This window comes from Ramlibacter ginsenosidimutans, from assembly GCF_016654015.1.
In the GTDB taxonomy this organism is placed as follows: Bacteria; Pseudomonadota; Gammaproteobacteria; order Burkholderiales; family Burkholderiaceae_C; genus Ramlibacter; species Ramlibacter ginsenosidimutans.
In genome coordinates this window covers 112,462-209,772 of record NZ_JAEPWM010000010.1, presented here as the reverse complement: position 1 = coordinate 209,772, position 97,311 = coordinate 112,462, and the positions used below count along the sequence as shown (strand labels likewise).

Here is a 97,311-nt window from a genome sequence, read left to right as displayed (position 1 = left end):
AGAAGCTCGTTCTCGGAGCTCTGATGCGCAAGCTGGTGGCGATCGCCTACGGAGTGTTGAAATCCGGACTTCCATTCAATCCGGCACTCCACTCCGCTTGACGGAGAACACAGTATCTACAGGTGCATTCAGCTCCTGCCGTAGCTGTCGTCCAGCCGGACGATGTCGTCCTCGCCCAGATAAGCCCCCGACTGCACCTCGATCATCTCCAGCTCCATCTTCCCGGGGTTGTGCAGCCGGTGCACTTCGCCGATGGGGATGTAAGTGGACTGGTTTTCGCTCAGGAGGAAGGTCTCGGCGCCGCGCGTGACTTCGGCGGTGCCGCGCACGACCACCCAGTGCTCAGCGCGGTGATGGTGCTTCTGCAGGCTGAGCGAGGCGCCGGGCTTCACGCCGATGCGCTTCACCTGGAAGCGCTCGCCGGCGTCGACGCTGTCGTACCAGCCCCAGGGCCGCACCACCTTGCGGTGCAAGGCGGCCTGCGTCGCGTTGCCTTGCTCCAGCATCGCGACCACGTCCTTCACCTGTTCGGCGGCGTCGCGCTGCGCGACCAGCACGGCGTCGGGCGTGTCGATGATCAGCAGGTCGTGCGTGCCCAGCGCCACCACCGGCCGGTGCGGCGCGTGGATGAAGGTGTTGCGCGCGTTGCGCGTCCAGCCCTGGCCCTGCACGCGGTTGTCCTGCGCGTCGGCGGGGGCGAGGTCGGCGACTGCGTTCCAGCTGCCCACGTCGCTCCACTGGCCGCGGAAGGGGATCACGGCCACGAACGCATGCCGCTCCATCACGGCGTAGTCGATGCTCTGCGAGCGGCACGCTTCGAAGGCCGCCCGGTCGGGACGCACGAAGGTCACGCCCGGCGCGGCCTTGCCGGGCTGCTCGGACTTCGCCGCAGCCATCGCTGCACGGCACGAGGCGAGGATGTCGGGGGCGTGCTCGCCCAGCGCTTCGAGGAGGAAGCGCGCCTGCGCCAGGAAGATGCCGGCGTTCCAGAGCGCGTCGCCTTGCAGCAGCAGTTGCTGCGCCCGCGCAGCCTCCGGCTTCTCGATGAATTGCGCAACCTGCAGGCTGCCGTCGGGGCGCAGCTCGCCTTGGCGGATGTAGCCGTAGGCGGTGCTCGGGAAACTGGGCACCACGCCGAAGGTGACGATCATGCCGTTGGCTGCGGCAGTGAGGCCTTCGCGCATCGTGCGCTGGAAGGCGGCCGCGTCCGGAATGTGGTGGTCGGCAGGGCAGAAGAGGAGGAAATCCTCGGGCTTGGCCTGCAGGGCGGCCAAGGCCATGGCGGCCGCGGTGTTACGCGCGACCGGCTCCAGCACGATGGTGCCTTCGCGCTTCGCTCGCTGGAGCATGTCCGCCACCAGGAAGCGATGGTCGTCGGCCGCAACGCAGACGACACGCTCGCCCAGGGCGCCGACCCGCTCCAGGGTCAACTGCAACAGGCTCTTGTCCCCGATCAGGGGGACGAACTGCTTCGGGAAGCTCTTCCGGCTGAGGGGCCAGAGGCGCGTGCCCGAGCCGCCACACAGGATGACGGGGGTGATCGAGTTCATCTGCCCATGGTAACTGGGTGCAAGCGCATCACAGAGGAGGATTGCGCGGCCGGCCCCCGGGCGTGGAAAAATGCGGAGGGACCGCTTTTTGCATTCGCGGCAACCATACACACCACATGACCACCACCCGCCCTGACTTCGGCCTCATCATCGTCGGCGACGAGATCCTCTCCGGCAAGCGCGCCGACAAGCACCTGCCCAAGCTGATCGAGCTGCTCTCCGCCCGCGGGCTGCAACTCGGATGGTCCGAGTACGTCGGCGACAAGCCTGAGCGGATCACCGAGACGCTCAAGCGCGCCTTCGCCTCGGGGGACATCGTGTTCTCCTGCGGCGGCATCGGCGCCACGCCGGACGACCACACGCGCCAGTGCGCGGCCAGGGCGCTGGGCGTGCCCCTTGAGCTGCATCCGGAGGCGGAGGCGCTGATCCGCGAGCGCATGCAGGACACGGCGCGTGAGCAGGGGATCCCCTACGAGCCGGACCGCTCCGACAACATCCATCGCCTGAACATGGGCGTGTTCCCGCAGGGCGCGACCATCATCCGCAATCCGTACAACAAGATCCCGGGCTTCACCGTGGGCACGGTGCACTTCGTGCCCGGCTTTCCCGTGATGGCGTGGCCCATGATGGAGAACGTGCTGGACGAGCGCTACGCGCACCTGTTCTCCAAGGGCGCCTATGTCGAGAAGTCGGTGATCGTGTTCGGGTCCATGGAGGCCACGCTCACGCCGCTGATGGAGCAGGTGGAGCGCGAGCATCCCACCGTGAAGGTGTTCAGCCTGCCCAGCGTGGACCACCCCACCTATGGCCGCCACATCGACCTGGGGGTGAAGGGCGCGCCCGAACACGTGGACCCGGCCTACCGGACCTTACTGGATGGCCTTGCTGTCCTGAAGGCCCGGCTTGGCCCCGAATTGGTGCGAAACTGAGCCGCACCGGAGCAGTGCGCGGCCCTTTTTGCACCGCGGCGGTGCGCTGCTGAGCTTTTTTCGCAGGGCTGTAGCGGGGAACCGGCCTCAGATCGGGGAGAATCGCGCCGCTGCGCGCCGTGCTGCATGCACCAGCTTTGGCACAGAACCTGCATCCCCGCCAGCCACCCATTCATTCACAACCAACCATCCCCAGGAGAAACCTGATGGCAGCAGCCAAGAGCGTCGCGGACGTCATGAAGATGGTGAAGGACAACGAAGTCAAGTTCGTCGACTTCCGCTTCACCGACACCCGCGGCAAGGAGCAGCACGTGACGGTGCCGGTGTCCCACTTCGACGAGGACAAGTTCAGCGGCGGTCACGCCTTCGACGGCTCCTCGATCGCCGGCTGGAAGGGCATCGAAGCATCCGACATGCTGCTGATGCCCGACCCGGCGACGGCCAACATCGACCCGTTCTTCGAAGAGACCACGCTGATCCTCAGCTGCGACGTGCTCGAACCGGGTGACGGCAAGGCGTACGACCGCGACCCGCGCTCGATCGCCAAGCGCGCCGAGGCCTACCTCAAGGCGTCGGGCCTGGGCGACACCGCCTTCTTCGGCCCCGAGCCCGAGTTCTTCATCTTCGACGACGTGCGCTGGAGCGCCGGCCCCGAAGGCTCCTTCGTCGAGATCGACGAGTACGAGGCGCCCTGGAACACCAACAAGAAGATCGAAGGCGGCAACAAGGGCCACCGTCCCACCACCAAGGGCGGCTACTTCCCCGTGCCCCCGGTCGACAGCACGCAGGACATGCGCGCCGAGATGTCCCTGATCCTCGAGTCGCTGGGCATCCCGGTCGAAGTGTTCCACCACGAAGTGGCGGGCGCCGGCCAGAACGAGATCGGCACCCGCTTCAGCACCCTGGTGCAGCGCGCCGACTGGACCATCCTGCTGAAGTACGTCGTGCACAACGTGGCCAACGCCTACGGCAAGACGGCGACCTTCATGCCCAAGCCCATCGTGGGCGACAACGGCTCGGGCATGCACGTGCACCAGTCCGTGTGGAAGGACGGCAAGAACCTGTTCGCCGGCGAAGGCTATGCCGGCCTGAGCGAGTTCGCGCTGTACTACATCGGCGGCATCATCAAGCACGCCCGCGCGCTGAACGCCATCACCAACCCCGGCACCAACAGCTACAAGCGCCTGGTGCCCGGCTTTGAGGCCCCGGTGAAGCTGGCGTACTCCGCCCGCAACCGCTCGGCGTCCATCCGCATCCCGTACGTGGCGAACCCGAAGGGCCGCCGCATCGAGGTGCGCTTCCCGGATCCCACCTGCAACCCGTACCTGGGCTTCGCCGCCATGCTGATGGCGGGCCTGGACGGCGTGGAGAACAAGATCCACCCGGGCGAGGCAGCGACCAAGGACCTGTACCACCTCCCGCCGGAAGAGGACGCGAAGATCCCGACCGTGTGCCACAGCCTGGACCAGGCGCTGGAGTACCTGGACAACGACCGGGCCTTCCTGACCAAGGGCGGCGTGTTCACGGACACCATGATCGACGCGTACATCGAGCTGAAGATGCAGGAAGTCCAGCGCTTCCGCATGACGACGCACCCGATCGAGTTCGACATGTACTACTCGCTGTAAGGCGGGGCGCGGCTGTAATTCATCACGGCCGGGCGATAAAAAGGGGCGACAGATGTCGCCCCTTTTCTTTTTTGAATCAATACCTTAATTGGCAATCTGAAGAGATTGGGTCATACTCGAACTCGACCTGAGCACCCCGGTGCCGGAGATTGCATCCATGAAGATTCGCCACGTCCTGATTCCTTTTGCATTACTCGCCGCCTGCGGGCTCGCGTCGGCCCAGACGCAGATCTGGCGCTGCGGCAACACCTATACCAACGACAAGGCCGAGGCCGCCGCAAAGGGCTGCAAGCTGGTCGAGGGCGGTAACGTGACGGTGGTGCAGGGGACCAAGGCCTATGGCAGCAAGGGCGTCAACGTCGTGACGGCCCCGCAGGCGTCGGCTCCGCGCGTGGACGGCAACGAGCAGCGCGCGCGCGACGCGGAAGCCCGTTCCATCCTGGAAGCCGAGCTCAAGAAGGCGCAGGCGCGCCGAGAGGAACTGGCCAGGGAATACAACAACGGCCAGCCCGAGAAGCAGGGCGCCGAGGGCAAGAACTACCAGAAGTACCTCGACCGCGTGGCTGAAATGAAGGCCGCGCTCGAGCGCACGGACCAGGACATCGCCGGGCTGCAGCGCGAACTGGCGCGCACGTCAGGCAACGGCACGGCCAACTCGGCTGGAAAATGAGGGCTTGAACAAGCCTTCCTCGCCGTCCCAGCGCTTCCATTCCTTCGACCTGCTGGCCACGCTCGTGGCCGTCGTGCGGGGCGATGGCACCGTCCTGTTCGCCAACTCCGCGCTCGAGGACGCCGTGGGCTCCTCGCGCCGCACCATCGAGGGCGCGAGCTTCCTCAACTTCTTCACCGAGCCGCTGGTGCTGCGCACCGCACTGGATGGCGCGCGCATCAATGAGTACGCGGCGCTGCGCTACGACGCGCGCCTGGTGCGGCAACAGGCCGACCCCATGCCCGTGCACGTGGTGCTCGCGCAGACCGACGCGCCCGACGAGTTCGTCATCGAGCTGCTGCCGCTGGAAGCGCAGGCCCGGCAGGACCGCGAGGAGCGCCTGATCGACCAGGCGCAGGCCAACAAGGAGTTGATCCGCAACCTCGCGCACGAGATCAAGAACCCGCTGGGCGGCATCCGCGGGGCGGCGCAGCTGCTGGAGATGGAGATCGATCCGGCGCTGAAGGAATACACGCGCGTGGTGATCCACGAGGCCGACCGCCTGCAGACGCTGGTCGATCGCCTGCTGGCGCCGCACCGCCGGCCGCACGTGGTGGGCGACGTGAACATCCACGAGGTGTGCGAGCGCGTGCGCTCGCTGATCCTCGCGGAGTTTCCCAAGGGGCTGAAGGTCGTGCGCGATTACGACACCTCGATCCCCGAGTTCCGGGGCGATCGCGAGCAGCTGATCCAGGCGGTGCTGAACATCGCGCACAACGCCTGCCAGGCGCTCGCGGATCGCATCGCGGCGGGCGATGCGCAGCTCACCTTCAGGACGCGCATCGGCCGGCAGGTCACTTTCGGCAAGCAGCGCTATCGACTGGCACTGGAATTGCATGTCATCGACAACGGGCCCGGCGTGCCGGACTCGATCAAGGACCGCATCTTCTTCCCGCTGGTGTCGGGGCGGGAAGGCGGGTCCGGCCTGGGGCTGACGCTGGCGCAAACCTTCGTGCAGCAGCACCATGGCCTGATCGAGTGCGACAGCGTGCCGGGGCGGACGGATTTCAAGATCCTGATCCCGCTGCCCTGAGGGATACGAGAACATTGCATTGAGGTGACAGGAAGCACATGAAGCCGATCTGGATCGTTGACGATGACCAATCCATCCGCTTCGTGCTCGAGAAAGCACTGATGCGCGAGGACCTGCCGACGCGCAGCTTCACCAACGGGCGCGACATGCTCACCGCGCTCGACGCGGCGAACGACGAGGACGGCCCGCAGATCCTGGTGAGCGACATCCGCATGCCCGGCGGCTCGGGGCTGGACCTGCTCACCAAGGTGAAGGAAAAGCATCCGGGGCTGCCCGTCATCATCATGACGGCCTTCTCGGACCTCGATTCCGCGGTGTCGGCCTTCCAGGGCGGCGCCTTCGAATACCTGCCCAAGCCCTTCGACCTGCCCAAGGCGGTGGAACTCATTCGCCGCGCGGTGGAAGAGAGCCAGCGCGAGGAGGTGGCGGAAGAGCGCATGGCCGCCGCGCCCGAGATGCTGGGGCAGGCGCCGGCGATGCAGGACGTGTTCCGCGCGATCGGGCGGCTGTCGCAATCGAACGTGACGGTGATGATCACGGGCGAGTCGGGCTCGGGCAAGGAGCTGGTCGCGCGCGCGCTGCACAAGCACTCGCCGCGCGCGAACGGTCCCTTCGTCGCGATCAACACGGCGGCGATCCCGAAGGACCTGCTGGAGTCCGAGCTGTTCGGCCACGAGCGCGGCGCCTTCACCGGCGCGCAGACCATGCGGCGCGGGCGCTTCGAGCAGGCCGAAGGCGGCACGCTGTTCCTCGACGAGATCGGCGACATGCCCTTCGACCTGCAGACGCGCCTGCTGCGCGTGCTGTCGGACGGCCACTTCTATCGCGTGGGCGGGCACAACGCGATCAAGGCCAACGTGCGCGTGATCGCGGCGACGCACCAGGACCTGGAGCAGCGGGTGAAGGAGGGCAACTTCCGCGAAGACCTGTTCCATCGACTGAACGTGATCCGCCTGCGGCTGCCGGCGCTGCGCGAGCGGCGCGAGGACATCCCGATGCTCGCCCGCCACTTCCTGCAGCAAAGCGCGAAGCAGCTGGGCGTAGAGCCCAAGCGCATCTCCGACGCGGCGATCGAGCGGCTCATGACGTTCCCCTTCCCGGGCAACGTGCGGCAGCTGGAGAACATCTGCCACTGGCTCACGGTGATGGCGCCGGCGCAGCTGATCGAGCCCAAGGACCTGCCGCCGGAGATCGGGGCATCGAATGCTGCCAGTGGTGCGAGCGACGCGGCTGCGGGCGTGGGCGCGAGCGCGGCTGCGGGTAGTGCACCGGGTGCCGGAACGGGGCTTGCGGCGGGTGCGGACAGTGCGCAGCTTGCGGCTGCGGGCAGTGCACCCGGCGCGAGTGCGATCGGTGCGCACGCTGCAGGTGGCAACGGCGCGCAGCCTGCGGGTGCAGCCGGTGTGCCGGCGTTTGGCGACAGCGCGCGGGCTGCAGCGCCTGCGGTGTCCGCGTCGGGCGGAGGCTGGGAGTCGGCGCTGGAAGCGGAGGCGCTGCAGTTGCTGGCCACCGGTCATCACGACGTGTGGGAACAGCTCACGAAGCGCTTCGAATCCAGGCTGATCCTCACCGCCCTGCAAAACACCCGCGGTCGCCGCATCGAAGCCGCGCAGAAACTGGGCATCGGCCGCAACACCATCACCCGCAAGATCCAGGAACTGGGCCTGGAGTAGGTCTGGTTTTCTCCCTCCCCCTCTGGGGGAGGGCAGGGGGTGGGGGCAGCGCGACGCTGGCGTGCGACGGCCGCCTCTCGCCTGACGCGCAGCGCCCCCATCCCAACCTTCCCCCAGAGGGGGAAGGAGCAATACCTGGCGCGCGCCTCAATCCCGCGGCGACGCCACCTCGAAATCCGCCAGCCGCTCCAGCGCCTTCAGCATCCCAGAGTGGTCCCAGCCCTTGCCGCCTTGCGCGGCGCAGGCGTTGAACAGCTCCTGCGCCATCGCGGTGTTCGGCAACGACACGCCGAGGGCGCGCGCGCTCGCCAGCGCCAGGTTCAGGTCCTTCTGGTGCAGCTCGATCCGGAAGCCCGGCTCGAAGGTTCTCTTCACCATGCGCTCTCCGTGCACCTCCAGCACACGACTCGACGCGAAGCCGCCCATCAGCGCCTGCCGCACGCGTGCCGGGTCCGCGCCCGCTTTCGCGGCGAACACCAGCGCCTCGGCCACCGCTTCGATGTTCAGCGCCACGATGATCTGGTTCGCCACTTTCGCGGTCTGGCCGTCGCCATTGCCGCCGACGAGCGTGATGTTCTTGCCCAGGCGCTCGAACACCGGCTTCACCCGCTCGAACACCGCGGGCTCGCCGCCCACCATGATGCTCAGCGTCGCGTTCTTCGCGCCCACTTCACCGCCCGACACGGGCGCGTCCAGGTAGTCGCAACGCAGATCGCGGATCTTCTGCGCGAAGGTCTTGGTCGCGATCGGCGAAATGGAGCTCATGTCCACCACCACCTTGCCCGCACCCAGCCCGTGCGCCACGCCGCTTTCGCCGAACAGCACCGCCTCGACGTCCGGCGTGTCCGGCAGCATGAGGATGACCATGTCGGAGCGGCGCGCCACGTCGGCCGCGCTGGAGCAGCGCACCGCGGACGACTCGGCGATCGCGCCCGGCACGCGGCTGCGCGTGTGGAAGTTCAGCGGATAGCCCGCCTTGACCAGGTTGGCGGCCATCGGGCCGCCCATGATGCCCAGGCCGATGAAGCCGATCGCAGGAAGTTGGTCGGCCATCGTGCTCACTCCAGCAAGGCTGCGACGGAGGTCGGCGCATCGGCGATGGACGCCGCCGTTTCCTCGAACTCGACGATCTTGTCGATCTCGGTCCCCATCGCGATGTTGGTCACCCGCTCGAGGATCACCTCGACCACCACGGGCACCTGCAGCTCCTTCATCCACACCTCGGCCTGCGCCAGGGCCGGTGCGAGTTCGCTCGGCTGGTGCACGCGGATCGCCTTGCAGCCCAGGCCTTCCACCACCTTCACGTGGTCGACGCCGTAGCCGCGCTCGGGCCCGGCGGCCTCGGGCATGTTGATGTTCTCGAACGCCAGCTGCACGCAGTAGTCCATGTCGAAGCCGCGCTGCGCCTGGCGGATCAGGCCCAGGTACGCGTTGTTCACCACGACGTGCAGGTAGGGCAGCTTGAACTGCGCACCGACCGCCAGCTCCTCGATCATGAACTGGAAGTCGTAGTCGCCCGACAGCGCCACGATGCGGCGCGTCGGGTCCGCCGCGCGCACGCCCAGCGCCGCAGGCACGGTCCACCCGAGCGGGCCCGCCTGCCCGCAGTTGATCCAGTCGCGCGGCCGGAACACGTGCAGGAACTGCGCGCCCGCGATCTGCGACAGCCCGATCGTGCTGACGTAGGTGGTGTCGCGGCCGAACACCTCGTTCATGCCCTGGTACACGCGCTGTGGCTTCATCGGCACGGCGTCGAAGTTGGTCTTGCGCAGCAGCGTGCCCTTGCGTTCGGTGCACTCGGCCACCCACTCGCTGCGGTCCTGCAGCCGGCCCGATGCCTTCAGCTCGCGCGCCACCTCGACGAACAGCTGCAGCGCCGCCTTCGCGTCCGACACGATGCCGTAGTCGGGCGCGAACACGCGGCCGATCTGCGTGGGCTCGATGTCCACGTGCACGAACTTGCGGCCCTTGGTGTAGACCTCGACCGAGCCCGTGTGCCGGTTGGCCCAGCGGTTGCCGATGCCCAGGACGAAGTCGCTGGCCAGCATCGTGGCGTTGCCATAGCGGTGGCTGGTCTGCAGGCCGCACATGCCTGCCATCAGCGGGTGGTCGTCGGGGATGCAGCCCCAGGCCATCAACGTCGGGATCACCGGCACGCCGGTGAGCTCCGCAAATTCGACCAGCAGGTCGGTGGCATCCGCGTTGATGATGCCGCCGCCGGCAACGATCACCGGGCGCTCGGCTGCCTGCAGCATCGCGATCGCCTTCTCGGCCTGCGCACGCGTGGCGGCCGGCTTGTACAGGGGCAGCGGCGAATAGGTGTCGGGGTCGAACTCGATCTCCGCCATCTGCACGTCGATGGGCAGGTCGATCAGCACGGGGCCGGGGCGCCCGGAGCGCATCAGGTGGAAGGCCTGCTGGAACGCGCGCGGCACCTGCGCCGGCTCGCGCACGGTCACCGCCCACTTGGTCACCGGCTTCACGATGGACTCGATGTCCACAGCCTGGAAGTCTTCCTTGTACATGCGCGCCCGCGGCGCCTGCCCGGTGATGCACAGGATGGGGATGGAGTCGGCCTGCGCGGAGTAGAGGCCCGTCACCATGTCCGTGCCCGCAGGACCCGACGTGCCGATGCACACGCCGATGTTGCCGGGGGCCGCGCGCGTGTAGCCCTCCGCCATGTGCGAAGCGCCTTCGACGTGGCGCGCCAGAATGTGCGCGATCGAGCCTTGCTTGCGCATCGCCGCGTAGAACGGGTTGATCGCAGCGCCCGGAACGCCGAAAGCCTGCGTGACGCCTTCCTTCTCCAGCACCCAGACTGCGGCCTGTGCGGCTGTCATTTTCGCCATGGTGGACTCCTGTCGTTGATGTCACGACTGTAGGAATCGCGGCCGGGTTGTAGAAGCCGGCGCCGCTCCATAACATTCATTCCATCCAGGAATAGGGGACGCGATGGACCGGCTGCAGGCCATGGAGATGTTCGTGCGGGTGGTGGAGACGGGCAGCTTCTCGCGCGCGGCGCAGGAGTTCGCCACCACGCAACCCACGGTGACCAAGCAGGTCGCGGCGATGGAAGCGCGGCTGAAGGTGCGCCTGCTGAACCGCAACACGCGCGGAGTGAGCCCCACCGAAGCGGGCGCGCTGTACTACGAGCGCTGCAAGGCCATCGTGCGCGACACGCAGGAGGCCGACAGCGCGGTCCGCACGCGCCAGACGCTGGCGCAGGGACTGCTGCGCGTGGGCAGCTCGGTCGCCTTCGGCCGGCGCGTGCTGGTGCCGCTGGCCCTGGACTTCATGCGCCAGCACCCGCAACTGCGCGTGGACCTGAGCTTCGAGGACCGCTACACGGACCTGGTGGCGCAGGGCATCGACGTCGCGGTGCGCATGGGCAAGCTGGCGGACTCGTCGCTGGGGGCGCGCTTCCTCGGCGCCAACCCGTGGCTGATGGTCGCTTCGCCGGCCTACCTGCGCAAGCACGGCACGCCGCGCAAGCCGGCGGAGCTCAGCTCGCACGAGACCCTGATCTACACCAGCGTGCAGGGCAGCGACGTGTGGCGGGTGGTGTCGCCGCGCGGCGAGGCGAGCACGGTGCCCATCACCGCGCGCCTGCGCTCGAACAATCTCTCGGCGGTGCTCGCCGCCGCCCGCTCGCACCTGGGCATCGCCGCGCTGCCCTGGTACGTGGCGAGCGACTCCCTCGCGTCGGGCGCGGTGGTGGAAGTGCTCAAGGGCTACAGCCTGCCGGAGCAGGAGATCCACGCCGTGTATCCCTCGCCCAAGCTGGTGCCGCAGAAGGTGCAGGCCTTCATCGCCTACCTGCAGGGGCGCTTCGAGGGGAAGTGGTGGGAGGCGCTACCGAAGGTGTGAGGAACGCGGACATCCGAAGGCGGGCATCCGAAGGCGGGCATCCGGACGCGGAGGACGCAAAGGTTTCGCAGAAGACGCAAAAGGAAAACCATTCAAAGAAGGAAGGGAGGAGAAGGACTTCCACCTTCGATGGCTGTTCTTTTGCGTTCTTGCGAAACCTTTGCGACCTCTGCGTCCGGCTGACCGCTCCCGCTCCCGCTCCCGCTCCCGCTCCCGCTCCCGCTCCCGGCTCAGTGCAGTTCGACGGTCACAGGCGCGTGGTCGCTCGGCTTGTCCCACTTGCGCGGGACGCGGTCGATGCTGCAGGCCTTGACCTGTGCTTTCAGAAGTTCGCTCACCAGGATGTGGTCAATGCGCAGGCCGCGGTTCTTCTGGTAGCCGAGCATGCGGTAGTCCCACCAGCTGAAGCTCTTCTCCGGCTGCTCGAACAGGCGGAAGCTGTCCGCCAGCCCGAGCGCGGTGAGGCCGCGGAAGTGCTCGCGTTCCTCGCTCGTGTGGTGGATGGTCTCGCGCAGGCCTTCGGGGTCGAAGGAGTCGCGGTCCTCCGGCGCGATGTTGAAGTCGCCGAGCAGCACGGTCTTGTCGTTTACGGCCAGCTCCGCGCGCACGTGCTCGCGCAGGCCCGTGAGCCACTTCATCTTGTAGGCGAACTTGTCGGTGCCCGGCGCCTGCCCGTTCACGAAATAGCCGTTCACCACGCGCACCGCGCCCTGCGGCGCATCGATCGTGACGGAGAGAAGCCGCGCATGTTCGTCCGCGAAGCCGTTGATGTTCTTCACCACGTCGCGCACGGGAAAGCGGCTCAGGACCGCGACGCCGTTGTACGTCTTCTGGCCGAATACCGCGCAGTGCTGGTAGCCCGCGTCACGCAGCGCGTCCAGCGGGAACTTGTCGTCGGTGAGTTTCAGCTCCTGCAGGCACAGCACGTCGACCGGGTTGGCCTGCGTCCAGTCCAGCACATGCTGCAGGCGCGCGGTGAGGGAGTTGACGTTCCAGGTGGTGATCTTCATGGGTCAGATATGGAGCATCGCCAGCACGCCAATCGCCGTGCCCAGCGCGGCGACGCCGAACATGCCCAGTTCGAGCCACCTCTTCTTCGTCAGCAGCGCGATGGCGGCCAGGGCGATGGAAACCTGCAGCACGGTGGTGGCCTGCGCCCAGCGGTGGTGCTGGTGCATCTGCTCCTCGCTCTTGCGGTCCCAGTCCAGCGCCTCGGCTTCCAGCTTGTCGGCGGCGAGCTTGATCTCCGCCTTCTCCGCCTTGTAGCGCTCGATCTCCTTCTGGTAGAGCGGCTTGCGGTCGTCGCTCACCAGCGCCACGGCCAGTTCGGACAAATTCTGCTTGCTGCTCTTGGCCTGGTAGAAGTTCCACTGGTTGGACGCTTCGGTCTTCTTGATCGCGGCGTTGTTCTTGTACAGGCCCGCATTGGCCTGCGTGGCCCCGCCCATGTACGAGAAGATGGCGCCCACGGTGGCGATCACCGCGGTGAACATGGCCACCTGGTTGGTCAGGCTGCCGCCGGCGACGCCATGGTGGCCTTCGGCGGCATGCTCTACCGCATGTTCGAGCTCGTGTTCGTGCGGGCCGTGCACGTGGAATCCGCCCTCTGACATGTCAGTCCTCCGGTCGTGTGTTCTGGTAGGTCACGAAACTGTAGGGCAAGCCGCTGGCGGCGACGTGACGCTCGCGCGCCACTTCGCGCCAGTTGTCGCCAAGCTCGGGTGCGTGGACGTCGCCTTCCATGTCCGCTTCGATCTCGGTCACCACGGCCACATGCGCGCGGGGGAGCGCCAGCCGGAAGATCTCCGCGCCGCCCGTGATCCAGGCCTGGGGCTCCCCGGCGACGCAGGCGATGGCCTCGTCCAGCGAGGCTACGCGCTCGGCGCCGGCCGCCTGCCACTGCGCGTCGCGCGTCACCACGATGTTGCGCCGGCCGGGCAGGGGCCGGAAGCGCGGCGGCAGGGAATCCCAGGTCTTGCGACCCATGATCACCGGCGCGCCCAGCGTCGTGCGCTTGAAGTGCGCCAGGTCCTCCGGCAAATGCCAGGGCATGGCGTTGTCCTTGCCGATCACGCCATTGCGCGAACGCGCATAGATCAGTCCGAGTCGGGTCGTCGCTTGCATCAGGCGCGATTCTGACAGGCCGCGCGGCGGCCGCCTGCACCACGGATCGGCCTTGTCCTACGCGCACAGTAGCAGCGGACGACAGAACCTGCGCGATGCACTGCAGCGCATCGGTTTTCTAGTCTGAAAGAGCCATGTGGGGCACCCCATGGAACAACGCATCAGCCGCAGAATTTCCCTTCCGCTTCAGTTGCTGGAGGAGAGACAGATGCGAACCGTCTTCATGGCCATGCGGCCAGCAGCTCTGTGGTCATGATGATGCGTGAAGCGACGTCGACGATGGGGCCGACGGCTGGCCGAAGCCCCGGAAAGTCGGGGTTCATCGCAGCCACGCTCTACTTCCTGGCCGGTGCGTTGATCCTGTGCGCGGCGGCGTTCTGGAACGGGCAGCCCTTCCTGTATCCGGACACGCCCACTTACGTGCGCGGCGCGGAGATGGGCGCCGCCAAGCTCGTCGGGCAGGGGCGCCTGCCCACGTGGCTGCCAGGCGAGGGTCAGCAGGACGCCGGGGCGCCGGCTACGCTTCCCCCGCGCCAGCTCGCGCCCGTGACTTCGCTGGATCAGAAGGTCGTGCTCGCGGGGCGTTCCGTCTACTACGGGGCGCTGGTGTATCTCGGTTTTCTCACGGGCGGCTTGTGGCTGACCGTGCTCGTCCAGGCGGCGATGGTGGTCGGCCTGCTGTACCTGCTCCTGCGCCGCGTGTGGGGACTGGGCCGGGGCGCCTGCCTCGCCATCGTCGCTGCGCTCGCCGTCGTCTCGCCGCTGGGGCTCTACACCGGCCTGCTGATGCCGGACCTGTTCGCGGGACTGGCGATTCTTTGCTTCGGGCTGCTGTGCGTCTACTGGGACCGGCTGACGCGGGGCGAGCGCTGGGCCGTCGGCGGGCTTCTGCTGTTCGGCCTGGTGGCGCATACGAGCCACGTGGCCGTCGCGGCCGGCTTGCTCGTGCTGGCCTTGGCCGCGCGGCTGATGCGCCGCTGGCGCGCCTTGCCGCTCGCAGGCCTCGTGGCCGTGGCCGTGTGCCTGCTCGGTGCGGTGGCGGCCGAGAAGGCCTTCGACTTCGCCGTCCAGAAAGTGGTCGGCGCGCCGCCGCTGCGGCTGCCGCACCCGATGGCGCGCCTCATCGACGAAGGCCCCGGAACGACGTTCCTGCGCAGCCATTGCCCGGACGCCGGCTACGCCGCCTGCCAGTTCGTCGGCAACTACCCGACCTATTGGGAGGACTTCCTGTTCTCGGCCGACCCGGCCAAGGGAGCGTTTGCACTGGCAGACCCCGCGACCAAGCGGCGGATCTCCGACGAGCAGATGCGCTTCCTGTTCGACGTCCTGCGTGACCAGCCGGTGGCGGTGTTGAAGGGTTTCGCGACGGACACCTTGCGGCAGCTCACGCATTTCCGCGTGGACGTGGCCGGCGTGAGCACCCCGCAGCTGCGCATGTACCAGGGCCGGGTGCCGCCTTCCGTGTACGCCGGCCTGCTGGCGAGCCGCACGCTCGATGCTCCCGGCACCGACGACGTGATCACCGTCACCACCTACGCCAGCGTGATCGCCGCGCTCCTGCTGGCCGTCGCGCTCGCAGGGCGGCGGCTGCAAGGCAGCGCCCGCGCCGCCGGCCCCGCATTGCCGCAGCGCTTCGGCGAGTTCGCGAGCGTGGTGGTGGCCGGGATTCTGGTCAACGCAGTCGTCTGCGCCACGCTGGCCTCGCCGTTGGACCGCTTCCAGTCCCGCGTGATGTGGCTGCTGCCCCTCCTGGCGCTCGCGGGCGTGGCCTTCGCACTCCAGGCACGGCGATCCGGCGCGGCAGCCCCGGTCGCACCTTCCTTCCTGTCTCCCACTCTCCAAGGAGCTCCCCATGACGCCTGACCTGTCCCACTCGGCCAGGGTTGCGGCCCCCACCGCCCGGTGGACCGATTACCTCCAGATGGCGCGCCTGGACCACATGACCAAGCACGTCTTCATCGTGCCGGGCATCGTGCTGGCGTGGATGTTGCGCGATGCGCCGGTGCTGCAGTCCTGGATGAACATCGTCCTGGGCTTCGCCAGCGCCGTCCTCATCGCGTCGGCCAACTACATCATCAACGAGTGGCTGGACCGCGAGTTCGACGCGTACCACCCTGACAAGTCTAAGCGTCCAGCGGTCAACGTCGCTATGCGCGCGCTGCCGGTGTACGCGGCCTATGCCGGTTGCGCCATCCTGGGCCTGGTCCTCGCACGCCAGGTCAACATGCTGTTCCTCGCCACAGCGGTGCTGTTCTGGCTGTCGGGCGTGATGTACAACGTGAAGCCGATCCGCACCAAGGACACGGCCTACCTGGACGTCCTGTCGGAATCGATCAACAACCCGATCCGCCTGATGCTGGGCTGGGCCATGATCGACGGCGGCACGATCGCGCCCGCTTCCTTCCTGGTCGCGTACTGGATGGGTGGCGCGTTCCTGATGGGCGCCAAGCGCCTGTCCGAGTACCGCGAGATCTCCGCCGGTCCCGGCGTGGGCGTGCTGCACCTGTATCGTCGCTCGTTCCAGCAGTACACCGAAGAGCGCCTGACGATCTCCTGCTTCGTCTATGCGCTGCTCGCAACCATGCTGGTCGGTGTGTTCATGGTCAAGTACCGCATCGAGTACCTGCTGGCCTGCCCGCTGATCATCGCGCTGTTCGCGCAGTACCTGTCGCTGTCGATGCGCAGCGGCTCGGTGGCCCAGAAGCCCGAGAAGCTGTTCCGCGAGCCCCGCCTGATGGTGCTCAGCGCGCTCACGGCCCTGGCCTTCGTCGCCCTGAGCTTCGTGCACATCGGCTGGCTGCAGAACCTCGCGCAACCCCAGTTCATCACCGTCACGATTCCGCAGTGATGCAAGCCATCGATTGGGACCGCATCGACCTGGCGGTGTTCGACGTCGACGGCACGCTCTACGATGCGAGTCGCCTTCGCCGCGCCATGCTGGGCCGCCTGCTGCTGGACGCGGCGGCGCGGCGCAGCACCCGCACGCTGCGCATCCTGCGCGCCTTCCGCAACGTCCGGGAGGACCTGGGGGACGAGCAGCCGCCCGAGTTCGATGAGCTGCAGTACACCCGTACTGCGGGCCACGCGGGCTGCACGGCGGACGAGGTTCGGGCGCTGGTGGGCGAATGGATGGAGCAGCGGCCGCTGCCCTTGCTGGCCGCCTGCCGCTATCCCCACGTCGACCGGCTGTTCGACGCGCTGCGGGCGGCGGGCAAGCAGGTGGCCGTGCTTTCCGACTACCCGGCGGCGGCAAAGTTGGCGGCGCTCGGACTGCAGGCGCACCCGGTGGTGAGCGCCACCGATGCGGAGATCGGCGCCCTGAAGCCGAACCCCACCGGCCTGCGCGCCATCCTGGAACGCACAGGCGTGCCGGCTTCCCGCGCGCTGATGATCGGCGACCGGATCGACCGCGACGCCGCGGTGGCCTGGCAGGCCGGCGTGCAGGCGCTGATCCGCACACGCAAGCCGGATGCGAGAGTGGCGACCTTCCGCCGCTTCGACGATCCGGTGTTCCAGCCGCTGCTGGCGCCGCAGGCGGCGCCCGGCATGCAGGTCCTTGCGGGATGATGCGGCCGCACCTCACGACCCAAGCGGCCCGCTACTTCGTCACCGGCGGCATCGCGGCCGTGGTGGACGTGACGGGCTTCCACCTGCTCGCGCAACACATGGGAAGCGTGCTGGCGCCGGCCGTGGCGAGCTTCCTGCTCGCGGCGGTGGTCAACTACACGCTGACGTCCGCGTGGGTGTTCGGCAGCGACTGGCGTTCGCTGCGCCGGGCGGCGATGTTCCTGGCGTTCGCCACGGTGGGGCTGGCCATCAACGCGGGCGTGACCTGGGCGGTCGCGACCCTGCTGCCGGTTGCGCCCGTGCTCGCCAAGATCGTGGGCATCGGCGTCGCCTTTTCCGCGAACTTCCTGATGAATGCGCTCATCGTGTTCCGCGACAAGGGCCGGCAGGCTGATGCGCCGCGGGCGCGGAAGATGCCCGCGGGCACGGCGCCTGCGAACTCACCGCGCTGATCGCAACGGGGCGGCCAGGCCGGTTCGCGCCCTGCAGTTGCGACGCGGTCGCAGATCACCCCTACCTTCGTTCGCTCAGACGGCCACCGGCGCCTTGATCGCGCCGTGACACTGGTAATCCAGCACCTCGAAGTCCTCGTACTGGTAGTCGAAGATGGACGGGGGCTTGCGCTTGATGTGCAGCGTCGGATATGGGTAGGGCTGGCGGCTCAGTTGCAGCTCCACCTGCTCGTGGTGGTTGCTGTAGATGTGGCAGTCGCCGCCGGTCCAGATGAAGTCGCCTGCGGCCAGGTCGCACTGCTGCGCCATCATGTGCGTGAGCAGTGCATAGCTGGCGATGTTGAAAGGCACGCCCAGGAAGATGTCCGCACTGCGCTGGTACAGCTGGCACGAGAGCTTGCCGTCGGCCACGTAGAACTGGAAGAACGCGTGGCACGGCGCGAGGGCCATCTTCGGGATGTCGGCGACGTTCCAGGCGCTCACGATGATGCGGCGCGAGTCCGGATTGGTCTTGATGGTCTTCACGGCCTCGGCGATCTGGTCGATGGTGCCGCCGTCGGGCGTCGGCCAGCTGCGCCACTGGACGCCATACACGGGACCGAGGTCGCCGTCGGGACGCGCCCATTCGTCCCAGATCGTCACGCCGCGCTCACGCAGCTTGTTGTTGTCGCTGGAGCCTTCCAGGAACCACAGCAGCTCGTGGATGATGGACTTCAGGTGCACCTTCTTCGTCGTGACGAGGGGAAAGCCCTCGCTCAGGTCGAAGCGCATCTGGTAGCCGAAGACGCTGCGCGTCCCGGTGCCGGTGCGGTCGGTCTTGGGCGTGCCATGCGTGTACACATGGCGCATGAAATCCTCGTACTGCGAACGGACGGGGCGGGACGTCGTCATGGCCAGATTATCTCAGGGGCTGGGCTGCTGCCTTCTCACACCGAAAGCACCCGTCCCGGATTCAGGACGTTCCCCGGATCCAGCGCCTGCTTCAGCGCCCGCATCAAGCCGATCGCCACCTTCGACTTGTACTCCGGCAGCTTGGCCGCCTTCAGCGCGCCGATGCCGTGCTCCGCCGAGATCGAACCCTCGAAGCGCTTGACCTGGTCGTACACCAGCGTGTTCACCTGCTCCTCGTGGTCGCGCAGGAAGGCCTTCATGTCGCCGCCCGCGGGCGCCTGCACGTTGTAGTGCAGGTTGCCGTCGCCCAGGTGGCCGAAGTTCACCAGGCGCACGCCCGGGATCTGCCGCTGCAGCAGCGCGTCGGTCTCGGCGCAGAAGACCGGGATGCGCGACACCGGCAGCGAGATGTCGTGCTTGATGTTCAGGCCTTCGTCGGCCTGCGCCAGCGGAATCGATTCGCGGATGTGCCACAGCCCGCGCGCCTGCGCGATGTTCTCGGCCACCACCGCGTCGGCCACGCAGCCGTCGGCGAGCGCGGCTTCGAGCAGGTGTTCGAAGCGGCCGCGTGCGTGCTCCTCCGACTCCTGGTCCGAGTTCTCCAGCAGCACGCAATACGGATGGTCGCGGAACAGCGGCACGCGCAGCTGCGGGTAGTGCTTGTCCGCCAGGCTGAGGGCGAACTGGCCCATGACCTCGAAGCCGGTGAGCCCGGCGCCGAGCTGCTGCAGCGCGAGCCCCAGCAGGCGCACGGCTGATTCCATCGACGGCACCGCCGCCCAAGCGGTGACGCGCGCGGCGGGTCGCGGATAGAGCTTCATCGTCGCGCCGGTGATCACGCCCAGCGTGCCCTCGCTGCCGATGAACAGGTCGCGCAGGTCGTAGCCCGTGTTGTCCTTGCGCAGGCCCGTGAGGCCGTTCCACACCTCGCCTTGTGCGGTGACCACCTCGAGTCCCAGGCACAGCTCGCGCGTGTTGCCGTAGCGCAGCACCTGCGTGCCGCCGGCGTTGGTGGCGAGATTGCCGCCGATGGTGCAACTGCCCTCGGCGGCGAGGCTGAGCGGAAAGAGCAGGCCGGCGTCGTCCGCGGCCTGCTGCAGGTTCTGCAGCACGCAGCCCGCGTCGACGGTCATCGTGAGGTTGTCCCGGTCGATCGCGCGCACCTTGTTCATGCGCGTGAGGCTCAGGACGACTTCGCGGCCCGAGGCGTCCGGCACGCCGCCCACCACCAGTCCGGTGTTGCCGCCCTGCGGCACGATCGGCGTGCCGGCGGCGGCGCTGGCGCGCACGACCGCCGCGACTTCCTCGGTGGAGCCGGGGCGCACCACGGCCAGCGCCTTGCCCCGCGTGCGCTTGCGCCAGTCCTGCTCCCAGGGCGTGAGGTCGCCCTCGGTGAGGACGTTGGGCGCGCCGACGGCGGCGCGCAGTTGCGTGAGGACTTGTTCGTTCATGACTTGACGCTCCGCAGCCGCAGGCGCACGTGCATGCCGCAGGCAGCAAAGAGGATGAGGGACAACGCGATTTCCAGCGCGGCGGGCCAGCCCTCGTTCGCGCGGACCACGCCTTCCAGGAAATAGGGCCACACCAGCAGGCTCACCCAGCGGTAGGTGTACATGCGGCGCTTCAGCAGGCCGGTGACCGGGATGCACAAGGGCAGCACCTTCACGACCCACAGGCTGGGACGGGCGGGCAGCCACAGCTCCCAGGCGAGGCTGAGGACGATCAGGCCCAGCAGGCTCGCGAAGGCGATCCAGCGGGTGGCTTCGACGGCGGGAGGAACGGCGACTTCGGGACTCTGCATGGGCAATGGCATCATAGCGAGCGATGAATCTCCGCCAGCTCGCCGCCGACCTCGCCCGCTTTCCCTGGGTGCCCACGGCGCAGATGCTGCGCGAGCGCTTCCGCGAGGACCGGCTGGGCCTCTCGGCGAGCAGCCTCACCTTCACGACCACCATCGCGCTGGTCCCCTTCTTCACCGTGGCGCTGGCGATCTTCACGGCCTTTCCTATGTTCGGGAAGCTGCAGGCCAATTTGCAGTCCTGGCTGGTGCAGAGCCTGGTGCCCGATGCGATCTCCCGCCAGGTGCTGGGGTACCTCACGCAGTTCGCCGGCAAGGCCAGCCGTCTCGGCGGCCTCGGGTTCGCCGCGCTGATCGTGAGCGCCATCGCGCTGGTGCTGACGATCGACCGCACCCTGAACAACATCTGGCGGGTGCGCCGCCCGCGGCCCTTCGGCCAGCGCGTGCTGATCTACTGGGCGGTGATCACGCTGGGCCCGGTGCTGCTGGCCGTGAGCCTGGCCAGCACCTCCTATCTCGCCTCGGCGGGCCGCGGCATCTTCTCGGCGCTGCCGCACGTGGTCGCCCTGCTGCTGAACCTGCTGCAGTTCGCGGCGCTGGCCGCAGCCTACGCCGCGCTCTATCGCTACGTGCCGAACACGCCGGTGCGGCGGGCGCATGCCATCGCCGGTGGCACGTTCGCGGCCATCGGCATCGAGATCGCCAAGCGCGTGCTGGCCTGGTACATCGGCACGGTGCCGACCTACTCGATGGTGTACGGCGCCTTTGCCACCTTTCCCATCCTGCTGGTCTGGATCTACATCACCTGGGTGATCGTGCTGCTGGGGGCCGTCATCACGGCCTACCTGCCCAGCCTGCTCGCCGGCCCGCGCCGCCGGCCGGCGGGGCACGGCTGGCAGTTCCAGCTGGCGCTGGAGATCCTGGGCCACCTGCAGACTGCGCGCCCGACGGCGCGCAAGGGACTCAGTGCGAGCGAGCTCGCGGCGGCCATGGAGGTGGACGCGCTGCAGCTCGAGCCGGTGCTGGAGACGCTGGTGCAACTGGACTGGATCGGCCGCGTGAACGAAGTCCAGGACGACGACGGCACGCGCTACGTGCTGCTTGCCGACCCGCGGTCCACCGCGCTGGAGCCGCTGATGCAGCAGCTGCTGGTGCCCAGGGAGGGCGCAACGGCGCGGCTGTGGCAAAGCGGGCATCTCACGGCGCTGTCGCTGGCGGACGTGCTGTAGACGCTGGGGTTCGCTGGCGCTCACCGCAAGCCTACGAAAGCCCGGAACCCGGCTTCCATGGTGCTGTAAACGCTGGGGTTCGCTGGCGCTCACCGCCAGCCTACGAAAGCCCGGGGTCCCGGTTCCGTAGGCTGGCGGTGAACGAAGTGAACCCCAGCGATGGACGGGCGCGTGGCGGGCGCCAAGCGATGGACCGACGCGTGGCGGGCGCCGCTACGCGATGGCGAAGGGCGCCCGCAGGAAGCCGCGAAACCGCGCCCGGCCGCCGCGCGTGGGCGTCCCGGTGAGGCGATAGCCCGGGAAGCGCGCGAGGAATCGCCCGATCGCGATGCGGCCCTCCAGCCGCGCCAGGCTCAGGCCCGCGCACTGGTGCACGCCGAAGCCGAAGGCGAGATGCCGGTTGTTCTCGCGCCGCAGGTCCAGCATCTCCGGATTCGCGAACACCGCCGGGTCGCGGTTCGCCGCGCCTATGCACAGCGTCACCAGCGCGCCCTCGGGCAGCGTCACGCCGCCCACTTGGCAGGAGCGCAGCGCGCGCCGGTTGCCGAGCTGGTTGGACGACTCGAAGCGCAGGAACTCGTCGACCGCAAGCGTCATCAAGGGTTCCAGGGCGTTCCAGTCCGGATGCGGTCCGATCGACTCCAGCAGGCGCTCCTTCTCGGCCGGCCACTCCTGCAGCGCGACCAGGGCATTGCCAATGAGGTTCGTGGTGGTCTCGTGGCCGGCGTTGAGGATGAAGATGCAGTTGTGCAGCAGCTCCGTCTCGGACAGTTGCTCGCCCGCGCCGTCGCCCCGGATCAGGCGCGTGAGTACGTCGTGCTCGGGGTCGCCGGGATGCCGGCGGCGCTCGGCCACCAGCACGCGCAGGTAGTCCAGGAACTCGCGCACGCTGCGCTGGCCCAGTTCCTCCTGCTCCGGTGTGAGTTTCGGCTCCAGCGCACCCAGTATGGCGAGCGACCAGCCGCGCAAGGGGGCGCGATCGGCATGCGGCACGTCCAGCAGGTTGCCGATGATCTCCACCGGAATCGCCGAGGCGAAGTCCTCGACCAGGTCGCCGCCGCCGCGCACTGCGATGCCATCCAGCAGGTGATCGACCAGCGTGACCAGTCCGGGCTCCATGTCGGCGATCGCGCGGCGCGTGAGGGCTCCCATGATCAGCTTGCGCACGCGCGTGTGCAGCGGCGGGTCGTTGAACACGAGGCTGGTCGTGTGATGCTCCAGCAAGGGCGAACCGGCGCCGTACTTGGGCGTGAATTCGACCTTCTTGTCCGAGCTGAAGACCTGCGCGTCGCGGTACACCGCCACCAGGTCGGCATGGCGCGTGAGGAACCACGAGCCGTCGGGCATCGCGCGCACCGGCTCGCTGGCGCGCAGCGCCGCGTACACGGGGTAGGGGTTGGCGTGGAAGTCCGGCGGCAGCGCGCGCAGGTCGAAGCCGGCGGCGATCTCCCGCACGCGCTGCGGCGTCAGCGGCTGCGTGACCTGCATGCCGCTACTCCCGCAGGAAGTCGCGCAGCACGACGAGAACGGCGTCGGGCGCCTCCGTCATCATCTGGTGGCCGCCGTCCACCAGCACGGTGCGGCCGGTGCGCGCCTTCTGCTGCAAGGCATGCGCCGCCCTGGGCGGTGTCATCGCGTCGTAGCGCCCCAGCAGGAACAGCACGGGGCAGGTCACCTTCGCCATGGCGGCTTCGCCACCCGCATAGCTGTCGCAGGCGACGAAGCCGCGGTGGAACACGTTCACCTTGGTGTTGCTGGCCAGCACGCGCTTCATCAACGCCCGCGAGCCACCGTACAACCAGGTGCCCGGACCGAGCGCCGAGGGCGGCGGCGCCAGCGTCGAGTGCGAGTAGGCGTTGACCAGGTCGATCGCCTTCATCGGCGCGTTCAGCGAGTTGTCCAGCAGCGCAGGCGAGACCTTCATCGGGAACGCCGTGCCGACCAGCGCCAGGTGCGTGACGCGCTCCGGCGCGCGCGCGGCTGCCTCCAGCACGGCCAGCGAGCCGAAGCTGTGGCCGACCAGCGAGGCCTTCTGCACGCCGGCGGCATCGAGCAGCGCCAGCACGAAGTCCGCCGCTTCTTCCACCGTCTTCGGCGGCTCGCCTTCGCTCTTGCAGTGGCCGGGCAGGTCGGGCGCGAGCACGTTCCAGCCGTGGTGCGCGAAGTACCGCGTCTGCAGGATCCACACGCTGTGGTCGTTGAGCACCCCGTGCACGAAGACCACCGTGGGCTTGGCGGGATCGAAGGGCTTGCCGCCCGTGTAGCAGAAGGTCTTGGCGCCGTGGACGTTCAGGAGCATCGCCATGGCCGCCTCACGCCTTCTCGGCCGCCTTGAGCGCGCGCTTCAGGTCGTCGATGAGGTCGTCCGGATCCTCCAGCCCGATGGACAGGCGGATGGTGCCGGGCCCGATGCCCGCGTTGCGCAGCGCCTCGTCCGTCATGCGGAAATGTGTGGTGCTGGCCGGATGGATCACGAGGGAGCGGCAGTCGCCGACGTTCGCGAGGTGGCTGAACAGCTTCAGCGCTTCGATGAAGCGCTTGCCCTGTTCGCGGCTGCCCTTCATGTCGAAGCTGAACACGGAGCCGGCGCCCCTGGGCAGCAGCTTCTGCGCGAGCGCGTGGCTGGGGTGCGACTCCAGCATGGGATGGCCCACGCGCTCCACGAAGGGCTGCGCGGCCAGGAACTCCACCACCTTGCGCGTGTTCGCCATGTGCCGGTCCATGCGCAGGGACAGCGTCTCGACCCCTTGCAGGATCAGCCACGCCGTGTGCGGGCTCATGCTGGCGCCGAAGTCGCGCAGGCCTTCGCGGCGCGCGCGCAGCAGGAAGGCGCCGACCGTGGACTCCTCGCTGAACACCATGCCGTGGAAGCCGTCGTAGGCCGCGGTGAGCTCGGCGAAGCGGCCCGAGCGTTCCCAGTCGAAGCTGCCGCCGTCCACCACGATGCCGCCGATCACCGTCCCGTGGCCGGAGAGGAACTTGGTGGCCGAGTGGTAGACGAGGTCCGCGCCCAGGTCCAGCGGCTTCTGCAGGTAAGGGGTGGTGAAAGTCGAATCGACCAGCAAGGGCAGGCCAGCCTCGTGCGCGATCTGCGACACGGTGGGGATGTCCAGCACGTCGAGGCCGGGGTTGCCGACCGTCTCCCCGAACAGCAGCCGGGTCTCGGGCCGGATCGCCGCGCGCCAGCCGTCGATGTCGTCGGGCTTCACGAACGTCGTCTCGATGCCGAAGCGGCGCAGCGTGTAGTGCAACAGGTTCTGCGACCCGCCATACAGCGCCGTGCTGGCGACGATGTGCGCGCCGGCGCCCATGAGCGTGGCGATGGACAGGTGCAGCGCCGCCTGGCCGCTGGCGGTGGTGATGGCGCCGATGCCCCCTTCGAGTGCCGCCACGCGCTGCTCGAGCACCGCGTTGGTCGGGTTGCTGATCCGCGAATAGACGTGCCCGGAGCGCTCCAGGTTGAACAGCGCCGCCGCATGGTCGCTGGACTCGAAGACGAAGGAGGTGCTGAGGTGGATGGGGACGGCGCGGGCGCCGGTCGTCGGGTCGGGCGCGGCGCCGGCGTGCAGGGCCAGCGTGTCGAATCCGGGGTCGGAATATCCGGGCATGGGCGGCTTGCCTCTCCTGTGGTACTCGGCGGGATTGTGGGCTATATTGTTCCGGACCGACCCGGGGAAAATCCGGCCGGATCAAGGAGACAGGCATGAAGGTCAGCGACATCCTGCGCGTGAAGGGCAATACCCTGTACACGGCCACCCCCGAAGAGCCCCTGGCGCGCGCCATCGAGCTCATGGCGGAGAAGGACATCGGCTCGCTGGTCGTCATGGACCACGGCGACCTGGTGGGCATGCTCACCTTCCGCGAGGTGATCCAGTGCATCGTCGCCAACAAGCATGTGGTGGGCGACACGGTCGTGCGCACGGCGATGGACGACCACCCGCTCACGTGCACGCTCGAAACGGAACTGGACGAGGTGCGCCGGATGATGCTGGAGCGCCATGCGCGCTACATGCCGGTGATGGACAAGCGAATGCTGATGGGCGTCATCAGCTTCTACGACGTTGCGCGGGCGGTGGTGGACAGCCAGAACTTCGAGAACCGCATGCTCAAGGCCTACATCCGCGACTGGCCGGCGTCGGAAGATTCGCAGCCGACCGCGCAGCTTTAAAGGCGGGAGCGGGGGCGGGGTCGGACGGCCGGACGCAGAGGCCGCAAAAGAGCGAAAGAACGCAGAAGGACTTCCATTTTCAATTGGATGTTCTTTTGCGTCTTCTGCGAAACCTCTGCGCCCTCTGCGTCCGGTTGCCCGCCTTTGACCCTCTTCGCTCGAGCCTGAGGCTCGAAATGGAAAGCACGGATAATCCGGGCCCATGAGCGGCAATACCTTCGGCAAGCTGTTTGCCGTCACCAATTTCGGCGAATCGCACGGGCCGGCCATCGGGTGCGTGATCGATGGGTGTCCGCCGGGGATGGAGCTGTCCGAGGGCGACATCCAGCCGGATCTCGATCGGCGCCGTCCCGGGACCAGCCGCTACGTGACGCAGCGGCAGGAAGAGGACAAGGTGGAGATCCTCTCCGGCGTGTTCGAAGGGCGCACCACCGGCACGCCGATCTGCCTGTTGATCCGCAACACGGACCAGCGCAGCAAGGACTACTCCGAGATCGCCCGCAAGTTCCGGCCCGGCCACGCCGACTACACCTACTTCGAGAAGTACGGCCTGCGCGATCCCCGCGGCGGCGGCCGCTCCTCCGCGCGCCTGACCGCGCCCATGGTGGCCGCGGGCGCCGTCGCGAAGAAGTGGCTGGCGCTCAAGCACGGCACCACCTTCCGCGGCTGCATGCAGGAGATCGGCGAGATCCGCATTCCCTTCGAGAGCTGGGAGCACGTGCCGAACAATCCCTTCTTCGCGCCGGTCGCCGACGTGTCGGCGCTGGAGAGCTACCTCGATGGCTTGCGCAAGTCGGGTGACTCCTGCGGCGCGCGCCTGCGCGTGACGGCCAGCGGCATGCCGGTGGGACTGGGGCAGCCGCTGTTCGACAAGCTCGATGCCGAGATCGCCTACGCGATGATGGGCATCAACGCCGTCAAGGGCGTGGAGATCGGCGCCGGCTTTGCCAGCGTGGCGCAGCACGGCTCCACGCACGGCGATTCGCTCACGCCCCAGGGCTTCGCGACGAACAACGCCGGCGGCGTGCTGGGCGGCATCAGCACCGGCCAGGACCTGGAGGTGTCGATCGCGATCAAGCCCACCAGCTCCATCCTCACCCCGCGCGACACGATCGACGTGGACGGCGAGGCGACCCAGGTGATCACCAAGGGGCGCCACGACCCGTGCGTAGGCATCCGGGCCACGCCCATCGCCGAAGCCATGCTGGCCCTGGTCGTCATGGACCTCGCCCTGCGCCACCGCGCGCAGTGCGGCGACGTGGCCAGCCCGCTTGCACCCATCCCCGGTTCGGCCGCCTGAGCGCGCGAGCGGGTGGCTGCGTCCCGTCCGACGCGCCTTCGCGCAGCAGCCTCATGCAGGAATGGCGCGGGCCACGCACAATCGCACCATGGGCAAGTCTGGCCGGCTGTTGCGCTACCTCTGGGCGGGACCCTACACGGTCCTGGGCCTGCTGCTGGGCGGCTGCGCCGTGCTGTTCGGCGCGCGCATGCAGCGGCATGACGGCGTCGTCGAGGTCAGCGGCGGTCTCATCGGCCGCACGCTCGCGAAGCTGCCGCCCACCCTGGGCTTCGCGGCCATGACCCTGGGCCACGTGATCCTTGCGATCGACCGCTCGGCGCTGGCGCAGTTGCGCCTGCACGAGCACGTGCACGTGCGGCAGTACGAGCGCTGGGGTCCCTTCTTCCTGCCCGCCTACCTGCTGTCCAGCCTGCTGCAACTGCTACGTGGACGGCATCCCTACCGCGAGAACCATTTCGAGCGGCAGGCGTACGCCGTCGTGGCGGAGCATCGGCGGCTCGTGCGCGACAGCATCCGCGGCTGACCCGCAGGCGGATTCGGCAGCGAGCTGCTCACCCGGTCGGGGCACCTGTAGGCCCGCTCCGACGGCCCGCACCGCGCTTGTCCGCGGGCCGAGCGCACGCACGCGCCGCAGCATGGAGGTTTGCCACAGGAGGCCTCGATGGACCGGAAACCCCAAGCCAAGGACAACGCGCAGCGCAACGCGCAGGGCGATGCCACGGCCGAGAAGCAGCGCGAGATCCAGCGCGAGCAGGACCGCAAGGAGCCCAGGGAAGGGGGCGGGCAGGCCAAGGGGCCGCCGCAGACCTCGAAGCGGCCGTATCCCAGCGATTTCCCCTCGCAACACCTGCAAAAGCCCGGGCAGGAAGCGGACATGGAGCTCAAGCCGCAGTTCATGGCGCCCGACTACAAGGGCAGCGGCAAGCTCGAAGGCATGACGGCGCTGATCACGGGCGGCGACTCCGGCATCGGCCGCGCCGTCGCGGTGCTGTATGCCCGCGAAGGCGCCGACGTCGCGATCGTCTATCTCACCTCGCACGAGGACGCGCAGGAGACGAAACGCTGCGTCGAGCAGGAAGGGCGCAAGTGCCTGCTGATCGCCGGCGACGTGAAGGACCCCGCCTTCTGCAACCAGGCGGTGGAGCAGACGGTGAAGGAGTTCCAGAAGCTCGACATCCTGGTGAACAACGCCGCGTTCCAGGAGCACGCGCATTCGCTGGAGGACATCACCGAGGAACGGATGATGGAGACCTTCAGCACCAACATCATGGGCTACATCCGCATGGCACGCGCCGCGCTGCCGCACCTGAAGCCGGGCTCCAGCATCGTGAACACCGGCTCGGTCACGGGCCTGCAGGGCAGCGCGAAGCTGCTGGATTACTCCGCCACGAAGGGCGCGATCCATGCGTTCACGATGTCGCTGGCCGCGGCCGTGCTGGAAAAGGGCATCCGCGTGAACGCGGTGGCGCCCGGCCCGGTGTGGACGCCGCTCAACCCGGCGGACCAGAGCAGCAAGGAAATCGTCGAATTCGGCAAGCGGACCGACTTCAAGCGCCCCGCGCAACCGGAAGAACTGTCCCCCGCCTACGTCTTCCTGGCCTCGCCCGTGTGCTCCAGCTACATCACGGGCATCGTGCTGCCGGTGACGGGGTCGGTGGGGAGCTGACGTCCGAGGGCGTTAGCGGCCCCGCGGCAGAACCAGCCAGAGGTACGCAGAGGACGCAAAGGCTACGCAGAGGACGCAGAAGGACCTCCAATTCAAGGATGTCTTCTCTGCGTTCTCTGCGTTCTCTGCGAAACCTCTGCGTCCTCTGCGTTCAATCGCCAGTGTTCCACGGCGGCTTCAAAGAATGAGCACAATGGCACCATGACCCAGCCCCTCCACATCGACTTCGTTTCCGACGTCGCGTGCCCCTGGTGCGCCGTCGGACTGGCCTCGCTCGAGCAGGCGTTGCGCAAGCTGGACGGCGAGGTGGCCGTCGACCTGCACTTCCAGCCGTTCGAGCTCAATCCGCAGATGGGCCCCGAAGGCCAGGACGTGACCGAGCACATCGCGCAGAAGTACGGCGCGACGCCCGAGCAGCAGGCCAAGAACCGCGAGAACATCGCGCAGCGCGGCGCTGCCGTCGGCTTCCAGTTCCGCAAGGAAGGCCGCGGACGCGTGTGGAACACCTTCGATGCGCACCGGCTGCTGTACTGGGCCGGCGAGCAGGGTGCGCAGCAGCAGCGCGACCTGAAGATGGCGCTGCTGAAGGCGTATCACGGCGAGGCGCGCAACGTGGCCGACCCGGCGGTGCTGGCCGAGGTGGCCGCATCGGTGGGCCTGGACCGCCAGGAGGCCGCAGACGTGCTGGCCAGCGGCCGCTACGCCGACGAGGTGCGCGCCCAGGAGGAGCACTTCCAGGGCCTGGGCATCCACGCCGTGCCCTCGGTGATCATCAACAACCGCCACCTGATCCAGGGCGGCCAGCCGCCGGAGATGTTCGAGCAGGCCTTGCGCCAGCTGGCGGAGCAGGCCACCGCCTGAGCGCGCGCGGCGCTCAGTGGCCGCCGGCGGCTCGCGCGAGCTTGCTGCAGTAGTCCAGCATCGCGTCGGTCTCCATCGCCTTGTCGAACACGCCGTCGGCGCCCAGGCTCTCGCACTGGCGGCGCACGGCCGGCTCCGCCGTGGCGGTGAGCACGACCACCTTGCGGGTGGGTCCGCGCTGGTCCAGCGCCTTCAGCACGCCATAGCCGCTGCCGCCGCCCGGCTCCAGCACGAGATCCACAATCGCGATGTCCCAGGCGTTCGCCGGCTCGCGCAGCCAGGCGAGCGCGTCGCGCTCGTTGGCCGCCCAGCCCACGGTCGTGACGCCGCTGATCTCGGAGAGCGCGTCGATCAGGCCCGCACGGATCCCGGGCTGGTCTTCGACGACGAATGCCTTGAACGACAACGAGCCTCCTCGCGCGGCCGCGGCTGCCGCTGCGGCCATTGTGCCCACAACGCATGCGGGCTGCGAGGAGCGCTCAACCCGCCTGCACCTGGATGCGGCGCGGCCGGGCCTCCTCGGCTTTCGGGATCGTCAGGCGCAGCACGCCGTCGCGCAGCTGGGCCTCGATGCGCGCGGCGTCCAGCTCGCGGCTCAGCGTGAACTGGCGCCGGAAGGCCGGGCACTGCAGCTCGCCGTACACCAGCTCCATCTGCTCCGGGCCGGCGGTGTCCGCCACCGCTTCCAGCACCAGGTTGTCCCCATCGACGCGGACTTGCAACTGGTCCCGGCGCACGCCGGGCAGGTCGGCCAGCAGGGTGATCGCGGCCTCGGTCTCGAACACGTCCACGGGCGGCACGACATAGCGTTGCTGCTGCTGTTGTTGCCCTTGCGCCCCGCTGTCGGGCCGGGCGGTGGCGGACGTCGAAGTGGTCTGCATCGCGTTCTGGTCCATGGCACGGTCTCCTTCAGTTCACTTCGATGCGGCGGGGCAGCGACGACTCGCGCCGGGCCACGCTGATGCGCAGCACTCCGTCGCGATAGCTCGCATTCACGCGGCCGGCGTCGGCGTCCTCGGGCAGGCTGACGACGCGGCGGAACGGCCCGCTGAAGCGCTCGTTGGCATAGACGCTGGTGCGTTCACCGGCCGGCGGCAGCTGCGACTTGCGCTCGCCGGCGATGACCAGCAGGCCGCGGTCGACGGTGATCTCCAGCTTGTCGCTGTCCAGGCCGGGGGCGAGGGCCTGCACCTCGATGGCGGTGGGCGTCGCGCCGACGTTGAGGACCGGGAAGCCGGCACCTGCGGCCGCCCGGATGCTGGAGGTCGCGGTGGGGAACACCTGGTCCAGCAGGGACTGCATGCGGTTGAGCTCCGCGAACAGGTCCGCGGAGGATCGGAACATGGGACTCATGTGCTTTCTCCTGTGAGGCCTATCGGCGATCCCGAGGTAGGGCCGGGCGGCCGCGCTTTCAAGGGGGGCGCGGCTGGCAGCTGGAAGTCGCGCCGGCGCCGCGCGGGCTCCTAGGGGGAACCCGCATTTGTGCGCATGTATCGGCCGCCCGCAAGCTGGCCCTCGCGTTAACCCGCACCGTGCGGCAGCGCGCACTCGTGAGAATGCGCATACCCGCCGCGCGTCGGCCCGGCCGGGCGTTCCCGTGTCTTGCCAGTCCACAACAAGGAGATCACGATGAAACGTCGCACCGCCCTGACCGCCCTGGGCACCGCCGCCATCGCGGGCACCCGCTTCAGCTTCGCACAGCAACCCGTCGTCATCAAGTTCAGCCACGTGGTGGCCAACGACACGCCCAAGGGCAAGGGGGCGCTGAAGTTCAAGGAGCTCGCCGAGAAGTACACCGGCGGCAAGGTGAAGGTGGAGGTGTATCCCAACTCCACGCTCTACAAGGACAAGGAGGAGCTCGATGCCCTGAACAGCGGCTCGGTGCAGATGCTCGCGCCGTCCACCGCGAAGTTCCGGCCGATCGGCGTGCCGGAATTCGAGGCGCTCGACCTGCCCTTCATCTTCAACGGCGAGGAGGGCTACAACAAGGTCGCGAAGGGCCCGATCGGCAAGGACCTGCTCAAGCGCCTGGAGGCCAAGGGCATCACCGGCCTGGCCTACTGGGACAACGGCTTCCACATGGTGTCGGCCAACAAGCCGCTGCTGCTGCCCGCCGACTTCCAGGGCCTGAAGATCCGCATCTCCGGCTCCAAGATCGCCGACCTGTACTTCCGCCGCTTCGGCGCCATCCCGCAGATCATGGCCTTCTCGGAGGTGTACCAGGCGCTGCAGACGGGCGTGGTGGACGGCTGCGAGAACACGCCCTCCAACTACTGGACGCAGAAGTTCTACGAAGTGCAGAAGCACATCACCAACTCGCAGCACGCGCACCTGCAGTACGCGCTGATCACCAACAGCAAGTTCTGGAACGGCCTCCCGGCCGACATCCGCGGCCAGCTGGACAAGGCCGTGGACGAATCCACCGACTACACCAACTCCATCGCCAAGTCGGAGAACGTCGATGCGCTGGAGAAGATCAAGGCGAGCGGCAAGACCACGCTGCATGTGCTGACGCCGCAGCAGCGCCAGGCCTGGATCGAGGCCTTGAAGCCCGTGTACAAGGAGGCCGAAACGCGCGTGGGCAACAAGAAGGTGGTGGATGATCTCCTCAAATCCGCCGGCATCGCTGCCTGAGGCGGCCGTCCGCGGCCGCGTGGGCCGCTTCTTCTCCAGTGCCCTGGACCACCTCGAGGAGTGGCTGATCGCCAGCCTCATCGCGGTGGCGACCGCCATCGTGTTCGTGGCGGTCGTGCACCGCTACGGCACGGGGCTGTCGATCGACTTCGCGAAGTGGCTGGAGGCGCACGGCGCCGCAGCGGCGGCGCCGCCGTTCCGCGCCATCTTCGGCTGGCTCTCGGCCCGGGACCTGTCCTGGGCGCAGGAGCTGTGCATCTACCTGTTCATCTGGATGGCGAAGTTCGGCGCCGCCTATGGCGTGCGCACCGGCATCCACGTGGGCGTCGACGTGCTCGTGATGCGGATGGAGCCGGCGAAGGCGAAGAAGGTGATCCTCTTCGGCCTGCTCGCCGGGGCCTTCTTCACCGCCACCATCGTCAACTTCGGCCTCCACTTCGTCGCGGGCGTGTGGAATTCCGGCAGCCGCTCCAACGACCTGGAAGCGCCGATGTGGTTCGTGTACCTCGCGATCCCGCTCGGCTCGGGGCTCATGTGCTTCCGCTTCCTGCAGGTGGCCTGGCACTTCTGGCGCACCGGCGGACTGCCCCGGCACGACAGCGCGCATGTCGAAGGCGTGGACGAGTCGCAGGCGCAGGCCGAGGCCGTGCCGCCGCCGGTGCAGGCGGACGCGCCGGCGCGCGGAGCGCCGGGCAAGGGCCGGATCTCGTCGTGGGCGCTGATCGCGCTGCCGTTCGCGCTGCTCGCCTTCGGGCTCATGGGCAAGTACGGCATCGTGCACCTCGGGGGCGGCTTGCGCTCCTTCATCGTGTTCGCGCTGCTGATCTCGCTGATGCTCACCGGCATGCCGATCTCGATCGCGCTGGGCCTGACCGTCCTCAGCTTCATGTTCATGCTGTCGGACGTGTCGCTCGACTCGGTGGCGATGAAGCTGTTCACCGGGATCGAGAACTTCGAGATCATGGCGATCCCGTTCTTCATCCTGGCGGGCAACTTCCTCACGCACGGCGGCGTCGCGCGGCGGATGATCAACTTCGCCACGTCGATGGTGGGCCACTGGCACGGCGGCCTCGGCTTGTCGGCCGTGCTCGCGTGCGCGCTGTTCGCAGCAGTGTCCGGCTCGTCCCCGGCCACCGTGGTCGCGATCGGCTCGGTGCTGATGCCCGCCATGGTCGCGCAGGGCTATCCGCCGCGCTTCGGGGCCGGCGTGGTGACGACCTCGGGCGCCCTGGGCATCCTGATCCCGCCGTCCATTGCCATGGTGCTGTTCTCGGTGTCCACGAACACCTCGGTGGGCAAGCTGTTCATCGCGGGCATCGTGCCCGGCGTGGTGCTCGCCACGATGCTGGGCATCACCACCTGGTACCGCGCCTGGCGTTTCGGCTATCCGCGCATGGAACGCTCGTCGTGGTCCGCGCGCGTGCGGGCGGGGCGCGAGTCGATGTGGGGACTGCTGCTGATCGTGATCGTGATCGGCGGCATCTACACCGGCATCTTCACGCCGACCGAAGCGGCGGCCGTGAGCGCGGTGTACGCGTTCCTGATCGCCGTGTTCGTCTACAAGGACCTGCGGCTCGCCGATGTCCCGCGGGTGCTGCTCACCTCCGCGAACATGAGCGCGATGCTGCTGTACATCATCACCAACGCGGTGCTGTTCTCGTTCCTCATGACGAGCGAGCAGATCCCGCAGGCGATGGCCGCCTGGATGGTGGACCGCGGCCTCGGCGCGGTGGGCTTCCTGCTGGTCGTCAACGTCATGCTGCTGCTGGCCGGCAACGTCATGGAGCCGTCGTCGATCATCCTGATCATGGCGCCCATCCTGTTCCCCGTGGCGGTCCAGCTGGGCATCGACCCGATCCACTTCGGCATCCTGATGACGGTGAACATGGAAGTCGGCATGTGCCACCCGCCGGTGGGCCTGAACCTCTACGTCGCCTCGGGCATCGCGAAGATGGGGATCACCGAGCTCACCGTCGCCGTCTGGCCGTGGCTGCTGACAATGCTGGTGTTCCTCGGGCTGATCACCTACGTGCCCGAGATCTCGCTGTTCCTGCCGCGGCTTCTCGGAATGTGACGCAGTGCCCTCGGCTGGCTGCCCGGGTAGGCTGGCGGTGAACCGCAGGCGAACCCCAGCTTGCTCCGCGTCGCTGGAACGCTGGGGTTCGCTTCGCTCACCACCAGCCTACAGGCGCCGGGAATCTGAGGCATGCGGCCCGCGTGCCGGCCCGCCGCCTCACTCGTAAGCGGACATCGGCACGCAGCTGCAGAACAGGTTGCGGTCGCCGTACACGTTGTCGACGCGGCCCACGGGCGGCCAGTACTTGGCGTGTCGGCGTTCGTCCAGCACCGCCGCGCCGGTCTCGCGCGAATAACCGTGCTTCCACTCGCCGTGCATCAGAGCGGAAGCCGTGTGCGGTGCGTGCTTCAGCGGGTTGTCATCCTGCGGCCATTCGCCGCGTTCCACGCGCCGGATCTCCTCGCGGATCGCGATCATCGCCGCGATGAAGCGGTCGATCTCGTCCAGCGTCTCGCTCTCGGTCGGCTCCACCATCAGCGTGCCGGGCACCGGGAAGGACAGCGTCGGCGCGTGGAAGCCGTAGTCGATCAGCCGCTTTGCGACGTCTTCCGCGGTCACGCCGCTGGTTTCCTTCAGCGGCCGCAGGTCCAGGATGCATTCGTGCGCCACGTGGCCGTTGGCGCTGGCGTAGAGGGTGGGGTAGTGATCGCGCAGCCGGGCGCTGATGTAGTTGGCGGAGAGGATCGCGACCTCGGTCGCCTGCGTGAGTCCCTCTGCGCCCATCATGCGGATGTACATCCAGCTGATGGGAAGCACGGCCGCATTGCCCAGGGGCGCGGCGGACACCGCACCGACCGGATGCTGCGGCAGTCCGGCGGCCATGTGCCCGGGCAGGAAGGGCACGAGGTCCTCCACCACGCAGACCGGCCCGACGCCCGGGCCGCCGCCGCCATGCGGGATGCAGAAGGTCTTGTGCAGGTTCAGGTGGCTCACGTCGCCGCCGAACTCGCCCGGCGCCGCGACGCCCACGAGCGCGTTCATGTTGGCGCCGTCCACGTACACGCGGCCGCCGTGACTGTGCACCAGCGCGCACAGCTCCTTCACCTGCATCTCGAACACGCCGTGCGTGCTGGGGTAGGTGATCATCACGCAGGCGAGCTTCTCGCTGTGCTGCTCGCACTTGGCTTGCAGGTCGGCCAGGTCGACGTTCCCGTTCTCGTCGCACGCCGTGACCACCACCTGCATGCCGGCCATGTGGGCGCTGGCGGGGTTGGTGCCGTGCGCCGAAGAGGGGATCAGGCAGACGTCGCGATGCGCCTGCCCGCGGCTCGCGTGCCAGGCGCGGATGGCCAGCAGCCCCGCGTATTCGCCTTGCGAGCCGGCGTTCGGCTGCAGGCTGATGCCGGCGTAGCCCGTCGCCTCGCACAGCCACGCGCGCAGCTGCGCGTCGAGCTCCGCATAGCCTTGCAGCTGGTCGCGCGGCGCGAACGGGTGCACGTGCGCGAACTCGGGCCAGGTGATGGGGATCATCTCGCTGGTGGCGTTGAGCTTCATCGTGCAGCTGCCCAGGGGGATCATGCTGCGGTCCAGCGCGAGGTCCTTGTCCGAGAGCGCGCGGATGTAGCGCAGCATGCCGGTCTCGCTGTGGTGCGTGTTGAACACCGGGTGCGCGAGGAAGGCGCTGGTGCGGCGCAGCTCCTGCGGGATGGCGGGGGCTATGCCTTTCTCGAAGGGGGCGATCTCCGGCAGCGCCTGGCCCGGCTGCGCAAAGATGGACCACAGCAGCTGGAGGTCCGCGCGCGTGGTGGTCTCGTCCAGGGAGATGCAGATGTACTCGCCCCAGTGCTTGCGCAGGTTGGCACGCAGGGCGTGGCCCTTGGCGACGAGTGCGTCGGTCGCTTCACCCGTGTGCAGCGAAATCGTGTCGAAGAAGGCGCTGGCGCGCGGCTTCCATCCGAGCTGCTCGAGGCCCCGGGCGAGGATGGCCGTGTAGCTGGCGACGCGCTGCGCGATGCGCTTGAGCCCTTGCGGCCCGTGGTAGACGGCGTACATGCTCGCGACCACCGCCGGCAGCACCTGCGCCGTGCAGATGTTGGAGGTCGCCTTCTCGCGGCGGATGTGCTGCTCTCGCGTCTGCAATGCCAGCCGGTAGGCCGGGTTGCCGTGCACGTCCACGCTCACGCCGACCAGGCGGCCCGGCATCGAGCGCTTGTACTCGTCGCGGCAGGCGAGGTAGGCCGCGTGCGGGCCGCCTGCGCCCATGGGCATGCCGAAGCGCTGGGTGGTGCCGACCACGATGTCGGCGCCGAACTCGCCCGGCGGCACCAGCAGGGTGAGCGCGAGCAGGTCGGCCGCGACGATGAAGGCCGCCTGCTTCGCATGCGCCTTCTCGACGTCGGCGCGCAGGTCGGCTATGCGTCCGCTGGTGGAGGGATATTGCGCGAGCACGGCGAAGTAGTCGCCGGCGAGCTTCTGCTCCCATTCCTCGTGTGAGTTGGCGAGCACCACCTCGATGTCCAGCGGCGCCGCGCGCGTCTGCACGACCTCGATCACCTGCGGATGGCAGTCGCCCGCGACCACGATCACGTTGCTCTTGCTCTTCACGCTGCGTTTGGCGAGCGTCATGGCCTCCGCCGCCGCGGTCGCCTCGTCCAGCATCGACGCGTTCGCGATGGGCATGGCCGTGAGGTCGCACACCATGGTCTGGAAGTTCACCAGCGCTTCCATGCGGCCCTGGCTGATCTCCGCCTGGTAAGGCGTGTAGGCCGTGTACCAGGCCGGGTTCTCCAGCACGTTGCGCAGGATCACGCCGGGGGTGAAGGTGCCGTAGTAGCCCTGGCCGATGAAGCTGCGGAAGACCTGGTTGCGGTGCGCGATCGCGCGCAGCTCCGCCAGCGCGGCCGCCTCGGTGGTTGCGGGCGGCAGGCGCATGCCGTGCGTGCGGGCGATGGAGCGGGGCACGATGCCCTCGACCAGCGCGCGCCGCGAAGCCTCGCCGATGACGGAGAGCATGTGGCGCTCGTCGTCCGCGGAAATGCCGATGTGGCGGGGAATGAACTCGGAGGTGTCTTCCAGCTCGCCGAGCGGCCGGGCGGATTGCATCAGCATGTCAGTCCTGGGAGGGATGCGGGAACGGGAACGGACAGCCGGACGCAGAGGGCGCAAAGGATACGCAGAGGACGCAGAAGAGACAGAAAAGAAGTTTTCAGGAAATTCTTTTGCGTCTTCTGCGAAACCTCTGCGTCCTCTGCGTCCGGATGTTGGACTGGCAAGATTCAGGCGTTCGCCTTGACGAACTTCTGGTAGTCGGGTTCGTCCATCAGCACGTCGAATTCGGCCATGTCCTTGATCAGGATCTTGAAGAACCAGCCGGCGCCCATCGGGTCCTTGTTGGCGAGCGAAGGGTCGCCGCGCAAGTCCTCGTTCACCTCGGTGACCTCGCCGGCGATCGGCATGAACACGTCCGCCGCCGCCTTCACGGATTCGACGACACCGGCCACCTCGCCCTTGGCGTAGGTCTTGCCGACTTCGGGCAGGTCCACGAAGACCACGTCGCCCAGCGCATCCTGCGCGTGCAGCGTGATGCCGACGACGGCGGCCTCGTGGTCTTCGAGCTGGATCCACTCGTGCTCGGGCGTGTACTTGACGGTCATCGGTCTTCTCCTGTCGGCGGCCTCAGCCGCGGTAGTAACGGTTGGGAACGAAAGGCATGGCTGCCACTTCCATGGGGACGGGCTTGCCGCGCACGAGGGCCTGCACGCGCGTGCCCACCGCGGCGAGCGCGGGCGGCACGTAGCCCATCGCGATCGGCCGGTCGAGCGTGGGCGCCAGCAGGCCGCTGGTGACCTCACCGATGCGCTGGCCTGCGGTGTCCTGCAGTTCCACGTGTTCGCGCACCGGCACGCGCTCCTGCGCGACGAGGCCCACGCGCTTGCGTGCCACGGGCACCGTGCCATCGAGCTGGCCCAGCACCCGGGCCGCACCGGGAAAGCCGCCGGCGCGCGCGCCGCCCGTGCGCCGCACCTTCTGGATGGCCCAGGTGAGCGCGGCTTCGACGGGCGTGGTCGTCGTGTCGATGTCGTTGCCGTACAGGCACAGTCCCGCTTCCAGGCGCAGCGAATTGCGTGCGCCCAGGCCGACCGGTTTCACCTCGGGCTGCGAGAGCAGGGTGCGTGCGAGCGCTTCGGCTTGCGCGGCGGGCACGGAGATTTCGAAGCCGTCCTCGCCGGTGTAGCCACTGCGCGTGATGAAGAGGTCGGCGCCGTTCCAGACCAAGCCGGCGCCGGTCATGAAGACGAGCTTGTCGACGCCAGGCACGACGCGTTGCAATGCATCGACGGCCTTCGGCCCCTGCAGGGCCAGCAGGCCGCGGTCGAACATGGTGACGATCTCGCAGCGCTTGCCGATGCGCTCCTGCAGGTGGGCGAGATCGACGTGCTTGCAGGCGCCGTTGACCACCACGAACAGGTGGTCGCCGCGGTTGGCGAACATCAGGTCGTCGATGATGGTGCCCTCGTCGGTGAGCAGCAGGCCGTAGCGCTGCTTGCCGGGCGCGAGGTCCACGACATCGACCGGCATGAGTGTCTCGAAGGCCCGCGCAGCCTCGGGCCCCGAGAGGCGCAACTGGCCCATGTGCGAAACATCGAACAGGCCGGCGCTCTCGCGGGTCTGGCGGTGTTCGGCCATCAGGCCGGCGGGGTATTGCACCGGCATGGCATAGCCGGCGAAGGGAACCATGCGCGCACCGAGCTCCAGGTGCAGGGCATGCAAGGGGGTCTTGTGCAGCTCTTGATCAGTCACGGACAGGTGTGCTCCACAGGCGAAGAACCATCGTACACACGATGGGCGGGCCCGTGCTGTCCGCTTTACCTGAGAGATTCACCCCGGCTGGGGGCTTGCTCCTTCGGTGGACCGCAACTCGGCGCTGCGGCCTCTCTCCAGCATGGAGGCACCCCGCGAACGGGGTGCTTGTCAGTCCTGGGTGCCTGAGCGTTCGACGCCTTCGGCGGTTCCGCGCGGGAACTCTCTCCTGACCGCGCGGATTGTAGCCTCACTCCTTGGGCGCCCCCGAATCGCGCACGATGGCTTCGTAGCGCCTCAGTTCGCTCGCGTTGAACTTCGCGAACTCCTCCGGCGTGCTGCCCCAGACCTCCGCGCCCATGTCCACCAGGCGCTGGTGGATCTCGGGCGACTTCAGGATCCTGTTCACCTCGGCGTTCAGGCGCAATACCACCTCGCGCGGCGCGTGTGCCGGCAGCATCAGCCCGTACCAGGCGGAGGCGACCATCGGCACGCCCGCTTCCCTGAAGGTCGGCACGTTGGGCAGGGCGGGCAGGCGCTTCTCGGAAGCGACGGCAATCGGCTTGAGCAGCCCGCCGCGGATGCTGCCCAGCGACCCGGTGTCGATCATCATGTCGATGTTGCCGGCGATCAGGTCCTGCGCCGCCGGGCCGCTGCCCTTGTACGGAACGTGGCGGATCTCGATGCCGGCCACCTTCTTGAACTCCGCGCCGGCCAGGTGCTGCGAGCCGCCGATGCCGGCGGAGCCGTAGGTGTACTTGTCCGGGTTCTTCTTCGCCGCGGCCACGATGTCGCCGAGCGAATTCCACGGCGACTTCGCGGGCACGACCATCACGTTCGGAATGGCGCACAGGGTGGTGACCGGCGTGAAGTCGGCGAGCGGGTCGAAGCCGAGCTTCTTGTACAGGTAGGGCGCCGCGGCGTTGGTGGAACTGGTCGCGAGCAGCAGGCTGTAGCCGTCCGGCTTGTCCTTCACGAACATCTGCGTGCCGATCACGCCGCCGGCGCCGCCCTTGTTGTCCACGACCACCGTCACGCCGAGCGCCTGCCCGAGCGGCTGCGCGATCAGGCGCGCGATCTGGTCGGTCGCGCCGCCGGGCGCCCAGGGCACCATGATGCGGATGGTCTGGTCCGGCCAGGCGGCGAACGAGCTGGAGGCCGCGAGCGCGAGCAGCGAGCCGAGAAAGGCGCGGCGCGCGCGCCTGGAAGTGAGGAACGTCATGGTGTACCGATGCTCAGGCCGTGGCCATGTCCGCCGCGTGCTCCGCGCGCTTGTCGTGGCCGACCGCGAGCACCAGGACCAGTCCCATCACCGCCAGCAGCGCGAGGAACAGCACGGCGTAGAAGTCATTGCCTGTCTTGTCCTTCAGGGCGCCGAAGATCGTCGGGCCGATGTAGCCGCCCAGGTTGCCGATGGAGTTGATCCAGGCAATGCCGGCTGCCGCGGCCGTGCCGCTCAGGATGGCGGTGGGCAGGGTCCAGAACACGGGCAGGGCGGTGAAGATGCCGAAGGCAGCGAGCGTGACGAAGGCCATCTTAGGCACGGGCGCCGCGGTCATGGCGGCGCCGATCAGGCCGGCGGCGATGCAGGCCATCGACAGCAGCATGAAGGTCTTGCGCTCCTTCTTCGCATCCGAGAGGCGCGTCCAGAAGATCATCGCGATGGCGCCGATCAGGTAGGGGAAGGCGTTGATGAAGCCGATCTCCACGTTGCCGAGGCCGCCGAAGCCGCGGATGATCTGCGGCAGGAAGAAGCCCAGGCCGTACAGGGGCACCGTCACGCCCATGTACACGAAGCCCAGCGCGATCACGCGCCAGTTGGTCAGGGACTGCTTCCACGAGATCCGATGGAAGCTCTCGCGGTTGCGGCGCTCGGCGTCCAGCGTGGACTGCAGCCAGTTGCGCTCTTCGTCCGTGAGCCACTTCGCGTCCTTCGGACCGTCAGGCAGGTACAGCAGGACGAACAGGGTGAGGATCACCGCGGGCACGGCCTCGAGGATGAACAGCCACTGCCAGCCGTGCATGCCGCCCATGCCTTCCATGTTCAGGATGAAGCCGGAGATGGGAGAGCCGATGACCGTGGAGATCGGGATCGCGAACATGAACCAGCCGACGATGCGCGCGCGGTAGGCGGCGGGGAACCACAGCGTGATGTAGAAGATCACGCCGGGGAAGAAGCCCGCTTCCGCAATCCCGAGCAGGAAGCGCACGGTGTTGAAGCTGGTGCTGCCGCCGACCCACGCCTGCGCGGCGGAGATGATCCCCCACGAGAACATGATGCGCGCGATCCACTTGCGCGCGCCGAAACGTTCCAGCGCCAGGTTGCTGGGCACCTCGAACAGGAAGTAGGCGAGGAAGAAGATGCCCGCGGCGCTGCCGAAGACGGTGCTGGTGAAGTGCAGGTCCTTCGACATCGCGGCGCCCGCGAAACCGAGGTTGACCCGGTCGAGGTAGGCGATGAAGTAGCTGACCATCAGCAGCGGCAGCAGCCGCCAGCTGATCTTCGAAATGGTTCTTTGTGCGAGCGTTTGCATGCGGACTCCTATGTCCGGGGCAGGCTACCCGCGCACGCACTTCGCACGCACAGGGAAAGCTCGGGGAAGACTGAAGGTCCGCTGACGGTTGCGCGTCGTCTTGCCGCGAGGCAGACGACGTAAGCACTACATGTTGGTGTAGTTCGGGCCGCCGCCGCCTTCGGGCGTGACCCACACGATGTTCTGCGTGGGGTCCTTGATGTCGCAGGTCTTGCAGTGCACGCAGTTCTGCGCGTTGATCTGCAGGCGCGCGTTGCCGTTGTCCTCGACGAACTCGTAGACGCCGGCCGGGCAATAGCGCTGCTCGGGGCCCGCGTACTCCGGCAGGTTGACGCGCGTGGGCACCGTCGGGTCCTTCAGCGTCAGGTGCGCCGGCTGGTTCTCCTCGTGGTTCGTGTTCGAGATGAACACCGAGGAGAGCCGGTCGAAGGTGAGCTTGCCGTCCGGCTTCGGATACAGGATCGGCTTGCACTGCGCGGCCGGCTTCAGGTACGTGTAGTCCGGCCGCTCGCGGTGCAGCGTCCACGGGATCGTCCCGCGCAGCACGAACTGCTCGATGCCCGTCATGAAGGTCGCGACCGTGCGGCCCTTCTTGAACCACTGCTTGAAGTTGCGCGCCTTGTTCAGCTCGGTGTACAGCCACGACTTCTCGAAGGCTGCGGGATACGCAGTGAGCTCGTCGTGCTGGCGGCCCGCCTGGACCGCATCGAAGGCCGCGCGCGCCACCAGCATGCCGGTCTTGATGGCCGCGTGGCTGCCCTTGATGCGCGAGGCGTTGAGGAAGCCGGCGTCGTCGCCCACCAGCGCGCCGCCGGGGAACACGAGCTTGGGCAGCGAGAGGATGCCGCCGACCGTCAGGGCGCGGGCGCCGTAGCCCAGCCGCTTGGCCGTGCCGCCCTCGAAATACCAGCGGATGTTCGGGTGCGTCTTGAAGCGCTGGAATTCCTCGAAGGGCGAGAGATACGGGTTGGCGTAGTCCAGGCCGACCACGAAGCCGATGGCGATCTGGTTGTTCTCCATGTGATAGAGGAACGAGCCGCCATAGGTCATCTCGTCGAGCGGCCAGCCCGCGCTGTGCAGCGCCAGGCCCGGCGTGTGCCGCGACGCATCGATCTCCCACACTTCCTTGATGCCGATGCTGTAGCTTTGCGGATCCCGGCCGTCGTCGAGCTTGAAGCGCGGGATCAGCTGCTTGCCCAGGTGGCCGCGCGAACCCTCGGCGAAGATCGTGTACTTCGCGTGCAGCTCCATCCCGAGCTGGAAGTGGTCGGTAGGCTGGCCGTCCTTGCCGATGCCCATGTTGCCGGTGGCCACGCCCTTGACCGAGCCGTCGTCGTTGTAGAGGACTTCGGCGGCGGGGAAGCCGGGGAAGATCTCCACGCCCAGCGCCTCGGCCTGCTGCGCCATCCAGCGCACGACGTTGGCCAGGCTCACGATGTAGTTGCCGTGGTTGCCGAAGTTGGGCGGCAGCAGGAAGTTGGGCACGCGCCTGCCCTTCTTCTCGCCGAGGAACAGGAAGACGTCTTCCGTGACCGGGACGTTGAGCGGCGCGCCTTGTTCCTTCCAGTCGGGGATCAGCTCCGACAGGGCGATCGGGTCCATGATGGCGCCCGACAGGATGTGCGCGCCGGGCTCGGAGCCTTTCTCCAGCACGACGACGGAGAGCTCCTTGCCCGACTCGGCGGCGAGCTGCTTCAGGTGGATCGCGGTCGCGAGTCCGGCCGGACCGCCGCCCACCACCACGACGTCGTACTCCATCGCTTCACGCGGTCCGTACTGGGCCAGGATTTCTTCTTCGGTCATGGAGTCTCGTCGGATAATGGATTGAACGCGCACGCACCGTCGCGCGCCGTGGGGCAGCTTCGCATTCTATTGCGCCACGGCCGCGCTGCGAACCATCGTGCTATCCCCATCCGCATTCTAGAGAGGAGTCCCAGTGGCTTACAGCATCGACTTGTCCGGCCGTGTCGCCTTCGTCACCGGCGCTTCCAGCGGCCTGGGCGCGCAGTTCGCGCGCGTGCTGGCGCGCTCGGGCGCCGCGGTGGTGCTGGCCGCGCGCCGCATGGAGAAGCTGAAGGACCTGCGCGCGCAGATCGAAGGCGAAGGCGGCGATGCGCACGTGGTCACGCTGGACGTGACGGACACCGACAGCATCAAGGCCGCGGTGGCGCACGCCGAAACGGAGATGGGCTCCATCGACATCCTGGTGAACAACTCGGGCGTGAGCACCACGCAGCGCATCCAGGACGTGACGGAGGAAGACTTCGACTACGTGTTCGACACCAACGTGAAGGGCGCCTTCTTCGTCGCGCAGGAAGTGGGCAAGCGCATGCTGGCCCGTGCGCGCGGCGCCGCCCCGGGCAGCTTCACGGGCGGGCACATCATCAACATCGCGTCCGCGGCGGGCCTGCGCGTGCTGCCGCAGATCGGTGTGTATGCCATGAGCAAGGCGACGGTCGTGCACATGACCAAGGCGATGGCGCTGGAGTGGGGCCGCTTCGGCATCAACGTGAACGCGCTGTGCCCCGGCTACATCGACACCGAGATCAACCACCAGCACTGGCAGACCGAGCAGGGTCAGAAGCTGGTGCAGATGCTTCCGCGCAAACGCGTGGGCAAGCCCGAGGACCTGGACGCGGTGCTGCTGATGCTCGCCTCCGACCGCAGCAGCTTCATCAACGGGGCCGTCATCTCGGCGGATGATGGCTTCAGTCTCTAATTAGCGGATGAAGCGACGCGCGTGCCGCAGTGGCTGCGATACGTGCTCGGCCGAATCGGGACAGGTGAACGCAGAGGACGCAGAGGTTACGCAGAGGACGCAAAGAAAATCCTCAGGAGGTCTTCCCTCTCTTTTCCTGTCTTCTCTGCGTCCTCTGCGTAACCTCTGCGCACTCTGCGTTCTCTTCTTCGCGCTCCCACGGCGCTTCGATTCGCCCTACGCCTTCTTCTCCCTCGGCACCCGCCCCATCAGGTAGAACTCGGGGTTGGGCATCATGTTCGAGAAGCTCGCCATGCGGTTCGACAGGCCGAAGAAGGCCGTGATCGCCGCGATGTCCCAGATGTCCTCGTCGTCGAAGCCGTGCGGATGCAGCGCCTCGAAGTCGGCGTCGGCGATTTCGTGCGAGCGCAGGCAGACCTTCATCGCGAAATCCAGCATCGCGCGCTGCCGCGGCGTGATGTCGGCCTTGCGGTAGTTCACGGCCACCTGGTCCGCCACCAGCGGCTTCTTCTCGTAGATGCGCAGGATCGCGCCATGCGCCACCACGCAATACAGGCACTGGTTCGCCGCGCTCGTGGCGGTGACGATCATTTCGCGCTCGCCCTTGGTGAGCGAGCCCGTCTCCTTGAGCATCAACGCGTCGTGATACGCAAAGAAGGCGCGCCATTCGGCCGGGCGCCGCGCGAGCGCAAGGAAGACGTTCGGCACGAAGCCGCTCTTCTCCTGCACTTCCAGGATGCGCTGGCGCATGTCTTCCGGGAGGTCGTTCAGCTCGGGCATCGGGTAGCGGTTCATCGTGGTCTCCTACGTCAGGTGCAAGCGTAGCACCGCGCTCGATGCGTTCCGCACGGGGGCCGAGGTGATCGAAGCGACGTGAAGCGCGCGGCCCGCGCTCACGCGTCGGGCAAGGGGCGCAGCACCGCCGTGTAGAGCCGCCCGTCCTCGCCTTGCGTCACCGAGATCGACGCTTCCGCGCGGAAGCTGCGGCCGTCCGTGCGCAAGCCCTCGACCACCCGGTTCGGCGCCATCTTGCGCGCCTCCTCCAGTCCGATGTGTTCGCGCAGCTCGCGGTGCCGGGCGCGCTCGCCGGGCGCGAGCAACTGCTCCACTTCCATGCCGATCGCCTCCTCTTCGGGCAGCCGGAACATGGCCTCGGCTGCGCGGTTGAACAGGACGATGCGCCCGTTGTGGTCGGCGACGACGATCCCGTCGATGGACGTGTCGAGTACGCTGCGCATCCGCTGCTCGATGCGCCGGTGGGCGCTGGCCGCGTCCTCCGCCACGGTGTTGGCATGCAGCAGCGCCTGGCCGAGCTGGTGCGCCTCCTGGAACGCGGGCCGCGACAGGTCGAGGGGCGCGTGGTGGACGGCGGCGCGAACCGCCCCACCCAGCGCCTCCATGGAGGCGCCGAGCCTGCGTGCCAGCCGCCACGCCATCCACAGCGTGAGCAGGAGCACTGCGGCCGTCCCGGACAGCAGCACGGCGGTGGAGCGCAGCAGAGGCGCCCGGAGCTCCTCGCGCGGCATGCCGATCACCACAGACCAGCCTGACCGATCCGAGCGGCTGAAGGCGGAAACCACCGGCACGCCATCGACGGTCACGCTGCGCACCGCATCTTCCGGCCTCTCCGCGATGCGTTCGAGCAGCTCAGTCCGCGCGGTCGTGCCGAGGTAGCGTTCGTGCTCGCGGGTCCGCGCCACGATGTGGCCCGAGCGGTCCAGCACCGCCGCGACCCACGAGGGCGGCAGCTTCTGGCGCAACAACACCTCCCGCAGCCACCGCGGGTCCAGGTCCACCTGGAGCGTGCGGCCTTGCGGCAGCGGCAGCAGGATGCCCGTGGCGTACTGGCCGGTGATCGGCGAGCGGAACAGGTCCAGCACCGTCGCTCGCTGCGGGGCAGGCGGCAGCAGCGCGCGCGGCTGCGTGGACAGCGGCTGGCCCGACGGCGTGCGAGTGTTCACGAGCTCCGTCCCGTTCGCGTCGACCAGCAGCACGCCCTGGACGCGCTGCGTGCGCGAGAACACCTGCGCCTCCTCGAACAGCTTGCCGAGGTCGCCGACCGCCAGCGCCGGCGAACTCGCCAGCCCCTGCAGCGAGTTCTGCATGCCCTCGAAGCGGTCGTCCACGTCCGTCATGAGCGCACGCGCGGTGCCGACCGCGGTCTGTTCGACCTGGTCGCGCTCGCGCTGGTATTCATAGGCGACCAGGGCCAGCGCCAGCCCGGTGATGGGCAGCACGCATCCGAGGATGATCACGGCCAGCAACTGGCGGAAGGTCGGCAGGGGGCGCATCGGATCCGTTGCTTGGGTCGCGAACGTGTCGCGACATTCGTCACTCGAGATCAGACTGCAACGCGGCGGCGCGCAGTTCATTGCGCTGGATCAATTCGCGCGCGACGGCGACGGGCCCTCGTAGGCTGGCGGTGAGCACCGCGAACCCCAGCGATGCAGAGTAGCGCAGCGAGCTGGGGTTCGCCTAAGGCTCACCACCAGCCTACGGTTCCTGTTCAACCGCAGTCCCCGGGATGGCGTCGTCGGGCTGCCGGGCCGCCGCTCAGCCGCCGGCCATCAGCTTGTGCACGAGGTCGCCGGTGGTGTTCGCGCGGTACTTGCGCATCAGCCGCGCCCGGTAGATCTCCACCGTGCGATGGCTGATCTCCAGCGCCTTGCCGATCTCCTTGGAGGTCAGGCCTTCGAGCAGGCGCGCCGCCACCTCGCGTTCGCGCGGCGTGAGTTCCGCCTTCACGGGTCGCTGCGCGCTCAGGTCCTCGAACGCCCAGATGCCGGCCTCGTGCGGCGCCTGCCGGTTGACGGCGCGGCCGCTCACATGGCACCAGAACAGGTCGCCGTTGGCGCGTTTCATGATCCGGTCATCCGCGTAGCGGCCCTTGGCGTTCAGGATCGGGATCATCCGCTGCCCCAGCCGCTCGTATTCCTCCGCACTGGGATAGAGCACCCGGAAGGACTGGCCCCGCAGCAGCTCGCGCGACCAGCCGAACATCTCGCAAAGCTGGCCGTTGCAGTCCACAATCACCCGGTTGCGCGACAGGCAGAGCCCCACGGGGGCCTGTTCGAAGGCAAGCCGGTAATCGAGGTCCATGGGGGCTATTCTCTAGGGAGAACTACGTAACGTCCTAGGTAGTATCGTAGCCTCGTCCGGGCCGCCCCTGCGGCCCCGCTCTTCCTGCAGGAGAACCGTGTGAAGAAGATCTTTCCCAGTGCGGCGGCGGCGCTCGACGGCGTCGTGCGCAGCGGCCAGCTGCTCGCCGTCGGCGGGTTCGGCCTGTGCGGCATTCCCGAGGCGCTGATCGAGGCGCTCAAGCAGACCGGGGTCAAGGACCTGACGGTCATCTCCAACAACGCCGGCGTCGACGGCTTCGGCCTCGGCAAGCTGCTGGAGACGCGCCAGATCAGCAAGATGATCTCCTCCTACGTGGGCGAGAACAAGGAGTTCGAGCGCCAGTACCTGGCGGGCGAGCTGCAGCTGGAATTCACGCCGCAGGGCACGCTGGCCGAGAAGCTGCGCGCGGGCGGCGCCGGCATCCCGGCCTTCTTCACCAAGACCGGCGTCGGCACGATGGTCGCGGAAGGCAAGGAGCTGCGCGAGTTCGACGGCGAGACCTACGTCATGGAGCGCTCGCTGGTGCCCGACGTCGCGCTGGTGAAGGCCGACGTGGCCGACATGAGCGGCAACCTGCGCTTCAACCTTACGGCGCGCAACTTCAACCCGGCCTGTGCGATGGCCGGCAAGGTCTGCATCGTCGAGGTCGAGCGCATCGTCGCGACCGGCGAGCTGGCGCCCGACGACATCCACCTGCCCGGCATCTACGTGCACCGCATCGTGCTCAATGCGTCGCCGGAAAAGCGGATCGAGAAGCTGACGACCCGCCCGCGAAAATAATTGACTGGGGACAGATCTTCAGCTCTGTCCCCTCTGATTGAGCTGGGGACAGATCTTCAGCTCTGTCCCCTCTGAATAGGAGAGACGAACATGCCCTGGACCCAAGACCAGATGGCCGCGCGTGCGGCCCAGGAACTGCAGGACGGCTTCTACGTGAACCTCGGCATCGGCATCCCGACGCTGGTGGCCAACCACGTCCCCGACCACGTCGAGGTGTGGCTGCAAAGCGAGAACGGCATGCTGGGCATCGGCCCCTTTCCGTACGAGGACGAGGTCGACGCCGACCTGATCAACGCCGGCAAGCAGACCGTCACCACGATGAAGGGCTCGTCGATCTTCGGCAGCCACGACAGCTTCGCGATGATCCGCGGCGGCAAGATCAACCTGTCCATCCTGGGCGCCATGCAGGTGAGCGAGCATGGCGACCTCGCCAACTGGATGATCCCCGGCAAGATGGTCAAGGGCATGGGCGGCGCGATGGACCTCGTGGCCGGCGTGCCGCGCGTGATCGTGCTGATGGAGCACGTGGCGAAGAAGAAGGACGGCACCGAGGACCTCAAGATCCTGCCCAAGTGCACGCTGCCGCTCACCGGCGTGGGCGTGGTGGACCGCATCATCACCGACCTCGGCGTGTTCGACGTGACGCCGCAAGGGCTGAAGGTGGTCGAGCTGGCCGAAGGCGTCACCTTCGACTTCGTGCAGTCGAAGACCGGCGTCACGCTCAAGCGCTGATCCGGTCGCGCCGTGGACGCGCAGGCGGTCCTCGCCTCACTGTGGCAGCTCGCCGGGCTGCCGCGGGACGCCCTGGAGTGCGCGGCGCTCACCGGCGGCGATCCCGTTTATCCCTCGTCCTTCCGCATTGCGACGGCCGCCCAGGCCAGCATCGCGGCGGCGGCCCTCGCGGCCTGCGAGCTGGGGCACGCGCGCGGCACGCCACGCCAGTCGGTCGGCGTGGATGCGACCCACGCGGCCGTGGAATGCCAGGGCTGGTTCAGCATCGACGGCCGCGTGCCGCCGCAGTGGGACCCGTTCTCCGGCCTCTATCGCGCGCGGGACGGCTGGGTGCGCGTGCACGCGAACTTCAAGCACCACCGCGACGGCGCCTTGCGCCTGCTCGGGCTGGATCCGGCGACGGCGGAGCGCCCTGACGCCGAGCGCGCCATGCTTTCCTGGGACGCGATCGCCTTCGAGACCGCTGCAGCGGAGCAGGGCCTGGTGGCGGCAGCGCTGCGCAGCTTCGAGCAGTGGGACGCGAGCGAAGCCGGCCGCGCGATCGCGGCGCAGCCGCTCTTCACGATCACACGCGTCGGGGACGCAGAGCCCCGGGCGCTGCCGCCGCTAGCCGAGACGCAGCGCCCGCTGGAAGGCGTGCGCGTCCTCGACCTCACGCGCATCCTCGCCGGTCCGGTGGGCGGCCGCACGCTCGCTGCCTACGGCGCCGACGTCATGCTGGTGAATGCGCCGCACCTGCCCAACATCGATTCCATCGCCGACACCAGCCGCGGCAAGCGCTCCGTCCTCCTCGACCTGCGCAGCCCCGACGACCGCGCGGCGATGGACACGCTGCTGCAGGACGCGCATGTGTTCGTGCAGGGCTACCGGCCGGGCGCCTTGCAGCAACTGGGCTACGGGCCCGAGGCGCTGGCGCAGCGGCGGCCCGGCATCGTCGCCGTCTCGCTCTGCGCGTACGGGCCGCAAGGGCCGTGGAGCGGGCGGCGCGGCTTCGATTCCCTGGTGCAGACCGCCACCGGCTTCAACCTGGCGGAGGCGCAAGCCGCAGGGGATCCCGGCAAACCTCGGGCCTTGCCCATGCAGATGCTCGACCAGGCAACCGGCTGCCTGATCGCCTTCGCGGCCGCCGCCGCCTTGTGGCGCCAGCAGCGCGAAGGCGGCAGCTGGCACGTGCAGGTGTCGCTGGCGCAGACGGGGCACTGGCTGCGCGGCCTTGGCCGCGTGGCCGACGGCTTCTCGGTGCAGCCGCCCGCGCGGGAACCTTTCCTGGAGACGCAGCCCTCCGCCTGGGGTGCGCTGCGCTCGGTGCGCCACAGCGCCCAACTCGGCCGCACACCTGCGCACTGGAGCCGGCCGTCGGAGCGACCGGGCGATTCGCCCGCCCGCTGGTCGGATTCCCGCCCGTAGCGGAACGCCGCTGACACGCGTGACCGGCTTCGCCTACAACGGACGGGGCTTGGCAGGCTCATCATCACGCCATCAGAATGCGTCGTCGTGCACGGCGGAAGGAAACTTCATGAATGCGAAACTGCTCGTTCTCTGCGGACTGATGCTGGCCGGGTCCCAGGCCATGGCCTGCTACACCGTCTATGACGGCAACAACCGCGTGATCTACCGCGGGCTGAACGCGCCCGTGGACATGAGCCTGTCGCTGCACGAGGCGCTCGCGGCCCGGTTCCCGGCCGGGGCCAGCCTGGTGTTCGACCAGGCGCCGACCTGCACGCCGGTGAGCATCGCGCAGGTGGCGCGCCCGAGCGGCCCGATGGTCCCGGTCAACACCATCCGCATGGAACGCACCGGCCGCCAGATCTCGCCGACGAGCGAGGCGCCCCTGTTCACGGACCGCAAGACGGCCGAGAGCCAGAACCTGCCGCACACCACCGTCGCGGGCGACATCGTGATGGTCCCGCCCGGCGCCGCGGCGCGCGTGCAGATGTCCTCCTACACCCTGATTCCCGCGCAGGCGACGGTGGCCCGCGCTGCCGGCGTGAACACGGCGGCGATGGGCGCAGGGCCGACGCCGCCCGCCAACCAGACGGTGATCACCGAGATGCGCAACCCGCCGGTCACGATCATCCAGCGCGGCGGCGACGTCTCGCTGCAGCGCTGAATCAGAACGGGCGGCTCACGAAGCGTGAGCCCGCCATCCCGAAGCGCCAGGGCACGTCCGCGGCCTTGCTGATGCCGATGCGCGGGCCGACCACCACCTCGTAGTCACGATCGGCCGCCCGCACCTCGAACGGCGCCTGGTCCAGGCGATGGCCGTTGAAGTCGTGCACGATCGCCAGCGCCTGGCCCACCCGGCCCGGCCCCGAGCACAGCAGGCGCGGCTCATGCAGTCCGCGTCGCTCGCACATCACGTCCATGCCTTCCAGTGGCTCCAGCGCGCGGATCAGCACGCCGGCGCCGTGGCCTTCTTCCCGGCACACGAAGTTCAGGCACCAGTGGATGCCGTACGAGCGATAGACATAGGCGCGGCCGGGCGGCCCGAACATCACGCGGTTGCGCGGCGTCGGCCCCGAGTAGCTGTGCGAGGCCGGGTCCTCGCGGTCATAGGCTTCGGTCTCGACGATGCGCCCGCCCACGCCGTCGACCAGCAGCACGGCGCCGATCAGCGCGCGCGCCACATCGGGTGCATCGCCGGCGAAATCCGCCGGCCGCAGTTTTCTAGGCAAGCGCTTCCTCCTCCGCGCTGCTCTCGCCGAGGAAGCCGCCGCTCTGGTGCTGCCACAGGCTCGCGTACAGGCCGCCTTGCGCCAGCAGTTCGCGGTGCGTGCCCTGCTCGACGATGCGGCCTTCATCCATCACCACCAGCCGGTCGAGCGCGGCGATGGTGGAGAGGCGGTGCGCGATGGCGATCACGGTCTTGCCCTGCATCAGTTCTTCCAGGCTGGCCTGGATCGCCGCTTCCACTTCGGAGTCGAGCGCGCTGGTCGCTTCGTCCAGCAGCAGGATGGGCGCGTCCTTGAGCATCACGCGCGCGATCGCGACACGCTGGCGTTGTCCGCCCGAGAGCTTCACGCCCCGCTCGCCCACGTGCGCTTCGTAGCCGCTGCGGCCCTGCGGGTCGGTGAGCTTGCGGATGAATTCGTCGGCCTGCGCGCGCCGGGCGGCCAGCACCATCTCCTCTTCGCTGGCGGTGGGCCGGCCGTAGAGGATGTTGTCGTGCACGGAACGGTGCAGCAGCGAGGTGTCCTGCGTGACCATGCCGATGTTGGCGCGCAGGCTGTCCTGCGTCACGTGCGCGATGTCCTGGCCGTCGATCAGGATGCGGCCGCCCTCGATGTCATAGAAGCGCAGCAGCAGGTTCACCAGCGTGGACTTGCCCGCGCCGGAGCGGCCGATCAGCCCCACCTTCTCGCCCGGACGCACCACCAGCGTGAAGTCGTCGATGATCGGCTGCGGCTTGCCGTAGCCGAAGCGCACGTGCTCGAAGCGCACCTCGCCGCGCTGCACCTGCAGCGGCTGCGCGTCGGGCGCATCCAGCACCTGGCGCGGCCGGGTCAGCGTGACGATGCCGTCCTGGATGGTGCCGATGTTCTCGAACAGGGACGCCATCTCCCACATGATCCAGTGCGACATGCCGCTCACGCGCAGCGTCATCGCGGTGACGGCGGCGACCGCGCCGGCCGTGACCTGTCCCTGCGTCCACAGCCAGACGGAAAAGCCGCAGGCGCCGACGATGAGCGACACCACCAGCGTGTGGTTGACGATCTCGAAGCTGCTCACCAGCCGCATCTGCTGGTAGCCCGAGTTCATGAACTCGGTCATGGCCTGGCGCGCGAAGCCGGCTTCGCGCTGCGTGTGCGAGAACAGCTTGACGGTGGAGATGTTGGTGTAGGCGTCGGTGATGCGGCCGGTCATCATCGCGCGCGCGTCCGCCTGCTTCTTGCCGATGCGCGCGAGCCGCGGCACGAAATACACGCACGAGGTGCCATAGGCCGCCAGCCAGATGAGGAAGGGCAGCATCAGCTGGGTGTCGAAGCTGCCGGCCAGCGCGATGATGGTGATGAAGTAGACGCCGATGGCGATCACCACCTCGATCACGGTGAACAGCGTCTCGCGCACCGCCAGCGCCGTCTGCATCACCTTGGTCGTGATGCGGCCGGCGAACTCGTCCGAATAGAAGCTCAGGCTCTGGCCCAGCATCATGCGGTGGAAGATCCAGCGCAGCCGCAGCGTGAAGTTGATGGCCAGCGTCTGGTGCTTGAAGAAGGTGTGGAAGCCGACCAGCGCGATGCTGGAGAACAGGAACAGCGCGAAGGCGAGCATGGTCCCGCGTTCCTGCTGCCACAGCAGTTCGGGTTTCGCATGCGTGAGCCAGTCCACCACATGCCCGAGCACGGCGAACAGCCACGCCTCCCAGCCGGAAATGGCCGCGCTCAGCACGGCCAGCAGCAGCAGATAGACCCGCGAGCCTTCCGTGCACGCCCACACGAAGGGGAAGAAGGACTTGGGCAGCTCCCCGGGCTCGGCCTCGGGGTAGGGATGCAACAGTTTTTCGAAGAGCCGGTACAACGAAGGACTCCATGGAGGTCGCGCCGACGCGGCCGACCGGGAGGTTTTAACGGAATCGGCGGGCGTCCGGGGCAGGCCGGAAGGGCTTGCCACCGGGACCCCGGCGAGTTACTGTATAAATCACCAGGACCCGCCATGAAGCCTCTCGCCACGCCGCTTTCCCAACTGCCCCACGTCTGGCGGGGCAGGGAACTGGCGTCGGCGCAGGAGCAGGTGCTGCCCACGGGACACGGCGTGCTCGATGGCCATCTTCCCGGCGGCGGCTGGCCCCTGGGCAACCTGGTGGAGGTGCTGCAGCAGGATGCCTCGCGGCACGTCTGGCAACTCCTCGGCCCGGCCCTGGCAAGCGCGGTGAAGCAGGGCGATCCCGCCTTGCTGGTGCATCCACCATACCAGCCTTTCGGTCCCAGCCTGCGGGCGCAGGGCATTGCCCCCGAGCGCATGTTGTGCGTGCACGCGGACAGCATGCGGGCGCGCCTGTGGGCCGCGGAGCAGGCCTTGCGCTGCGCCGACGTGAGCGCGGTGCTGGCCTGGATCCCGCAGGCACGCAGCGAGGACCTGCGCCGCCTGCACCTCACGGCCCAGGGCGGCCAGAAGCTGCTGGTGGTGTTCCGTCCGGCCAGCGCGCGCGAGCAGTCGTCGCCCGCGCGGCTGCGCTTGCTGGTGCAGGGCACCGACCAGCTGGAGGTCGTGCTGCTGAAGCGGCGTGGTCCTCCCTTGCTGCAGCCGCTGGTGCTGCGCTCGCAGACGCCGCTGCTCTCCTCGTTGCTGGCCGCCCGTTCCGCGCGCCGCGCCGGCACGCCCCTTCCCACCCCCGGATCGCATGTACTGGATCGCACTCCAAGCCTCGCCGGATGACGATGCGACGGCCTGGGGATGGCGCTGCCTGCAGTTCACCCCCCGGGTCGCCTTCGTCGACGAAGCCCTGTTGCTGGAGGTGGGCGCTTCCGAGCGCCTGTTCGGCGGCCGCAAGCGCTTGCTGCGCCGGCTGCTGAAGGAAAGCGGCCTGCGCTCCATTCCCTGGGCCACGGGGCCGACCGGCCTGGTCGCTCTGTCCCTGCTGCGCCTGCAACGCGAAGGGCGGATGCTGCCCGAGTGCATCCCCGAAGGCTTGCCGCTGGCGACGTTCACTGCCGCACGACCCCACGTGGCGACGTTGGAACGCATCGGCGTGACCACGCTGGGCCAGTTGAGCGCACTGCCCCGTGCCGGTGTCGCGCGCCGTTTCGGCAAGGACCTGCTCGATGCGATCGACCAGGCCGTGGGCCAGCGGGCCGAGCGCTACGACTGGATGGCGCTGCCCGCCGCGTTCGACCAGGACCAGGAGCTGCCCATGCTGGCGACCTCCGCGCCGGAACTGCTGATGTGCGCCGGGCATCTCCTCGGCCGCCTGCAGGCCTGGCTGCAGGCCCGCAACCGCGGCGTGCTGGCGCTGGAGCTGGAGTGGACGCTGGACCTGAAGCGCCTGGACGGCAAGCTGCTGCCGCCCACCGAGAAGCTCACGCTGCGCACGGCGCAGGCCACGCAGGACTTGCGGCACCTGCGCCGCCTCGCGTCCGAGCAACTGTCCCGCGCGACGATCTCCGCGCCGGCCAATCACTTGCGGCTGCGCACGATCGAGACCGTGCCCTGGGGCGGCGCCACCACCAGCCTCCTGCCGGAAGACCAGAAGCCCGGCGAGAAGCTGCACGAGCTGCTGGAGCGCCTGAGCGTGCGCCTGGGCGAGCAGAACGTGACCTGCCTGCGCGAGCGGCAGGACCACCGGCCCGAGTCCATGCAGGAATGGGTGCCGGCGCTCTCGGCGAGTGCGTCACCCGTCGACGCGAAGGAAAACGAGGATGCGCTGTCGCCGCCCTGGTTGCTGAACGCGCCGCTGAAGCTGCAGGTGAAAGGCGAGCAGGCCTGGTACCAGGGCAAGCTGCAGTTGCTCACGCGCGCGCGCCGCGTCGAAGCCGCCTGGTGGGATCCGCAAGCGCAGGCGCCCGTGCTGCGCGACTACTTCGTCGCCCGCAGCGAAAAGGCCGGCCTGCTGTGGATCTACCGTGAGCGCCTGAGCGCCGAGCAGGACCAGCCGCAATGGTTCCTGCACGGCCTCTACGCCTGAAGGAGCCCGCATGTCCTGGTTGCCCGAATATGCGGAGCTGCATTGCCTCTCCAGCTTCAGTTTCCAGCGGGGTGCCTCGCATCCGCAGGAACTGGTGCGGCGCGCCAGCGAGCTCGGTTATGCGGCGCTCGCCATCACCGACGAATGCTCGGTCGCGGGCGTGGTGCGCGCGCATGCCGAGGCGCGCAAGCTGAAACTCAAGTTGCTGCTCGGATCGGAGTTCGCGCTCGACGGCTTCCGGCTGGTGGCCCTGGCGCGCAACGTCACGGGCTGGGGCAACCTGTGCGAGTTCATCAGCAACGCGCGGCGCGAAGCCGGCAAGGGCGAGTACGCCTGCTCGCGCGCGGCGAGCGACTTCGGCTTGCTGCAGGACTGCGAAATCCTGATCGCGCCGGCGCCCGGCTTGCCGCTGGAGGACTTGTGCGAGCGCCTGCGATGGGCCAACGGCTGGTTCTCCGGCCGGCTCTGGCTGGCCGTCGAACTGCTGCTGCAAGGCGCGGACGATCTCTGGCTGCAGACCCTGCAGCGCGCGGAGGAGCTCACCGGCGTGCCGCTGGTGGCGGCCGGCGACGTGCACATGCACGCGCGCTCGCGCAAGCCGCTGCAGGACGTGATGACCGCAGTGCGACTGGGCAAGCCCGTCTCCGACTGCGGCTTCGCGCTGCAAGGCAATGCCGAACGCCACCTGCGCCATCGCATGCGCCTGGCCTCGCTCTATCCGCCCGAGCTGCTGGAGCGCACGATAGCCGTCGCGGACCGCTGCACCTTCTCGCTGGAGGAGGTGAAGTACCAGTACCCGCTGGAAACCGTGCCCGCCGGGCTCACGCCGCGCCAGGCGCTGCGCCGCTTCACCATCGAAGGCGCGCGCCAGCGCTATCCCGGCGGCGCGCCGTGGGCCGTGCGCAAGCAGCTGCTGCGCGAGCTGGACCTGATCTCCGACTGCGCCTACGAGATGTACTTCCTGACGGTGCACGACATCGTGAGGTTCGCGCGCGGCGTGGGCATCCTGTGCCAGGGCCGGGGCTCAGCGGCCAATTCGGCCGTGTGCTACTGCCTGGGCATCACGGCGGTCGACCCGATGCGCTCGGACCTGCTGTTCGAGCGCTTCATCAGCCGCGAGCGCAGGGAGCCGCCGGACATCGACGTCGACTTCGAGCACGAACGGCGCGAGGAGGTGATCCAGTACATCTACCGCAAGTACGGGCGCGAGCGCTCCGCCATCGCGGCGGTGGTCGCCACGTACCGCACGCGCAGCGCCATCCGCGACGTCGGCAAGGCGCTCGGCATCGCCGACCGGCTGGTCGATGCCTTCGCCAAGGACCACTTCTGGTTCGACGAACGTGGCCTGCGCGCGCAGAAGGTCGGCGAGCTCGCGGCGCAGCTGCAGGTGGACGCCTGCGAAAAATCGCTCGCGCTGTGGATGGAGCTCTCCGAGGAGCTGATGGGGTTCCCGCGCCACCTGTCGCAGCACGTCGGCGGCTTCGTGCTCACGCAAGGCAAGCTCACGCGCCTCGTGCCCGTGGAGAACGCGGCGATGAAGGACCGCTCGGTGATCCAGTGGGACAAGGACGACCTCGACGAGATGGGGCTGCTGAAGGTGGACGTGCTGGCGCTGGGCATCCTCACGGCCATCCGCCGCTGCCTGGACTTCGTCGCGCAGCGGCGCGGCCGGCCTTTCGCGCTCACCGACATTCCCGACAAGGACAGTGCCACCTACGACATGATCTGCCGCGCCGACACCGTGGGCGTGTTCCAGATCGAGAGCCGCGCGCAGATGTCCATGCTGCCGCGCCTGCTGCCGCGCGTGTTCTACGACCTGGTGATCGAGGTCGCCATCGTGCGGCCCGGGCCCATCCAGGGCGGCATGATCCACCCGTACCTGAAGGCGCGCGATCGCCTGCGCCGCGGCGAGAGCATCGCGTACGAGAGCGAAGCGCTGCGCCCGGCGCTGGAGCGCACGCTGGGCATCCCCATCTTCCAGGAGCAGGTGATGCAGATCTCGATGATCGCCGCCGGCTTCTCCGCCGACGAGGCCGACCAGCTGCGCCGCTCGATGGCCGCGTGGAAGCGCCATGGCGGCGTCCACAAGTTCCAGGACCGCCTGATCGACGGCATGCTCGCCAACGGCTACCGGCGCGAATTCGCCGAAGGCATCTTCCGGCAGATCCTGGGCTTCGGCGAATACGGCTTCCCCGAAAGCCACGCCTACAGCTTCGGGCTGCTCGCCTACGACTCCAGCTGGCTCAAGTGCCACGAGCCCGAAGCCTTCCTCGCCGCCATGCTCAACTCGCAACCCATGGGCTTCTACGCTCCTGCGCAGTTGATCCAGGACGCGCAGCGCCACGACGTGAAGGTGCTGCCCGCGGACGTGTGCTTCTCCGACTGGGACTGCACTCTCGATTTCCAATTGGGGTCAGATTCCAATTCTTCCCCCGTTGAACCTCACTCCGATCGCCCACCCGTGCGCCTCGGCCTGCGCATGGTGGGATCGCTCGGCGAAGCTTCGGGCCAGCGCATCGTGCAAGCCCGCGCCGACCAGCCCTTCACCAGCGTGGAGGACCTCGCCTTGCGCGCACAGCTCGCCCGCGACGACCTCGATGCGCTCGCCGCCGCCGATGCCTTGCGCTCGCTCGCCGGCCACCGCCGCCAGCAGGTGTGGGAGGCCACTGCGCAGCAGAAGTCTGCCGGCCTGCTGCAGCAGGCGCCGATCAACGAGCTTCCGCTCGAACTGCCGCAGGCCCACGAAGGCGAGGAGATCTTCTTCGACTACGCCTCGCTCGGCTTCACCCTGCGCCGCCATCCCGTGGCCTTGATCCGCCAGAAGCTCGCGCGCATGAAGCTGATGAGCGCGCAGCAACTCGACGAGCTGCCGCACAACCGGCGCGCGGGCGCCTGCGGCATCGTCACCGTGCGCCAGCAGCCGCAGACGGCCAACGGCACGATCTTCGTGACGCTCGAGGACGAGACCGGCCCCGTGAACGTGATCGTGTGGAAGCACGTGCGCGAACGCCAGCGCGACGCGCTGCTGCATTCGCGCCTCATGGCCGTGCGCGGCGTGTGGCAGCGCGACGTGGACAGCGGCGGCAACGTGCGCCACCTCATCGCCGAACAGCTGCAGGACCTCACGCCCTTGCTCGGACGCCTCGGCCGCATCGGTTCCAGCCGCGATTTCCACTGAGTCCCCGAGCGCGGCGGCGGAAGTCTTTCGTTCGCGCGCGGCCCGCACGCACCACGGTCCCTACAATGACGGCGTGACTTCCCCCGGCCACGGCGACTCGAACGGCCGCGCCGCTCCGCCCCTCTGGCTGCTGGTGCTCATCACCCTGAGCGGCACCATGGCCATGCACATGTTCGTGCCCGCGCTGCCCGCCGCGGCACGCGGCCTCGGCACCACCGCGGGCGAGATGCAGATGGCCATCAGCATCTACATCACCGGCCTGGCGCTCGGGCAACTGTTCTACGGACCGCTGTCCGACGCGCTCGGCCGCCGCCCCATGCTGATCGTGGGGCTCTCGCTGTATGCGGTGGGCAGCGTCGCCGCCGGTGTGGCGCCGGGCCTGCGCACCTTGCTCGCGGCGCGGCTGGTGCAGGCCCTCGGTGGCTGCGCCGGGCTCGCGCTCGGCCGCGCCATCGTGCGCGACACCACGCACGCCGACTCCGCCGTGCGCCAGTTGGCCCTGTTGAACCTGATGATCCTGATCGGCCCCGGCCTCGCCCCCATGGTCGGCGGCGCGCTGTCCGCGAGCTTCGGCTGGCGCTCGATCTTCCTGCTGCTGGCCGTCGGCGGCGCGATCACGCTCTGGTTCACCTGGCGCCTGCTGCCCGAAACCTGGGCGCCCAGCGGCCGCCTGGGCGTGAAGCCGCTGCTGCGCGACTACCGCGAGCTGCTGTCGTCGCCGCGCTTCACCGGCTTCGCGCTGGGCGGCGGATCGGCGACCACGTGCGTGTATGCCTTCCTCGCCGCGGTGCCCTTCATCTTCGTGAACGAGCTGCACCAGCCCGTGCAGCTGGTCGGCCTCTATGCGGGACTGATGGTGCTGGGCATGGCGGTCGGCAACGCCCTCACGAGCCGGCTGTCACGCACGATCCCGGCGGGGCGCCTGGTGCGGATCGGGAACACCTTGAGCCTGGCCGCCGCGATCGTGCTGCTGGCCATCGTGCTGCTCGGGCGCCTGGACGTGATGAACACGATCGGCGTCATGCTGTTCTTCACCTGCGGCTCCGGCATGACCAGCCCCGCGGCGCTGGCGAAGGCCATCAGCGTGGAGCCGCGCCTGGTGGGCGCCGCCGCGGGCCTCTATGGGTGCGCGCAGATGGGCATCGGCGCCATTTGCACCGCGCTCGCCGCACTGGGGCACGACCCGGCGCTGTCCGCACTGACGGTGATGGTGACGGCGACGGCGCTGTCGCAGGTCGCGTTCACGGTGGCGCTGCGCAGCGAGCGCCTGGCGCCGGCCGCCGCCTGAGACGCGCGCCCGGCGCGCCGACCCCGAATCTCAAACGGGCGGGACGCTCCGTTGCACGTCGTTCTGCGCGCCCAGCCCGCCCGTCATATCCACCTGTCCACGCGACTCGAAGCGCATCGCACCCCAGCCCGTGCCCAGCTTGCCGCGCATTGCGTACTCGATGCTGGGCGACCCTTTGCCCAGGATGAAGTCGAGAACGGTGCGCGCCACGCTCACGGCCGACAGGCTCACCGGCAAGTCCAGCACTGCCTCGCCGTACGCGGGCAGCGTGCCGCTGGCGTTGCTCACGCCGGAAGCAACGGCATTGCCTTGCAGAGTGAGTTCGACGGACACGCCGTTGAAGGGGACGTCTTGCGCGTTCGGGTTCTGCACGCGCAGCTTCGCCAGGAAGCGCAGCTCGAGTCCTTCGCTCGGCAGCGGCTCCAGGCCGGCGAGCTGCACCCGCAGGGGATCAAGCGCCGAGAGCGAAGCGCAGCCGGCCAGCAACAGCAAGGGCAGGGCGGACAAGGCGCGTCGGCGCATCGTGGTGATCCTCGCGACCGGCGCCAGCCGGCGGGTGTCGATGCAGTGTACGCACGCAGGCGCATCGCGCAATCGCGCGGCTGCCGCCGGCGAACCGGGCCAAGCCGGCGGCGGACCCCAATGAACGCCGCGCGGGACGCGTTTATTCCTTGCCCCTCGCCGCCTGGTGGGGATGGATGCGCGGCGGCGGAGGCAGGACTAAGCTCCCCTGCCCATCCCGCACGAGGAGCTTTCCATGAAGCATCACCTGGTCGCGATTGCCTGCGGCTTCGTCCTGGCCTGGCCCGTCGCCGCGCTGGCGGCCGGCGGCGGCGGGGACGAAGCGCCTCCGTCGGCCCGCAGCAAGGACCCTGACTACGCAGCCGGCATGGCCGCGGTGAAGAGCAAGGACTGGAATCAGGTGGTCGCGCGCATGGGCACGTATACGCAGCGCGAGCCCAACGACGCCGACGCCTGGAACGAACTCGGTCATGCGCAGCGCCGCCTGGGCCACATGCAGCCAGCGTTCGATGCGTACGGCAAGGCCCTGAAGATCGATCCGAAGCACCGCGGCGCGCACGAGTACCTGGGCGAGGCCTACCTGCAGGTCGGCGACCTGTCCAAGGCGGAGCAGGAACTCAAGACGCTGGACAAGCTGTGCTTTCTGCCTTGCGAGGAATACACGGACCTCAAGCGCAGCGTCGAGGAGTACCGGAAGGGCAAGCAGGCGAAGGCCTCCTGAGCTAGGCCGCGCCGCGCCATAAAAAAAGCCCCGCAAGCGGGGCTTCTCTTCAGCGACGCACGGGTGGCCGTGAGCCGGGCGTGAACGGCCTGCGCTCAGGCAGGTGGCGGAACATGATCCGCCCCTTCGTGAGGTCGTAGGGCGACAGTTCCAGCGTCACGTCATCACCCGCGATGATGCGGATGCGGTGTTTCTTCATCTTGCCGCCGGTATAGGCCACGAGCTCGTGGCCGTTGGACAGCTTCACACGGCATCGGGAGTCGGGGAGGATTTCCTCCACGCGCCCGCGCATCTCGATGAGTTCTTCCTTGGCCATCAGTAGCGGCGTTGTCCGCCGCCGTTGCCGCCACCGAAGCCACCGCCGTTGCCGCCGTTGCCGCCACCACCGTAGCCGCCGCCGCCACCGCCGCCAGTGCGGGGCTCCATCGGACGGGCTTCATTGACCACGAGGCCGCGGCCACCGTGTTCCTGGCCGTTCATGCCGGCGATCGCGGCTTGCGCCTCGGCCGGGTTGCTCATTTCGACGAAGCCGAAGCCCTTGGAGCGGCCGGTGTCGCGCTCCATCATGACCTTGGCGGATTGAACGGTGCCGAACTGGCCGAAGGCCTGTTCCATGTCGCTGTCGCGGAAAGAATAGGGCAGATTGCCCACGTAAAGTTTGTTGCCCAAGAGGACTCCATGGTGTGGTTGTAGCGATGGAGTCCGGACGCAATCACAAACGCATGGGAGTGGATTCGAAAAGGCAAACTGACCGATCATCGCAAAAAATGTCAGAGCCGCTATCGGCCCTGACGCACCAGCATTATGTTCCTAATCGGCCAAGAGCGTATGACGGACGGCCGAATGGCCTTCGTGGGGCGGCAGCCGGCTCTGCGGCCAGGGGCTCACGCGCGCCGCGATGCCTCGGTCCGCGAGGCCTGGAGCAAGCTCTTCTCGCGTCCGCTGCCGAGCCACCCCTCGGCGGTGTTCGTGGCGAACAGGTCCATGATGCGCGCCACCACCCCCGTCCAGCCGGTCTGGTGGCTGGCCCCCAGGCCCGCGCCGTTGTCGCCGTGGAAATATTCGTAGAAAAGCACCAAGTCGCGCCAGTGCGGGTCCTCCTGGAACTTGCGCGCGCCGCCGTAGACAGGCCGGCGGCCGTCCGCATCGCGCAGGAAGATGCTGCACAGGCGCCGCCCCAGCTCCTCGGCCACCTGGTACAGCGTCATGCGGTGCCCCGAGCCGGTCGGGCATTCGACGGTGAACTCGTCGCCGTAGTAGCGGTAGTACTGCAGCAGCGCGCGGATGATCAGCGCGTTCACCGGCATCCACACCGGCCCGCGCCAGTTGGAATTGCCGCCGAACATGCCGCTGTCCGATTCGGCGGGCAGGTAGCCCACGCGGTATTCCTGGCCGCCGGCGTGCAGCACGAACGGATGCGCCTCGTGGTGGCGTGACAGCGAGCGGATGCCGCACGGCCCGAAGAACTCGTTCTCGTCCAGCATGCGCGCCAGCATGCGCCGCAGCTTGCCTTCGTCCAGCAGCGACGCCATGCGGCGGCCGGCGTACCCCTGCTTTTTCGGATCATGGATGAAGGCCGCCAGCGCCGGGCGCACGCGCAGTCCTTGCGCGACGCGTTCGGCCAGTTCGGGATGCGCCGCCATCAGCTTGCCGTCGTACACCGTCACGGCGCACAGCGGCAGCAGGCCCACCATCGAGCGCACCTTCAGGCGCTCGGCCCGGCCGTCCGGCAGCCGCAGCACGTCGTAGAAGAACCCGTCCTCCTCGTCCCACATGCCCGCGCCTTCGCCGGCATGCATCATGGACGCGCCGATCAACAGGAAGTGCTGCAGGTACTTCACGGCCATGTCGGCATGCGCGGGGCGGGCGAGCGCGAGCTCGACGGCCATTTCCAGCATGCCCTGGCAGAACAGCGCCATCCACGCGGTCCCGTCCGCCTGTTCCAGGTAGCCCCCGGTCGGCAGCGGCGAGCTGCGGTCGAACACGCCGATGTTGTCCAGGCCCAGGAAGCCGCCCTCGAACACGTTGCTGCCGGTGCGGTCCTTGCGGTTCACCCACCACGTGAAGTTCAGCGACAGCTTGCTGAACATGCGTTCCAGCCAGTCCAGGTCGGCCTCGCCGCGGCGGGCCTGCAGGCCGTAGGTGAACATCGTCGCCCACGCGTGCACGGGCGGGTTCACGTCGCCGAAGTTCCATTCGTACGCGGGGATCTGGCCGCTCGGGTGCAGGTACTGCGCACGCAGCATCAGGTCCAGCTGCTGCTTGCCGAAGTCCTCGTCGACCAGCGTCAGGGCCAGCACGTGGAACGCGAGGTCCCACGCGGCGTACCACGGGTACTCCCACTTGTCCGGCATCGAGATCACGTCCGCATTGACCATGTGCCCCCACTGCTCGTTGCGCTGCAGCTTGCCGCGGTGCTCGAACGGGCGCGCGCCGCGTTCCTCGAGCCAGCGCTCCACGTCGTAGTGGTAGAACTGCTTGCCCCACAGCATGCCCGCGAGCGCCTGGCGCATCACGTTGCGCTGGTCGTCGTTGAGCGACTTCGGCAGCGTCTCTGCGTAGAAGGCGTCGGCCTCGCGCTGGCGAGCCCGCATCGTCGCGGTGAAATCCTTGAACGCATTGGCGGCCGGGCCCTCGTGCAGCCGCAGGCGCAGCGTCGCCGTCTGCCCGGGGCCGACGCTCAGGCGATAGTGCGCCGCCGCCTTGGTGCCGACCTGCTGCGGATTGACCGCGTCCGCGCGCCCCTGCACCACGTACGCGTGGATGCCGTCCTTCACGTAGGGCGTCGTGTTGGGCGTACCGAACAGGCGCTCGCTGTTGGTCTCGTTCTCCGTGAACAGCAAGTCCGGCGCACCTTCGCATTCGAGCGTGAACGTGCCGAGCGCAGGATGGCTCGCGAACACGGCGCCCGGTCCGGTGGCGCGCAGCAGGGGCCGATGCGTGTCGGCGTCGGTGGACCAGGTGTTGCGGAACCACAGCGTGGGCAGCACGTGCAGGTCGGCGGCGTCCGGGCCGCGGTTGCACACCGTCACCTGCATCAGGAGGTCCTGCGGCGCCGCCTTCGCGTACTCGACGAACACGTCGAAGTAGCGGTCCTGGTCGAACACGCCCGTGTCGAGCAGCTCGTATTCGAAGCCGCCTCGGCCGCGCGCACGGTTGGTCTGCACCAGGTCCTCGTACGGATAGGCAGCGTGCGGGTACTTGTACAGGTACTTCATGTACGAGTGCGTCGGCGTCGAGTCGAGGTAGAAGTAGTACTCCTTCACGTCCTCGCCGTGGTTGCCCTCGCTGTTGGTCAACCCGAACATCCGCTCCTTGAGGATGGGGTCGCGGCCGTTCCAGAGCGCGAGCGCGAGGCACAGGCGCTGCTGGTCGTCGGACACGCCCGCCAGCCCGTCCTCGCCCCAGCGATAGGCGCGTGAGCGCGCCTGGTCGTGGCTGAAGTAGTCCCAGGCGTTGCCGCTCGCGCTGTAGTCCTCGCGCACGGTGCCCCACTGCCGCTCGCTGAGATAAGGGCCCCACTTGCGCCACGGCATCACGGCTTCCCGTGCCTGGCGCAGTCGTTCCTGTTCGGCGTTCATCGCATGCTCCTCGAGCCGGAAGACTCCGATGTACCCGAGGGCCGCAGGAGGAACCATCGGACCATGGTCCCACGTGCCCGGAGCCTGCTCTTCGGTGCCCGCGGGTCAGCCAGTACGCAAGACTGCGATCAGGGAGGCGGGGCGGACGAGGCGAGAGAGTCAGCTACGCTGTGCGCCAGGGCAGCAAGAGCGTCGTACAGGCGCAGTCCTGCACGCCCGCACTCAGGCGGCGGAGGGCTGCTTCCTGCCGCGGCGGCGTGCGACGAACCCGGCACCGCCCAGGGCGGAAGCGAACAGCAATGCAGCACCTGGCAGCGGGGTGGCGAGGACCTGCGGCCCGACGAATGCGCGGTAGTTGCTGATGCTGGCCGTGGGCATTCCAGCCAGCGTGAAGGTGCTGGTGGCCAGGCTCCAGTGGAAGATCAGCTCGCCGTTACCGAGGTGGATGGCCAGGTAGTCGAACGGCGTGGTCGCGGTGAAGGTGCTCGTCGGAACGCCGTTGAGCGTCGCGTTCTTCGCGGTCGCTTTCACGCAGGAACCCGTCGAGACGTTGTCGCAATAGGCCACGGTGCTCAAGCTGCCCGCAAGCAGCCCATAGCGGTTTTCCACCACCGTCTCGAGGGCGGAGGGGCTTTGCGGCGTGAGATTTGCGTTGTAGTACCAGACCTGGTCGTCCAGGTACAAGGCGGGGGTGGCGCTGAGGTTGTAGGTCTTCGACTTGTACGTGAGGGTGAAAGCACCATCCACGTCGTCGACGTCATACCAGGTGCCGACGGTCCCGGCGTGTGCCAGCCCAGCGAACGCCGCAGCGGCAAGCAGGAGGCATCTTGTGCGGGTCAGCATGCGGGGCACTTTATCGATGAGGTTCAGGGGTGCCAATGACCCGATGGGACTAACGAGAGCTGGATGCCGAGGCGCCTCCGAGACGCGGCGGCCAACATCCAACGCTTCTTGAGGAGGGCGCACAGTCAGTCCTCCGTTCGTCCATCCGGTTAGAATCCGCCGCTGAACCGCGGGCGTCGTTCAATGGCAGGACCTGAGCTTCCCAAGCTCAAGACGTGGGTTCGATTCCCATCGCCCGCTCCACGGTGACCGCGCCGCCCCGGCGCTTCCTCGTCACCCATCCCCCATACGCTACCCAGACCGCGCGCGAGCCACTGCCGCTCCCGCCGTCACTGCGGCTTGAAGTCGATCGACTGCAGGATCCGCGCCTGCAGCGCCGACGCTTCCCGCACGTCGCGTGCAAGTTCGGCCGCGGTCAGCGGCAACCCGGGGTCCAGGCCGAACTCCTTGAGCCGGGCTTGTGTCGTCGGCTGCTCCAGGAACTGGAGCACCGCACTGCGCACGGTGTCTTGCACCGCATCGGGAACGCCGGGCCGCGCCCAGAGCGCGAACCAGCTGGTGTCCGCCAGCTGGGGATAGCCCGATTCGGTGAACGTGGGCACGTCCGGCAGGACGTCCGAGCGCGTGGGAGCATTGATTGCGAACGCGCGGACCTGGCCGGAGGCGATCGCGGGCAGGAGGACGGGAGGCGCTTCGATCATGAGCGGAACGTGGCCGCCCAGGAGGTCCTTCAGCGCGGGAGCAGCACCCTGGTACGCCACGAAGGGCAGATCGACGCCGGCCAGCTTCGCGAACTGCAGGCCCAGGGTGTGCGAACGCAGCCCGAAACCCACGGCCGCAAAGTGCAGTTCTCCCGGATGCGCCTTCGCATCGGCAACGAGCTCGGCGAGCGTGCGCGCGGGCAGCCGCGAGCTGCCCACCAGCAGCAATCCCGCGCGCGCCAGTTGCACGAACGGGCGCAGGTCCGTCGCCGGGTCGAAGCGCACCTTCATGGCCAACGGAACTTCGGTCGCGATGCCGCGCTGTATCATCAGGAAGGTGTGGCCGTCGGCGGGCGCCGTCAGCAGGTCCTGCACGGCAATCACTCCGCTGGCGCCGGGCTTGTAGTCGACGATGACGGGAGCGGCCAGCCTCCTTGCGAGGTCGTCGACCAGCAGGCGGGCGATGATGTCCGCAACGCCCCCTGGAGGCGCCGCGATGACGATACGCACGGGCTTGGCCGGCCATCCCGCAGCGCGCGCAGGGGAAATGGACGGCAGCGCCGAAGCAAGTGCCAGGAGCAAGGCCGAGCGCCTGCTCGTCGCGTGCAGGTCGAGGGAGAGATGCCTCACTTGCCTGCCTCGCTTCGCCACTGCCGCGGGGACGCGCCGAACCGGGCGCCGAACCAGCGGGTGAATGCGCTGGCGTCGGAGAACCCGAGCAACGTCGCCACCTGTCCCACGGGATAGCGAGCATCGGCGAGGTAGCGGCGCGCGAGCGCGCTGCGGCAGTCGTTGAGCAGGGCGGAGAAGTCCGTGCCTTCCTCCGACAGGCGACGCTGCAGCGTGCGGGCGGTCGTCCCCATTTGCAGCGCGACCTGCTCGACCGCGCACCGACCTTGCGGCAGCAGCAGCTCCAGGCTTCGCCGGACGGCGAGCGTCGTCGGTGCGCGGGTGCCGGCCGGCTGCAGGTCCAGGAACTCCCTCGCGTAGCGTGCCAGGTTGACGTCGCCAAAAGGATTGGGATGGTCCAGGTCCGCCGTGTGCACGACCACCCCGTCGAAGTCGCATCCGAATTCCACGTTGCACCCGAACACGCGCCGGTGCAGCGTGAGGTCCGACGGCGCGCTGTGGGCGAAGCGAACCTCGCGCGGATGCCACCCCTGGCCCAGGAACCAGTGCAGCAGCGCCATCAGCGAAGCCACCGTGAGCTCCACCGCCGTCCCCGGCGCCTTGCCGCGGTCCGAACGCACGTCCATCTGGATGACTGCCAGCACGCCGGCTTCCTGGATGCGGATCGTGATCGTCTGGCTGCGCAGGTGGCGATAGCGCTCGAACTCGCCGAAGGCATGGCGCAAGGTCGGCAGGTGCTCCAGGAGCAGGGCCAGGGGGCCGAAGTCCGACATGCGCCAGGACGCGCCCACCAGCAGGCCCACGCCGGCAAAGCCCGTGCGCCGCTGCGTGGCATCCAGCACGTTGGTCAGGCAGTCCTGGGGGACGAACAGGTCCGCGGCGACCATGCACTGCGGGTCGACCCCGACGTGTCGGAAGATTTGCGCGGCATCGACTTGCACCACCGGCGCTGCGGCCGCGAACTTGACCAATGGTGCACTTCGAATGAGGTTGGCCACGAGCCATGGTACCCAAAAGGATGGCATTTGACATACGACGCCAGCAAATTGGCCGATCGCGCCATGCATGCGTGCCTTGCCGCGGCACTCCGTCCTACGCTGTGGTGCCCAATGGAGCAGAAGTCATGAAGAACAGCGCGCAATGCGCGACGGAGAGGACATCGCGCACGGTTCACTTCGTCGATGACGATCCCATGGTGCTGACCGCGGTCGCGCGCCTGCTGCGTATGCATGACTTCGTCGTCGTGCCGCACGACAACGCGGAGGCATTCCTGGCGTCGTACGATGACGATGCGGGATGCGCCGTCGTCGATATCTCGATGCCGGGGATGGACGGGCTCGCGCTCCAGTCGGAACTGCTCCGGCGGCACGCGGGCCCACCTCTCGTCTTTCTCAGCGGCCTGGCGGACGTGCCGGCCTGCGCCGCGGCGATGCGGCGGGGCGCCGTGGACTTCCTGCGCAAGCCGGTGGACGAAACGGAGCTGCTCGCCGCGGTCGAAGCCGCATTGGCGCGGGATGCCCGGGATCGCGCGAACCGTCGGACCGTGCAGGAGGTGCGGGAGAGGTTCGACACCTTGTCTCCCCGTGAGCGGGAGGTCGTGGAACTCGTCATGGAGGGGCGCCTGAACAAGCAGATCGCCGGCGACCTGGATATCACGGAAAAGACCGTGAAGGTGCACCGGGCGCGGGGCATGGCAAAGATCGGCGTACGCTCCGTGGCCGCGCTCGTGAGAGTGGCGGAGCGTGGAGCGCGGGCGGCAGCCGCCTTGCTGTAGGGAGCGGGCCTGGCACCCGCGTTCATCATCCGCAGTCCCGATCCGACCAAGGTCCCATTCGCCTCCCGCCGCGCGCGCCCTAGAGTGCTTCCGGTTCCAGGAGCACTCCCATCCCCATCATCGACGCCCTGCGCCTGCCGGTGCGCGCTGCGATCGGCGCGGGCCTGGCCGTGGGTGTGGCGATGCTGCTCGGGCTGGCCAGTCCGCTGTATGCCCTGGTGAGCGCGGTCATCGTCACGGACATCGACGCCGCGAAGACCCGCAAGCTGGCGATCCCGCGGCTGATCGGCACGGCCATCGGTGCCACAACGGGCTGCGTGGCGACCCTGTTCGTGCAGCCCGGCGCGCTGGCCGTGGTCGGCGCCGTACTCGTGCCCATGTTCCTGTGCCAGCTCATGAACCGGCCCCCGGCCGCCAAGGTGGCCGGCTACGTGAGCGGCATCGTGCTCGTGAGCTTCTCGGCGAACCCGTGGGAGCACGCGCGCGACCGGCTCGTGGAGACAGTGCTGGGAATCCTGGCGGCAGCGCTGGTGAGTGCGGTACCGGTGCTGGCGCGTGCTGCGCAGTCGGATCGATGAAACGGATGCGGACCTCTGCGCCCAGGCATCACGGCTCGAACCCGCCGCCCAGCGCCAGGTGCAGGTTCACCCGCTGGATCAGGCGCTCCGCCTGCACGTGCGCGAGCGTCGCGCGCGCCGCGTGCAGGGCGAGCTGCTGCTGCTGCACGCCGCGCAGGTCCGAGCTCCCGACTTCGAAGCGGGTGCGCGCATAGCCCACGGCCGATTCGTTCGCGCGCACGGCGCGCACCAGCACGTCCGCGCGCGTGTCGAGGTTGAACGATTGCGACAGCGCGCTTTCGACTTCGCCGAAGGCGCGCGAACCGATGCGGCCGTAGTCGGCAATCGCCGCTTTCTGTTCGGCGGTGCGCACGTCCACCTGCGCCTGCAGCGCACCGGCGTTGAAGATGGGCGCCAGGAGGGTGCCGCCCACGCTCCACACCGGGTTGTCGCGTTCCTTCATCACGAACAGCTCGCTCGTGATGCTGCTCACGCCTGCCGTCAGCGAGATGGTGGGCAGGCGCGCGGCCTGGGCCTGCTGCGTGCGGTAGAAGGCGGCGGCCACGCGGCGCTCGGCGGCGCGCACGTCGGGGCGGCGCTCCAGCAGCTCCGAAGGCAGGCCGGCGGGTACGGGCCCCGGCAGCGCCGGCAAGGTCAGTCCGGGCTCGACGGTGGCGGACGGGTAGCGGCCGGCCAGGATCTCGATGGCGCGCAGCGCGTTCTGGCGCGCGATCTCGGCCTGCAGCTGCAGGTCGCTGTACGAGAGGGCGCTGGCCTCCGCCTGGCTCACTTCGAGTTCGTCGGTCTTGCCGACGCGGACGCGGTCGCGCGAGAGGTCGACCAGCGCCTGCGACGAGCTGATCATCTCGCCGGCGAGCGCGCGCTGCACCGCGGCCTCGCGCGCGAGGAACCAGCTCTTGGCCACCAGTGCGGCGATCGACTGGCGCGCGTAGGCGGTGTCGAGCACCTGCGATTCGTACTGCGCCGTCGCGGCGGCGCGCTGCGCGCGCACGCGGCCCCACAGGTCCAGCTCCCAGCTGGCGAACAGGCCGATGCCTTGCACGCCGCTGCCATCGCCGCCCAGCTTGCCGCCGCCATGGCCGGCGAGGTTCACCTGCGGATACAGGGCTGCGCCGGCCGCGCGCGCGCTCGCCTCGGCGGCCTCGACGCGCGCGGCCGCGATCTGCAGGTCGGGGTTGTAGGTCATCGCTTCCGCGACCAGCTTCTCCAGCTGGGGGTCGTGGAACTCGGTGAGCCAGCCGTTCACCACGGGTCCGGGCGGTGTCGGAGCCGCCGTCCACTGGCTCGGCAGCTGTGTGTTGGGCAGCGACAGCTCCTTCAGCTGCGGTGCGTCGGGCGTCTTCACCAGCGCGCAGCCGGCGAGCGCCGCGGCCGCCGCCAGTGCGAGGGGGCGCAGTGCAGAGCGGTCCATCAGTGCAGCTTCAGGATCAGGTAGTTGATCTTGGTGTTGATGCGCAGGATCACCTTGCGCAGGATCTGGATCTCCTCGACGTGCTCGGTGTAGATCGCCGCGTTGCCGCGCGCGCCGGCGGCGAAGAAGACATCCCGGAACTTCGGGTCCACCGACAGCTTGACGGGGAAGCGCCCGGGCGGCGGGCCGGCGGCGCCGGTCTGCGGCAGGCCCACGGTGTTGACCACCTGGCCCTGGCCCTGGGCCCACACGATCGAGTCCACCTTCGCCTTGATGATCTCGCCCGGCAGTGTCTCGAGCACGATCTCCGCTTCGTCGCCGGGCCTGACCTTGGTGAGCTCGTTCTGCTCGTAGAGCGCGATGACGCTGAACTCGTCTTCCACGAACGTGAGCGCCGGCGCGTTGGCGGCCGTCGCGATCAGCGCACCGGGACGCAGCTGCACGTTGATCGGCGTGCCGTTGGCCGGCGCCACGACGGTGGTCTGCGACAGGTCGAACTTGGCCTGTTCCAGCTGCGCGCGGGTCTGCGCGATCTGCGCCCACTCGCCGCCGGACTTCGCGCCCATGCGCTGGCGGATCTGGCGCTCACCCGCGAGCGCCTGAGCCAGGGCACCGCGCGCCTGCGCCTCCGCGCTGCGTGCGCTGTCCATCGCGCTCTGCGCGCTGCGCAGGTTGGTCTCGGCCTGTTCCAGGTCGAACCGGTTGCCGGCACCCTTGGCCACCAGTTCGCGGTTCTGGGCGACGCGCTTGGTGGCGAGTTCCAGGTCGGCGGCGGCCGACGCGACGCGCGAGCTCGCCTGGTCGATGGCGGACTTCGATTGCGCCACCTGCGCCACGGAGCCGGAGAGCTGTTCCTCCAGCTCCTTGCTGCTGCCCACGGAGTTGGCGAGCTGCGCTTCCAGCGCATTCACCTGCAGCTGGTAAGGCGTCGGATCGATCCTGTACAGGACGTCGCCCTTCCTCAGCGGCTTGTTGCCTTCGGCAACGTACACGACGCGGCCGCGCACGTACGAGGACATGTTGGCGTAGTACTTGACGACGCGCACGTCATGCGAGGACGGCGCCACTGCGTTCAGCGCGAGGATCAGGGCGGTGAGGCCCACGATGGGCAGCGTGATCACGATCACCTGCGAAGTGGTGTTCCACGGCAGCCACTTGAACTTGAAAAAGATGAGCCAGACGAAGAACGAATAGATGCCGAGCAGCAGGACTTCCATTACCTGGTCCCTCCGGTGGCGGTTTCGGCGGGCGCGGCGGTGCGGATCGGAATGATCGGCGGCAAGGGCTTGACGCGCTCGACGCCCAGCTTCTCGGCCAGCACCCGCAGCTTCGGCGGCAGCGGGCCCTTGCCGTCCATGGCGGCCAGCTCGTCACGCAGGTGCTCGACTTCTTCGGAGGGCAGCTTGCCTTCCAGCGCGAGTTCGCCCTGTTCGAGGTAGTAGTCCTCGTGCTTGTCGGTGCCGTAGATCGCGCGGTAGCCGACCGGCCGCGTGTACGCCCACAGCCAGGCGAAGGGCCACAGCATGCCGCCGAAGAACAGCGACAGGATGCACAGCACCTTGATCGAGTCCTTGTGCGGGTGGTGCCGCTTCTCCGCGATCTTCTCCGGCAGCACGTGGATGAACAGGAACACCGCGATGCCCACGACCGGCACGAGGACGATGATGAACCAGGAGAGCCAGTTGGCGGCCGTGTCCAACGCCTCGCCGGAAAGGAAGGAGGCGTGGGCCGCGAGCGGCGCCAGAAGCGTCGCCCAGGCGAGGGTGCGTCGCGATGTCATGAGGTGCTCCGCTCTTGGGGGTAATACCCCTGCGACGGTGCCGCACTCGCCGCCTCGGGCCAATTGCCCTTTGGGCCTACCGGGAACCGGACGGAGGCGATTGCCCCTTTCCCCCATGTCTGCTCCGAGGGGGCGGGCCTACGCTGGACGCTCCCTGCTGCCCGCAGTAACTGTCCCGTTTCCCTGGAGGATTTCATGGCCAAGGACAAAGCCGCCGCCAAGCCCAGCGAACTCTCGCTCGCCGATTTCTTTTCCGCCACCGACGCACGGCGCGATCGCTGGAGCCAACTCGCCGCCTGCGCCGACGCGTGGGGCGCGGGCCGCGGCAGCAGCGACAAGCTGGCCACGGAGATAGTCACGCTGCTGGACGAGCTGGAGCCGCTCGAACAGTACTGGGCCTTTCCCGGTCCTGCCCTGATGCGCACGGTGCGCGAGCTGGTCTCCGGCGGCGACGCTCAGGGACTGGCGACCGCCCTGAACCGCATCAAGAGCTCGATCTTCTCCGGCTCCTACCGCCGCGACCCGAGCGCCTGGAACATCGACGAGGAGGCCGAGTCGAATTTCGCCGATCGGCTGCCGCCCGGCCTGGCCAGTGAGGCCGCGCAACGCCCCTATTTCGAACTGCTGGTCGTCGCGCCCGAAAGCGTACGCGCCGGCAGCGGTGCCTCGCCGCGCGAACTGCACAAGCTGCGCCGCCCGGAAGACCCGTTCATCTACGAGTCCGTGCCCGTGGGCAGCTTCGAGGACGCGGTGGTCGCAGCGATCATCAACACCAACCTGCAAGCCGTCGTGGTGTACGACGGCTTCCCCTACAAGTCACGCCATGCGCTCACCGCACTGGGCCGGCTGCTGCAGCGCTTCGGCATCGAGGACGACGGCATGCCGACCAGCTACGGCCTGTCGCTGGCCCGCGCGATCAAGAAGATCCGCCCCGAGCTGGACATCTACCTCGTGAGCGAGCGCAGCGTCGAAGCCGCCGCCACGAGCGAGCAGAGCCGGCTGGTGCGCCGCGTGTTCTACGAGATGGAGGAACTGCTGGAGGTGCACCTGAGCATCCTCGCCGGCATCACCGAGCGTTACACGACGCCCTTCTTCGACAACCTGAAGAAGTACGCGGCCCGGCCGATCGGCACCTTCCACGCGCTGCCGGTGGCGCGCGGCAAGTCGATCTTCAAGTCGAACTGGATCAAGGACATGGGCCAGTTCTACGGCGCCAACCTGTTCCTGGCCGAGTCCTCGGCCACCACGGGCGGCCTCGACAGCCTGCTGGATCCGGCAGGCAACATCAAGGACGCGCAGGACAAGGCGGCCCGCGCGTTCGGCGCCGACAAGGTCTTCTTCGGCACCAACGGCACGTCGACGTCCAACAAGATCGTCGTACAGGCGCTGTGCCAGCCGGGCGACATCATCCTGATCGACCGCAACTGCCACAAGTCGCATCACTACGGGCTGGTGCTCGCGGGTTCGCAGCCGCTGTACCTGGAGGCCTACCCGATGGTGGAGTACTCCATGTACGGCGCCGTGCCGCTGCGCACGATCAAGCAGGCGCTGCTGACCCTCAAGGCCGAGGGCAAGCTGGACAAGGCGCGCGTGCTGGACCTCACGAACTGCACATTCGACGGCCACATGTACAACTGCCGCCGCGTGATGGAGGAATGCCTGGCGATCAAGCCGGACCTGGTCTTCCTGTGGGACGAGGCCTGGTTCGGCTTCGCGCGCTTCTCGCCGTTCCACCGCCGGCGCACCGCCATGGGCGCGGCCCAGCGGCTCGAGGAAATGCTCGGCTCGCCCGAGTACCGCAAGCGCTACGACGAGTGGAAGGCGAAGATGAAGGGCAAGGTCGGCAAGGACCTGGACCCGAACGACGCGTCGCTGCTGGACACGCACCTGCTGCCCGACCCGGACACCGCGCGCATCCGCGTGTACCAGACGAACTCCACGCACAAGTCGATGTCGGCGCTGCGCCAGGGGTCGATGATCGCCGTGCGCGACCAGGACTTCCACAAGGTGGAGGAACAGTTCCACGAGGCGTTCTACACGCACACCTCGACCTCGCCCAACCAGCAGATCATCGCGTCGCTCGACCTGGCGCGCCGGCAGATGGAACTGGAAGGCTACGAGCTGGTGATGAACGCCATCGACCTGGCGCTGGACCTGCGCCGGCAGGTGAACAGCCACCCGATGATCTCCAAGTACTTCCACATCCTCACGCCCGGCGAGATGGTGCCCGCGGAGTTCCGCGCCTCCGGCGTGGAGGACTACGGGCGCGCCAACGGCGGCGCCACCTGGGAGAAGGTGATCGACGCGTGGGAGGAGGACGAGTTCGCGCTCGACCCCACGCGGCTGACCGTCGTCACCGGCCGCGCCGGCTACGACGGCACGCAGTTCAAGGGCCTGCTGGCGTCGAAGTACGACGTGCAGATCAACAAGACCTCGCGCAACTCCATCCTGGTGCAGACCAACATCAACAACACGCGCAGCGACGTTGCCCACCTGCTGAAGGTGCTGGCCGACTGCGCGCGTGAAGTCGAGCAGCGGCTGCAGGAAGCCGACGCGGTGGAGAAGGAAGCGTTCGCGGCACGCGTGAAGTCGCTGATGGAGGACGTGCCCGACCTGCCGAACTTCAGCCGCTTCCACGACGCGTTCCGCGACAGCGTCGAAAGCGGAACGTCCCAGGGCCACATGCGCGCCGCGTTCTTCACTGCCTACCGCGAGCACGACTGCGAGCACATCAAGCTCCAGGACCCGCAGATCGACGAGCGCGTCCGCTCGGGCCCGCCGCTGGTCTCGGCCAACTTCGTCATCCCCTATCCGCCGGGCTTCCCGATCATGGTGCCGGGCCAGGTGATCGAGGCGGACACGATCACGTTCATGCGCAAGCTCGACGTGAAGGAGATCCATGGCTACAACGCTTCGCTGGGACTGAAGCTGCTGAAGCCGGATTCGCTGGGCAAGCGCGCGAAAAAGGGCGCGGCCACCGACCTGTAGAAACGCAGCCGTCTAGGAGTTTCGAATGAAAGAGTTCTTCCAATGGATGGCGAACAACCCGTTCGCCCTGTTGTTCATCGCGGTCGGCCTGGCCGTGTGGGTCGGCAAGTTCAGCTTCAAGGGCTACGGGCTGGGGATGGTGGCCGCCGCGATCATCATCGGCTGCGGCCTCTCGACGTGGGCTTCGGTGTACGGCGTGAAGCTGGAGCTGAACACGTTCGCCAAGAGCCTCTTCTACTACCTGTTCATGTACGGTGTCGGCCTGCGCGTGGGCCCGTCGTTCGTCAACAGCCTCAAGGGTGACGGGCTGACGTTCACGCTGCTCGCGGTGATCTCCTCGGTCCTCGGGCTGGGCCTGGTGGTCATCGGCGCGAAGTGGACCGGCCTGCCGACCGGCGCCGCCGGCGGCCTGCTCGCGGGCTCGCAGACCATGTCGGCGGCCATCGGCTCGGCCGAACAGGCGGTGACGCAGGGCGCGGTGAAGCTTGCGCCGGGCACCACGCCTGAGCAGGTCTCCGCGATGATCGCGCTGTCGTACGGCATCAGCTACATCTGGGGCACGGTCGGCATCATCCTGATCTGCAAGTACCTGCCCAAGTGGTGGGGCGTGGACGCCAAGGCCGCTGCGCTCGAATACGAGCGCGAGCACGGCGTGCGCAACGTCGACGACGTCGCGCTCACGGGCTACCGCCCCTTCGCCACGCGCGCCTACAAGCTGGAGAACGCCGCACTGGGCGGCAGGACCATCTCCGAGTTCCGCCAGCAGAACCCGGAGTACCGCGTGCTGAACGTGCGCCGGGGCGACGAACTCCTGGGCGCCGATCCGTCCCTGAAGCTCGCGCTGGGCGATGTGGTCGCGCTCGCGGGAACGCGCGCCGACATGACGACCAAGCTCGGCCTGGTCGGGACCGAGATCGACGATGCGCGCGTGCTGAACGTACCGCTCGCGCAGGCGGAAATCCTGCTGACGAACAAGGATGCCGTCGACCGCGAGCTCGGGTCCTTCAAAGGCGACCTGGCCGGCCAGCTGGTGGTCACGCGCATCGAGCGTGCCGGCCAGCCGATCCCGGCGGGCAGCGGCACCACGCTGCAGCGCATGGACGTGGTGTACGTCGCCGGCCTGCCGGACGCGGTGACGAAGGCGGCCACCCTGCTGGGCCGCTTCGCCACGCCCAGCACCGCCACCGACCTGCTGACGCTGTCCGTGGGCATGATCCTGGGCCTGCTGATCGGCGCGATCTCGTTCCCGGCCTTCGGCGCCAGCGTGGGCCTGGGCAATGCCGGCGGCCTGCTGGTCTCGGGCGTGATCGTGTCCTCGCTGCAGTCGCGGCTGCGCTTCTTCGGCAACACGCCGAACGCGGCGCGCAACATCCTGGAGGACCTGGGACTGGTGGTGTTCGTGGCGATCGTCGGCATCAACGCCGGCAACTCGCTGCTGGCGCAGCTGACCGGCGCGGTGGCGCTGAAGATCTTCCTGGTCGGCTTCGTCGCCTGCACGATCCCGCCCTTCGTCGTCTGGGCGCTCGGCTACCACGTGTTCAAGATCAACCCCGCGGTGCTGATGGGGGGCGTCGCCGGTGCGCGTTCGCACTCGGGTCCTTGCCGCGAAGCGGCCAAGGAGATCAACAGCACGGTGCCGTGGATCGGCTTCCCGGTCGCGTATGCGGTCTCGGGGATCCTGCTGACGATCTTCGGCTACTTCGCGATGGTGCTCGCGCAGTAAGGGCGAGCGCGGACCGGCGCCGGGCGACCGCTTGCGGCCCCCCGGCGCTTTTTCTTTGGAGGGGGCGGAACATGGAGTGGCTTGCACCGTACTTCGAGAAGAACGCCGAGCTGGCTGTCTTCCTCGCCATCGGCCTGGGGTACTGGGTCGGCAACTGGAAGATCCGCGGCGTGGGCATCGGCCCCGTGACGGGCTCGCTGCTGGCGGGCGTGCTGATCGGGTACTTCTGGCACGTGCCGGTCTCCGACACGGCCAAGTCGCTGCTGTTCCTGCTGTTCATGTACGGCATCGGCTATTCGGCGGGCCCGGGCTTCGTGCGCGGCGTGCGCGAGGGCGGCTGGCGCTGGGTGGCGCTGGGGGTGGTGATCCCGGCGGCGGGGCTGCTCACGGCCTACGCGATGGCGCGCCTGCTCAAGCTGGAGCTGGGCTACGCAGCGGGCATGATGTCCGGCGGGCTCACCGAGTCACCCGTGATCGGGACGGCGAGCGAGGCGATCCGCAGCCTGCCGATCCCCGACGAGGAGAGGCAGCGTCTCATCACGCAGATCCCGGTGGCCGATGCGCTGTGCTACCTGTTCGGAACCGTGGGCCTCATCCTCTTCTGCTCGCACGTCGGCCCGTGGATGCTGCGCATCGACCTGAAGGCCGAAGCGCGCAAGCTGGAGCAGGAGATGGGCCTGGAGCGCGAGGCCAAGGGCGTGAGCTCCGCCTGGCACATGTTCGAATTGCGCGCCTACGAGCTCGCGGCGGACGGCCCTGCGGCGGGCCGCACGGTCTCGGAGGTCGAGCGCGCCGTGGCGGGGGACCGCATCTTCATCGAGCGGCTGCGCCGTGGCGGCGAGATCGTGCCGGTGCGCAGCGACCTCGTGCTGCGCGCGGGCGACGTGGTCGGCGCCATCGGGCACCAGGAGGCGCTGCTGCGCGTGGCGGGCGACGGCCGCCGCGAAGTGTTCGACCGCGAGCTGCTCGACGTGCCCTCGGCCACCTTCGACGTGGTGCTCACCAATGGCGCCCTGTCGGGTCGGACCCTGGAGGACTTCGCGGGTGGGCAGGAGGAGTTCCGCGGCGTGTTCCTGAAGTCCATCCTGCGCAATGGCGTGCAGATCCCGGTCGCGCGCGGCACGCGCATCTTCCGCGGCGACCTGCTCACACTGCATGGCCTGGAGCCGTCGGTGCGCCGCGTCGCGGCGGCACTGGGCGACGTGCTGCAGCAGCGTGGCACCGACTATGTCGCGCTCGGGCTGGCGATCTTCGTCGGTGCCCTGCTCGGACTCGTCATCGCTTTCCACGTGGGCAACGTGCGCATCGCGCTCGGCTCCAGCGTGGCCACGCTGCTGCTGGGACTGGCCGTGGGCTGGCGCAATTCGGTGCGGCCGAACTTCGCGCTGCTGGGCGCGGATGCGATGGACCTGATGAAGTCCGTAGGGCTCGCCGGCTTCGTCGCCATGATCGGCCTGAAGGCCGGGCCCGTGTTCGTGCAGGCACTGCGCGACGTCGGCATCCCGGTGTTCCTCGGCGGTATCGTGGTCACGCTGGTGCCGCTGGTGACGGGCCTGCTGGTCGGGCGCTACGTGCTGGGACTCAATCCGCTGCTGCTGCTCGGCGCGCTGGCGGGCGCCCAGACGATGACGGCCGGGCTCGCCGCCGTGCAGGAGCGCTCGGAGAGCCCGGTGGCGGTGATCGGTTACTCCAGCACCGTCGCCTTCGGGCACGTGCTCATCTCGATCGGCGGCACGGCGTTGGTGTGGATGCTGCACGGGTGAATTCCAAAACTGGAAACCCAACAACCGGACGCAGAGGGCGCAGAGGTTTCGCAGAGGACGCAAGAGAAATTCAAATGAAGAGATTTCTGGATTCCTTGCGTCCATTGCGTGATCTTTGCGTTCGGGTGTCCGCTTCCGCAGAAGCCGTAGGCTGGTGGTGAGCCGCAGGCGAACCCCAGCTTGCTGCGCTACCCTCGATCGCTGGGGTTCGCGATGCTCACCGCCAGCCTACGAGCTACGCCGGACCCGTCGGGTGCAATCAGGCGCGGCCTGAGTCCTGCAGTTGCCGGCGCCGCGCTTCGCCCTGGCGTTCGAACATCCAGCCGGGATACTCCGGGCGCAGCTTGCTCACCGCGTGGATGCGGCCGAGGTCTTCGGGGGACAGTTGCACCTCGGTCGCCGCGATGTTGTCGGCCAGCTGCTCGGGGCGCTTCGCACCGACGATCACGCTGGTGACCTGCGGCTGGTGCAGCAGCCAGGCCAGCGCGATCTGCGCGACGGAGACGCCGCGCGCATTGCCGATCTCGCGCATCACGTCGATGACGTCGTAGGCGCGTTCCTTGTCCACCGGGGGGAAATCGAACTCGGTGCGCCGGCTGCCCGCCTCGGCCTGTTGCTGGCGGCTGTACTTCCCGCTCAGGAAGCCGCCCGCGAGCGGGCTCCACACCATGAGGCCCAGGCCTTCGCTGCGCAGCATGGGCACCAGCTCGCGCTCGAGGTCGCGCCCGGCGACCGTGTAGTAGGCCTGCAGCGATTCGAAGCGGGCGAGCCCCCAGCGCTCCGCAATGCCCAGCGCCTTCACGATCTGCCAGGCCGCCCAGTTCGACACGCCCACGTAGCGCACATGGCCGTCGCGCACCAGCTGGTCGAGCGCGCGCACCGTCTCCTCGATCGGCGTGGCCGGATCGAAGCCGTGGATCTGGTACAGGTCGATGTGGTCCAGCTGCAGCCGGCGCAGGCTTTGCTTCACGCCGTCGAGGATGTGGCTGCGGGTCGCGCCCCGCATGTTGGGGCCGGAGCCAGTCTCGCCGAATACTTTCGTCGCTACCACCACCTGGTCGCGCGGCACCTTGAGGTTGCGCAGCGCCTGCCCGGTGATCTGCTCGGACACGCCGCCCGCGTACACGTCGGCCGTGTCGATGAAATTGATGCCGGCGTCGAGGGCCTGCCCGACCAGGCGTTCGGCGTCGGACTGCTGCAGCGTGCCGATCTTGCCCCACATGCCGTCGCTGCCGCCGAAGGTCATGGTGCCGAGGCAGAGTTGCGAGACGAACAGGCCGGTGCGGCCGAGGGGAGCGAGGCGCATGCTGGATCTCCAGGAACGAGAGGGATGGGCGCATTGTGTTCCCCCTGGCGCATGGCTGATGAACGCATGGCCACCGTCCTACATTGCGCGGCCGGGCTCTTGCATAGCATGTCCCTTTTCCCGGAGTACCGCACCGATGGCCGTTTCGCCGAACCGCAAGCGTTCCGACCGCAAGGAACGCATCGACGTGAGCTATGACTACGCCGTATGCGCCTGGGCGCGCCACTTCAACGTGAGCGAGAAGCGCGTCAAGGAAGCCGTTGCCGCCGTGGGCGACGACGCCGAGCGTGTGCGCGACCACCTGCGGCGCGCGCCGGCCTCGGATCGCCCGTCCGCGAACTAGGACGCCACGCCGAACACCTGGCGCAGGTAGGCCAGGAAGGTCGCGTCGGTCGCCAGCGTCTTTCCCGGCGCGTCGGACAGCTTGGCCACCGGCTGGCCGTTGACTTCCACCAGCTTCATCACGATGTTCAGCGGCGCGAGGCCGACGTCGTTCGTGAGGTTGGTGCCGATGCCGAAGCCCATGGCCACGCGGTCGCCGAAGTGGCCATAGAGCGCCAGGGCTTTCGGGATGTCCAGGCTGTCGGAGAACACCAGGCGCTTGTCGTGCGCGTTGATGCGCAGCTTGTCGTAGTGGGCCAGCGCCTTTTCGCCCCACGCGACCGGATCGCCGGAGTCCTGGCGCAGGCCTTCGAACAGTTTCGCGAAGTACAGGTCGAAGTCCGCGAGGAACGCGTCCATGCCCACCGTGTCGGTGAGCGCGATGCCGAGGTCGCCCCGGTACTCCTGCACCCACTCCTCGAGCGCGGCACGCTGGAAGTCGCGCAGGCGCACGCCGGTCGCCTGGAAGGTCTGCAGGTACTCGTGGCCCATGGTGCCGATGGGTACGAGCCCGAGGTCGCGCGCGAGCAGCACGTTGGAGGTGCCCTTGAAGTACGCGGGCAGCTCGCGTGCGAGGGTGGCGACGACCTCGCGCTGCCACTCGCGGCCGAAGCGCCGTCGCACGCCGAAGTCGAAGAACTCGAAGGGGTGCGCCCGCGGGGGCTCCAGCGCGAAGGCGCGCAGCTGTGCGATCTTGTCCGCCAGGCGCTTGCGTCCCTCGGCCAACGCGCGCTCGCGGTCGAAGCGGCGGAAGTGCAGCTCGTTGACGATCGCCAGCACGAAGATCTCGAATCCCATCACGTGCACCTGCGGACCGCGCGCCTCGACATGCAATGCATCGCCCTCGGCCCAGGCGCGCACGAACGCGCGCTGGAAGTGGAAGATGCGCAGGAAGTCGACGAAGTCCGGCTTGATGAAGCGCAGGCTCGCCAGGAACGCGAGTTCGTCCTCGCGGAAGTGCAGCGCGCAGAGGTGGTCGAGTTGCGCGTTGACTTCGTCGGCGAGATCGCCCAGCGGATATTGCGGCGTGTTGCGCAGCACGAAGCGGTACAGCGCGCGCGCCTCCGGGTGCCGGTGCAGCATGGGCTGCCACATGGTGAACTTGTAGAGGTCCGTGTCCAGCAGGCTGGTGATGATCGGGGCAAAGGCCATGGCCGAGTGTGGCAAAAGAATGTTCGTTGCGGTGCGTCGTATCGGCACAGTGTTGGGGGCTTGAAGCGGAAAGCGTAGGCTGGTGGTGAGCCGCAGGCGAACCCCAGCTCGCTGCGCTACGCTGGATCGCTGGGGTTCGCGATGCTCACCGCCAGCCTACGAGGGCCGTCGCGGCGGCTGAAGCGGGAACAACGTCAGGGCCCGTGATCTTCCCCGCACGCCGCCTGCCGCGACGCCCACCGGCCTCCGCAGAGGCCACGAGTGAACGCTCCACGAAATAACGACGACGCAAAAAAAAGGGCCCCGCCTGGGGCCCATCGACTCGTCCGTGCTACAGCTCAGCCGCCTTCGGAATCGTGGCGCTTGTCCGCAGGCACCGGCCCGCCGGGCATGCCGCCGCCTTGCGGGTAGCCGCCGGTGGGCCACTGGCCGGCTTCGGTGGTGCCGGGGCTGCGCTGCTGCGCCTGCTCGCCGACGTTCTGCGCGACCTGCTTCATCTTGCCGGAGTTCTCCTGGGCCTTGGAGTACCACTTGCGCGTGATCTCAGCCGCCGTCTCGCGGCCGCCGAGGCCGAAGGCCAGGCCGATGCCCAGCGCCACGGCGCCGACCACCGCCATGAACAGCGTGTTCACCAGCTCGGTCGCGATGCCCAGCTGGTTGACGGCGACGACGATCGCGAAAGCCCACACCACCGTGGCCGAGGCCTTGGCGAGGAAGTTGGTGTTGGACAGGCCGGCTTCACTCGCGGCGCCGCGGACCACGTTGCTGAGCGCGCGCGCAGCCAGGCCGCCGATCACCAGCACCACCAGCGCAACCACCACGTTCGGCAGCCACAGCAGCAGCTGGCGCAGCACGTCCGACACCGCGGGCAGGCCCAGCGCGTCGAAGGCGACCACCAGTGCGATCAGCCGGATGAACCACTTCACCACCAGTCCGACCAGGCCGGCGGGATCCGTGTTCATGCCCATGCGCTCGACGAAGTCGGTGAGGCCGGCGCGCCGCGAGAGATCGTTGAAGTGAATCGAGCGCAGGATCGCGGCCAGTCCCCGGTCGATCAGCGAAGCGACGAACCAGCCGACGATGATGATCAGGCCGAAGCCGATGATCTTCGGGATGGCGGAAAACAGCAGTGCGAGCGCCGCTGCGAGCGACGTCAGCAGTGCTTCGCTCCAATGGGTGATCTGGGGCATGTGAATCTCCGGCGAAAGTTGTATCAACTGACGCACACTGTCCCGCGCACCCTCCCGAGCCAGGGTCGGCGGTGCCCTTCGCTTGTTGTAGGACGCGCCGCATGCCCCAGGCGCACCCGCCGCTGAGTCAGCCCAGCACGTCGCCGATGCAGAGGTACTTCATCTCGACGTACTCGTCGATGCCGTCGGTCGAGCCTTCGCGGCCCAAGCCGGACTGCTTGACGCCGCCGAAGGGCACATGCTCGGTGGAGATCAGCCCGGTGTTGATGCCGACCATGCCGTACTCCAGCGATGCGGCCGATGTCGCGGCTGTAGAAGTACCTCGCGAGGCCGAACTCCGTGTGGTTCGCGGCGTCGACGGCTTCCTGCTCGGTGCGGAAGCGGAACACCGGGGCGACCGGTCCGAAGGTTTCCTCGCGCGCGCACAGCATGTCGCCCGTGGCGTTAGCGATCACCGTGGGCTCGAAGAACTGGCCTTGCAGTTTCTTGCCGCCCACGACGATCTTGCCGCCCTTGGCGAGCGCGTCCTGCACGTGGCGCTGCACCTTCTCGATGGCGGCGAGCTCGATCAGCGGACCTTGCACCACGCCGTCCTCGAAGCCGTTGCCGACCTTCATCGGCTTCACCTTGGCCGCGAGCTTCTCGACGAAGGCGTCGCACACGCCCTCCTGTACGTACAGGCGATCGGCGCACACGCAGGTCTGGCCGGCGTTGCGGTACTTGCTGGCCATCGCGCCCTCGACGGCCAGGACGGGGCAGCCGGCACCGGTTCACCCGCCTCGGCCGGCGGGGCTCTGGCGGCCGAGGCGCCGACTGTGGCGTCCGCGCACGACGCTCGTCGGCCCGCCACGACCACGCAGCGCGCCGGCGCGGCCGCCTGGCCGCAGCTCCCTTAAAAATCGGCAAGGGGTTGCTGCGGGGAGGGCGCGCCATGCTGCGAAAAGGATCCGTGCTGCTGGGACTGACCGTCCTGCTGTCCCTGCTGTTCCCGCTGCAGTTCCTGCTGCAGCAAGGCGGTGTCGATCCGCAGGCGGTGCAGGTTCCTGGCGCCGACCTCGCGGCGCTGTCGGCCGTCGTTGCGCTCGTGCCCGCGCGCGTGCTGTTCCGCCATGGCCAGCTCGCCGAGCGCGTGCCGCCCTGGAGCGTTTGGGCCGCGGTGCTGGCATGCTGCTCGCTGCTGTACCTCGCGCTGCACGTGCAGTGGTCGCTTGCGCAGCTCGCCGAAGCCGTGGCCGATGGGATCGCGGCCAGCGGGGTGTCGGCGTCGCCGTCGCTGCCGCACATGGCGGTGCAGGCGCTGGAACTGCTCGCGCGCATCGGTGTGCTGGTCGCCGGCGTCGCGGTGCTCGTTCGCCTGGACAGCCCACCCGACGAAGACCGGCGGCTCACCAGCCGGTGGAGCAGGGCGAAATGAAGCGCCTGTTCGTGGGCCTCGTGCTCCTGCTCGCGTCCTTCCTCTCCACCCTGGCGCCGCTGGAGGGCGTGCGCGGCCTGGCCGCGCGCATCGGGCCCGTGCGCTGGCTGCCCGACCTGCTCCTCGCCCTGATCGTGGTGGCGCTGTTCGCGCGGATGAGCCAGCTGCATCGCCGCATGCTGTTTCCGCGGCGGGGCTTGCGCCTGCTCGCCGTGGGCATCGGCCTGTACGCAGTGGCCGTGGCGGCTGCATCGGGCAGCCTGGGCTACGCGCTCGGTGTGCTGCCCGCGGAAGCCGCCCCGGTGCTGGCCAGGGCGCCGGAGTTCGCCGCGCGCATCGCGCCGCTGCCGATCTTCGTCGCCGCGCAGGTGCTGCTGGCGCTCGGCGCCTTCCGCGCGCTGACCCACCTCGTGCCCCCGGGCGAGTTCGAAGCCGACTTCTAGGCTGGCGCGCTGCGCCGCGCGCAGCGGCGGCAGAGCCGCGGTGCGGCGGGGGTTTGTGGCGCGCAGGCCGGGCGTGCAGGGTCCGAAACCTATAATCGAAGGTTCATCGGACTCCCCATGACCACTGCCCAATTCACCGTCGCCGACATCCGCCAGACCTTCCTTGATTTCTTCAAGGAGCGGGGCCACACGGTGGTGCCCTCCAGCTCCCTGGTGCCGGCGAACGACCCCACGCTGATGTTCACGAACTCCGGCATGGTGCAGTTCAAGGACGTCTTCCTCGGCACCGACAAGCGCCCCTACGTGCGCGCCGCGTCCGTGCAGGCCTGCCTGCGCGCCGGCGGCAAGCACAACGACCTGGAGAACGTGGGCTACACCGCGCGGCACCACACCTTCTTCGAGATGCTCGGCAACTGGTCGTTCGGCGACTACTTCAAGCGCGAGTCGCTCAAGTGGGCCTGGGAGCTGCTCACCGAGGTCTACAAGCTGCCGGCGGACAAGCTCTGGGCCACGGTGTACATGGAGGACGACGAGGCCTACGACATCTGGACCAAGGAGATCGGCCTGCCGCCCGAGCGCGTGGTGCGCATCGGCGACAACAAGGGCGCGCGCTACGCCTCCGACAACTTCTGGATGATGGCCGATACCGGCCCGTGCGGCCCGTGCTCCGAGATCTTCTACGACCACGGCCCGCACATCCCCGGCGGGCCGCCCGGCAGTCCCGATGCCGACGGCGATCGCTACATCGAGATCTGGAACAACGTGTTCATGCAGTTCGACATGCAGCCCGACGGCTCGGTCAGGCCGCTGCCCGCACCTTGCGTGGACACCGGCATGGGCCTGGAGCGGCTGGCCGCGATCCTGCAGCACGTGCACAGCAACTACGAGATCGACCTGTTCCAGGCGCTCATTGCCGCGGCTGCGCGCGAGACGCACACCCAGGACCTGGCGAACCCGTCGCTGCGCGTGATCGCCGACCACATCCGCGCCACCTCCTTCCTGGTGGCCGATGGCGTGATCCCGTCCAACGAAGGCCGCGGCTACGTGCAGCGGCGCATCATCCGCCGCGCCATCCGCCACGGCTACAAGCTGGGCCAGAAGACGCCGTTCTTCCACAAGCTGGTGCCCGACCTCGTCAAGCAGATGGGCACGGCCTACCCGCACCTGGCCAAGGCGCAACAGCGCGTGATGGAGGTGTTGAAGGCGGAAGAGGAGCGCTTCTACGAGACGCTGGCCAACGGCATGGACATCCTCGATGCCGCCCTGGCCGGCGGCCAGAAGGTGCTTCCAGGCGAAGTCGCGTTCAAGCTGCACGACACCTACGGCTTCCCGCTGGACCTGACCCAGGACGTCTGCCGCGAGCGCGGCGTGACGGTCGACGTCGCCGGCTTCGACGCCGCGATGGACAAGCAGAAGGCCGCGGGCCGCGCCGCAGGCAAGTTCAAGATGGACCGCGTGCTGGAGTACGCGGGCGAAGTGAACAAGTTCGTCGGCTACGAGAAGCTGGAAGCCAGCGCGAAGATCACCGCGATCTACGTCGAGGGCACCTCCGTGGCGGCGCTGAAGTCCGGCCAGGAAGGCATCGTGGTGCTGGACACCACGCCCTTCTACGCCGAGAGCGGCGGCCAGGTGGGCGACGCCGGCCTGATCGAGAGCGGCTCGGCGCGCTTCCAGGTGGACGACACGCAGAAGATCCGCGCCGACGTGTTCGGCCAGCACGGACAGCTCACGCAGGGCACGCTCAACGTCGGCGACCACGTGCTGGCGAAGGTGGACATGAAGCGCCGCGCGGCGACGATGCGCAACCACTCGGTCACGCACCTGATGCACAAGGCGCTGCGCGAGGTGCTGGGCGAGCACGTGCAGCAGAAGGGCTCGCTGGTCGATCCGGACAAGACGCGCTTCGACTTCACGCAGAACACGCCGGTGACGAGCGCGCAGATCCGCGAGATCGAGGCGCGCGTGAACGCCGAGATCCTGGAGAACCACCCGACGCAGGCGCGCGTGATGGACATCGAGTCGGCCAAGGCGACCGGCGCGATGATGCTGTTCGGCGAGAAGTACGGCGAGACCGTGCGCGTGCTGGACATCGGCAGCAGCCGCGAACTGTGCGGCGGCACGCACGTGCAGCGCACGGGCGACATCGGCCTGTTCAAGATCGTCGGCGAGTCGGGCGTCGCCGCCGGCATCCGCCGCATCGAGGCGGTGACCGGCGCCAACGCACTCGCCTACCTCCAGCAGCTGGAGTCCACGGTGCAGACGGTCGCCGGTTCGCTCAAGGCCGCCCCGACGGAACTGAACGGCCGCGTGGCGCAGGTGCTGGAGCAGGTGCGCACGCTGGAGAAGGAAGTGGCGCAGCTGAAGGGCAAGCTGGCGTCCTCGCAAGGCGACGAGCTCGTGTCCCAGGCCGTGGACGTCAAGGGCTTCAAGGTGCTGGCGGCGCGCCTGGAAGGCGCGGATGCGAAGACGCTGCGCGACACCATGGACAAGCTCAAGGACAAGCTCAAGTCGGCGGCCATCGTGCTGGCCACCGTGGACGGCGCGAAGGTGCAGCTGGCCGCGGGCGTGACGGCCGATCGCATGGGCCAGGTGAAGGCGGGCGAGCTGGTGAACTTCGTCGCGCAGCAGGTCGGTGGCAAGGGCGGTGGCAAGCCCGACATGGCGATGGCGGGTGGCACCGACGCCAGCAAGCTGCCAGGCGCGCTGCAATCGGTGCAGCAATGGGTGGCGGACCGCGTATGAGCGAAGTGCACCCCGAGGGAGTTTCTCCCTCCCCCCTCTGGGAAGAGGGCCGGGGTGAGGGGCACGCACGCGAGACACTCTCCCGCCGCATCTTCATCGCGGGGACGCTTGCGGCCGTGGTCACGGGCATCCATGCCCAAGGCAGGATCGAGCGCTTCACCGGTGACTCCGGACTCGCCGGCTTCCAGGCGCTCGACCTGGACGGCAAGTCGATCGCGGTGCCCGCGCCCGGCAAGCCCACCGTCGTGAATTTCTGGGCGACCTGGTGCGAGCCGTGCCGCGCGGAGATGCCGATGCTGCAGCAGATGGCCGACTTCTACAGCGACCGGCTCGTGTTCCAGGCCGTGAACTTCAAGGAACGCGCCGTCGCCGTGCAGCGCCACGTGCGCAGCGCGAACTGGGCCGTACCTGTGGTGCTGGACCCTATGGGCGCCGGCGCCGAATCCTGGGGCGTCAAGGTGTTCCCGACCACGGTCGGCTTCGACGCGCACGGTCGTGCGCGCTGGCGCGTCACCGGCCAGTACGACTGGAGTTCCACCGAGGCGGGCAAGCTGGTCGAGTCGCTCTGGACGTGAGGCTGCGGGCGCCGCGCGCGCCTTGACCTTTCCGGCTGATCGGGAATAGGCGCCCCGCATAATCCGCCGTCATGAACACCCGCCGCCACTTCCTCCAGCTCGCCGCCGCCGGCGGTGTCCTCGCCTCGCCGCTCGCCGCGTTCGCCGAGGCGCGGCAGTTCGCACCGCGCCCCGGCGACTGGCGCACCTTCGAGCTCACCACCCGCGTGGACGTGAACCTGTCGCAGGGCGCGACGCGCGTGTGGCTGCCGATTCCCACGGTCGACACCGACTGGCAGCGCCCGCTGGAGAGCAGCTTCGCCACCAACGGGAAGGCAACGCGCACGACCGATGGACGCGAGGGCACGGGCATCCTGCAGGCGGACTTCGACGCCTCGATCACGCAGCCCTACGTCGAGCTCACGACGCGCGTGCAGACGCGCAACCGCGCCGTGGACTGGAGCCGCAGGACGCCGGTGGCGATGGACTCCGAGTCGCGTGCCTACTGGCTCGCCCCGACCTCGCTGATCCCCACCGACGGCATCGTGCGCGAGACCGCGCTGAAGGCGGTGGGCGATGCGCGCGGCGACGAGGAGAAGGTGCGCCGCATCTACGACTGGGTCGTGGGCAACGCGTGGCGCGAGCCCACGGTGCGCGGCTGCGGCGCGGGCGACGTGAAGACGATGCTGGAAACCGGCAACCTGGGCGGCAAGTGCGCGGACATCAACGCGCTGTTCGTCGGGCTGTGCCGCGCCGCGGGCGTGCCGGCACGCGATGTGTACGGCGTGCGGCTCGCGCCTTCGGCCTTCGGCTACAAGGCGCTCAGTGGCAACTCCGCCAGCCTGAAGGGCGCGCAGCATTGCCGCGCCGAAGTGTTCCTGCAGGCCCACGGCTGGGTGGCGATGGATCCGGCCGACGTCGCGAAGGTGATGCGCGAAGAGACGCCCACCTGGATCAAGACCGTGTCCGACCCGCTGGTCGCGCCCGTGTACAAGGCCTTGTACGGCGGCTGGGAAGGCAACTGGGTCGGCTTCAACACGGCGCACGACGTGGAACTGCCCGGCGCGCGCATGGGCAAGCTGGGCTTCCTGATGTACCCGATCGCCGAGGACCAGCAGGGCCGCTTCGACTCCTACGCGCCCGACGACTTCAAGTACCAGATCACGGCCAAAGAGATCCAGGCCTGATCCTCTTTCTCCCTCCCCTCCGGGGGAGGGCCGGGATGGGTGCACGCGCGACGCACTGCCCCCATCCCAGCCTTCCCCGGGAGGAGGAAGGAGCAATGCAAGTCGGTCAGCGCTTGGTGAACACCACGTCCCAGACCCCGTGGCCCAGCTTGAGGCCGCGGTTCTCGAACTTCGTCAGCGGCCGGTAGTCCGGCCGCGCCGCATAGCCGTCGGCGGTGTTCTGCAGCGCAGGCTCGGCCGAAAGCACCTCCAGCATCTGCTGCGCATACGGCTCCCAGTCCGTGGCGCAGTGGATGTAGCCGCCGCTGCGCAGGCGTGGCAACAGCTTCGCGAGGAAGTGCGGCTGCACGAGCCGCCGCTTGTTGTGCCGCGCCTTGTGCCAGGGATCGGGAAAGAAGATGTGCACGCCCGCGAGCGACGCTGGCGGCAGCATGTGTTCCAGCACCTCCACCGCGTCGTGCTGCACGATGCGGATGTTGCTGAGGCCCAGGTCGCCGATCCGCTTGAGCAGCGCGCCCACGCCGGGCGTGTGCACTTCGCAGCACAGGAAGTTCTTCTCCGGCATGAGGCCCGCGATGTGCGCGGTGGCCTCGCCCATGCCGAAGCCGATCTCCAGGATCGTGGGCGCCTGGCGGCCGAACAGCGTCGCCAGGTCGACGGCCTGCGGCTGGTACGGCACCAGGTACTGCGGACCCAGCGTCTCTATCGCCTTGGCCTGGCCGACCGTGGTGCGGCCCGTGCGCAGCACGTAGCTGCGGATGCCGCGCGGATGGGACACGCTCTCGGGCGTGTTCGGGTCGTCGCTCATGCCCCGATTGTCCCCTACGGCCAGCGCAGGCCCCAGGCACGCACGGCGTGGGCCAGGACATCGGCGAGCGTCGCGCCTTCGGGTTGCAAGCCCAGCACGGCCGCGGCCTGCACCACGGCCGCACGCGGGTCGGCGAGGTCTAGCGGCTGCGCGCCGTTCTGCTTCGAAAGCTTCTCCCCGTTCGGCCCCAGCACCAGCGGCGCGTGCAGGTAGGAGGGCTGCGGCACCTGCAGCGCGCGCTGCAGCAGCAGCTGGCGCGGCGTGTTGTCGACGAGGTCCTCGCCCCGCACCACGTGCGTGATGCCTTGCGCCGCATCGTCCACGACCACCGCGAGCTGGTACGCGTAGAGACCGTCGGCGCGCTTGAGCACGAAGTCGCCGACCTCGTGCGCCACGTCCTGCAGGTGCACGCCGGTACGTCGGTCCGTCCACGCGACCGTGCCTTCCGGCACGCGGAAGCGCCAGGCGCGCGGTGCCTTGCCGCCCAGGCCGTCGCGGCAGGTGCCCGGATAGACCAGCTCGCCGTGCCGCGAACGCGTGCGACCCAGTGCGCGCAGCGCCACTTCGATGTCCTTGCGCGAGCAGGCGCAGGGGTACGCCTTCCCCTCAGCGACCAGGCGGTCGAGGGCGGCCTGGTACGCGTCCGTGCGCTGCGATTGCCACTGGGGCGGCTCGTCCGGCACGAAGCCGCAGGCGGCGAGCTGGCGCAGGATCTCGCGGTCGGCGTCGGGGATGCAGCGTGGCGTGTCCACGTCCTCGATGCGCACCAGCCAGGCGCCCCCGTGCGCGCGCGCATCGAGCCAGCTCGCGAGGGCGGCGACCAGCGAGCCGGCGTGCAGCGGCCCGGTGGGCGAGGGCGCGAAGCGGCCGCGGTACCCGGTCACGATGCGTGACGCAGCTCCAGCAAGGCGGAGCGCGTGGTGGGGCTTTCGAGCTGCGCGAGCCACCACTGCAGCGCGCGGCCCGGGCCCAGGTTGCCGACGCTGCGCCACGCATAGCTCATGCGCACGCGCCGCGTGGGCCGCTGCAGTTCGCGCACGAGCAGCCGGCCGCTCGCGATATGGGGACGCGCCACCGGCTCGGGCAGGAAGCCGCCACCGAGTCCGCGCAGTTGTGCATCGAGCTTCGCCGCGATCGTGGAGACCGTGAGCACGTCCTGGCCCGCGAGCAGGCCCATCGTGATCGCGCCGCCACGCTGCTGGGCCGAGTCGGCCACGGCGACGGCGCGGTGCTTCAGCAGCACGTCGTCGGCGATGGGTTCCGGCACCGAGGCGAGCGGGTGGTGCGGCGCCACGCAGTACACGAACGCGAGGTCGCCGAGCTCGTGGCTCTGGATGCCGGCCGTGGTGCCCGGCTCCAGCACGACGCCCAGGGCCAGGTCGGCGCGTCCGGTGACGACGGATTCCAGCGTGCCGGCCAGCACTTCTTCGCGGATGCGCAGGCGCGTCGTGGGTTGCAGGCCGTAGAAGGACTCGGCCAGCTCCATGACCGTGGAGCAGGAGAGCGCGCTGTCCACGGCGACGGTGAACTCCACTTCCCAGCCGGTGGCCACGCGGCGCACGCGATTGGCCATCGCGTCGATGTCCAGCAGCAGTTGCTGGCCCGCGCACAGCAGCTCGTTGCCCGCCGCGGTGAGCTTCGCCTGGCGCGAGCTGCGATCGAACAGCAGCACGTCCAGCGCGTCCTCGAGCTGCCGCACGCGGTAGGTCACGGCGCTGGGCACCAGGCCGAGGTCGCGCGCGGCCGCGGCGAAGCTGCCATGCCGGGCGACGGCCTGCACGACGCCGAGCGTGTCGGGCGTCAGCACGTCACGGGGCGTGGGGGCGGGGCGTCCGGTATCGTTCAAGGGATTTGAATGATGCCATCAAAGCAGAACCCGCGATGCCGTGCGTCCGGCGCCTACAGTTGCGGACATTCAAAGGAGCCGAACATGCTGACCCTTCGCAAGTCCCAGGACCGCGGCTACGCCGACCACGGCTGGCTGAAGTCCCACCACAGCTTTTCCTTTGCCGGCTACCACGACCCCGAGCACATGGGCTTCGGCAACCTGCGCGTGATCAACGAGGACCGCATCGCCCCCGGCACCGGCTTCGGCACGCACGGCCACCGCGACATGGAGATCATCAGCTACGTGCTGTCCGGCGAGCTGGCGCACAAGGACACGATCGGCAACGTGAAGGGCATCCCGCCTGGCGACGTGCAGCGCATGAGCGCGGGCCGCGGCGTGATGCACAGCGAGTTCAACCATGCGCCGGACCGCACCACGCACTTCCTGCAGATCTGGATCGAGCCCAACGTGCGCGGCATCGAGCCGGGCTACGAGCAAAAGCGCTTCCCTGAAAGCGAGAAACGCGGCAAGCTCCGCCTGGTCGCATCGCCCGACGGTGCGGACGGCTCGGTGTTGATCCACGCCGATGCGCGCCTGTACGCGGGGCTGTTCGACGGCGGCGAGAAGGCGACACTCGCGGTCGATGCGAAGCGGCCGGTCTACGTGCACCTGATCCGCGGCGAGCTCTCCGTCAACGGCACGCGGCTGTCCGCGGGCGACGCCGCCAAGCTGGAGCGAGAATCGCAACTGGTCCTGTCGGAAGGCAAGGACGCCGAAGTGCTGGTCTTCGAGCTGGCGCAACACTGATCACGAGTTTTTTCACCGAGGAGCAACCATGGCCACCCTGTCTTCCACCGCCAACCCGTACGCAAGCGATCCCGCCACCGGGCTGGCGCTGTCCCCCGCGCAGAACGCGCTCACCCTCGCGGGGCGCGTGCTGATCGCGCTGCTGTTTGTGCCTTCGGGCTGGGGCAAGCTGATGGGATTCGCGGGCACGGTGGCCTACATCGCCAAGGGCGGCGTGCCGCTGCCCGAGGTGTGCGCGGCCATCGCCGTCTTCTGCGAACTGGGCCTCGGCCTCGCGCTGCTGCTTGGGTTCCGGGCGCGCTGGGCCGCGCTGGGCCTGGCGGTCTTCACGATCGTGATCTCGCCGATCTTCCACAACTACTGGGCGGCGCCGGAAGCGGCCGTGTACATGCAGCGGCTGAACTTCTACAAGAACCTCGCGATCGCGGGGGGCCTGCTGGCCTTCGCCGCGTTCGGCGCGGGCGCGTTCAGCATCGACGGCCGCAAGCGCGCGTGACCGTGACCTGGAGGAGGCGCCCGCGCTTCCTCCAGCTTCGGTAGAGTGTCGGCATGCCCGACATCGTCGTCGTCTTCCATTCCGGCTACGGCCACACGCAGCGCATGGCGCAGGCGGTGGCCCAGGGCGCGGGCGCCCGGCTGCTCGCCATCGACGCGGAGGGCAACCTGCCCGCCGGCGGATGGGAGCAGCTGGAGGCCGCCGACGCCATCATCTTCGGCTCGCCCACCTACATGGGCAGCGTGAGCTGGCAGTTCAAGAAGTTCGCGGATGCGTCGTCGCGGCCCTGGTATGCCCAGGCCTGGAAGGACAAGATCGCCGCGGGCTTCACGAATAGCGCCGGCATGAGCGGAGACAAGCAGGGGACGCTGCTGACGCTCTTCACGCTGGCCATGCAGCACGGGATGATCTGGGTGAGCCAGGGCCTGATGCCCAGCAACACCCGCGCCGCCAAGCGCGACGACTCGAACTACCTGGTCTCGTACAGCGGCGCGATGGCGCAATCGCCGAGCGACGCGGGGGCGGACGCGATGTCCGCCGGCGACCTGGAAACGGCCCGCCTGTTCGGCGAGCGGGTCGCGCAGATTGCGGCGCGGTTCAAGGGCTAGTGGGTGATCGGACAGGAGAACGCAGAGGACGCAGAGGTTACGCAGAGGACGCAGAGAAGAAAGCGCCAAGGATTCCTTTTGATGAATTCCTTTGCGTCCTCTGCGTAACCTCTGCGCACTCTGCGTTCCTACTCTCAACCAAACAACTTCGTCGCAATCGTCGCCACGTGCTTGCCCTGGAACGCGGCCATGCCGAGTTCCTGTTCGCTCGGCTGGCGTTCGCCCTGGCCGCCGGCGATCGTGGAGGCGCCGTAGGGGCTGCCGCCCTTGATTTCGTCCAGGCCCATCTGGCGCTGCTCCGAATACGGCAGGCCCACCACCACCATGCCCTGGTGCAGCAGCGTGGGGATGAACGTGAGGATGGTGCTTTCCTGGCCGCCGTGCTGCGTCGCGCTCGACGTGAACACCGAGCCGACCTTGCCGACCAAGGCACCCTGCATCCACAGGCTGCCGGTCTGGTCGAGGAAGGTGCGCATCTGGCCCGTCATGTTGCCGAAGCGCGTGGGCGTGCCGAAGATGATGCCGTCGTAGTTGGCCAGCTCCGCCGGCTGCGCGACGGGTGCGGCCTGGTTCGCCTTGCCGCCGGCGGCGCGGAAGGCCTCGTCCGGCATCGTTTCGGGAACGCGCTTGACGTCCACCTGCATTGCGACTTCGCGCGCGCCTTTCGCGACGGCTTGCGCCATGGTCTCGATGTGACCGTAGAAGCTGTGGTACAGGACCAGGATCTTTGCCATGTGCTCTTTCGTTGGGGAGAGCGCACTCTAGGTGGCACGCCCGCCTGCATCCTGCGCCTGCATTCACGACAGCGTTCAGTTCCGTTCAACGACCCTGCCGCCGTGTGGGTCGCGCGCGCCGTTGCTACGATGGCGCATGGCCTGGCAGCAGCTCGACGGACAAGAGAAGGACCTGGGTGGCGGTTTCGTCGTGCGGCGGCTGCTGCCGCAGGCGCGCCAGCGCAGCGTCGGACCCTTCATCTTCTTCGACCACTTCGGTCCGAGCGAGGAGCTGCCCGGCGAGCACCACGACGTACGCCCGCATCCGCACATCGGCCTCGCCACGGTCACCTACCTGTTCGACGGCGCGATGATGCACCGGGACAGCCTGGGCTCGCAGCAGCTGATCGAGCCCGGCGCGATCAACTGGATGACGGCGGGCCGCGGCATCGTGCATTCCGAGCGCCGGCCCGGGCACCTGCGCGACGCGCGCTACGTGAACCACGGCCTGCAGCTGTGGACCGCGCTGCCGCTTGCGCACGAGGAAGCGCAGCCTTCGTTCTCGCACACGCCGGCCGACGCGATCCCCGAATGCAGCGTCGGCGCCGGCCGCGTGCGCGTGCTGGTGGGCGAGGCCTTCGGCGCGCGCTCGCCGGTGCCGTCGCTGTCGCCCGCGCTGTACCTCGATATCTGGCTGCCCGCCGGCGGCCGCATCGAACTGCCGCCGCTCGCGCAGGAGCAAGCGCTCTATCCGGTGCAAGGCGGCGTCGAGGTCGACGGCCAGCCGCTGCCGGAGAAAACGATGGCCGTGCTGCAACCCGGCCGCCCCACGACCGTCTTCGCCGCGGCCGGCGCGCGCATGGTGCTGGTCGGCGGCGAACCGCTCGACGCGCCGCGCCACCTCTGGTGGAACTTCGTCTCCAGCCGCAAGGACCGCATCCTGCAAGCCAGCGCGGACTGGGAAGCGATGCGCATGGGCACGGTCCCCGGCGACCCGGAGTTCATCCCGCTGCCCCCGACCCGCTTCACGCCGCCGGAGCCGCGGTCGTAGGCGTCGCGCTAATGAGCAGGAAGAACGCAGAGTGCGCAGAGGTTACGCAGAGGACGCAGAGGAAAACAGGGAAGGAAAATCCTTCGGATGAATTCTCTGCGTCCTCTGCGTAGCCTTTGCGTCCTCTGCGTTCCTCTGTCCCGATCGACCGCTACGCCCCCTCCAGCGGCGCCGGCCGCAGCCCCGGATCCAGCGCCTCGCGGTCGTCGAACACGAAGCACGTGCCCGCGAAATGGGCGCCGCCGGTTTCCTCGAAGTACTTGAGGACGCCGCCTTCGAGCTGCCACACGTTCTCCAGGCCTTCTTCCCGCATCACCAGCGCTGCCTTCTCGCAGCGGATGCCGCCGGTGCAGAAGCTCACCACGGTCTTGCCGCGCAGGTCGTCCGCGTGGCGTCGCAGGGCGGCCGGGAAGTCGCTGAACTTGTCCAGGCGCCAGTCGATCGCGCCCGCGAACGTCCCGTAGTCCACCTCGAACGCATTGCGCGTGTCCAGCGTGACGACCGGACGGCCGGCGTCGTCGTGGCCCTGGTCCAGCCAGCGTTGCAGCGTGCGGGCGTCCAGCACCGGGGCGCGGCCCTCGGCCGGCTGGATCGCGGGATGGTTCATCCGGATGATCTCCCGCTTGTGCTTCACGCGCATGCGGGCGAACGGCACGGTCTCCGACCAGCTTTCCTTGGCCTGGAGCCGCGCCAGGCGCGGGTCGGCGCGCAGGTGATCGAGCAGCGCGCGCACCGCCTGCGGCGCGCCGGCCAGGAACAAATTGATGCCTTCCCCGGCCAGCAGGATGGTTCCCTTCAGGTCCAGCGCCTGGGCGCGCGCGAGCAGCGGCTCGCGCAGCGCAGCCGCGTCCGGCAGCGGGACGAACAGGTAGGCGGAGACGTTGAGGACTTTGTTCACGGGAGGGGATTCCGGCAGGATGTCAAGGGGCGCCGGCTTCCTACAATTGGACCATGTTCGTGCACCTGCGCCTCCACACCGAATTCTCCGTCGTCGACGGCACCAACCGCATCGAGGAGATCGTGAAGGCGGCGGCGGCCGACGGCCAGCCGGCGCTGGGCATCTCCGACCTCAACAACCTGTTCGGCGCGATCAAGTTCTACAAGGAAGCGCGCGGCGCGGGGCTCAAGCCCGTGATCGGCTGCGAGCTGATGCTGCAGGGCCTGGGCGGCGACCCCAACGCGATCTCGCGCGTGATCCTGCTGGTGCAGAGCCACCGCGGCTACCTGAACCTGTGCGAGATCCTGGCGCGCGCGTGGACCGGCAACGTCGTGCGTGCCCAGGCCGTGGCGAAGCTCGAATGGCTGCAGGAGCTGGGCGAGGGCCTCATCCTGCTGGCCGGCGCGCAGGCCGGCGCGGTCGGCCAGGCGCTGCTGCAAGGCGACGGGAGCCGCGCCTCCGAGCTCGCGCTGCAGCTCGCGGGCCTGTTCCCGCACCGCTTCTACATCGAGGTGCAGCGCGCCGGCCGGCCCGACGACGAGGCACACGTGAGCGCCGCCGTGCAGCTCGCCGCGCGGCTGAACCTGCCGGTGGTCGCGACGCATCCCGTGCAATTCACCAAGGAGGAGGACTACGAGGCGCACGAGGCGCGCGTGTGCATCTCCGAAGGCGAGATCCTGGGCAATCCGCGGCGCGTGCGCAAGTTCACCCGCGAGCAGTACTTCAAGTCTTCGGCGCAGATGCTGGAGCTGTTCGCCGACCTGCCGTCCGCCATCGCGAACACGCTGGAAATCGCGCGCCGCTGCAACC

87 protein-coding genes, 1 tRNA gene, 4 pseudogenes and 2 riboswitches (1 of these 94 only partly in view) are annotated in these 97,311 nt (G+C 68.5%); of the genes and pseudogenes, 47 read left to right on the top strand and 45 right to left on the bottom strand.

The genetic code is table 11. The features are described 5' to 3' along the window. Positions 1 to 101 (top strand): annotated as a pseudogene (locus JJB11_RS26180) (IS110 family transposase); the annotation flags it as partial. 27 nt (positions 102 to 128) lie between these two features. Here JJB11_RS26180 and JJB11_RS20990 read toward each other — a convergent pair. Continuing rightward, positions 129 to 1,550 (bottom strand): mannose-1-phosphate guanylyltransferase/mannose-6-phosphate isomerase, encoded by a 1,422-nt coding sequence (locus tag JJB11_RS20990; RefSeq protein WP_201176122.1) that lies wholly within the window; start codon positions 1,548 to 1,550, stop codon positions 129 to 131. Positions 1,551 to 1,666: 116 nt separating this feature from the next. On the opposite strand from JJB11_RS20990, the gene JJB11_RS20985 reads away from it, so the two are divergent. The 5 genes from JJB11_RS20985 to ntrC all read left to right on the top strand — a co-directional run bounded on the left by JJB11_RS20985 (position 1,667) and on the right by ntrC (position 7,522). Continuing rightward, entirely contained in the window at positions 1,667 to 2,479 is an 813-nt protein-coding gene (locus tag JJB11_RS20985) for a competence/damage-inducible protein A (RefSeq protein ID WP_201176120.1), read from the top strand. A 206-nt stretch (positions 2,480 to 2,685) separates the two neighbouring features. After that, positions 2,686 to 4,107 carry a type I glutamate--ammonia ligase gene (glnA, locus tag JJB11_RS20980; protein WP_201176118.1) on the top strand — a complete coding sequence of 474 codons (1,422 nt, stop codon included), beginning with the start codon at positions 2,686 to 2,688 and terminating at the stop codon, positions 4,105 to 4,107. Between the two features lie 157 nt (positions 4,108 to 4,264). Beyond that, on the top strand, positions 4,265 to 4,777 hold the full coding sequence (locus JJB11_RS20975; protein ID WP_201176109.1) for a hypothetical protein: 513 nt from the start codon (positions 4,265 to 4,267) through the stop codon (positions 4,775 to 4,777). Positions 4,778 to 4,781: 4 nt separating this feature from the next. After that, positions 4,782 to 5,849: a nitrogen regulation protein NR(II) gene (gene glnL / locus JJB11_RS20970; protein WP_201964995.1), complete on the top strand. Its 1,068-nt coding sequence runs from the start codon at positions 4,782 to 4,784 to the stop codon at positions 5,847 to 5,849. Between the two features lie 38 nt (positions 5,850 to 5,887). Next, positions 5,888 to 7,522, top strand: a complete 1,635-nt coding sequence (gene ntrC, locus JJB11_RS20965) for a nitrogen regulation protein NR(I) (RefSeq protein ID WP_201176107.1) — start codon at positions 5,888 to 5,890, stop codon at positions 7,520 to 7,522. A gap of 147 nt (positions 7,523 to 7,669) precedes the next feature. Here the strand turns inward: ntrC and glxR are convergent, their stop codons facing one another. Both glxR and gcl read right to left on the bottom strand, forming a co-directional pair. Continuing rightward, the gene (gene glxR, locus JJB11_RS20960; RefSeq protein ID WP_201176104.1) at positions 7,670 to 8,575 is read right to left on the bottom strand and encodes a 2-hydroxy-3-oxopropionate reductase; all 906 of its coding nucleotides are present in this window, start codon (positions 8,573 to 8,575) and stop codon (positions 7,670 to 7,672) included. 5 nt (positions 8,576 to 8,580) lie between these two features. Then, complete coding sequence (gene gcl / locus JJB11_RS20955; protein ID WP_201176102.1) at positions 8,581 to 10,371, bottom strand: glyoxylate carboligase; 1,791 nt, start codon at positions 10,369 to 10,371, stop codon at positions 8,581 to 8,583. A gap of 103 nt (positions 10,372 to 10,474) precedes the next feature. Between gcl and JJB11_RS20950 the strand changes: the two genes are divergently transcribed. Further along, a complete protein-coding gene (locus tag JJB11_RS20950) occupies positions 10,475 to 11,389 on the top strand; it encodes a LysR family transcriptional regulator (RefSeq protein ID WP_201176095.1) in 915 nt (304 codons plus the stop codon). A gap of 230 nt (positions 11,390 to 11,619) precedes the next feature. On the opposite strand, the gene xth is transcribed toward JJB11_RS20950, so the two are convergent. From xth to JJB11_RS20935, 3 genes are read right to left on the bottom strand one after another with little or no spacing between them, the layout of a single operon-like run. After that, positions 11,620 to 12,399 (bottom strand): exodeoxyribonuclease III, encoded by a 780-nt coding sequence (xth, locus tag JJB11_RS20945; RefSeq protein ID WP_201176092.1) that lies wholly within the window; start codon positions 12,397 to 12,399, stop codon positions 11,620 to 11,622. Positions 12,400 to 12,402: 3 nt separating this feature from the next. Beyond that, positions 12,403 to 13,002 carry a DUF4337 domain-containing protein gene (locus JJB11_RS20940; protein WP_201176090.1) on the bottom strand — a complete coding sequence of 200 codons (600 nt, stop codon included), beginning with the start codon at positions 13,000 to 13,002 and terminating at the stop codon, positions 12,403 to 12,405. A gap of 1 nt (position 13,003) precedes the next feature. Next, a complete protein-coding gene (locus JJB11_RS20935) occupies positions 13,004 to 13,513 on the bottom strand; it encodes a dihydrofolate reductase (protein WP_201176088.1) in 510 nt (169 codons plus the stop codon). Positions 13,514 to 13,765: 252 nt separating this feature from the next. On the opposite strand from JJB11_RS20935, the gene JJB11_RS20930 reads away from it, so the two are divergent. The 4 genes from JJB11_RS20930 to JJB11_RS20915 are packed head-to-tail and all read left to right on the top strand — an operon-like array spanning position 13,766 to position 17,532. Further along, entirely contained in the window at positions 13,766 to 15,376 is a 1,611-nt protein-coding gene (locus JJB11_RS20930; RefSeq protein ID WP_201176086.1) for a hypothetical protein, read from the top strand. After that, positions 15,366 to 16,361, top strand: coding sequence for a UbiA prenyltransferase family protein (locus JJB11_RS20925; RefSeq protein ID WP_201176082.1), 996 nt, complete (start codon positions 15,366 to 15,368; stop codon positions 16,359 to 16,361). The genes JJB11_RS20930 and JJB11_RS20925 overlap by 11 nt, the downstream gene beginning before the upstream one ends. Then, positions 16,361 to 17,080: an HAD family hydrolase gene (locus JJB11_RS20920; RefSeq protein ID WP_201176081.1), complete on the top strand. Its 720-nt coding sequence runs from the start codon at positions 16,361 to 16,363 to the stop codon at positions 17,078 to 17,080. The genes JJB11_RS20925 and JJB11_RS20920 overlap by 1 nt, the downstream gene beginning before the upstream one ends. Continuing rightward, positions 17,077 to 17,532, top strand: a complete 456-nt coding sequence (locus JJB11_RS20915; RefSeq protein WP_201176079.1) for a GtrA family protein — start codon at positions 17,077 to 17,079, stop codon at positions 17,530 to 17,532. The genes JJB11_RS20920 and JJB11_RS20915 overlap by 4 nt, the downstream gene beginning before the upstream one ends. 75 nt (positions 17,533 to 17,607) lie before the next feature. Here JJB11_RS20915 and JJB11_RS20910 read toward each other — a convergent pair whose 3' ends face one another. Genes JJB11_RS20910 through JJB11_RS20900 form a run of 3 tightly spaced genes read right to left on the bottom strand, consistent with a single transcriptional unit; the run spans position 17,608 to position 20,224 of the window. Next, complete coding sequence (locus JJB11_RS20910) at positions 17,608 to 18,423, bottom strand: thymidylate synthase (protein WP_201176070.1); 816 nt, start codon at positions 18,421 to 18,423, stop codon at positions 17,608 to 17,610. A 35-nt stretch (positions 18,424 to 18,458) separates the two neighbouring features. Next, positions 18,459 to 19,874, bottom strand: coding sequence for an FAD-binding oxidoreductase (locus JJB11_RS20905; protein WP_201176068.1), 1,416 nt, complete (start codon positions 19,872 to 19,874; stop codon positions 18,459 to 18,461). Beyond that, the gene (locus JJB11_RS20900; RefSeq protein WP_201176066.1) at positions 19,871 to 20,224 is read right to left on the bottom strand and encodes a DUF2069 domain-containing protein; all 354 of its coding nucleotides are present in this window, start codon (positions 20,222 to 20,224) and stop codon (positions 19,871 to 19,873) included. Before JJB11_RS20900 ends, JJB11_RS20905 begins: the two co-directional genes overlap by 4 nt. 23 nt (positions 20,225 to 20,247) lie before the next feature. On the opposite strand from JJB11_RS20900, the gene JJB11_RS20895 reads away from it, so the two are divergent. Beyond that, positions 20,248 to 21,450, top strand: coding sequence for a YihY family inner membrane protein (locus JJB11_RS20895; RefSeq protein WP_201176063.1), 1,203 nt, complete (start codon positions 20,248 to 20,250; stop codon positions 21,448 to 21,450). Between the two features lie 213 nt (positions 21,451 to 21,663). Here JJB11_RS20895 and JJB11_RS20890 read toward each other — a convergent pair whose 3' ends face one another. The 3 genes from JJB11_RS20890 to JJB11_RS20880 are packed head-to-tail and all read right to left on the bottom strand — an operon-like array spanning position 21,664 to position 25,058. Then, positions 21,664 to 22,938 carry a cytochrome P450 gene (locus tag JJB11_RS20890; RefSeq protein WP_201176055.1) on the bottom strand — a complete coding sequence of 425 codons (1,275 nt, stop codon included), beginning with the start codon at positions 22,936 to 22,938 and terminating at the stop codon, positions 21,664 to 21,666. 4 nt (positions 22,939 to 22,942) lie between these two features. Next, positions 22,943 to 23,749, bottom strand: a complete 807-nt coding sequence (locus JJB11_RS20885; RefSeq protein WP_201176179.1) for an alpha/beta fold hydrolase — start codon at positions 23,747 to 23,749, stop codon at positions 22,943 to 22,945. Positions 23,750 to 23,762: 13 nt separating this feature from the next. Further along, positions 23,763 to 25,058, bottom strand: coding sequence for an O-acetylhomoserine aminocarboxypropyltransferase (locus JJB11_RS20880; RefSeq protein ID WP_201176053.1), 1,296 nt, complete (start codon positions 25,056 to 25,058; stop codon positions 23,763 to 23,765). Positions 25,059 to 25,153: 95 nt separating this feature from the next. On the opposite strand from JJB11_RS20880, the gene JJB11_RS20875 reads away from it, so the two are divergent. The 5 genes from JJB11_RS20875 (at position 25,154) to JJB11_RS20855 (ending at position 29,445) form a co-directional block, all read left to right on the top strand. Then, entirely contained in the window at positions 25,154 to 25,618 is a 465-nt protein-coding gene (locus tag JJB11_RS20875; protein ID WP_201176051.1) for a CBS domain-containing protein, read from the top strand. A 202-nt stretch (positions 25,619 to 25,820) separates the two neighbouring features. Continuing rightward, positions 25,821 to 26,918: a chorismate synthase gene (gene aroC, locus JJB11_RS20870; RefSeq protein WP_201176041.1), complete on the top strand. Its 1,098-nt coding sequence runs from the start codon at positions 25,821 to 25,823 to the stop codon at positions 26,916 to 26,918. Positions 26,919 to 27,006: 88 nt separating this feature from the next. After that, on the top strand, positions 27,007 to 27,441 hold the full coding sequence (locus JJB11_RS20865; protein WP_201176026.1) for a signal peptide prediction: 435 nt from the start codon (positions 27,007 to 27,009) through the stop codon (positions 27,439 to 27,441). Positions 27,442 to 27,579: 138 nt separating this feature from the next. Beyond that, entirely contained in the window at positions 27,580 to 28,584 is a 1,005-nt protein-coding gene (locus tag JJB11_RS20860) for an SDR family oxidoreductase (protein WP_201176023.1), read from the top strand. 201 nt (positions 28,585 to 28,785) lie between these two features. After that, positions 28,786 to 29,445, top strand: a complete 660-nt coding sequence (locus JJB11_RS20855; protein WP_201176021.1) for a DsbA family oxidoreductase — start codon at positions 28,786 to 28,788, stop codon at positions 29,443 to 29,445. A gap of 13 nt (positions 29,446 to 29,458) precedes the next feature. On the opposite strand, the gene JJB11_RS20850 is transcribed toward JJB11_RS20855, so the two are convergent. From JJB11_RS20850 to JJB11_RS20840, 3 genes are all read right to left on the bottom strand, one after another. Beyond that, positions 29,459 to 29,851, bottom strand: a complete 393-nt coding sequence (locus JJB11_RS20850; protein WP_201964994.1) for a response regulator transcription factor — start codon at positions 29,849 to 29,851, stop codon at positions 29,459 to 29,461. Positions 29,852 to 29,924: 73 nt separating this feature from the next. Further along, a complete protein-coding gene (locus JJB11_RS20845) occupies positions 29,925 to 30,341 on the bottom strand; it encodes an Hsp20/alpha crystallin family protein (RefSeq protein ID WP_201964993.1) in 417 nt (138 codons plus the stop codon). Positions 30,342 to 30,354: 13 nt separating this feature from the next. Further along, positions 30,355 to 30,798, bottom strand: a complete 444-nt coding sequence (locus tag JJB11_RS20840) for an Hsp20 family protein (protein ID WP_201964992.1) — start codon at positions 30,796 to 30,798, stop codon at positions 30,355 to 30,357. A 276-nt stretch (positions 30,799 to 31,074) separates the two neighbouring features. Between JJB11_RS20840 and JJB11_RS20835 the strand changes: the two genes are divergently transcribed. The 3 genes and pseudogenes from JJB11_RS20835 (at position 31,075) to JJB11_RS26170 (ending at position 34,153) form a co-directional block, all read left to right on the top strand. Further along, positions 31,075 to 32,079 carry a TRAP transporter substrate-binding protein gene (locus JJB11_RS20835; protein ID WP_201176017.1) on the top strand — a complete coding sequence of 335 codons (1,005 nt, stop codon included), beginning with the start codon at positions 31,075 to 31,077 and terminating at the stop codon, positions 32,077 to 32,079. Beyond that, positions 32,045 to 32,641, top strand: a pseudogene (locus tag JJB11_RS26455) (TRAP transporter small permease); the annotation flags it as partial. The gene JJB11_RS20835 and the pseudogene JJB11_RS26455, both read left to right, overlap by 35 nt. A gap of 195 nt (positions 32,642 to 32,836) precedes the next feature. Continuing rightward, on the top strand, positions 32,837 to 34,153 hold the full coding sequence (locus tag JJB11_RS26170) for a TRAP transporter large permease (RefSeq protein WP_377371962.1): 1,317 nt from the start codon (positions 32,837 to 32,839) through the stop codon (positions 34,151 to 34,153). A gap of 159 nt (positions 34,154 to 34,312) precedes the next feature. Here JJB11_RS26170 and gcvP read toward each other — a convergent pair whose 3' ends face one another. From gcvP to JJB11_RS20800, 6 genes are all read right to left on the bottom strand, one after another. Further along, positions 34,313 to 37,204, bottom strand: a complete 2,892-nt coding sequence (gene gcvP, locus JJB11_RS20825) for an aminomethyl-transferring glycine dehydrogenase (RefSeq protein ID WP_201176013.1) — start codon at positions 37,202 to 37,204, stop codon at positions 34,313 to 34,315. A 167-nt stretch (positions 37,205 to 37,371) separates the two neighbouring features. Continuing rightward, positions 37,372 to 37,749 carry a glycine cleavage system protein GcvH gene (gene gcvH, locus JJB11_RS20820; RefSeq protein WP_201176011.1) on the bottom strand — a complete coding sequence of 126 codons (378 nt, stop codon included), beginning with the start codon at positions 37,747 to 37,749 and terminating at the stop codon, positions 37,372 to 37,374. Positions 37,750 to 37,771: 22 nt separating this feature from the next. After that, a complete protein-coding gene (gcvT, locus tag JJB11_RS20815) occupies positions 37,772 to 38,902 on the bottom strand; it encodes a glycine cleavage system aminomethyltransferase GcvT (protein ID WP_201176174.1) in 1,131 nt (376 codons plus the stop codon). A gap of 40 nt (positions 38,903 to 38,942) precedes the next feature. Next, positions 38,943 to 39,047, bottom strand: a riboswitch (glycine riboswitch). An 11-nt stretch (positions 39,048 to 39,058) separates the two neighbouring features. Then, a riboswitch (glycine riboswitch) is annotated at positions 39,059 to 39,138 on the bottom strand. A gap of 8 nt (positions 39,139 to 39,146) precedes the next feature. Continuing rightward, the gene (locus tag JJB11_RS20810; protein ID WP_201176010.1) at positions 39,147 to 40,118 is read right to left on the bottom strand and encodes a Bug family tripartite tricarboxylate transporter substrate binding protein; all 972 of its coding nucleotides are present in this window, start codon (positions 40,116 to 40,118) and stop codon (positions 39,147 to 39,149) included. A 13-nt stretch (positions 40,119 to 40,131) separates the two neighbouring features. Continuing rightward, entirely contained in the window at positions 40,132 to 41,430 is a 1,299-nt protein-coding gene (locus JJB11_RS20805) for an MFS transporter (RefSeq protein WP_201176008.1), read from the bottom strand. A 126-nt stretch (positions 41,431 to 41,556) separates the two neighbouring features. Continuing rightward, a complete protein-coding gene (locus tag JJB11_RS20800) occupies positions 41,557 to 43,233 on the bottom strand; it encodes an electron transfer flavoprotein-ubiquinone oxidoreductase (protein ID WP_201176007.1) in 1,677 nt (558 codons plus the stop codon). A gap of 133 nt (positions 43,234 to 43,366) precedes the next feature. Between JJB11_RS20800 and JJB11_RS20795 the strand changes: the two genes are divergently transcribed. Continuing rightward, a complete protein-coding gene (locus JJB11_RS20795) occupies positions 43,367 to 44,149 on the top strand; it encodes an SDR family oxidoreductase (protein WP_201176005.1) in 783 nt (260 codons plus the stop codon). A gap of 216 nt (positions 44,150 to 44,365) precedes the next feature. Here the strand turns inward: JJB11_RS20795 and JJB11_RS20790 are convergent, their stop codons facing one another. The 3 genes from JJB11_RS20790 to JJB11_RS20780 form a co-directional block, all read right to left on the bottom strand. Then, complete coding sequence (locus JJB11_RS20790) at positions 44,366 to 44,944, bottom strand: peroxidase-related enzyme (RefSeq protein WP_201176003.1); 579 nt, start codon at positions 44,942 to 44,944, stop codon at positions 44,366 to 44,368. A 98-nt stretch (positions 44,945 to 45,042) separates the two neighbouring features. Beyond that, a complete protein-coding gene (locus tag JJB11_RS20785; RefSeq protein ID WP_201176002.1) occupies positions 45,043 to 46,440 on the bottom strand; it encodes a PAS domain S-box protein in 1,398 nt (465 codons plus the stop codon). Positions 46,441 to 46,702: 262 nt separating this feature from the next. Beyond that, positions 46,703 to 47,248 (bottom strand): LuxR C-terminal-related transcriptional regulator, encoded by a 546-nt coding sequence (locus JJB11_RS20780; RefSeq protein ID WP_201176000.1) that lies wholly within the window; start codon positions 47,246 to 47,248, stop codon positions 46,703 to 46,705. 99 nt (positions 47,249 to 47,347) lie between these two features. Between JJB11_RS20780 and JJB11_RS20775 the strand changes: the two genes are divergently transcribed. The 4 genes from JJB11_RS20775 to JJB11_RS20760 all read left to right on the top strand — a co-directional run bounded on the left by JJB11_RS20775 (position 47,348) and on the right by JJB11_RS20760 (position 50,891). After that, the gene (locus JJB11_RS20775) at positions 47,348 to 48,049 is read left to right on the top strand and encodes a 3-oxoacid CoA-transferase subunit A (protein WP_201175999.1); all 702 of its coding nucleotides are present in this window, start codon (positions 47,348 to 47,350) and stop codon (positions 48,047 to 48,049) included. Positions 48,050 to 48,139: 90 nt separating this feature from the next. Continuing rightward, positions 48,140 to 48,781, top strand: a complete 642-nt coding sequence (locus tag JJB11_RS20770; protein WP_201175998.1) for a CoA transferase subunit B — start codon at positions 48,140 to 48,142, stop codon at positions 48,779 to 48,781. 12 nt (positions 48,782 to 48,793) lie between these two features. Beyond that, positions 48,794 to 50,188, top strand: a complete 1,395-nt coding sequence (locus tag JJB11_RS20765) for a CoA transferase (RefSeq protein ID WP_201175996.1) — start codon at positions 48,794 to 48,796, stop codon at positions 50,186 to 50,188. 109 nt (positions 50,189 to 50,297) lie between these two features. After that, complete coding sequence (locus tag JJB11_RS20760; protein ID WP_201175991.1) at positions 50,298 to 50,891, top strand: hypothetical protein; 594 nt, start codon at positions 50,298 to 50,300, stop codon at positions 50,889 to 50,891. Position 50,892: 1 nt separating this feature from the next. Here JJB11_RS20760 and JJB11_RS20755 read toward each other — a convergent pair whose 3' ends face one another. Together JJB11_RS20755 and JJB11_RS20750 are read right to left on the bottom strand one after the other, a co-directional pair. Further along, positions 50,893 to 51,456: a DNA-3-methyladenine glycosylase gene (locus JJB11_RS20755; protein ID WP_201964991.1), complete on the bottom strand. Its 564-nt coding sequence runs from the start codon at positions 51,454 to 51,456 to the stop codon at positions 50,893 to 50,895. Next, on the bottom strand, positions 51,449 to 53,299 hold the full coding sequence (locus JJB11_RS20750; protein ID WP_201964990.1) for an ABC transporter ATP-binding protein: 1,851 nt from the start codon (positions 53,297 to 53,299) through the stop codon (positions 51,449 to 51,451). The genes JJB11_RS20755 and JJB11_RS20750 overlap by 8 nt, the downstream gene beginning before the upstream one ends. A gap of 135 nt (positions 53,300 to 53,434) precedes the next feature. Between JJB11_RS20750 and imuA the strand changes: the two genes are divergently transcribed. From imuA to JJB11_RS20730, 4 genes are all read left to right on the top strand, one after another. After that, positions 53,435 to 54,157 (top strand): translesion DNA synthesis-associated protein ImuA, encoded by a 723-nt coding sequence (gene imuA / locus JJB11_RS20745; protein WP_201175988.1) that lies wholly within the window; start codon positions 53,435 to 53,437, stop codon positions 54,155 to 54,157. Beyond that, positions 54,123 to 55,403 (top strand): Y-family DNA polymerase, encoded by a 1,281-nt coding sequence (locus JJB11_RS20740; protein WP_201175982.1) that lies wholly within the window; start codon positions 54,123 to 54,125, stop codon positions 55,401 to 55,403. The genes imuA and JJB11_RS20740 overlap by 35 nt, the downstream gene beginning before the upstream one ends. Before the next feature lie 10 nt (positions 55,404 to 55,413). Continuing rightward, the gene (locus JJB11_RS20735) at positions 55,414 to 58,581 is read left to right on the top strand and encodes an error-prone DNA polymerase (protein WP_201175980.1); all 3,168 of its coding nucleotides are present in this window, start codon (positions 55,414 to 55,416) and stop codon (positions 58,579 to 58,581) included. Positions 58,582 to 58,654: 73 nt separating this feature from the next. Further along, positions 58,655 to 59,869: a Bcr/CflA family efflux MFS transporter gene (locus tag JJB11_RS20730; protein WP_201964989.1), complete on the top strand. Its 1,215-nt coding sequence runs from the start codon at positions 58,655 to 58,657 to the stop codon at positions 59,867 to 59,869. A 30-nt stretch (positions 59,870 to 59,899) separates the two neighbouring features. Here the strand turns inward: JJB11_RS20730 and JJB11_RS20725 are convergent, their stop codons facing one another. Beyond that, positions 59,900 to 60,391 (bottom strand): LEA/WHy family protein, encoded by a 492-nt coding sequence (locus JJB11_RS20725; RefSeq protein WP_201175979.1) that lies wholly within the window; start codon positions 60,389 to 60,391, stop codon positions 59,900 to 59,902. A 235-nt stretch (positions 60,392 to 60,626) separates the two neighbouring features. Between JJB11_RS20725 and JJB11_RS20720 the strand changes: the two genes are divergently transcribed. Continuing rightward, positions 60,627 to 61,112, top strand: coding sequence for a tetratricopeptide repeat protein (locus JJB11_RS20720; RefSeq protein WP_201175977.1), 486 nt, complete (start codon positions 60,627 to 60,629; stop codon positions 61,110 to 61,112). 49 nt (positions 61,113 to 61,161) lie between these two features. Here JJB11_RS20720 and infA read toward each other — a convergent pair whose 3' ends face one another. The 4 genes and pseudogenes from infA to JJB11_RS20700 form a co-directional block, all read right to left on the bottom strand. Next, a complete protein-coding gene (gene infA / locus JJB11_RS20715; protein ID WP_201175970.1) occupies positions 61,162 to 61,428 on the bottom strand; it encodes a translation initiation factor IF-1 in 267 nt (88 codons plus the stop codon). A gap of 14 nt (positions 61,429 to 61,442) precedes the next feature. Further along, positions 61,443 to 61,781: pseudogene (locus tag JJB11_RS26450) on the bottom strand (RNA recognition motif domain-containing protein); the annotation flags it as partial. 215 nt (positions 61,782 to 61,996) lie between these two features. Then, positions 61,997 to 64,693, bottom strand: a complete 2,697-nt coding sequence (locus tag JJB11_RS20705) for an MGH1-like glycoside hydrolase domain-containing protein (RefSeq protein ID WP_201175966.1) — start codon at positions 64,691 to 64,693, stop codon at positions 61,997 to 61,999. 222 nt (positions 64,694 to 64,915) lie between these two features. Then, positions 64,916 to 65,536 (bottom strand): hypothetical protein, encoded by a 621-nt coding sequence (locus tag JJB11_RS20700; RefSeq protein WP_201175964.1) that lies wholly within the window; start codon positions 65,534 to 65,536, stop codon positions 64,916 to 64,918. Between the two features lie 169 nt (positions 65,537 to 65,705). Between JJB11_RS20700 and JJB11_RS20695 the strand changes: the two genes are divergently transcribed. Further along, positions 65,706 to 65,779, top strand: a tRNA-Gly gene (locus tag JJB11_RS20695). An 86-nt stretch (positions 65,780 to 65,865) separates the two neighbouring features. On the opposite strand, the gene JJB11_RS20690 is transcribed toward JJB11_RS20695, so the two are convergent. Continuing rightward, positions 65,866 to 66,747 carry a tripartite tricarboxylate transporter substrate-binding protein gene (locus JJB11_RS20690; protein WP_201964987.1) on the bottom strand — a complete coding sequence of 294 codons (882 nt, stop codon included), beginning with the start codon at positions 66,745 to 66,747 and terminating at the stop codon, positions 65,866 to 65,868. A gap of 116 nt (positions 66,748 to 66,863) precedes the next feature. After that, positions 66,864 to 67,838, bottom strand: coding sequence for an AraC family transcriptional regulator (locus JJB11_RS20685; RefSeq protein ID WP_201964986.1), 975 nt, complete (start codon positions 67,836 to 67,838; stop codon positions 66,864 to 66,866). A gap of 152 nt (positions 67,839 to 67,990) precedes the next feature. On the opposite strand from JJB11_RS20685, the gene JJB11_RS20680 reads away from it, so the two are divergent. Together JJB11_RS20680 and JJB11_RS20675 are read left to right on the top strand one after the other, a co-directional pair. Continuing rightward, positions 67,991 to 68,641 (top strand): response regulator transcription factor, encoded by a 651-nt coding sequence (locus tag JJB11_RS20680; protein WP_201175960.1) that lies wholly within the window; start codon positions 67,991 to 67,993, stop codon positions 68,639 to 68,641. 140 nt (positions 68,642 to 68,781) lie between these two features. Next, entirely contained in the window at positions 68,782 to 69,219 is a 438-nt protein-coding gene (locus JJB11_RS20675) for an FUSC family protein (RefSeq protein WP_201175957.1), read from the top strand. 28 nt (positions 69,220 to 69,247) lie between these two features. Here JJB11_RS20675 and JJB11_RS20670 read toward each other — a convergent pair whose 3' ends face one another. Genes JJB11_RS20670 through JJB11_RS20660 form a run of 3 tightly spaced genes read right to left on the bottom strand, consistent with a single transcriptional unit; the run spans position 69,248 to position 72,410 of the window. Next, entirely contained in the window at positions 69,248 to 70,630 is a 1,383-nt protein-coding gene (locus JJB11_RS20670; RefSeq protein ID WP_201175955.1) for an efflux transporter outer membrane subunit, read from the bottom strand. Next, complete coding sequence (locus JJB11_RS20665) at positions 70,630 to 71,847, bottom strand: HlyD family secretion protein (protein ID WP_201175953.1); 1,218 nt, start codon at positions 71,845 to 71,847, stop codon at positions 70,630 to 70,632. The genes JJB11_RS20670 and JJB11_RS20665 overlap by 1 nt, the downstream gene beginning before the upstream one ends. Continuing rightward, complete coding sequence (locus tag JJB11_RS20660; RefSeq protein ID WP_201175951.1) at positions 71,847 to 72,410, bottom strand: DUF3302 domain-containing protein; 564 nt, start codon at positions 72,408 to 72,410, stop codon at positions 71,847 to 71,849. The genes JJB11_RS20665 and JJB11_RS20660 overlap by 1 nt, the downstream gene beginning before the upstream one ends. Positions 72,411 to 72,605: 195 nt before the next feature. On the opposite strand from JJB11_RS20660, the gene JJB11_RS20655 reads away from it, so the two are divergent. From JJB11_RS20655 to JJB11_RS20645, 3 genes are all read left to right on the top strand, one after another. Beyond that, the gene (locus tag JJB11_RS20655; RefSeq protein WP_201175949.1) at positions 72,606 to 75,398 is read left to right on the top strand and encodes an aminotransferase class I/II-fold pyridoxal phosphate-dependent enzyme; all 2,793 of its coding nucleotides are present in this window, start codon (positions 72,606 to 72,608) and stop codon (positions 75,396 to 75,398) included. Positions 75,399 to 75,423: 25 nt separating this feature from the next. Continuing rightward, positions 75,424 to 77,121 carry an aspartate:alanine exchanger family transporter gene (locus JJB11_RS20650; protein WP_201175947.1) on the top strand — a complete coding sequence of 566 codons (1,698 nt, stop codon included), beginning with the start codon at positions 75,424 to 75,426 and terminating at the stop codon, positions 77,119 to 77,121. Between the two features lie 71 nt (positions 77,122 to 77,192). After that, positions 77,193 to 78,884: an aspartate-alanine antiporter-like transporter gene (locus tag JJB11_RS20645; RefSeq protein WP_201175945.1), complete on the top strand. Its 1,692-nt coding sequence runs from the start codon at positions 77,193 to 77,195 to the stop codon at positions 78,882 to 78,884. A 259-nt stretch (positions 78,885 to 79,143) separates the two neighbouring features. On the opposite strand, the gene JJB11_RS20640 is transcribed toward JJB11_RS20645, so the two are convergent. Further along, on the bottom strand, positions 79,144 to 80,190 hold the full coding sequence (locus JJB11_RS20640; RefSeq protein WP_201175943.1) for an aldo/keto reductase: 1,047 nt from the start codon (positions 80,188 to 80,190) through the stop codon (positions 79,144 to 79,146). 136 nt (positions 80,191 to 80,326) lie between these two features. Here JJB11_RS20640 and JJB11_RS20635 point away from each other — a divergent pair, with 136 nt between their 5' ends. After that, a complete protein-coding gene (locus JJB11_RS20635) occupies positions 80,327 to 80,533 on the top strand; it encodes a DUF3606 domain-containing protein (RefSeq protein WP_201175941.1) in 207 nt (68 codons plus the stop codon). Here the strand turns inward: JJB11_RS20635 and pncB are convergent. From pncB to JJB11_RS26160, 3 genes and pseudogenes are all read right to left on the bottom strand, one after another. Beyond that, complete coding sequence (gene pncB, locus JJB11_RS20630) at positions 80,530 to 81,723, bottom strand: nicotinate phosphoribosyltransferase (RefSeq protein WP_201175939.1); 1,194 nt, start codon at positions 81,721 to 81,723, stop codon at positions 80,530 to 80,532. The genes JJB11_RS20635 and pncB overlap by 4 nt on opposite strands. A 338-nt stretch (positions 81,724 to 82,061) precedes the next feature. Further along, positions 82,062 to 82,913, bottom strand: a complete 852-nt coding sequence (locus tag JJB11_RS20625) for a mechanosensitive ion channel family protein (RefSeq protein ID WP_201175933.1) — start codon at positions 82,911 to 82,913, stop codon at positions 82,062 to 82,064. A 127-nt stretch (positions 82,914 to 83,040) separates the two neighbouring features. Continuing rightward, positions 83,041 to 83,644 (bottom strand): annotated as a pseudogene (locus tag JJB11_RS26160) (aldehyde dehydrogenase family protein). 200 nt (positions 83,645 to 83,844) lie between these two features. Between JJB11_RS26160 and JJB11_RS20615 the strand changes: the two are divergent. From JJB11_RS20615 to JJB11_RS20595, 5 genes are all read left to right on the top strand, one after another. Then, complete coding sequence (locus JJB11_RS20615) at positions 83,845 to 84,327, top strand: hypothetical protein (RefSeq protein ID WP_201175931.1); 483 nt, start codon at positions 83,845 to 83,847, stop codon at positions 84,325 to 84,327. Further along, entirely contained in the window at positions 84,324 to 84,770 is a 447-nt protein-coding gene (locus tag JJB11_RS20610) for a hypothetical protein (protein WP_201175930.1), read from the top strand. The genes JJB11_RS20615 and JJB11_RS20610 overlap by 4 nt, the downstream gene beginning before the upstream one ends. 117 nt (positions 84,771 to 84,887) lie before the next feature. Then, positions 84,888 to 87,512 carry an alanine--tRNA ligase gene (gene alaS / locus JJB11_RS20605; RefSeq protein ID WP_201175928.1) on the top strand — a complete coding sequence of 875 codons (2,625 nt, stop codon included), beginning with the start codon at positions 84,888 to 84,890 and terminating at the stop codon, positions 87,510 to 87,512. Next, on the top strand, positions 87,509 to 88,087 hold the full coding sequence (locus JJB11_RS20600) for a TlpA family protein disulfide reductase (RefSeq protein WP_201175927.1): 579 nt from the start codon (positions 87,509 to 87,511) through the stop codon (positions 88,085 to 88,087). Before alaS ends, JJB11_RS20600 begins: the two co-directional genes overlap by 4 nt. A 71-nt stretch (positions 88,088 to 88,158) precedes the next feature. Beyond that, positions 88,159 to 89,253 (top strand): transglutaminase-like domain-containing protein, encoded by a 1,095-nt coding sequence (locus JJB11_RS20595; RefSeq protein ID WP_201175925.1) that lies wholly within the window; start codon positions 88,159 to 88,161, stop codon positions 89,251 to 89,253. A gap of 106 nt (positions 89,254 to 89,359) precedes the next feature. Here JJB11_RS20595 and trmB read toward each other — a convergent pair whose 3' ends face one another. The 3 genes from trmB to JJB11_RS20580 are packed head-to-tail and all read right to left on the bottom strand — an operon-like array spanning position 89,360 to position 91,907. Beyond that, positions 89,360 to 90,061: a tRNA (guanosine(46)-N7)-methyltransferase TrmB gene (trmB, locus tag JJB11_RS20590; RefSeq protein WP_201175923.1), complete on the bottom strand. Its 702-nt coding sequence runs from the start codon at positions 90,059 to 90,061 to the stop codon at positions 89,360 to 89,362. A gap of 14 nt (positions 90,062 to 90,075) precedes the next feature. After that, positions 90,076 to 90,948, bottom strand: a complete 873-nt coding sequence (gene gluQRS / locus JJB11_RS20585; RefSeq protein ID WP_201176170.1) for a tRNA glutamyl-Q(34) synthetase GluQRS — start codon at positions 90,946 to 90,948, stop codon at positions 90,076 to 90,078. Then, on the bottom strand, positions 90,942 to 91,907 hold the full coding sequence (locus JJB11_RS20580) for a LysR family transcriptional regulator (RefSeq protein ID WP_201175919.1): 966 nt from the start codon (positions 91,905 to 91,907) through the stop codon (positions 90,942 to 90,944). The genes gluQRS and JJB11_RS20580 overlap by 7 nt, the downstream gene beginning before the upstream one ends. 84 nt (positions 91,908 to 91,991) lie before the next feature. On the opposite strand from JJB11_RS20580, the gene JJB11_RS20575 reads away from it, so the two are divergent. From JJB11_RS20575 to JJB11_RS20565, 3 genes are read left to right on the top strand one after another with little or no spacing between them, the layout of a single operon-like run. Then, positions 91,992 to 92,696 (top strand): pirin family protein, encoded by a 705-nt coding sequence (locus JJB11_RS20575; RefSeq protein WP_201175918.1) that lies wholly within the window; start codon positions 91,992 to 91,994, stop codon positions 92,694 to 92,696. A 28-nt stretch (positions 92,697 to 92,724) separates the two neighbouring features. Continuing rightward, positions 92,725 to 93,192: a DoxX family protein gene (locus JJB11_RS20570; RefSeq protein WP_201175916.1), complete on the top strand. Its 468-nt coding sequence runs from the start codon at positions 92,725 to 92,727 to the stop codon at positions 93,190 to 93,192. 53 nt (positions 93,193 to 93,245) lie between these two features. Continuing rightward, positions 93,246 to 93,800 (top strand): flavodoxin family protein, encoded by a 555-nt coding sequence (locus tag JJB11_RS20565; RefSeq protein ID WP_201175914.1) that lies wholly within the window; start codon positions 93,246 to 93,248, stop codon positions 93,798 to 93,800. 134 nt (positions 93,801 to 93,934) lie between these two features. Here the strand turns inward: JJB11_RS20565 and wrbA are convergent, their stop codons facing one another. After that, complete coding sequence (gene wrbA / locus JJB11_RS20560; protein WP_201175912.1) at positions 93,935 to 94,534, bottom strand: NAD(P)H:quinone oxidoreductase; 600 nt, start codon at positions 94,532 to 94,534, stop codon at positions 93,935 to 93,937. Between the two features lie 136 nt (positions 94,535 to 94,670). Here wrbA and JJB11_RS20555 point away from each other — a divergent pair, with 136 nt between their 5' ends. Beyond that, on the top strand, positions 94,671 to 95,564 hold the full coding sequence (locus tag JJB11_RS20555) for a pirin family protein (RefSeq protein ID WP_201175910.1): 894 nt from the start codon (positions 94,671 to 94,673) through the stop codon (positions 95,562 to 95,564). A 151-nt stretch (positions 95,565 to 95,715) separates the two neighbouring features. Here JJB11_RS20555 and JJB11_RS20550 read toward each other — a convergent pair whose 3' ends face one another. Then, the gene (locus JJB11_RS20550) at positions 95,716 to 96,462 is read right to left on the bottom strand and encodes a sulfurtransferase (protein WP_201175908.1); all 747 of its coding nucleotides are present in this window, start codon (positions 96,460 to 96,462) and stop codon (positions 95,716 to 95,718) included. Positions 96,463 to 96,515: 53 nt separating this feature from the next. Here JJB11_RS20550 and dnaE point away from each other — a divergent pair, with 53 nt between their 5' ends. Continuing rightward, positions 96,516 to 97,311, top strand: the 5' end (the start) of a protein-coding gene (dnaE, locus tag JJB11_RS20545; RefSeq protein WP_201175906.1) for a DNA polymerase III subunit alpha. Its footprint extends 2,696 nt past the window's final position; the window shows 796 of its 3,492 coding nt (coding positions 1-796); its start codon is at positions 96,516 to 96,518; its stop codon lies off the right edge, out of view.

Coding starts and splice junctions, on each gene's coding strand:
- JJB11_RS20990 (WP_201176122.1), bottom strand. CDS start 1,550: ATGAACTCGATCACCCCCGTCATCCTGTGTGGCGGCTCGGGCACGCGC.
- JJB11_RS20985 (WP_201176120.1), top strand. CDS start 1,667: ATGACCACCACCCGCCCTGACTTCGGCCTCATCATCGTCGGCGACGAG.
- glnA (WP_201176118.1), top strand. CDS start 2,686: ATGGCAGCAGCCAAGAGCGTCGCGGACGTCATGAAGATGGTGAAGGAC.
- JJB11_RS20975 (WP_201176109.1), top strand. CDS start 4,265: ATGAAGATTCGCCACGTCCTGATTCCTTTTGCATTACTCGCCGCCTGC.
- ntrC (WP_201176107.1), top strand. CDS start 5,888: ATGAAGCCGATCTGGATCGTTGACGATGACCAATCCATCCGCTTCGTG.
- glxR (WP_201176104.1), bottom strand. CDS start 8,575: ATGGCCGACCAACTTCCTGCGATCGGCTTCATCGGCCTGGGCATCATG.
- gcl (WP_201176102.1), bottom strand. CDS start 10,371: ATGGCGAAAATGACAGCCGCACAGGCCGCAGTCTGGGTGCTGGAGAAG.
- JJB11_RS20950 (WP_201176095.1), top strand. CDS start 10,475: ATGGACCGGCTGCAGGCCATGGAGATGTTCGTGCGGGTGGTGGAGACG.
- xth (WP_201176092.1), bottom strand. CDS start 12,399: ATGAAGATCACCACCTGGAACGTCAACTCCCTCACCGCGCGCCTGCAG.
- JJB11_RS20940 (WP_201176090.1), bottom strand. CDS start 13,002: ATGTCAGAGGGCGGATTCCACGTGCACGGCCCGCACGAACACGAGCTC.
- JJB11_RS20935 (WP_201176088.1), bottom strand. CDS start 13,513: ATGCAAGCGACGACCCGACTCGGACTGATCTATGCGCGTTCGCGCAAT.
- JJB11_RS20930 (WP_201176086.1), top strand. CDS start 13,766: ATGATGATGCGTGAAGCGACGTCGACGATGGGGCCGACGGCTGGCCGA.
- JJB11_RS20925 (WP_201176082.1), top strand. CDS start 15,366: ATGACGCCTGACCTGTCCCACTCGGCCAGGGTTGCGGCCCCCACCGCC.
- JJB11_RS20920 (WP_201176081.1), top strand. CDS start 16,361: ATGCAAGCCATCGATTGGGACCGCATCGACCTGGCGGTGTTCGACGTC.
- JJB11_RS20915 (WP_201176079.1), top strand. CDS start 17,077: ATGATGCGGCCGCACCTCACGACCCAAGCGGCCCGCTACTTCGTCACC.
- JJB11_RS20910 (WP_201176070.1), bottom strand. CDS start 18,423: ATGACGACGTCCCGCCCCGTCCGTTCGCAGTACGAGGATTTCATGCGC.
- JJB11_RS20905 (WP_201176068.1), bottom strand. CDS start 19,874: ATGAACGAACAAGTCCTCACGCAACTGCGCGCCGCCGTCGGCGCGCCC.
- JJB11_RS20900 (WP_201176066.1), bottom strand. CDS start 20,224: ATGCAGAGTCCCGAAGTCGCCGTTCCTCCCGCCGTCGAAGCCACCCGC.
- JJB11_RS20895 (WP_201176063.1), top strand. CDS start 20,248: ATGAATCTCCGCCAGCTCGCCGCCGACCTCGCCCGCTTTCCCTGGGTG.
- JJB11_RS20890 (WP_201176055.1), bottom strand. CDS start 22,938: ATGCAGGTCACGCAGCCGCTGACGCCGCAGCGCGTGCGGGAGATCGCC.
- JJB11_RS20885 (WP_201176179.1), bottom strand. CDS start 23,749: ATGCTCCTGAACGTCCACGGCGCCAAGACCTTCTGCTACACGGGCGGC.
- JJB11_RS20880 (WP_201176053.1), bottom strand. CDS start 25,058: ATGCCCGGATATTCCGACCCCGGATTCGACACGCTGGCCCTGCACGCC.
- JJB11_RS20875 (WP_201176051.1), top strand. CDS start 25,154: ATGAAGGTCAGCGACATCCTGCGCGTGAAGGGCAATACCCTGTACACG.
- aroC (WP_201176041.1), top strand. CDS start 25,821: ATGAGCGGCAATACCTTCGGCAAGCTGTTTGCCGTCACCAATTTCGGC.
- JJB11_RS20865 (WP_201176026.1), top strand. CDS start 27,007: ATGGGCAAGTCTGGCCGGCTGTTGCGCTACCTCTGGGCGGGACCCTAC.
- JJB11_RS20860 (WP_201176023.1), top strand. CDS start 27,580: ATGGACCGGAAACCCCAAGCCAAGGACAACGCGCAGCGCAACGCGCAG.
- JJB11_RS20855 (WP_201176021.1), top strand. CDS start 28,786: ATGACCCAGCCCCTCCACATCGACTTCGTTTCCGACGTCGCGTGCCCC.
- JJB11_RS20845 (WP_201964993.1), bottom strand. CDS start 30,341: ATGGACCAGAACGCGATGCAGACCACTTCGACGTCCGCCACCGCCCGG.
- JJB11_RS20840 (WP_201964992.1), bottom strand. CDS start 30,798: ATGAGTCCCATGTTCCGATCCTCCGCGGACCTGTTCGCGGAGCTCAAC.
- JJB11_RS20835 (WP_201176017.1), top strand. CDS start 31,075: ATGAAACGTCGCACCGCCCTGACCGCCCTGGGCACCGCCGCCATCGCG.
- JJB11_RS26170 (WP_377371962.1), top strand. CDS start 32,837: ATGGGCAAGTACGGCATCGTGCACCTCGGGGGCGGCTTGCGCTCCTTC.
- gcvP (WP_201176013.1), bottom strand. CDS start 37,204: ATGCTGATGCAATCCGCCCGGCCGCTCGGCGAGCTGGAAGACACCTCC.
- gcvH (WP_201176011.1), bottom strand. CDS start 37,749: ATGACCGTCAAGTACACGCCCGAGCACGAGTGGATCCAGCTCGAAGAC.
- JJB11_RS20810 (WP_201176010.1), bottom strand. CDS start 40,118: ATGACGTTCCTCACTTCCAGGCGCGCGCGCCGCGCCTTTCTCGGCTCG.
- JJB11_RS20805 (WP_201176008.1), bottom strand. CDS start 41,430: ATGCAAACGCTCGCACAAAGAACCATTTCGAAGATCAGCTGGCGGCTG.
- JJB11_RS20800 (WP_201176007.1), bottom strand. CDS start 43,233: ATGACCGAAGAAGAAATCCTGGCCCAGTACGGACCGCGTGAAGCGATG.
- JJB11_RS20790 (WP_201176003.1), bottom strand. CDS start 44,944: ATGAACCGCTACCCGATGCCCGAGCTGAACGACCTCCCGGAAGACATG.
- JJB11_RS20785 (WP_201176002.1), bottom strand. CDS start 46,440: ATGCGCCCCCTGCCGACCTTCCGCCAGTTGCTGGCCGTGATCATCCTC.
- JJB11_RS20780 (WP_201176000.1), bottom strand. CDS start 47,248: ATGGACCTCGATTACCGGCTTGCCTTCGAACAGGCCCCCGTGGGGCTC.
- JJB11_RS20770 (WP_201175998.1), top strand. CDS start 48,140: ATGCCCTGGACCCAAGACCAGATGGCCGCGCGTGCGGCCCAGGAACTG.
- JJB11_RS20760 (WP_201175991.1), top strand. CDS start 50,298: ATGAATGCGAAACTGCTCGTTCTCTGCGGACTGATGCTGGCCGGGTCC.
- imuA (WP_201175988.1), top strand. CDS start 53,435: ATGAAGCCTCTCGCCACGCCGCTTTCCCAACTGCCCCACGTCTGGCGG.
- JJB11_RS20740 (WP_201175982.1), top strand. CDS start 54,123: ATGTACTGGATCGCACTCCAAGCCTCGCCGGATGACGATGCGACGGCC.
- JJB11_RS20735 (WP_201175980.1), top strand. CDS start 55,414: ATGTCCTGGTTGCCCGAATATGCGGAGCTGCATTGCCTCTCCAGCTTC.
- JJB11_RS20725 (WP_201175979.1), bottom strand. CDS start 60,391: ATGCGCCGACGCGCCTTGTCCGCCCTGCCCTTGCTGTTGCTGGCCGGC.
- JJB11_RS20720 (WP_201175977.1), top strand. CDS start 60,627: ATGAAGCATCACCTGGTCGCGATTGCCTGCGGCTTCGTCCTGGCCTGG.
- infA (WP_201175970.1), bottom strand. CDS start 61,428: ATGGCCAAGGAAGAACTCATCGAGATGCGCGGGCGCGTGGAGGAAATC.
- JJB11_RS20705 (WP_201175966.1), bottom strand. CDS start 64,693: ATGAACGCCGAACAGGAACGACTGCGCCAGGCACGGGAAGCCGTGATG.
- JJB11_RS20700 (WP_201175964.1), bottom strand. CDS start 65,536: ATGCTGACCCGCACAAGATGCCTCCTGCTTGCCGCTGCGGCGTTCGCT.
- JJB11_RS20680 (WP_201175960.1), top strand. CDS start 67,991: ATGAAGAACAGCGCGCAATGCGCGACGGAGAGGACATCGCGCACGGTT.
- JJB11_RS20670 (WP_201175955.1), bottom strand. CDS start 70,630: ATGGACCGCTCTGCACTGCGCCCCCTCGCACTGGCGGCGGCCGCGGCG.
- JJB11_RS20665 (WP_201175953.1), bottom strand. CDS start 71,847: ATGGAAGTCCTGCTGCTCGGCATCTATTCGTTCTTCGTCTGGCTCATC.
- JJB11_RS20660 (WP_201175951.1), bottom strand. CDS start 72,410: ATGACATCGCGACGCACCCTCGCCTGGGCGACGCTTCTGGCGCCGCTC.
- JJB11_RS20655 (WP_201175949.1), top strand. CDS start 72,606: ATGGCCAAGGACAAAGCCGCCGCCAAGCCCAGCGAACTCTCGCTCGCC.
- JJB11_RS20650 (WP_201175947.1), top strand. CDS start 75,424: ATGAAAGAGTTCTTCCAATGGATGGCGAACAACCCGTTCGCCCTGTTG.
- JJB11_RS20645 (WP_201175945.1), top strand. CDS start 77,193: ATGGAGTGGCTTGCACCGTACTTCGAGAAGAACGCCGAGCTGGCTGTC.
- JJB11_RS20640 (WP_201175943.1), bottom strand. CDS start 80,190: ATGCGCCTCGCTCCCCTCGGCCGCACCGGCCTGTTCGTCTCGCAACTC.
- JJB11_RS20635 (WP_201175941.1), top strand. CDS start 80,327: ATGGCCGTTTCGCCGAACCGCAAGCGTTCCGACCGCAAGGAACGCATC.
- pncB (WP_201175939.1), bottom strand. CDS start 81,723: ATGGCCTTTGCCCCGATCATCACCAGCCTGCTGGACACGGACCTCTAC.
- JJB11_RS20625 (WP_201175933.1), bottom strand. CDS start 82,913: ATGCCCCAGATCACCCATTGGAGCGAAGCACTGCTGACGTCGCTCGCA.
- JJB11_RS20615 (WP_201175931.1), top strand. CDS start 83,845: ATGCTGCGAAAAGGATCCGTGCTGCTGGGACTGACCGTCCTGCTGTCC.
- JJB11_RS20610 (WP_201175930.1), top strand. CDS start 84,324: ATGAAGCGCCTGTTCGTGGGCCTCGTGCTCCTGCTCGCGTCCTTCCTC.
- alaS (WP_201175928.1), top strand. CDS start 84,888: ATGACCACTGCCCAATTCACCGTCGCCGACATCCGCCAGACCTTCCTT.
- JJB11_RS20600 (WP_201175927.1), top strand. CDS start 87,509: ATGAGCGAAGTGCACCCCGAGGGAGTTTCTCCCTCCCCCCTCTGGGAA.
- JJB11_RS20595 (WP_201175925.1), top strand. CDS start 88,159: ATGAACACCCGCCGCCACTTCCTCCAGCTCGCCGCCGCCGGCGGTGTC.
- trmB (WP_201175923.1), bottom strand. CDS start 90,061: ATGAGCGACGACCCGAACACGCCCGAGAGCGTGTCCCATCCGCGCGGC.
- JJB11_RS20575 (WP_201175918.1), top strand. CDS start 91,992: ATGCTGACCCTTCGCAAGTCCCAGGACCGCGGCTACGCCGACCACGGC.
- JJB11_RS20570 (WP_201175916.1), top strand. CDS start 92,725: ATGGCCACCCTGTCTTCCACCGCCAACCCGTACGCAAGCGATCCCGCC.
- JJB11_RS20565 (WP_201175914.1), top strand. CDS start 93,246: ATGCCCGACATCGTCGTCGTCTTCCATTCCGGCTACGGCCACACGCAG.
- wrbA (WP_201175912.1), bottom strand. CDS start 94,534: ATGGCAAAGATCCTGGTCCTGTACCACAGCTTCTACGGTCACATCGAG.
- JJB11_RS20555 (WP_201175910.1), top strand. CDS start 94,671: ATGGCCTGGCAGCAGCTCGACGGACAAGAGAAGGACCTGGGTGGCGGT.